93 protein-coding genes and 1 riboswitch are annotated in these 97,318 nt (G+C 73.8%); of the genes, 43 read left to right on the top strand and 50 right to left on the bottom strand.

Annotated elements, in window-relative coordinates; translation table 11 throughout:
- Window positions 1-188: 188 nt before the first annotated feature.
- The 3 genes from AB0R04_RS07815 to AB0R04_RS07805 all read right to left on the bottom strand — a co-directional run bounded on the left by AB0R04_RS07815 (window position 189) and on the right by AB0R04_RS07805 (window position 2,356).
- Window positions 189-716: a histidine phosphatase family protein gene (locus AB0R04_RS07815; protein WP_063349631.1), complete on the bottom strand. Its 528-nt coding sequence runs from the start codon at window positions 714-716 to the stop codon at window positions 189-191.
- A 163-nt stretch (window positions 717-879) separates the two neighbouring features.
- Window positions 880-1,002, bottom strand: a complete 123-nt coding sequence (locus AB0R04_RS07810; protein ID WP_279634939.1) for an SGM_5486 family transporter-associated protein — start codon at window positions 1,000-1,002, stop codon at window positions 880-882.
- Between the two features lie 67 nt (window positions 1,003-1,069).
- Complete coding sequence (locus AB0R04_RS07805) at window positions 1,070-2,356, bottom strand: MFS transporter (RefSeq protein WP_363369112.1); 1,287 nt, start codon at window positions 2,354-2,356, stop codon at window positions 1,070-1,072.
- A gap of 135 nt (window positions 2,357-2,491) precedes the next feature.
- Between AB0R04_RS07805 and AB0R04_RS07800 the strand changes: the two genes are divergently transcribed.
- Window positions 2,492-3,166, top strand: coding sequence for a FadR/GntR family transcriptional regulator (locus AB0R04_RS07800; protein ID WP_350887659.1), 675 nt, complete (start codon window positions 2,492-2,494; stop codon window positions 3,164-3,166).
- A gap of 87 nt (window positions 3,167-3,253) precedes the next feature.
- Here AB0R04_RS07800 and fabI read toward each other — a convergent pair whose 3' ends face one another.
- Together fabI and fabG are read right to left on the bottom strand one after the other, a co-directional pair.
- Window positions 3,254-4,021, bottom strand: a complete 768-nt coding sequence (fabI, locus tag AB0R04_RS07795) for an enoyl-ACP reductase FabI (protein ID WP_363369110.1) — start codon at window positions 4,019-4,021, stop codon at window positions 3,254-3,256.
- A gap of 2 nt (window positions 4,022-4,023) precedes the next feature.
- On the bottom strand, window positions 4,024-4,743 hold the full coding sequence (fabG, locus tag AB0R04_RS07790) for a 3-oxoacyl-[acyl-carrier-protein] reductase (protein ID WP_063349627.1): 720 nt from the start codon (window positions 4,741-4,743) through the stop codon (window positions 4,024-4,026).
- Between the two features lie 314 nt (window positions 4,744-5,057).
- On the opposite strand from fabG, the gene AB0R04_RS07785 reads away from it, so the two are divergent.
- From AB0R04_RS07785 to AB0R04_RS07760, 6 genes are all read left to right on the top strand, one after another.
- Window positions 5,058-6,203: an MBL fold metallo-hydrolase gene (locus AB0R04_RS07785; protein WP_063349626.1), complete on the top strand. Its 1,146-nt coding sequence runs from the start codon at window positions 5,058-5,060 to the stop codon at window positions 6,201-6,203.
- 127 nt (window positions 6,204-6,330) lie between these two features.
- Window positions 6,331-7,932, top strand: coding sequence for a TldD/PmbA family protein (locus AB0R04_RS07780; protein WP_363369108.1), 1,602 nt, complete (start codon window positions 6,331-6,333; stop codon window positions 7,930-7,932).
- On the top strand, window positions 7,932-9,329 hold the full coding sequence (locus tag AB0R04_RS07775) for a metallopeptidase TldD-related protein (RefSeq protein ID WP_363369106.1): 1,398 nt from the start codon (window positions 7,932-7,934) through the stop codon (window positions 9,327-9,329). The genes AB0R04_RS07780 and AB0R04_RS07775 overlap by 1 nt, the downstream gene beginning before the upstream one ends.
- A gap of 32 nt (window positions 9,330-9,361) precedes the next feature.
- The gene (locus AB0R04_RS07770) at window positions 9,362-9,910 is read left to right on the top strand and encodes an RNA 2'-phosphotransferase (protein ID WP_363369128.1); all 549 of its coding nucleotides are present in this window, start codon (window positions 9,362-9,364) and stop codon (window positions 9,908-9,910) included.
- 183 nt (window positions 9,911-10,093) lie between these two features.
- Complete coding sequence (locus tag AB0R04_RS07765; RefSeq protein WP_363369104.1) at window positions 10,094-10,489, top strand: DUF3099 domain-containing protein; 396 nt, start codon at window positions 10,094-10,096, stop codon at window positions 10,487-10,489.
- A gap of 277 nt (window positions 10,490-10,766) precedes the next feature.
- On the top strand, window positions 10,767-10,994 hold the full coding sequence (locus AB0R04_RS07760) for a hypothetical protein (RefSeq protein WP_363369102.1): 228 nt from the start codon (window positions 10,767-10,769) through the stop codon (window positions 10,992-10,994).
- A 40-nt stretch (window positions 10,995-11,034) separates the two neighbouring features.
- Here the strand turns inward: AB0R04_RS07760 and moaA are convergent, their stop codons facing one another.
- From moaA to AB0R04_RS07740, 4 genes are all read right to left on the bottom strand, one after another.
- Window positions 11,035-12,024 (bottom strand): GTP 3',8-cyclase MoaA, encoded by a 990-nt coding sequence (gene moaA / locus AB0R04_RS07755; RefSeq protein WP_363369100.1) that lies wholly within the window; start codon window positions 12,022-12,024, stop codon window positions 11,035-11,037.
- A 92-nt stretch (window positions 12,025-12,116) separates the two neighbouring features.
- The gene (locus tag AB0R04_RS07750) at window positions 12,117-13,727 is read right to left on the bottom strand and encodes a cation acetate symporter (protein ID WP_063349621.1); all 1,611 of its coding nucleotides are present in this window, start codon (window positions 13,725-13,727) and stop codon (window positions 12,117-12,119) included.
- Entirely contained in the window at window positions 13,724-14,080 is a 357-nt protein-coding gene (locus AB0R04_RS07745; protein WP_063349620.1) for a DUF485 domain-containing protein, read from the bottom strand. The genes AB0R04_RS07750 and AB0R04_RS07745 overlap by 4 nt, the downstream gene beginning before the upstream one ends.
- Before the next feature lie 261 nt (window positions 14,081-14,341).
- Window positions 14,342-15,385, bottom strand: a complete 1,044-nt coding sequence (locus AB0R04_RS07740; RefSeq protein ID WP_063349619.1) for a zinc-dependent alcohol dehydrogenase family protein — start codon at window positions 15,383-15,385, stop codon at window positions 14,342-14,344.
- A gap of 158 nt (window positions 15,386-15,543) precedes the next feature.
- Here AB0R04_RS07740 and AB0R04_RS07735 point away from each other — a divergent pair, with 158 nt between their 5' ends.
- Window positions 15,544-16,539 (top strand): DEDDh family exonuclease, encoded by a 996-nt coding sequence (locus tag AB0R04_RS07735; RefSeq protein WP_363369095.1) that lies wholly within the window; start codon window positions 15,544-15,546, stop codon window positions 16,537-16,539.
- Window positions 16,540-16,570: 31 nt separating this feature from the next.
- Complete coding sequence (locus AB0R04_RS07730) at window positions 16,571-17,377, top strand: SURF1 family cytochrome oxidase biogenesis protein (protein ID WP_363369093.1); 807 nt, start codon at window positions 16,571-16,573, stop codon at window positions 17,375-17,377.
- Window positions 17,378-17,411: 34 nt separating this feature from the next.
- Here the strand turns inward: AB0R04_RS07730 and trxA are convergent, their stop codons facing one another.
- Complete coding sequence (trxA, locus tag AB0R04_RS07725) at window positions 17,412-17,744, bottom strand: thioredoxin (RefSeq protein WP_063349617.1); 333 nt, start codon at window positions 17,742-17,744, stop codon at window positions 17,412-17,414.
- Between the two features lie 3 nt (window positions 17,745-17,747).
- The gene (locus AB0R04_RS07720; RefSeq protein WP_363369091.1) at window positions 17,748-18,173 is read right to left on the bottom strand and encodes a MerR family transcriptional regulator; all 426 of its coding nucleotides are present in this window, start codon (window positions 18,171-18,173) and stop codon (window positions 17,748-17,750) included.
- A gap of 166 nt (window positions 18,174-18,339) precedes the next feature.
- Here AB0R04_RS07720 and AB0R04_RS07715 point away from each other — a divergent pair, with 166 nt between their 5' ends.
- On the top strand, window positions 18,340-19,110 hold the full coding sequence (locus tag AB0R04_RS07715) for an SDR family oxidoreductase (protein WP_063349615.1): 771 nt from the start codon (window positions 18,340-18,342) through the stop codon (window positions 19,108-19,110).
- 42 nt (window positions 19,111-19,152) lie between these two features.
- On the opposite strand, the gene AB0R04_RS07710 is transcribed toward AB0R04_RS07715, so the two are convergent.
- From AB0R04_RS07710 to AB0R04_RS07670, 9 genes are all read right to left on the bottom strand, one after another.
- Window positions 19,153-19,794 carry an alkaline shock response membrane anchor protein AmaP gene (locus tag AB0R04_RS07710; RefSeq protein WP_363369088.1) on the bottom strand — a complete coding sequence of 214 codons (642 nt, stop codon included), beginning with the start codon at window positions 19,792-19,794 and terminating at the stop codon, window positions 19,153-19,155.
- On the bottom strand, window positions 19,791-20,399 hold the full coding sequence (locus AB0R04_RS07705; protein WP_363369087.1) for a DUF6286 domain-containing protein: 609 nt from the start codon (window positions 20,397-20,399) through the stop codon (window positions 19,791-19,793). Before AB0R04_RS07705 ends, AB0R04_RS07710 begins: the two co-directional genes overlap by 4 nt.
- Window positions 20,396-20,743 carry an Asp23/Gls24 family envelope stress response protein gene (locus AB0R04_RS07700; protein ID WP_363369085.1) on the bottom strand — a complete coding sequence of 116 codons (348 nt, stop codon included), beginning with the start codon at window positions 20,741-20,743 and terminating at the stop codon, window positions 20,396-20,398. Before AB0R04_RS07700 ends, AB0R04_RS07705 begins: the two co-directional genes overlap by 4 nt.
- Entirely contained in the window at window positions 20,743-20,934 is a 192-nt protein-coding gene (locus tag AB0R04_RS07695; protein WP_063349611.1) for a hypothetical protein, read from the bottom strand. Before AB0R04_RS07695 ends, AB0R04_RS07700 begins: the two co-directional genes overlap by 1 nt.
- A 52-nt stretch (window positions 20,935-20,986) precedes the next feature.
- Window positions 20,987-21,529 carry an Asp23/Gls24 family envelope stress response protein gene (locus AB0R04_RS07690; RefSeq protein ID WP_363369083.1) on the bottom strand — a complete coding sequence of 181 codons (543 nt, stop codon included), beginning with the start codon at window positions 21,527-21,529 and terminating at the stop codon, window positions 20,987-20,989.
- Between the two features lie 195 nt (window positions 21,530-21,724).
- Complete coding sequence (locus tag AB0R04_RS07685; RefSeq protein ID WP_063349610.1) at window positions 21,725-22,531, bottom strand: enoyl-CoA hydratase/isomerase family protein; 807 nt, start codon at window positions 22,529-22,531, stop codon at window positions 21,725-21,727.
- A 232-nt stretch (window positions 22,532-22,763) separates the two neighbouring features.
- Window positions 22,764-22,997: a helix-turn-helix domain-containing protein gene (locus tag AB0R04_RS07680; RefSeq protein WP_030059940.1), complete on the bottom strand. Its 234-nt coding sequence runs from the start codon at window positions 22,995-22,997 to the stop codon at window positions 22,764-22,766.
- A gap of 327 nt (window positions 22,998-23,324) precedes the next feature.
- Window positions 23,325-24,923 (bottom strand): ribosomal protection-like ABC-F family protein, encoded by a 1,599-nt coding sequence (gene abc-f, locus AB0R04_RS07675; RefSeq protein ID WP_063349609.1) that lies wholly within the window; start codon window positions 24,921-24,923, stop codon window positions 23,325-23,327.
- 206 nt (window positions 24,924-25,129) lie between these two features.
- Window positions 25,130-26,155, bottom strand: coding sequence for a hypothetical protein (locus AB0R04_RS07670; protein ID WP_363369080.1), 1,026 nt, complete (start codon window positions 26,153-26,155; stop codon window positions 25,130-25,132).
- A 360-nt stretch (window positions 26,156-26,515) separates the two neighbouring features.
- Between AB0R04_RS07670 and AB0R04_RS07665 the strand changes: the two genes are divergently transcribed.
- The gene (locus AB0R04_RS07665; RefSeq protein WP_363369078.1) at window positions 26,516-27,796 is read left to right on the top strand and encodes a glycosyl hydrolase; all 1,281 of its coding nucleotides are present in this window, start codon (window positions 26,516-26,518) and stop codon (window positions 27,794-27,796) included.
- 36 nt (window positions 27,797-27,832) lie between these two features.
- On the opposite strand, the gene AB0R04_RS07660 is transcribed toward AB0R04_RS07665, so the two are convergent.
- From AB0R04_RS07660 to AB0R04_RS07620, 9 genes are all read right to left on the bottom strand, one after another.
- Window positions 27,833-28,993: a GNAT family N-acetyltransferase gene (locus AB0R04_RS07660; protein ID WP_063349607.1), complete on the bottom strand. Its 1,161-nt coding sequence runs from the start codon at window positions 28,991-28,993 to the stop codon at window positions 27,833-27,835.
- Window positions 28,990-29,850 (bottom strand): Wzz/FepE/Etk N-terminal domain-containing protein, encoded by an 861-nt coding sequence (locus AB0R04_RS07655; protein WP_363369076.1) that lies wholly within the window; start codon window positions 29,848-29,850, stop codon window positions 28,990-28,992. Before AB0R04_RS07655 ends, AB0R04_RS07660 begins: the two co-directional genes overlap by 4 nt.
- A gap of 49 nt (window positions 29,851-29,899) precedes the next feature.
- Window positions 29,900-31,015, bottom strand: coding sequence for a glycosyltransferase (locus AB0R04_RS07650; RefSeq protein WP_363369074.1), 1,116 nt, complete (start codon window positions 31,013-31,015; stop codon window positions 29,900-29,902).
- Window positions 31,012-31,926: a polysaccharide deacetylase family protein gene (locus tag AB0R04_RS07645; protein WP_363369073.1), complete on the bottom strand. Its 915-nt coding sequence runs from the start codon at window positions 31,924-31,926 to the stop codon at window positions 31,012-31,014. The genes AB0R04_RS07650 and AB0R04_RS07645 overlap by 4 nt, the downstream gene beginning before the upstream one ends.
- Window positions 31,916-33,655 carry a lipid II flippase MurJ gene (locus AB0R04_RS07640; RefSeq protein WP_363369071.1) on the bottom strand — a complete coding sequence of 580 codons (1,740 nt, stop codon included), beginning with the start codon at window positions 33,653-33,655 and terminating at the stop codon, window positions 31,916-31,918. Before AB0R04_RS07640 ends, AB0R04_RS07645 begins: the two co-directional genes overlap by 11 nt.
- Window positions 33,652-34,965 carry an O-antigen ligase family protein gene (locus tag AB0R04_RS07635; RefSeq protein ID WP_363369069.1) on the bottom strand — a complete coding sequence of 438 codons (1,314 nt, stop codon included), beginning with the start codon at window positions 34,963-34,965 and terminating at the stop codon, window positions 33,652-33,654. Before AB0R04_RS07635 ends, AB0R04_RS07640 begins: the two co-directional genes overlap by 4 nt.
- A 5-nt stretch (window positions 34,966-34,970) precedes the next feature.
- Window positions 34,971-36,494: a sugar transferase gene (locus AB0R04_RS07630; protein ID WP_363369067.1), complete on the bottom strand. Its 1,524-nt coding sequence runs from the start codon at window positions 36,492-36,494 to the stop codon at window positions 34,971-34,973.
- Between the two features lie 378 nt (window positions 36,495-36,872).
- The gene (locus AB0R04_RS07625) at window positions 36,873-38,027 is read right to left on the bottom strand and encodes a glycosyltransferase (protein ID WP_063349601.1); all 1,155 of its coding nucleotides are present in this window, start codon (window positions 38,025-38,027) and stop codon (window positions 36,873-36,875) included.
- 203 nt (window positions 38,028-38,230) lie between these two features.
- Window positions 38,231-38,671 carry an SRPBCC family protein gene (locus AB0R04_RS07620; protein ID WP_063349600.1) on the bottom strand — a complete coding sequence of 147 codons (441 nt, stop codon included), beginning with the start codon at window positions 38,669-38,671 and terminating at the stop codon, window positions 38,231-38,233.
- Window positions 38,672-38,794: 123 nt separating this feature from the next.
- Between AB0R04_RS07620 and AB0R04_RS07615 the strand changes: the two genes are divergently transcribed.
- Window positions 38,795-39,688, top strand: coding sequence for a HipA family kinase (locus AB0R04_RS07615; RefSeq protein WP_063351455.1), 894 nt, complete (start codon window positions 38,795-38,797; stop codon window positions 39,686-39,688).
- A 135-nt stretch (window positions 39,689-39,823) separates the two neighbouring features.
- On the opposite strand, the gene AB0R04_RS07610 is transcribed toward AB0R04_RS07615, so the two are convergent.
- The 3 genes from AB0R04_RS07610 to AB0R04_RS07600 form a co-directional block, all read right to left on the bottom strand.
- Entirely contained in the window at window positions 39,824-41,311 is a 1,488-nt protein-coding gene (locus AB0R04_RS07610; RefSeq protein ID WP_363369064.1) for a S8 family serine peptidase, read from the bottom strand.
- 208 nt (window positions 41,312-41,519) lie between these two features.
- On the bottom strand, window positions 41,520-42,656 hold the full coding sequence (locus AB0R04_RS07605; RefSeq protein ID WP_363369063.1) for an amidohydrolase family protein: 1,137 nt from the start codon (window positions 42,654-42,656) through the stop codon (window positions 41,520-41,522).
- Window positions 42,657-42,659: 3 nt separating this feature from the next.
- Complete coding sequence (locus tag AB0R04_RS07600; protein ID WP_363369061.1) at window positions 42,660-44,114, bottom strand: glutamine synthetase family protein; 1,455 nt, start codon at window positions 44,112-44,114, stop codon at window positions 42,660-42,662.
- 530 nt (window positions 44,115-44,644) lie between these two features.
- Between AB0R04_RS07600 and AB0R04_RS07595 the strand changes: the two genes are divergently transcribed.
- From AB0R04_RS07595 to AB0R04_RS07555, 9 genes are all read left to right on the top strand, one after another.
- Window positions 44,645-46,420: a 3-hydroxybutyryl-CoA dehydrogenase gene (locus AB0R04_RS07595; RefSeq protein ID WP_363369059.1), complete on the top strand. Its 1,776-nt coding sequence runs from the start codon at window positions 44,645-44,647 to the stop codon at window positions 46,418-46,420.
- A gap of 209 nt (window positions 46,421-46,629) precedes the next feature.
- The gene (locus AB0R04_RS07590; protein WP_363369057.1) at window positions 46,630-47,550 is read left to right on the top strand and encodes a TetR family transcriptional regulator; all 921 of its coding nucleotides are present in this window, start codon (window positions 46,630-46,632) and stop codon (window positions 47,548-47,550) included.
- Window positions 47,551-47,916: 366 nt separating this feature from the next.
- Window positions 47,917-49,254, top strand: a complete 1,338-nt coding sequence (ccrA, locus tag AB0R04_RS07585) for a crotonyl-CoA carboxylase/reductase (protein WP_363369055.1) — start codon at window positions 47,917-47,919, stop codon at window positions 49,252-49,254.
- 10 nt (window positions 49,255-49,264) lie between these two features.
- Entirely contained in the window at window positions 49,265-51,292 is a 2,028-nt protein-coding gene (locus AB0R04_RS07580; RefSeq protein ID WP_063349594.1) for a protein meaA, read from the top strand.
- A gap of 27 nt (window positions 51,293-51,319) precedes the next feature.
- Complete coding sequence (locus AB0R04_RS07575) at window positions 51,320-52,282, top strand: CoA ester lyase (RefSeq protein WP_363369053.1); 963 nt, start codon at window positions 51,320-51,322, stop codon at window positions 52,280-52,282.
- Window positions 52,283-52,293: 11 nt separating this feature from the next.
- Entirely contained in the window at window positions 52,294-52,797 is a 504-nt protein-coding gene (locus tag AB0R04_RS07570; protein WP_363369051.1) for a MaoC family dehydratase, read from the top strand.
- 161 nt (window positions 52,798-52,958) lie between these two features.
- Entirely contained in the window at window positions 52,959-54,161 is a 1,203-nt protein-coding gene (locus AB0R04_RS07565) for an acyl-CoA dehydrogenase family protein (RefSeq protein ID WP_363369049.1), read from the top strand.
- 535 nt (window positions 54,162-54,696) lie between these two features.
- A complete protein-coding gene (locus AB0R04_RS07560; protein ID WP_363369047.1) occupies window positions 54,697-55,389 on the top strand; it encodes a phosphatidylserine decarboxylase in 693 nt (230 codons plus the stop codon).
- A 40-nt stretch (window positions 55,390-55,429) separates the two neighbouring features.
- A complete protein-coding gene (locus AB0R04_RS07555) occupies window positions 55,430-56,254 on the top strand; it encodes a CDP-alcohol phosphatidyltransferase family protein (RefSeq protein WP_051710986.1) in 825 nt (274 codons plus the stop codon).
- Window positions 56,255-56,334: 80 nt separating this feature from the next.
- Here the strand turns inward: AB0R04_RS07555 and AB0R04_RS07550 are convergent, their stop codons facing one another.
- Window positions 56,335-57,768, bottom strand: coding sequence for a hypothetical protein (locus AB0R04_RS07550; RefSeq protein WP_244293475.1), 1,434 nt, complete (start codon window positions 57,766-57,768; stop codon window positions 56,335-56,337).
- A 345-nt stretch (window positions 57,769-58,113) separates the two neighbouring features.
- Window positions 58,114-59,226, bottom strand: coding sequence for an alpha/beta hydrolase (locus AB0R04_RS07545; protein ID WP_063349588.1), 1,113 nt, complete (start codon window positions 59,224-59,226; stop codon window positions 58,114-58,116).
- A 307-nt stretch (window positions 59,227-59,533) separates the two neighbouring features.
- A riboswitch (cobalamin riboswitch) is annotated at window positions 59,534-59,666 on the top strand.
- A gap of 107 nt (window positions 59,667-59,773) precedes the next feature.
- On the opposite strand from AB0R04_RS07545, the gene AB0R04_RS07540 reads away from it, so the two are divergent.
- From AB0R04_RS07540 to AB0R04_RS07520, 5 genes are read left to right on the top strand one after another with little or no spacing between them, the layout of a single operon-like run.
- Complete coding sequence (locus tag AB0R04_RS07540; protein ID WP_363369045.1) at window positions 59,774-60,742, top strand: cobalamin biosynthesis protein; 969 nt, start codon at window positions 59,774-59,776, stop codon at window positions 60,740-60,742.
- Window positions 60,739-62,277, top strand: a complete 1,539-nt coding sequence (locus AB0R04_RS07535; RefSeq protein WP_363369043.1) for a cobyric acid synthase — start codon at window positions 60,739-60,741, stop codon at window positions 62,275-62,277. The genes AB0R04_RS07540 and AB0R04_RS07535 overlap by 4 nt, the downstream gene beginning before the upstream one ends.
- Complete coding sequence (locus tag AB0R04_RS07530; protein ID WP_363369041.1) at window positions 62,274-64,448, top strand: putative cobaltochelatase; 2,175 nt, start codon at window positions 62,274-62,276, stop codon at window positions 64,446-64,448. Before AB0R04_RS07535 ends, AB0R04_RS07530 begins: the two co-directional genes overlap by 4 nt.
- A gap of 6 nt (window positions 64,449-64,454) precedes the next feature.
- Window positions 64,455-65,060, top strand: coding sequence for a cob(I)yrinic acid a,c-diamide adenosyltransferase (cobO, locus tag AB0R04_RS07525; RefSeq protein WP_063349585.1), 606 nt, complete (start codon window positions 64,455-64,457; stop codon window positions 65,058-65,060).
- A 4-nt stretch (window positions 65,061-65,064) separates the two neighbouring features.
- Entirely contained in the window at window positions 65,065-66,474 is a 1,410-nt protein-coding gene (locus tag AB0R04_RS07520; RefSeq protein ID WP_363369038.1) for a cobyrinate a,c-diamide synthase, read from the top strand.
- A gap of 61 nt (window positions 66,475-66,535) precedes the next feature.
- On the opposite strand, the gene AB0R04_RS07515 is transcribed toward AB0R04_RS07520, so the two are convergent.
- From AB0R04_RS07515 to AB0R04_RS07500, 4 genes are all read right to left on the bottom strand, one after another.
- A complete protein-coding gene (locus AB0R04_RS07515) occupies window positions 66,536-66,892 on the bottom strand; it encodes a hypothetical protein (RefSeq protein WP_363369036.1) in 357 nt (118 codons plus the stop codon).
- Window positions 66,889-67,350 (bottom strand): hypothetical protein, encoded by a 462-nt coding sequence (locus AB0R04_RS07510; protein WP_063349582.1) that lies wholly within the window; start codon window positions 67,348-67,350, stop codon window positions 66,889-66,891. Before AB0R04_RS07510 ends, AB0R04_RS07515 begins: the two co-directional genes overlap by 4 nt.
- A gap of 69 nt (window positions 67,351-67,419) precedes the next feature.
- On the bottom strand, window positions 67,420-67,884 hold the full coding sequence (locus AB0R04_RS07505; RefSeq protein ID WP_363369034.1) for a hypothetical protein: 465 nt from the start codon (window positions 67,882-67,884) through the stop codon (window positions 67,420-67,422).
- A gap of 206 nt (window positions 67,885-68,090) precedes the next feature.
- Window positions 68,091-68,603 (bottom strand): MarR family transcriptional regulator, encoded by a 513-nt coding sequence (locus tag AB0R04_RS07500; protein WP_363369032.1) that lies wholly within the window; start codon window positions 68,601-68,603, stop codon window positions 68,091-68,093.
- 147 nt (window positions 68,604-68,750) lie between these two features.
- On the opposite strand from AB0R04_RS07500, the gene AB0R04_RS07495 reads away from it, so the two are divergent.
- Both AB0R04_RS07495 and AB0R04_RS07490 read left to right on the top strand, forming a co-directional pair.
- Window positions 68,751-69,686, top strand: a complete 936-nt coding sequence (locus tag AB0R04_RS07495) for an EamA family transporter (RefSeq protein WP_363369030.1) — start codon at window positions 68,751-68,753, stop codon at window positions 69,684-69,686.
- Window positions 69,687-69,715: 29 nt separating this feature from the next.
- Complete coding sequence (locus AB0R04_RS07490) at window positions 69,716-70,012, top strand: DUF1330 domain-containing protein (RefSeq protein WP_363369028.1); 297 nt, start codon at window positions 69,716-69,718, stop codon at window positions 70,010-70,012.
- A 94-nt stretch (window positions 70,013-70,106) separates the two neighbouring features.
- Here AB0R04_RS07490 and AB0R04_RS07485 read toward each other — a convergent pair whose 3' ends face one another.
- The 4 genes from AB0R04_RS07485 to AB0R04_RS07470 all read right to left on the bottom strand — a co-directional run bounded on the left by AB0R04_RS07485 (window position 70,107) and on the right by AB0R04_RS07470 (window position 74,262).
- Window positions 70,107-70,892, bottom strand: a complete 786-nt coding sequence (locus tag AB0R04_RS07485) for a hypothetical protein (protein ID WP_363369026.1) — start codon at window positions 70,890-70,892, stop codon at window positions 70,107-70,109.
- A gap of 66 nt (window positions 70,893-70,958) precedes the next feature.
- Window positions 70,959-71,993, bottom strand: coding sequence for a TolB-like translocation protein (locus tag AB0R04_RS07480; RefSeq protein WP_363369024.1), 1,035 nt, complete (start codon window positions 71,991-71,993; stop codon window positions 70,959-70,961).
- Window positions 71,990-73,321: an MFS transporter gene (locus tag AB0R04_RS07475; protein ID WP_363369022.1), complete on the bottom strand. Its 1,332-nt coding sequence runs from the start codon at window positions 73,319-73,321 to the stop codon at window positions 71,990-71,992. The genes AB0R04_RS07480 and AB0R04_RS07475 overlap by 4 nt, the downstream gene beginning before the upstream one ends.
- Window positions 73,322-73,326: 5 nt before the next feature.
- Entirely contained in the window at window positions 73,327-74,262 is a 936-nt protein-coding gene (locus AB0R04_RS07470; RefSeq protein WP_063349574.1) for an alkaline phosphatase family protein, read from the bottom strand.
- A gap of 243 nt (window positions 74,263-74,505) precedes the next feature.
- On the opposite strand from AB0R04_RS07470, the gene AB0R04_RS07465 reads away from it, so the two are divergent.
- Both AB0R04_RS07465 and cobC read left to right on the top strand, forming a co-directional pair.
- Window positions 74,506-75,894 carry a cobalamin biosynthesis protein gene (locus AB0R04_RS07465; protein ID WP_363369019.1) on the top strand — a complete coding sequence of 463 codons (1,389 nt, stop codon included), beginning with the start codon at window positions 74,506-74,508 and terminating at the stop codon, window positions 75,892-75,894.
- Window positions 75,891-76,967: an Rv2231c family pyridoxal phosphate-dependent protein CobC gene (cobC, locus tag AB0R04_RS07460; RefSeq protein WP_363369017.1), complete on the top strand. Its 1,077-nt coding sequence runs from the start codon at window positions 75,891-75,893 to the stop codon at window positions 76,965-76,967. Before AB0R04_RS07465 ends, cobC begins: the two co-directional genes overlap by 4 nt.
- On the opposite strand, the gene AB0R04_RS07455 is transcribed toward cobC, so the two are convergent.
- The 7 genes from AB0R04_RS07455 to AB0R04_RS07425 all read right to left on the bottom strand — a co-directional run bounded on the left by AB0R04_RS07455 (window position 76,954) and on the right by AB0R04_RS07425 (window position 84,000).
- A complete protein-coding gene (locus tag AB0R04_RS07455) occupies window positions 76,954-77,745 on the bottom strand; it encodes an MOSC N-terminal beta barrel domain-containing protein (protein WP_363369016.1) in 792 nt (263 codons plus the stop codon). The genes cobC and AB0R04_RS07455 overlap by 14 nt on opposite strands.
- A complete protein-coding gene (locus tag AB0R04_RS07450) occupies window positions 77,742-78,272 on the bottom strand; it encodes a hypothetical protein (protein ID WP_363369014.1) in 531 nt (176 codons plus the stop codon). The genes AB0R04_RS07455 and AB0R04_RS07450 overlap by 4 nt, the downstream gene beginning before the upstream one ends.
- 49 nt (window positions 78,273-78,321) lie before the next feature.
- Window positions 78,322-79,419: an LLM class flavin-dependent oxidoreductase gene (locus tag AB0R04_RS07445; RefSeq protein WP_363369012.1), complete on the bottom strand. Its 1,098-nt coding sequence runs from the start codon at window positions 79,417-79,419 to the stop codon at window positions 78,322-78,324.
- 217 nt (window positions 79,420-79,636) lie between these two features.
- Entirely contained in the window at window positions 79,637-80,659 is a 1,023-nt protein-coding gene (gene glnII / locus AB0R04_RS07440; protein ID WP_063349568.1) for a glutamine synthetase, read from the bottom strand.
- Window positions 80,660-80,827: 168 nt separating this feature from the next.
- Window positions 80,828-81,940 (bottom strand): SCO1860 family LAETG-anchored protein, encoded by a 1,113-nt coding sequence (locus AB0R04_RS07435; RefSeq protein ID WP_363369009.1) that lies wholly within the window; start codon window positions 81,938-81,940, stop codon window positions 80,828-80,830.
- Between the two features lie 184 nt (window positions 81,941-82,124).
- A complete protein-coding gene (locus tag AB0R04_RS07430) occupies window positions 82,125-82,802 on the bottom strand; it encodes a uracil-DNA glycosylase (RefSeq protein WP_363369007.1) in 678 nt (225 codons plus the stop codon).
- Window positions 82,803-82,908: 106 nt separating this feature from the next.
- Window positions 82,909-84,000, bottom strand: a complete 1,092-nt coding sequence (locus tag AB0R04_RS07425) for an amidohydrolase family protein (RefSeq protein WP_363369005.1) — start codon at window positions 83,998-84,000, stop codon at window positions 82,909-82,911.
- Window positions 84,001-84,097: 97 nt separating this feature from the next.
- Between AB0R04_RS07425 and AB0R04_RS07420 the strand changes: the two genes are divergently transcribed.
- Together AB0R04_RS07420 and AB0R04_RS07415 are read left to right on the top strand one after the other, a co-directional pair.
- Window positions 84,098-85,183: an aminotransferase class V-fold PLP-dependent enzyme gene (locus tag AB0R04_RS07420; RefSeq protein WP_363369003.1), complete on the top strand. Its 1,086-nt coding sequence runs from the start codon at window positions 84,098-84,100 to the stop codon at window positions 85,181-85,183.
- Window positions 85,184-85,436: 253 nt separating this feature from the next.
- Window positions 85,437-87,017, top strand: a complete 1,581-nt coding sequence (locus AB0R04_RS07415) for a TauD/TfdA family dioxygenase (RefSeq protein WP_363369001.1) — start codon at window positions 85,437-85,439, stop codon at window positions 87,015-87,017.
- 36 nt (window positions 87,018-87,053) lie between these two features.
- Here the strand turns inward: AB0R04_RS07415 and AB0R04_RS07410 are convergent, their stop codons facing one another.
- Window positions 87,054-87,833 (bottom strand): GntR family transcriptional regulator, encoded by a 780-nt coding sequence (locus AB0R04_RS07410; RefSeq protein WP_363368999.1) that lies wholly within the window; start codon window positions 87,831-87,833, stop codon window positions 87,054-87,056.
- Window positions 87,834-88,202: 369 nt separating this feature from the next.
- Between AB0R04_RS07410 and AB0R04_RS07405 the strand changes: the two genes are divergently transcribed.
- The 11 genes from AB0R04_RS07405 to AB0R04_RS07355 all read left to right on the top strand — a co-directional run bounded on the left by AB0R04_RS07405 (window position 88,203) and on the right by AB0R04_RS07355 (window position 97,221).
- Window positions 88,203-89,369: an ABC transporter substrate-binding protein gene (locus tag AB0R04_RS07405; protein WP_363368997.1), complete on the top strand. Its 1,167-nt coding sequence runs from the start codon at window positions 88,203-88,205 to the stop codon at window positions 89,367-89,369.
- A gap of 7 nt (window positions 89,370-89,376) precedes the next feature.
- Window positions 89,377-90,435: an ABC transporter permease subunit gene (locus AB0R04_RS07400; protein ID WP_363368995.1), complete on the top strand. Its 1,059-nt coding sequence runs from the start codon at window positions 89,377-89,379 to the stop codon at window positions 90,433-90,435.
- A complete protein-coding gene (locus AB0R04_RS07395; RefSeq protein ID WP_107452935.1) occupies window positions 90,423-91,244 on the top strand; it encodes an ABC transporter permease subunit in 822 nt (273 codons plus the stop codon). Before AB0R04_RS07400 ends, AB0R04_RS07395 begins: the two co-directional genes overlap by 13 nt.
- A gap of 78 nt (window positions 91,245-91,322) precedes the next feature.
- Window positions 91,323-92,408 carry an ABC transporter ATP-binding protein gene (locus AB0R04_RS07390; RefSeq protein WP_363368993.1) on the top strand — a complete coding sequence of 362 codons (1,086 nt, stop codon included), beginning with the start codon at window positions 91,323-91,325 and terminating at the stop codon, window positions 92,406-92,408.
- Window positions 92,409-92,463: 55 nt separating this feature from the next.
- The gene (locus tag AB0R04_RS07385; RefSeq protein ID WP_363368991.1) at window positions 92,464-93,219 is read left to right on the top strand and encodes an HAD family phosphatase; all 756 of its coding nucleotides are present in this window, start codon (window positions 92,464-92,466) and stop codon (window positions 93,217-93,219) included.
- Window positions 93,220-93,224: 5 nt separating this feature from the next.
- Window positions 93,225-93,545, top strand: a complete 321-nt coding sequence (locus tag AB0R04_RS07380) for a multidrug efflux SMR transporter (RefSeq protein ID WP_350880380.1) — start codon at window positions 93,225-93,227, stop codon at window positions 93,543-93,545.
- A gap of 101 nt (window positions 93,546-93,646) precedes the next feature.
- On the top strand, window positions 93,647-94,135 hold the full coding sequence (locus tag AB0R04_RS07375; protein ID WP_363368989.1) for a hypothetical protein: 489 nt from the start codon (window positions 93,647-93,649) through the stop codon (window positions 94,133-94,135).
- Window positions 94,136-94,282: 147 nt separating this feature from the next.
- A complete protein-coding gene (locus tag AB0R04_RS07370; RefSeq protein WP_363368987.1) occupies window positions 94,283-94,579 on the top strand; it encodes a hypothetical protein in 297 nt (98 codons plus the stop codon).
- Window positions 94,576-95,895 carry a putative T7SS-secreted protein gene (locus tag AB0R04_RS07365; protein WP_363368985.1) on the top strand — a complete coding sequence of 440 codons (1,320 nt, stop codon included), beginning with the start codon at window positions 94,576-94,578 and terminating at the stop codon, window positions 95,893-95,895. Before AB0R04_RS07370 ends, AB0R04_RS07365 begins: the two co-directional genes overlap by 4 nt.
- Window positions 95,885-96,565, top strand: a complete 681-nt coding sequence (locus AB0R04_RS07360; protein ID WP_363368983.1) for a hypothetical protein — start codon at window positions 95,885-95,887, stop codon at window positions 96,563-96,565. The genes AB0R04_RS07365 and AB0R04_RS07360 overlap by 11 nt, the downstream gene beginning before the upstream one ends.
- Entirely contained in the window at window positions 96,562-97,221 is a 660-nt protein-coding gene (locus AB0R04_RS07355) for a hypothetical protein (protein ID WP_363368981.1), read from the top strand. Before AB0R04_RS07360 ends, AB0R04_RS07355 begins: the two co-directional genes overlap by 4 nt.
- Window positions 97,222-97,318: the final 97 nt, after the last annotated feature.

The raw sequence follows: 97,318 nt of genomic DNA, 5'->3' as shown, positions 1-97,318 counted from the left end.
AGCATGCTCACCGGATCGGCGCTCGGGGTGGCGAAGGCGGCGAAGACCGTGATGGCCATGACCATGCCGCGCCACCAGCCGAGGGACCTGGTCCGCGCGCCCCTCGTCGTCATCGAAGCCCGGAGCCCGGAGCAACGGAGCCCGTACGGAACCCGGAGCTCGCACGGAACCCGGAGCTCCGTACCGGGTCAGTCCTGCGGCGTGTAGTACGAGACCAGCGCGGCCGCGCCCGGCTCGACGCCCTTCCACGAGCCGCTGAAGCTGAGCACCGCGATCGCCGCCGTCGGGAAGCCGCCGAGCCGCAGCCGCTCCAGCGCGTCCCGGTCGCCCGCGTCCCCGGCCAGCACCTGGGTCAGGCCCAGCACGCCGGGGTTGTGCCCGACCAGCACCACGTCCGCGTACTCCTCCGGGGTCTCCTGGAGGACGGCGATGATCTCGCCGGGGCTGGCCTCGTAGATCCGGTCCTCGTACACGGTCTTGCGGGCCCGCTTCGGCAGCTCGTGCGCCGCCAGCTTCCACGTCTCGCGGGTGCGCAGCGCGGTGGAGCAGAGCACGTACTCGGGGTTGATGCCGGAGTCGACCAGCCAGCGGCCGGCGTCCGGGGCCTGGTGACGGCCCCGGTCGGCCAGCGGCCGCTCGTGGTCGTCCACGCCGTTGGGCCAGTCGGCCTTGGCATGGCGGAGAACGATGATCCTGCGGGACGTGTCGGCGCTCATACCCAGCAAGCTTGGCAGAAAAGCCGCTCCGGGGCGCGGTGCTCCCGGATGCCGCCACTCGCAGGGGTGGCGGGTGTCATCATCCGCCGTTCGTCCGGCCTTCCGATAAACGGGGGCGGCCGGTGAGCGGCGGTCGTGCGCGCGGGGGGGGGGATGGACCGGATCAGCCTATGGCGGCGGCGACGGAGGCGATGATCGCCACCAGCACCACGATGCCGGCGATCGCCAGGGCGATCTGGCCGAGCTGCTTGCGGCCGTCGGTCGGGTTGGGATCGAGAACGGGCATGTCCGGGATTCTTCCACCCCGAACACGCCCGTCGGTCACCGACCCCTCGGGGTTGGCCGGCCCTTGGTCAGGCCTTGACCTGCGCCACGGGGTGGACCGCCTCGTCCTCGATGTGCCGGGCCATCGCGGCCCGCAGGCCGAACAGCATCTGCGGCACCAGCAGCAGCGCCAGGAAGCCCAGCGGGCCGTACCACTCGCCGGTCATCTGGTAGATCCGGCCGATCAGGATCGGGCCGGGGATGGAGATCAGGTAGCCGACGCCCTGGGCGAAGGCGGAGAGCTGGGCGACCCCGCCGGCGGTGCGGGCGCGCAGCCCGATCATCGTCAGCACCAGCGGGAAGGCGCAGTTGGACAGGCCCACCAGGACCGCCCAGAGCCACGACGCGCCGGCCGGGGCCAGCGCCAGCCCGGCGTACCCGGCGATGCCGCAGGCGGCCAGCACGACGACGAACAGCCGCTGGTCGCCGCGGCGGGCGGCCAGGTTGGGCAGCACGAAGGAGACCGGCACGCCGATCACCATGGTCACCGCGAGCAGCACCCCGGAGGTGCCCTTGTCGACGCCGGCGTCCTGGAAGATCTTCGGCATCCAGCCCATCACCACGTAGGCGCCGGTGGCCTGGAGGCCGAAGAAGCAGGCCATCGCCCAGGCCGTCCGGCTGCGGGTGATCGGCAGCCTGGCGGCGGCCGCCCCGCCCGCGCGCTCGCCGCGCTCGCGCTTGGTCAGCAGCACCGGGAGCCAGAGCAGCAGGGCCAGCGCGGCGAGACCGGCCCAGACGCCCAGGCCGTAGCGCCAGTCGCCGCCGAGCGCGCTGGTCATCGGCACGGTGACGGCGGCGGCCAGCGCGGTGCCGGCCGACAGCGCCATCGAGTACAGGCCGATCATCGGACCGACCTTGTCCGGGAAGTAGCGCTTGATCACCACCGGGATCAGCACGTTGGAGACCGCCACGCCGGCCAGCGCGAGCGCCGTCAGCAGCAGGAACACCGCGGTGCCGCCGGCGAAGGAGCGGGACAGCACGCCCAGGGTGATCGCGCCCATGCCGGCGGTGATCACGGCGATCGGGCCGATCCGCCGGGCCATCGAGGGCGCGGCGAAGCCGAACAGGCCGAAGCAGAGCGACGGGACGGCGGTGAGCAGCCCGGCGAGCGTCGGGTTCATCCCGAGGCCGGCGCGGACCTGGTCGAGCAGCGGTCCGAGGCTGGTGACCACGGGGCGCAGGTTGAAGGCGGCGGCGGCGATCGCGATGGCGAACAGCCAGCCCAGGTGCTTGCCGGAGGAGGGCGTGGAGGGCCGCTCGGTCTGCGGCCGGGCCTCGGTTCGTGGGGAGGCGGTGGTGTCTGCTGCGGGAGGCATGGGCGCCATCATAGAATGATGGGATGAATTGGCGCACCTTCGAATTGGCATGATGTGCCGACCCGCACCCCCACCGGACGCCGGCCCTCCCACCCGCCGGCCCCGTCCATCGAACCGTAGCCGCAAGGAGTACCCGTGGCGCTGTCCTCGCCGAGGCGCACCCCGCTGTCCGACCAGGTGATCGCGCAGCTGCGCGCCCAGATCACCTCCGGAGAGTGGCCCGTCGGCTCACGCATCCCCACCGAGGCCGCACTCGTCGAACAGCTCGGCGTCGCCCGCAACACCGTCCGCGAGGCCGTCCGCGCCCTCGCCCACAACGGGCTGCTCGACATCCGCCAGGGCTCCGGCACCTACGTGCTCGCCACCAGCGAGCTGGCCGGGGTCATGCACCGCCGCTTCGCCGACGCCGACCAGGCGCAGGTCGCCGAGCTGCGGGCCGCCCTGGAGACCTCCGCGGCCGGCCTCGCCGCGGCCCGCCGCACCGACCGCGACCTCGGCCTGCTGGACGCCGCGCTGGGCCGCCGCGAGAGCGCCTGGCACTCCGGCGACGCCGAGGACTTCATCCAGGCCGACGCCGCGTTCCACCAGGCCGTCGTCGCCGCCGCCCACAACGACGTGCTGGCCGCCGTCTACGCCGACCTCGGCGAGGTCACCCGCGCCCACCTGCGGCACGACGTCGGCCCCGAGCTGATCGCCGAGCGCTACATCGGCCACGCCACCATCCTCGACGCCATCCGGGCCGGCGACGCCCAGCGCGCCTCCGTCGAGGCCGGCCGCGCCATCGGCGCGTGCACCCCCGCCGACGCCTGAGGCGCCCCGGAACGACCTGGAACGTCCCGGAACGCCGCTGCCCGGCACCCCCACGAGGGTGCCGGGCAGCGGTGTGCGGCGAAGCGGTCAGGCGCCGATGGCGTGCAGACCGCCGTCGACGTGGATGATCTCGCCGGTGGTCTTCGGGAACCAGTCCGAGAGCAGCGCGACGATGCCGCGGCCGGCCGGCTCCGGGTCGGTCAGGTCCCACTTCAGCGGGGAGCGGTGGTTCCAGGTGTCCGCCAGGTCGCCGAAGCCCGGGATGGACTTGGCGGCCATCGAGCCGAGCGGGCCGGCCGAGATCAGGTTGCAGCGGATGTCCTGCTCGCCCAGGTAGCGCGCCAGGTAGCGGTTGGTCGACTCCAGGGCGGCCTTGGCCGGGCCCATCCAGTCGTACTGCGGCCAGGCGAACTGCGCGTCGAAGGTGAGACCGACGACCGAGCCGCCGTTCTGCATCAGCGGCAGCAGCGCCATGGTCAGCGACTTCAGCGAGAACGCCGAGACGTTCATCGCGGTGGCCACGGACTCCCACGGGGTGTCCAGGAAGTTGCCGCCCAGGGCGTCCTGCGGGGCGAAGCCGATCGAGTGGACGATGCCGTCCAGGGTCGGCAGGTGCTCGCGGACCGTGTCGGCGATGCCCGCCAGCTCCTCCGCGCTGGAGACGTCCAGCGGCAGCACGGTGACCGGCTTCGGCAGCTTCTTGGCGATCCGCTCGGTCAGGCTCGGGCGCGGGAACGCGGTGAGGATGATCTCCGCACCCTGCTCCTGGGCGAGCTTGGCGGCGTGGAAGGCGATGGAGGACTCCATCAGCACACCCGTGATCAGGATGCGCTTGCCCTCAAGGATTCCAGTCATGCTCAGTGACCCATGCCCAATCCGCCGTCCACGGGAATGACGGCTCCGGTGATGTACGCGGCCTCGTCCGAACCGAGGAACCGCACGGTGGACGCGACCTCGGCGGGCGACGCGTAGCGGCCCAGCGGCACGCCCGAGACGATGTCCGCGCGGCGCTCGTCGCTGAGCACGGCGGTCATGTCGGTGTCGACGAAGCCGGGGGCGACCACGTTGACGGTGATGTTGCGCGGGCCCAGCTCGCGCGCCAGCGACCGGGCGAAGCCGACCAGGCCCGCCTTGGACGCGGCGTAGTTCGACTGGCCCGGCGAGCCGGACAGGCCCACCACGGACGAGATCAGCACGACGCGGCCCTTGCGGGCGCGCATCATCAGCTTCGAGGCGCGCTTGACCACCCGGAAGGCCCCGGTCAGGTTGGTGTCCAGGACGGAGGTGAAGTCCTCCTCGGACATGCGCAGCAGCAGGGTGTCGTTGGTGATGCCCGCGTTGGCGACCAGCACCTGGACCGCGCCGTGCTTCTCCTCGATCTCGGTGAAGGCGGCGTCGACCTGCGCGGCGTCCGTGATGTCGCAGCGCACCGCGAGGACGTCGTACTTCTGCAGGGCCTCCGGCACCTCGCCCGAGCGGCTGGTGATGGCGACCTTGTCACCCGCCTCGGCGAAGGCCTGGGCGATCGCGAGGCCGATGCCCCGGTTTCCTCCGGTGACGAGAACCGAGCGGCTCAACGATCCACCTCTCTCCGTGTGTGCGGACGTACGTCGGAACGCGTACGCAGTGTGACGCTATCGGGCGGTCGGCGGTGTCGGCGCATCGGGCTCCCACAGCGCCGCACCGGAGGAACTGTCGCAATCCGACAATCCGTACCCGCAGCGCCCCGCACCTGCTCAGCCGCCCTGACCGAACCACGGCCGCAGCCCAGCCGGCGCCGCCGTACGGGAACAACACGGCCCCGCGCACCCGTTGCCCCCGTGGTGCGGGCCGACCCGGGACCGGCCGTACCGATCCCCGAAGGGTCCCGCGAGGAACGAAGGCAGGGCGCATGACCAAGGCACGGCCCAGGAGCACCCACCGGAACGGACGGCTGCTGGCCCTGACCGCCCTCGCGGCCGGCCTGGGAGCGGCCGCCTGGTCGCTGCGCGACCTGCCGGCGGCGTTCGGCCGGCGGCCGGACGGCGAGCACGAGGAGCGGGTGCGCGACTCGCCGCAGTACCGCGACGGCGTCTTCCACAACGCCCCCTCCACCCTGGCCCGGGCCACCACCGCCCCGGACATCGACCGCGGCACCATCCGCCGGATGCTGTTCGAGCGCGAGGGCCGCGTCCCCGCCCACCCCGTGCCGACCGTCCGCCCCGCCGGCGGCCCCGGCCCGGCCGCCGAGGGCGTGGCGATCACCTGGTACGGGCACGCCTCCGCGCTGGTGGAGATCGAGGGCTCCCGGGTGCTGCTCGACCCGATCTGGAGCGAGCGCTGCTCCCCCGCCGCGCACGTCGGCCCCAAGCGGCTGCACCCGGTGCCGGTGGAACTGGAGGAGCTGCCGCAGGTCGACGCCGTACTGATCTCGCACGACCACTACGACCACCTGGACATGGCGACGGTCAAGCGCCTGGTGCGCAGCCAGTCCGCGCCGTTCGCGGTGCCGCTGGGCATCGGCGGCCACCTGCGCCGCTGGGGCGTCCCGGAGCACCGCATCATCGAGCTGGACTGGGACGAGACCTGCACCCTCGGCGACCTGGTGCTCACCCTCACCTCGGCACACCACTTCTCCGGCCGCGGCCTGACCCGCAACACCACCCTGTGGGGCTCCTGGGTGATCGCCGGCCCCGACCGCAAGGTCTTCTACACCGGTGACTCCGGCTACTTCGAGGGCTACGCCCGGATCGGCGACCGGCACGGCCCCTTCGACGCCGCGCTGGTGCAGATCGGCGCCTACGACGCCGCCTGGGCCGACATCCACATGACCCCCGAGGACGCCGTGCGCGCCCACCGCGACCTCCAGGCGGGCCTGCTGGTGCCGGTGCACTGGTGCACCTTCAACCTGGGCCTGCACCCGTGGGCCGAGCCGATCGAGCGGCTGCTGGCCGAGGCCAAGGCGCAGGCCGTCCCGCTGGCCGTGCCGCGCCCCGGCGAGCGGGTCGACGTGGACAACCCGCCGGAGCTGGACGGCTGGTGGGAGATCGTCGGCTGACCGACCGGCCACCACGGCGGCGCACCGGCCGAAATGCGCTGGCCGAAACCCCCTGGACCGGCCATGATGCGGTGCGGGCGCCCCTGTGTGGCGCCGCACCGCCACCCTCCGCGACCAGGGAGCACGATTGCCTCCGATCCCTCCGGCCGACAGCGTCGGCGCCCCGCACGGGCGCGCCGTCGACCCGCTGTTCCTCGCCTTCCCGCTGCGCACCCTCGCCGACGCCGCCCTCACCCGGGCCCGCGAACTCGGCGCCGCCCACGCCGACTTCCGCCTGGAGCGGGTCCGCAGCGCCTCCTGGCGGCTGCGCGACGCCCGCCCGGCCGGCACCTCCGACAGCGTGCAGCTCGGCTTCGCCGTCCGGGTGCTGTTGGACGGCGCCTGGGGCTTCGCCGCCGGGGTGGACCTCACCGCCGACGCGGCGGCGCGGGTCGCCGAGCAGGCCGTCGCGGTGGCCCGCCTGTCCGGCGGGATCAGCCGGGCCGCCGGCTCCGCCGAACGGGTCGAGCTGGCCGACGAGCCGGTGTACCGGGACGCCACCTGGGTCTCCTCCTACGAGGTGAACCCCTTCGAGGTGCCGGACGCGGAGAAGACCGCACTGCTCGCCGAGTGGAGTTCGCGGCTGCTGGCCGCCGAGGGCGTCTCGCACGTCCAGGCGAGCCTGCTGACCGTCCAGGAGAACAAGTTCTACGCGGACACCGCGGGCACCGTCACCACCCAGCAGCGGATCCGGCTGCACCCCACGCTGGAGGCCACCTCGGTGGACGAGCGCACCGGGGCCTTCGACTCGATGCGCACGCTGGCCCCGCCGGTCGGGCGCGGCTTCGAGTACCTCACGGGGGCCCGGGGGTCGTCCCCCGACGGCCGGGGCCTGCCCGCGACGGGCTGGGACTGGGACGCCGAACTCGCCGAACTGCCCACCCTGCTGGCCGAGAAGATGAAGGCGCCGAGCGTCCGGGCCGGCCGCTACGACCTGGTCATCGACCCGTCCAACCTCTGGCTGACCATCCACGAGTCGATCGGCCACGCCACCGAGCTGGACCGCGCCCTCGGCTACGAGGCCGCCTACGCCGGCACCTCCTTCGCCACCTTCGACCGGCTCGGCTCGCTCAGGTACGGCTCCGAGCTGATGCACGTCACCGGCGACCGCACCGCCGAGCACGGCCTGTCCACGATCGGCTACGACGACGAGGGCGTCGCCACCCAGTCCTGGGACCTGGTCAAGGACGGCACCCTGGTCGGGTACCAACTCGACCGCGGCATGGCCAAGCTGAAGGGTTTCGAGCGCTCCAACGGCTGCGCCTTCGCGGACTCCCCGGCCCACGTGCCGGTGCAGCGGATGGCCAACGTCTCGCTCCAGCCCGCCGCCGACGGCCCGGACACCGAGGGCCTGTTCGCCGGGGTGGAGAACGGCCTGTACATCGTCGGCGACCGCTCCTGGTCGATCGACATGCAGCGCTACAACTTCCAGTTCACCGGCCAGCGCGCCTACGCCATCAAGAACGGCGAACTCGCCGGCCAGGTCAAGGACTTCGCCTACCAGGCGACCACCACCGACTTCTGGGGCTCGATGACGGCGGTCGGCGGCCCGCAGACCTACGTCCTCGGCGGCGCCTTCAACTGCGGCAAGGCGCAGCCCGGCCAGATCGCGGCGGTCAGCCACGGCTGCCCGTCGGCGCTGTTCCGCAACGTCAACGTGCTCAACACCCAGCAGGAGGCGGGTCACTGATGACCGCGATGCAGCCCCACGAACTGGTCGAGCTGGCACTCGGCCTCGCCCGCGCCGACGGCTGCGTGGTGATCGCCGACGAGGAGTCCACCGCCAACCTGCGCTGGGCCGGCAACTCGCTGACCACCAACGGCGTCACCCGCGGCCGCCGCCTCACCGTGATCGCCACCGTGGCCGGGGCCGAGGGCACCGCCTCCGGCGTGGTCTCCCGCGAGGCCGTCACCCCGGACGAGGTGGAGGGCCTGGTCCGCGCCGCCGAGGAGGCCGCCCGCGCGGCCGGCCCGGCCGAGGACGCCCAGCCGCTGGTGGCCGACCGGCCGTCCTCCCCGGACTTCACCCGGCCGCCCGCCGAGACCTCGATCGCGGTGTTCGACGCCTTCGGCCCGGCCCTCGGCGAGGCCTTCGCCCGGGCCGCCGCACAGGGCGAACTGCTGTACGGCTTCGCCCGGCACGAGGTGGTCAGCAGCTACCTGGGCACCTCCACCGGCCTGCGGCTGCGCCACGACCAGCCGACCGGCATGGTCGAGATCAACGCCAAGACCGCCGACCTGTCCGGCTCCGCCTGGGCCGGCGCCGCCACCCGGGACTTCTCCGACGTGGACGTCACCGCCCTGCACACCGAGCTGACCAAGCGCCTCGGCTGGGGCGCCCGCAAGGTGGACCTGCCGGCCGGCCGGTACGAGACGCTGCTGCCGCCCTCGGCCGTCGCCGACCTGATGCTCTGCCTCGCCTGGTCCGCCGTCGGCCGCGACGCCCACGAGGGCCGCACCGTCTTCTCCAAGCCCGGCGGCGGCACCCGGATCGGCGACAAGCTCGCCGGGCTGCCGCTGACGCTGCGCACGGACCCGGCCGAACCCGGCCTGGAGTCGGAGCCGTTCGTCCTCGCGCACTCGACCGGCGGGGACATCTCGGTCTTCGACAACGGCCTGCCGATCGACGCCACCGAGTGGATCCGCGAGGGCGTGCTGACCGACCTGGTCACCAGCCGCCACTCCGCCGGCCTCACCGGCCTGCCGCTGCGCCCGTTCGGCGACAACCTGGTGCTGGAGACGGCCGACCAGGACAGCGCGCCGACCCTGGACGAGATGATCGCCCGCACCGAGCGCGGCCTGCTGCTCACCTGCCTCTGGTACATCCGCGAGGTGGACCCGGCGACACTGCTGCTCACCGGCCTGACCCGGGACGGCGTCTACCTGGTCGAGAACGGCGAAGTCGTCGGCGCGGTCAACAACTTCCGGTTCAACGAGTCCCCGGTGGACCTGCTGGACCGGATCACCGAGGCGGGCCGCACCGAGCGCTGCCTGCCCCGCGAGTGGAGCGACTACTTCACCCGCACCGCGATGCCACCCGTGCGTGTCGCGGACTTCAACATGAGTTCGGTCAGCCAGGCCTCATAGCCACTGACCAACGGGGGGATACGAGAGACATGATGGACGAGAAGCGGCTGGTCAAGACGAGCAAGATGCTGTCGCGCATCCTGCGGCACGAACCGGAGCGGGTGGGCGTCACGCTGGACGAGTCCGGCTGGATCCGGATCGACGTGCTCCTCACCGCCCTCGCGGCGAAGGGCAACCGGCTGACCAGGGCCGATCTGGACCACGTGGTGGCGACCAACAACAAGCGCCGCTTCGGCTACTCCGCGGACGGTCTCTCGATCCGCGCCAACCAGGGCCACACGGTGGCGGTCGACCTCGGCCTGGCCGCCACCGTGCCGCCCCCGGTGCTCTACCACGGCACCGCCGACCGCCACCTGGCGTCGATCTTCCGGGAGGGCCTGCGCCCGATGGCCCGGCAGGACGTCCACCTGTCCGCGGACACCGAGACCGCGGTCCGGGTCGGCGCCCGGCACGGCCGCCCGGTGGTGCTGACCGTGAACGCGGCCGCGATGGCGGCGGCCGGCCACGAGTTCCGGATCAGCGACAACGGCGTCTGGCTCGCCGACGCCGTCCCGCCGCAGTTCCTCTCCCGGCGGTCGTGAGGCCCCTCGCCCCGCCGTTCCGCTTGCCCGTCCCGATCGGCCGTCCCGATCGGCCGGACAGTCCCTTCGCACACCCGACCGGGTGGGTCCGCCCCACCCGGTCTCGTCGTCCCCGCTGCCCAGGCGTACCGTGAGGAGGCCGCGCGGCGAGTCGCGCGGGAGCGTGGACGAGGGCGGTAGGACATGGGCAAGAGCGCCGACGGTGAACAGCAGGTCCACCGGATCACGGGAGCGCGGAGCAGCCTCACCGAGGACGTCCGCGGGCGGCAGCGCCGCTACGTGGTCTCGATGCTGCTCCGGACGGTCTGCGTGCTGCTCGCCGTGGTGCTGTGGGACGTCCAGCGGTGGCTGGCGTTCGCGGCGCTGGCCGGCGCCGTGCTGCTGCCGTACTTCGCCGTCCTGATCGCCAACGCGGGCCGGGAGCGGGCGCCGGGACTGCCGAGCACCTTCGACATCCCGCTGGACACCCCGCTGATGCTCGGCCCCGGTGGGACGGGTGGGAGGGGTGGGGCAGCTGGGGCCCCCGGTACAGATGGGGCAAAGTCCGCTGCCACCGATCCTTCACAGGGCCCGAACTGACCGTCCGTTTCGCGACGTTTCGAGAGAATCCGGCTCGAAGAAAGCTCAGAAGAAGCTCAGATTAATCATGCAAGACCTCCCCATCCGAGGCCCCTGGCGTGACATACTGCGTACGCGCTCCGCATCCCCCGTCGGAGCGACGGACCGACGCCGGGCGGCTCCCCCCGTGGCTGCCCGGCGTCGCCATGCCCGGATCCGGGCGGGCTCCCTCCGGGCCGCGCGGAGCGCGTGAAACACTGGCGGTGCAGACCACCCGCCTAGCGCTGAGGACGACCCGATGGACACCCCGCAGACGCCGATCTGCTCCGCCAAGGGCTGCCGGGCGCACGCCCGTTGGGTGCTGGTGTGGAACAACCCCAAGCTGCACACCCCGGACCGCCGCAAGACCTGGCTCGCCTGCGACGAGCACCGTGAGCACCTGTCCCAGTTCCTCGGCGTGCGCGGCTTCCTCAAGGAGGTCGTCGCCTTCACCGACTGGACCCCGGAGACGTCCGAGTCGTCCTGACCGCCCGGGCGCCCTGACCTCCCACGCCGTCCGAGCCCCGCTAGCCGCCGATCGCCGACATCGGCCGCTCGGGCTGGTGGAACTCCGGGTCGTCGATCCCGGCCCCGGCCTTCTTGCCCCACATCGCCGCCCGCCACAGCGCGCCCAGCTCGGCGTCGTCCGCGCCCGAGCGCAGGGCGGTGCGCAGGTCCGTCTCCCCGGTCGCGAACAGGCAGTTGCGCACCTGCCCGTCGGCGGTCAGCCTGGTCCGGTCGCAGGCCCGGCAGAACGGGCGGGTGACGGAGGCGATCACGCCGACCTGGGCCGGGCCGCCGTCCACCAGCCAGCGTTCGGCGGGCGCCGCGCCCCGGCGGGCGGACGGCTCCGGGGTGAGCGTGAACCGCGCACCGAGCAGGTCGAGGATCTCCTCGGCGGTGACCATCGCGGAGCGGTCCCAGCCGTGCTGGGCGTCCAGCGGCATCTGCTCGATGAAGCGCAGCTCGTAGCCGTGCTCCAGGCACCAGGCCAGCAGGTCGGGCGCCTCGTGGTCGTTGACCCCGCGCATCAGCACCGCGTTCAGCTTGACCGGCGTCAGCCCGGCGGCCTCGGCGGCGGCCAGCCCGGCCAGCACGTCCTGGTGGCGGTGGCGGCGGGTGAGGGTGTGGAACACCTCGGGGTCGAGGGTGTCCAGCGAGACGTTGACCCGGTCGAGCCCGGCCTCGCGCAGCGCCGTCGCGGTACGGGCCAGCCCGATGCCGTTGGTGGTGAGGGACAGCTCGGGGCGCGGATCCAGCTCCGAGCAGGCGGCGACGATGGCGACCAGGCCGGGGCGCAGCAGCGGCTCGCCGCCGGTGAAGCGGACCTCCCGGACGCCCAGGTCGCGCACCGCGAGGGTGACCAGCCGGACGATCTCCTCGTCGGTCAGCAGCTCGGGCTTGGCCAGCCAGCGCAGGCCCTCTTCCGGCATGCAGTAGGTGCAGCGGAGGTTGCACCGGTCGGTGAGGGATACCCGCAGGTCGACGGCCTGGCGTCCGAAGGTGTCGAGCAGCACGTGCGTCCCTTCCCGAGAATGCGGCCGGCCCGGCCACCGTCACGGCGGGCCGGGCCAGCATAGTCATCGCCGGTCGGTCGGTGGGCGCCCGGTCAGTGGGCGCCCAGCCCGGTCAGCGCCCGAACCTCCAGTTCAGCGTACTTCGCCGGGTCGGGTCGGTCCTTGGACAGCAGGGTGGCGATCCACCCGGCCAGGAAGCCGATCGGGATGGAGACCAGGCCCGGGTTCTCCAGCGGGAACCAGTGGAAGTCGGTGTCCGGGAACAGCGAGGTCTTCGCGCCGGAGACCACCGGGGAGAAGACCACCAGCACCACCGAGCTGATCAGGCCGGCGTAGACCGAGCTGACCGCGCCGGAGGTGGTGAAGCGCTTCCAGAACAGCGAGTAGAGCAGGGTCGGCAGGTTCGCCGAGGCGGCCACCGCGAAGGCCAGGGCGACCAGGGCGGCGGTGTTGAGCTTGCCCGCGAAGAGGCTGAGCACGATGGCCACCGCGCCGATCGCGACGGCGGCCCACTTCGCCGAGAGCACCTCCTGCTTCTCGGTGGCCTTGCCGCGCCGGATCACGTTGGCGTACAGGTCGTGCGCGAAGGAGGCGGAGGACGCCAGGGTGAGTCCGGCGACCACGGCCAGGATGGTGGCGAAGGCGACGGCGGAGATCACCGCGAGCAGGATCGCGCCGCCGGTGGTGCCGGAGCCTCCGCCGAGCACCTCGGCCAGCTGCGGGGCCGCCGTGTTGCCGGAGGCGTTGGCCGCCTTGATCGCCTTGGGGCCGACCAGCGCCGCCGCGCCGAAGCCGAGCGCCAGGGTCATCAGGTAGAAGACGCCGATGATGCCGATCGCCCAGAGCACCGACTTCCGGGCCGCCTTGGCGGTGGGCACGGTGTAGAAGCGGACCAGGATGTGCGGCAGGCCTGCGGTGCCGAGCACCAGCGCGATCCCGAGGCTGATGAAGTCGAGTTTGCTGGTGTCGCTGGCCCCGTACTTCAGCCCCGGTTCGAGGAAGGCCGCGCCCTTGCCGCTCGCGCTGGCGGCGGCGCCGAGCAGTTCCGAGGGGTTGAAGTGGTACTTGGCGAGCACCAGGACGGTCATCAGCGCGGTGCCGGCGATCAGCAGCACGGCCTTGACGATCTGCACCCAGGTGGTGCCCTTCATGCCCCCTATCACCACGTAGACGACCATCAGCGCGCCGACCGCGACGATGGTCCAGCGCTTGGCGGCGTCCCCGTTGACCCCGAGCAGCAGGGCGACCAGCGTCCCGGCGCCGACCATCTGGGCGAGCAGGTAGAAGATCGACACCACGATGGTGGAGACGCCCGCCGCGGTGCGCACCGGGCGCTGGCGCATCCGGAACGCGAGGACGTCCGCCATGGTGAAGCGGCCGGAGTTGCGCAGCGGTTCGGCGATCAGCAGCAGCGCGACCAGCCAGGCGACCAGGAAGCCGATCGAGTAGAGGAAGCCGTCGTAGCCGGAGAGCGCGATGGCGCCGGCGATGCCGAGGAAGGACGCGGCGGACATGTAGTCGCCGGAGATGGCCAGGCCGTTCTGGAATCCGGTGAAGCCGCGGCCGCCGGCGTAGAAGTCGGCCGCGTCCTTGGTCTGCCGCCCGGCCCAGACGGTGATCGCGAGGGTGGCCAGCACGAACAACCCGAAGAGGGTCATCGTGATGCCGCGGTGCTCCGTGGCGGAGCTGGCGAGCAGGGTCATTCGGCGGACTCCCGGGGAGCGTGGACGACGGCGCCGTGGGCCTCGCGGATCGCGGCGGCGGTCGGGTCGATCCGCCGGTCGGCGTAGCGGGCGTACCAGGCGGCGATGGCGAAGGTGGTGACGAACTGCAGCAGCCCCAGCACCAGGGCCACGTTGATGTGCCCGACGACCTTGGCGCCCATCAGGCCGGGCGCGTAGCAGGAGAGCAGCACGTAGAGCAGGTACCAGAGCACGAAGCCGATGGTGACCGGGAAGGCGAAGCTCCGGAACGAGCGCCTCAGGGTACGGAACTCCTCGCTCTCATCGATGAGTTGGACTTCCGTAGGGGTAGTGGTGATCGGCGGCGAATCCACTCTGTCTCTCCTCACTCCTTCGGCGTAGCGGTCGCACACGGGGAACGATCGGACGTGAGGGGCGTCACAATCCGTGTGCGCGCCGCGCAATGCTAGGAGCGTCGCGCCCGCCCCGAAAGGGGTTGACCGCGATCAGCCAGTCGTTCACCCTCTCGCACTATCCAATTGGCCGAAAACCACCACTCGCGCCACTTCACAACACCGCCGCCACATGCCGAAGGGGCGGCACCGTCCAGCAGTGCCGCCCCTTCTGACGCATCGTCAGAAAGTGATCCGGACCTTCAGCGCCGAGCGGTCGTCCATCGCCCGGTACCCGTCCGGGACACCGTCCAGGCCCACCGTGCGGTCGAACACCAGACCCGGCTCAATGGCCCCGGAGAGGACGTCCGGCAGCAGGTCGGGGATGTAGGCGCGGGCCGGGGCGACGCCGCCGTTGAGCGAAACGTTTCGGCCGAACATCTGACCGATGTCGACGCCCGCACTGCCGCCGTGCGGAACGCCGACGTAGCCCACCGCGCCGCCGTCCCGGGCGATCGAGACGGCCGTACGCATCGACTCCTCGGTCCCGACCGCCTCCAGGACGGCGTGCGCGCCCTGGCCGCCGGTCAGCTCCTTCACCGCCTCGATCGCGGCCTCGCCGCGCTCGGCCACCACGTCGGTCGCGCCGAAGCGCCGGGCCAGGTCGGTGCGGGCGGTGTGCCGGCCCAGCGCGATGATCCGGTCCGCGCCCAGCCGGTGCGCCGCCAGCACGCCGCACAGGCCCACCGCGCCGTCGCCGACCACGGCGACCGTCACGCCCGGGCGCACCCGGGCCGACACGGCGGCATGGTGCCCGGTGGCCATCACGTCGGACAGCGCCAGCAGCCCCGGCAGCAGCTTCTCGTCGCCCGCGGCCTCCTTCGGCAGCTTCACCAGCGTGCCGTCCGCGAACGGCACCCGCACCGCCTCGCCCTGGCCGCCGTCGGAGCCGACCTCGCCCCAGAACCCGCCGTGCGGGCAGGAGGTCTGCAGGCCCTCCCGGCAGAAGTCGCAGCTGCCGTCCGACCAGACGAACGGCGCCACCACCAGGTCGCCGGGCGCGAAGCCGCGCACCTCGGCGCCCGCCTCCTCGACCACGCCCAGGAACTCGTGCCCGATCCGCTGCCCGGCCACCCGCTGGGCCACCCCGCGGTACGCCCACAGGTCGCTGCCGCAGATGCAGGCGTTCACCACCCGCACCACGACGTCCGTCGGGTGCTGGATCACCGGGTCCGGGACCTCTTCGATCCGGATGTCATTGGGGCCGTGGATCACGGTGGCGCGCATGGGAGTTCGTCCTTACGGAGTCGGCCGTCGGGGGGTGTCGGCAGCCGGTTGACGGCGTCGACCGGCTAGGCGACGCCTATGCGGAATACTCTATTCCGGTCGCTCGGCCGGAACATTTCGACCGGACGCGGGCCCGACGGCGCTTATCCTGTTGGACCATGCACCCGATCCAGCCCGAGACGTACGGCGCGCCGCGGACCGTCCAGGTCCCCGCCCAGCGCACCGCCGCCCCCGCCGAGGGCTTCGCGGTGGTCGACGTCGAGACCACCGGCCTCGGCCGCTCGGACCGCGTCATCTCGGCGGGCGTCTACCAGCTGGACCCGGACGGCGAGGTCACCGACCACTGGTACACCCTGGTCAACCCCCAGCGGGACCCGGGCCCGGTCTGGATCCACGGCCTCACGTCGGAGCTGCTCTCCGGCGCCCCGACCTTCCCGCAGATCGCCGACGAGTTCGCCGACCGGCTGAACGGCCGGGTGCTGGTCGCCCACAACGCGCTCTTCGACTGGAACATGATCTCGCGCGAGTTCTCCCGGGCCGGCCTGCGCGCCCCGGTCGAGCAGCGGATCTGCACCATGGTGCTCTCCCGCGACCTGCGGCTGCCGCTGCCCAACGGCAAGCTGTCCTCGCTCGCCGCCCACTTCGGCGTCCGCCAGCAGCACGCGCACAACGCCCTGGACGACGCCCGGGTGCTCGCCGAGGCGTTCCGCCCCAGCCTGCACCTGGCCCGCCAGGGCGGCGTCCCGCTGCCGGTGCAGGCCTGCGTCGCCGTCACCGACCTCGGCGAGGACGAGCCCGCCACCCCCGGCCGCGCCTCCTGGACCGGCGCCGCCTACCGCCAGGCCAAGAAGCGCCCGCCCTGCCCGTACCCCAACCCGGGACGCTGGGAGGACGGCAAGCCGCTGGTGCAGGGCATGCGGGTGGCCTTCACCGGCGACACCGCCACCGACCGGGAACTGCTGGAGGACCGCGCCGCCGAGGCCGGCCTGCACATCGCCACCTCGGTGAGCCGGCTCACCAGCCTGCTGGTCACCAACGAGCCGACCAGCTGGAGCGGCAAGGCCCGCCGGGCCCGCGAGGTCGGCACGCCGGTGGTCGGCGAGGACGCCTTCCTCCAACTGCTCCGCGAAGTCGCCCCGCACCCCGGTGCGTGAGCCGGATGTGAAGTCGGCGTACCGTGCCCATGTGTACCGTTTTCTGCTGACCCGCCAGTGGCTGATCACCATGCTGATCGCGCTGCTGCTGATCCCCGCGACGATCGAGCTGGGCTTCTGGCAGCTGCACCGCCACGAGGCGCGGGTGGCCCGGAACGACCTGATCGGCAAGGCCCTCACCGTCGCCCCCGTGCCGTTCGACACGGTGTCGTCGGCCCCCGGCTTCGCGGTGCCCAAGGACCTCATCTGGCACCCGGTGACGGCCACCGGGCAGTACGACACGGCGCACGAGTTCGTCGTCCGCAAGCGGACCGACTCCAGCGGGGACACGATCGGCTACTTCGTCATCACCCCGCTCAAGCTCTCCGACGGCAGGGGCAGCATCCTGGTCAACCGCGGCTGGGTGGCCGGCGACGGCGGCGCCACCGCCTACCCGACGGTCCCGGCCGCCCCGACCGGCGAGGTCTCCCTCACCGGTCGGATGCGCGCCGACGAGACCACGGGCAGCAGCGGCATCAAGGACCGCACCGGCCTGCCCGACCGGCAGTTCAACCTGATCAACACCGAGCAGCAGGCCAAGGAGACCGGCGTCACCACCGTGCTCGGCGGCTACCTGGAGCTCACCGCCACCACCCCGGCCCCCGCCGACCAGCCCGAGCTGATCCCCGAGCCCAACCACTCCGACATCGGCCCGCACATGGCGTACGCGATCCAGTGGTGGCTGTTCACCGCGATGATCCCGGTCGGGGTCGGGGTGCTGGCCCGCCGCGAGGCCAAGGACCGGGCCAAGCAGGCCGCCGAGGCCGAGGTGCCGGTCGAGGCCGTACCGGCGGCCTGAGGCCCCGGCCCGGGAGAGCGCCCCGGAGAACCGCCTACAGCACGTCCTCCAGCTCGCGCAGCAGCCGCGCCTTGGCCCGGGCGCCGACCACCGAACGCACCGGCTCGCCGCCGCGGAACACCATCAGCGTCGGCATCGACAGCACCCCGTACGCCGCCTGGGTGCGCGGATTGCGGTCCACGTCCACGCTGACCACCCGCAGCCGGTGCGCCTCCTCACGGGCGACGTCCGCCAGCACCGGCGCCATCATCCGGCACGGCGGGCACCAGTCCGCCGTAAAGTCCACCAGCACCGGCCCTTCGGCCGCCAGCACCTCCGCGGCGAACGTGTCGTCCGTCACCGCGGGCACCCCTGGGATCTGCACCATCGTCTACTCCTTCGCCCATTCGTTCGCCAGTTCACAGCGCGGCGGCTGTCCGGAGGGCTCGGCCGCCAGCCCGTCCCGGGCCCGTACCGCCCGGTCGAACTGCCCGGCCACCTGGGCCCGGACGTCCTGCAGCCGGGTGATGCACTCGTCCAGTTCGGCGAGCTTGCGCCGGTACACCTCCAGCGAGGCCGGGCAGGAGTCGCCTTCGGGGTGGCCCGCCTGGAGGCACTCCACGAACGGGCGGGTCTCCTCCAGGCCGAACCCGAAGTCCTGCAGCGTCCGGATCTGCCGCAGCAGCCGCAGGTCCTCCTCGTCGTACGCCCGGTAGCCGTTGCCCGCCCGGCGGGCCGGCAGCAGGCCGAGCTGCTCGTAGTACCGCAGCGCCCGGGTGGTCGTCCCCGCCCGCTCCGCCAGCTCCCCGATCCGCATCCCCGCACCCGCTCTCCCGGCCCGCCTCCGCACGCCGCCGGGACCGACGGTAGACCTTGACCCGGACGTCAACGCCAGCCCGGCTCCGACCGCCCCCGGCGTCACGTCACCCCGCCCCAGCCCCCGGCACTCCCCCTCGCGCCCGCCACCCGGCAGGATGGGCCCCATGGATCTTGGACTGAAGGACAAGGTGTACGTGGCCACCGGCGCCACCCGGGGCCTCGGCTTCGCCGCCGCCCGGGAGCTGGCCGCCGACGGAGCACGGGTGCTGGTCAGCGGGCGCGGCAAGGAGTCCGTGGCCGCCGCCGTCGCCGAGCTGGACGCCATCGGCGGCGCCGGGACGGCCCACGGCCTGGCCGCCGACAACGCCGACCCGGCGACCGCCGAACGGCTGATCGCCGAGGCGACCGGGCACTTCGGCCGGCTCGACGGCGTGCTGATCAGCGTCGGCGGCCCCCAGGCCGGCCCGGTGGCCACCGCCCCCGAGGAGGCCTGGCGCGACGCGTTCGAGTCGGTCTTCCTCGGCGCGCTGCGGCTCGCCCGCGCCGCCGCCGCAGCCCTCGGCGAGGGCGGCGTGATCGGCTTCGTGCTCTCCGGCTCGGTGCGCCAGCCGATCCCCGGCCTGGGCATCTCCAACGGCCTGCGCCCGGGGCTGGCGATGGCCGCCAAGTCCCTCGCCGACGAGCTCGGCCCGCGCGGCATCCGGGTGGTGGGCCTGCTCCCGGCCCGGATCGACACCGACCGGGTGCGCGAGCTGGACTCCCTGGGCGGCGACCCGGACGCCGCCCGCGCCCAGGCCGCCGCGACCATCCCGCTCGGCCGCTACGGCACCCCGGAGGAGTTCGGCAAGGTCGCGGCCTTCCTGCTCTCCCCCGCCGCCTCCTACCTGACCGGTGTGATGATCCCCGTCGACGGCGGCGCCCTGCGCCCCCTCTAGGGCGTGTACGGGGGCGGGCGCCCGGCTCCGCCCGCCCCCGGTTCACTCCACCCGCGGGGGTCTGCGCCGCCCGCGGCGCCGTCGCGACTCGGGCCGGGCGGCCTGGAGGATCCGGATCCGCAGGTCTGCGGGGAGTTCCGGGAGGCCCAGGCTGGTCCGGGCGTCGGTTCGCGGGCCGGTGTCGAAGTGCTCCACCAGGGCCGCCGGATCGCCGCCGGGGGTGAGCCGGACGGCGCCCCGCAGCCGCGGGTGCCCGGGTGCGCGCACCAGGCGTACGCCCGCGCGCTCGACTTCGGGGAGCGTGGCCGTCCCGGTCTCCAGCGCCTCTTCCAGCGCCCGGGTGCGGACCCGCAGCCGGAGTCCGGTGGCGCCGGGCGTCGGCACGACGAGGCCGGCCGGGCCGCTGCGCCGCAGCTGCGCCACCAGCCACCAGGCGGTGCCCGCGACCACCACGGCCAGCCCGCCGATGACGGTGGGCCACCACCAGGCCGAATCCGCCCAGCGGGTGCGCGAGCGGGCACTGAGCACCGGCTGGTCCGGGGAGGTGAGCGGCCACCAGCCCGGCGGGTCGGCGCCGAGGCGCCGGTACAGGTCGAGCCCGCCGGCCAGCACCAGCACGCCGGCGGCCAGCAGCACCGCCCCGACCACCCCCAGCAGCACCCGGTTGACGGCCGTCCGCCTCATCCCGCCGCCCCCACCCCGGGCCCCGCCCCGGGCGCCGCCCGCACGTCGAGGCGCAGCGGCCGGGCCAGCGTCACCCGTGCCAGCTCGTCGCGCAGTTGGCGCTGGACCGACACCGGGTCCGCCGCCCCGATGAGGGTGACCCGGACGCGCCGGCGGCTGATCCGGATCCGCAGCTGGTCGATGCCCTGGAGTCCGGCGGCGCGGTCGGCGAGCAGGTGCCCGATGCCGGCCCGGTCGATGACGGCGCCGGTGTCGCCGTGCCGGCGCAGCGGGAGCCAGCGGCCGAGACCGGGGGCGAGGGCCAGCCAGAGCAGCGCCCCGCCGAGGAGGACGGCGGCGCCGGCACCCACCAGCGCCCACAGGTAGTCGAGGTGACGGGTGGCCAGTTCGTCGGCGATCCGGGCGCGCCACCGGCGGGTCGGGTACCCGGCGCGGACGGCGATCACGTCGTACAGCAGCGCGCCCGCGAGCACCAGCAGCACGGTGGCGACGAGCGCCGCGACGACGGCCCGCGGCGCCCGCGGCCGCCGCACCTTCTCCGGCGGGGGCCCGTCCCCGGCCGCCGTCGCCTCCTCGCCGGGCACCGGTTCGCCCCCCGCACTCATGACACTCCCCCGGTCACCAGCCGCTCCACGACGACGACCACCTCGGACACCCTGGTCCCGGTGAACCCGGCGACCTGCGCGGCGACGCGTTCGCGGACGGCCCGGGCGAGCGCCGCGAGGTCGGCGGGGAAGGGCAGTGCGACGGCGACCCGGACGGTCACGGTGCTGCCGGGCGTGGCCACCGAGACGGCGGGCGGTGCGCCCTTCGCGGTGCGGCCGGTCCAGGCGTCGGCGAGGGCCTCGCGGGCGGCCCGGGCCGCGATGCGGGCGTAGACGCGGTCGGCGATCCGGAGTCGGCCCCGGGCGGCGGGTTCGCGGCGGGCACTGGTGGTGGGAGCCGCCATCAACGGCGCCGGTCGCGGCCGCGGAGCAGGTCGCCGAGGTCGCCCAGCTCGATGTCGCCCTCCAGCAGACGGCCGGCCACGAAGCCGACCAGCCCGAGCGCGGCGACCAGCAGGAACGCCGCGAAGCCGCCGAAGTACCCGGCGAAGCCGAGGGCCATGCCCACCACCAGGCCGACGATGGCCAGGTTCATCCGCTACTCCTCGTCCTCGCTGCCGCCCGCCGCCGGGCGCTTCGTGGGCTCGCTACTTGAGCTTGGGCCGCTGCCCCGCGACGACCGTCTCCTCTTCCTCCTCCTCGACGTCCGGCTCGTCGGGGAGGTGGACGTCGTTGACCGCGATGTTGACCTCGACGACTTCCAGGCCGGTCATCCGCTCGACCGCGTCGATGATGTTCTCCCGCACCTGCCGGGCGAGTTCGGGGATGACCACGCCGTACTCGACGACCAGGGCGATGTCGATGGCGGTCTGCTTCTCGCCGACCTCGGCCTTGATGCCGCGCCCGACGCCGGACTTGCCGCCCGGCACCCGGTCGCGCATCGCGCCGAAGGTGCGGGAGAGGCCGGAGCCGAGGGCGTGGATGCCGTTGACCTCGCGGGCGGCCATCCCGGCGATCTTCTCGACCACGCCGACGGCCAGCGCCGTGCGGCCGCGCTCGCCGGTCGGCTTGCCGGCGTCGGTCGCGGCGGAGGCGGCGGACGGCGAGGACGGCGCGTGGACGGCGGAGCCGGCGGCCGCGACGTGGCCGGGGTTCTTGTGCATGGTGGCGGGGGTCGGAGTGTCAGGCATGGGGGCGCATCTCCCGTCGTACGGCTCCAGCTATATCGCAAATCCCCATAACTCTGGCATTGCGCCACGTTCCGCGCCCGCCGGGGAGGGCCGCCGGGACGCCACCGGGGCGCTTCCGGGGCGCTTCCGGGAACGTCGAGGGCCCGGTCCGGGGAGCACTCCCCGGACCGGGCCCGTTCACACGACGCAACCCGGCTAGTCGCCGATCCCGGCGAGGTCCCGCAGGCGGCGGGCCTGCGCCGCCCGTTCGGCCGAGCGCTGCTCGTCGAAGGAGCGGCCGGCGGCGCCCTGGAGCAGGGCCTTGGTCTCGATGACGGCGTTGCGCGGCGCGGCCAGCAGGGCGGCGGCGAGGTCGCGGGCGGCGGCGTCCAGTTCCGCACCGGGGACGGCCAGGTTGGCCAGCCCGATGGCGGCGGCCTCCTCGGCGCCGACCCAGCGGCCGGTGGCGCAGATCTCCAGCGCCCGGGCGTAGCCGACGAGTTCGGTGAGCGGCTTGGTGCCGGCCAGGTCGGGGACGAGGCCGAGCGAGGTCTCCTTCATGGCGAACTGGACGTCGTCGGCGACGACGCGCAGGTCGCAGCCGAGGGCGAGCTGGAAGCCGGCGCCGACGGCATGGCCCTGGACGGCGGCGATGGAGACCAGGTCGGGGCGGCGCCACCAGGTGAAGGCCTGCTGGTAGGAGGCGATGGTGTCGTCGAGCTCCTGGTCGGGGGCGCCGGCGAGCTGGAGGAAGGTGGGCTCGCCGGGGATGCCCTCGGGGGTGAACATGGCCCGGTCCAGGCCCGCCGAGAAGGAGACGCCCTCCGCGCGCAGCAGGACCACCCGGACGCCGCCGGGCAGGTCGCGGCCGGCGGCGGCGAGGGCGCGCCACAGGGCGGGCGACTGGGCGTTGCGCCGCTTGGGCTGACACAGGGTGACGACGGCGAGCTCGCCGTCGATCTCCAGGCGGACGCCGTCCTGCTCCCAGCTCGGGGCCTGCGGGTCGGTGGCGGGGGCGGTCATGCGGGGACCTCCGGTGGCGAGGGGCTTGGCTACCGGAGAGTAACAAACCTGGGCGCGCGGCGGCAGGGCGCCGGCCCGGAAAGATCGACGGAAGGGGAGCGCCCGGGGGCGGACGACACCCCGGACATGACGATCGGCGGCCGGTCCACTCGACCCGAGGGCGGACGATCGGTTCTCGTCTCCCCGGTCGGCGCCCTGCCGCCGCGCCATTCAGCCATAAGCTGACGGACCGTCAGGAACCGGCCCCGGCGGTCGCCTTGTTCTTGCCACGCGTGGCACCACCGCGGCCCCGGAGAATGACTCCGGACTCGCTCAGCATCCGGTGCACAAAGCCGTACGAACGACCGGTCTCCTCCGCGAGAGCGCGAATGCTCGCCCCGGAGTCGTACTTCTTCTTGAGATCGGCCGCGAGCTTCTCACGCGCGGCACCGGTTACCCGGCTGCCCTTTTTCAGAGTCTCGGCCACCCGTGCCTCCTCGTAGCGTTGCTCGGTCAGATTCCCATGATCACCCATCCACCGCGTCCTGGCCACCCATTCGGCAAGGTCGATGTCGGGAATGCGTGGTCCTGCGGTGGTGATCCGAGCGCATCAGGGCGCTCACGTAGAGTGCGCGCCCCCAGGCGGATTCCGCCGTCCGCCGAGAAAGGGCTGATCAGCAGTGTCGGCCCGACCACGATCGAGTGGCGGGCCGACAGGAAGTCCTTAAACGGAATCCAGGCTTTCTTCATTCCCGGACACGCCGTAAGTACTAGTTTTTCTGGTCCTAAAAGCGGAGATCGCGTCTACACCCGGTCAGGCCAGCGAGACCAGATCGGCGTACGCCGGGCTCCAGAGGTCCTCGACCCCGTCCGGCAGCAGGATGATCCGCTCCGGCTGGAGCGCCTCGACGGCGCCCTCGTCGTGGGTGACCAGCACGACCGCGCCGCTGAACTCGCGCAGCGCGCCGAGGATCTCCTCACGGCTGGCCGGGTCGAGGTTGTTGGTGGGCTCGTCGAGCAGCAGCACGTTGGCGCTGGAGACCACCAGCGAGGCCAGCGCGAGCCGGGTCTTCTCACCGCCGGAGAGCACCCCGGCCGGCTTGTCGACGTCGTCGCCGGAGAACAGGAAGGAACCGAGGATCTTGCGGATCTGCACCAGGTCGGTGTCCGGCGCGGAGGAACGCATGTTCTCCAGCACCGTGCGGTCCGGGTCCAGGGTCTCGTGCTCCTGGGCGTAGTAGCCGATCTTCAGGCCGTGACCCGGGATCACCTCGCCGGTGTCCGGCTGCTCCACCCCGGCGAGCATCCGCAGCAGGGTGGTCTTGCCCGCGCCGTTGAAGCCGAGGATGACGACCCGCGAACCGCGGTCGATGGCCAGGCCGACGTCGGTGAAGATCTCCAGCGAACCGTAGGACTTGGAGAGCCCGCTGGCCGTCAGCGGGGTCTTGCCGCAGGGCGCCGGGTCCGGGAAGCGCAGCTTGGCGACCTTGTCGTTCTGGCGCACCTGCTCCAGGCCGGAGAGCAGCTTCTCGGCACGGCGGGCCATGTTCTGCGCGGCCACCGTCTTGGTCGCCTTGGCCCGCATCTTGTCGGCCTGGGAGTTGAGGGTCGCGGCCTTCTTCTCGGCGTTGGCCCGCTCGCGCTTGCGGCGCTTCTCGTCGTCCTCGCGCTGCTGCTGGTACTGCTTCCAGCCCATGTTGTAGACGTCGATGGCGGAGCGGTTGGCGTCCAGGTAGAAGACCTTGTTGACGACCGTCTCGACCAGGTCGACGTCGTGCGAGATGACGATGAAGCCACCCTTGTAGGTCTTCAGGAAGTCCCGCAGCCAGACGATCGAGTCGGCGTCGAGGTGGTTGGTGGGCTCGTCGAGCAGCAGCACGTCGGAGTCCGAGAACAGGATCCGGGCCAGCTCGACGCGGCGGCGCTGACCACCGGAGAGGGTGTGCAGCTCCTGGTTCAGGATGCGGTCCGGCAGGCCCAGGGCGGCCGCGATGGTGGCGGCCTCGGCCTCGGCGGCGTACCCGCCCTTGGTGAGGAACTCGGTCTCCAGGCGCGCGTACTTCTTCATCGCGTTGTCCCGGGTGGCGCCCTGGCCGTTGGCCATCCGGTCCTCGTTCTCGCGCATCTTCCTGAGCACGGTGTCGAGGCCGCGGGCGGAGAGGATGCGGTCCTTGGCGAGGACGTCCAGGTCGCCGGTGCGCGGGTCCTGCGGGAGGTAGCCGACCTCGCCGGAGCGGGTCACCGTGCCCGAGGCCGGCATGCCCTCGCCGGCCAGCACCTTGGTCAGTGTGGTCTTGCCGGCGCCGTTGCGCCCGACCAGGCCGATCCGGTCGCCGGCGGCGACCTTGAAGTTCGCGGACTCGATCAGGATCCGGGCACCGGCACGCAGCTCAAGGGCATTGGCGGAAATCATGGCGGAAACTACTCCTGGGACGTGGGCGGGCGGCCGGACGGGGCCCGGGGCCGGGCAGCGGGAAGGGGCGTCGTCGGTGGTCGGCACAGCGCACGGGGCGGTGCCGCGCGCCCGCTATTGCCCGGAGAAGTCAGCCATGACGGCAAGTCTACCGGGCCGCGCGGGAACCCCCGGGGCTACCGCCCGGGGGTACCGGCGGTCCGGCGTTACTGCTGGAGCTGCTGGGACTGCTGAGGCTGCTGCGCCTCGGGCTGCGCGGGCGGCTGGTCGCCCGCCGGGGCGTCCTGACCCACCGGGGCGTCCTGGGCCGGGCTCGCCGCCGGGTCGGTGCAGCCGCCCTGCGGACGGACCGCCGCGAACGGCGCGGACGGGCTGCCGCAGGCCGCCTCGGGGGCGGCCGCCTTGGTGTCGAACACCCGGGCCGGAACGATCGGGCCGTCGGTGATCAGCACCCGGCTGCCGTCCAGCGCCTTGATCGAGGCGCTCGGGCCGGTGTTCAGCTGCCAGCCGGTGCTGTCCAGCCGGTACCCGTTGATGCCGCCGGAGACGGCCTGCCCGGCACTGTTGGTGCAGCTGCGCGGGACGAGCACGGCGTACTCGGTGCCGACCGTGCGCAGCGGGTCGTAGACGCAGCCGCCGGGCGGCTTGGAGTTGTAGCGCAGGTCGCCGTCGGCGTCGCGCAGGCCCATGGTCAGGTTCGGGGTCACCACGGCCACCCAGGCGGAGGCTCCCTGCGGGACGGTGTGCAGGGCCGCCGCGGCCCGCTCCTGGGCCAGCTCCTTGCGCTGCGCGTCGGTGCGCTTGTCGGCGCCGGGCTCGCCGTCGCCGCGCAGCCAGTCCGCCAGGCCGGGCACCGCCCGGTGCCAGCGCACCTCGTGGTCGCCCGGGCGCACCGAGGTGACCAGGCCGTCGTCCCAGACCACGATGGCGTTGTCCCCCGCCATCGACAGGTACAGCGCGGTGGCGCCCTCGCGGCGGTAGGACCAGGCCTGCTCGCCGCTCTGCCGGTGGAAGGCCTCCAGCCCGGGGCCGACCTTCAGGTCCAGGTCGGCCGTGCTCAGCGACTGTGTGCTGACCGGCGTGGCCTCCGCCTCGCCCGGCCCCGCCACCCGGTCGCCGAACGGCACCGGCTTGTTGGCGTGCGCCGCCGCACCGGCCGCAAGGACCAGCATCACCGCCAGGGCAGGCAGGATCGAGCGGGGGGTCAGTACACGCAGCGGCTTCCAGGACACGGCCGGAGCGTACCTTTCACCGGGCACGCGAGTCAGCCTGGAATTGCCCCCGCCCCACCCCTCGGACCGCGCGTCCGGCCGCGCGCGCCCTCCCCGCGCACCCGCCCGCCCACCTGCACCGTCGGTGCCGAGGCCGGGCCGCCGCCCGCTCCGGGCCCCGGCGCCGGGGCCCGGCCGGACCGTTACAGAGCTGATACACGCGGCGGGGCCCGGCCGGGCGTTGCGGCAGACGGCGTTCGAATACCGCCCACTTTAGGGTGACATTCGGCTTTTCCGACGCCCGCCGGGCCTACTGTCGGCGAGCGGAGCGCCACGGTCCGTCCAGCGCGCCCCCGCCCCGCGACGCCCGGAGGAGAGACCATGCGAATCGGCCGCCTGACGCTGGCCGCCGCCGCCCTGCTGCTGATGGCCACGGCCAGCGTCCCGGCCGGGTCGCCGCTCAGCCAGACCGAACGGCACTCCCTCTCCTCGGACGCCTTCGAGCCGCGCGGCGCCGCCCCCCGCCCGCCCGTCCAGCGGCCCAAGCACGAGCCGCCGTTCGGCGCCTTCGTCGGCTCCTGGGACGACTACATCCCGCAGATCGGCCGGTACGCGCGGTGGCTGGGCGACGCCAACCTGCAAGTCGGCCACACCTACCTGGCGGGCAACGGCTGGGCCGACGTCGAGGGCGAGCTGATGGTGCTCGGCATGTGGTCGCAGTGGCGGCTGGCCGACCCGTCCCGAACGCTCGTCCTCGGCGTGCCGATGCTGGTGCCCAACGAGGCGAACGTGCCGGACGGCGAGGTCGCCAAGCTGCTCGCCCAGGGCGCGCGCGGGGACTTCGACCGGCACTTCCTGCGGCTCGCCCACCGGCTGGTCGCCCTCGGCGGCGCGGACACCGTGCTCACCCTCGGCTGGGAGATGAACGGCGTCACCTACACGCACCGCTGCAAGCCCGACCCGTCCGCGTGGAAGGCGTACTGGCGACGGATCGTCGGTGTGATGCGCTCGGTGCCGGGGCAGCGGTTCCGCTTCGACTTCACCCCGAACCGGGGCCTGGACGCCATCCCGTGGACCAAGTGCTACCCCGGCGACGACGTGGTCGACATCATCGGCATGGACAACTACGACCAGCCCGCCGGGGGCACCTTCGACGACTACGTGCGCGAGCCGTACGGGCTGCAGGACCAGGTGGAGTTCGCCGCCAAGCGCGGCAAGCCGGTCTCCTACCCGGAGTGGGGGCTGTTCCGCAACGGCGACAACCCGGAGTTCGTGCAGCGGATGGTCGAGTGGATGCGCACCCACGACACCGCCTACCAGACCGTCACCGACTACTGCCCGCACGGCTTCTTCGAGTGCGACCGCAACCCGCGCTCCGCCGCCCGGTTCAAGCAGCTGATGTCCGGGTCGAAGGGGGCGCCGGCGGTGGTGCCGCCGGCGCCCCAGGCCCCCGTCCAGCCGATCGTCCCGCCGGTGGCGCCGCGCCCGCCCGCGCCGCCGACCGGGCCCGGGGCCGGGCCCGGAGCCCCGAACGTGGTGCCCGCCCCGTCCGCGAGCCCGTCGCCGGGCCACTCGGCCACCGCGTCGGCGAGCCCCTCCCCGAGCCCCTTCGCGAGCCCGTCCCCGAGCCCGTCGGCGGCCCGGACACCCGCCCGGCGCTGAGCCCGGGCGGGGGCGGGCGGGCGGGGGCGGGCGCGGTCAGCCGCGGCGGCGGGCCAGCAGGGCCTCCTTGAGCCGCGGGAAGCGGGTCCGCAGCACGTGCGCCGCCTGCTGGCGGACGCGCACCGCGCCGGACCGGGCGATGGCCGCCGGCGCGGGCCCGGGCGGACCGAACAGCAGGCGCTGGTTGGACAGCTGGTCCGGCCGCCAGCGCTGCTTGTACGGCTCCTGGCCGCGCAGCAGGCCGAGCAGCGGGACGCCCGCGCCGACCGTCTCGTCCAGGGCGGCGCTGAACAGCAGCCCCGCGATGTCCAGCCGCTCGCGCAGCACCGGGTGCGCGCCGTACATGTACAGGCCGCCGAAGGAGGGGCAGAGCAGCAGCAGGTTCACCGCGACCAGTTCGCCGTTCAGCCGGAACTGGTGGACGGTCGCCCTGCCGGTGGCGACCAGGCCGACGGTGGACTCGGTCAGGTGGCGGGCGAAGCGCTCGGTACGGTGCTCCGGGGTGACGCCGCGCTGCTGCCACTGCAGGAAGTGCAGCCGCAGCAGGCCCTCCAGCGCCGCCGGCACCTCGGCCGCCGGCGTCGAGCTGACCTGCACCCCGGCCTCGGCGATCTTGCGCAGCTTCACCCGGCTGCGTTGCGCGGTCTTGCCGGGCACCCGCTTGAGCAGCCGGTCCATCGGGACGGCCGGCAGGTACTGGCAGAGCGAGTCCTGGTAGCGGCGGCGCCGGCCGTGCCAGTGCTCGTACACCCGCTGCACCGCCGCCTCGGGGTGCACCTCGCGCAGCTCCAGGGAGTGCCACGGGCGGGTGAGCGGGAGGGCGGCGGCGAACTCGGCGGCGGCCCGGTCGGCGCAGTCGTCGTCGAGCAGCACGTCCGAGTAGTCGACCAGCCCGGCGCCCAGGGCGGTCAGCCCGCCGAGCGGGCCGCCGCGGCGTCTGAAGGCACCCGCGCCGACCAGCAGGCCGTCCCGGCGGACGAGCACCACCAGCAGGTCGCCCGGACTGCCGTAGTGGCGCCACCAGGAGCGCTGCCAGTCGGCGGCCTGGAAGAAGGTGGCGGTCCGGCAGCGGGCGGCCAGGTCGTCCCACTCCTCGGCGAGGGTGTCCAGGGCGTCGTCCTCGCGGCGCAGCTCGGTGGTCCAGCCCGGCGCCGCCGGCTGGGCCGGGAGGCCGGTGTGCCGGGTCTCAGTGCTCATCGCCCGCTCCCGGCCGCGGCCTTCTCCTTGGCCGGGGGCTCCTCGGCGCTGTTCTTCGCGGCGGCGGCCTTCCCGGGCTGCCCTTCCGCCTCCTCGACCTTCTCCGCCTCCTCGGCCTTCTCCATCTTCTCCGTCTCCTCCGTCTCCTCCGCCTGGCCGGTCTTGCCGGCCTCGTCGGCCTGCCCGGCCCGGTCGGCGGCGGGCGGCTGCTCGCCGCGCGGGCGGGGGGTGGCCGGCGTCGTCGGCTCCACCGGGGCCTCGGCGGCCTCGACGGGCTCGGCGGCCTCCGGTGGGGCGGCCTCGCCCCGGCGGCGGGTCATCATCACCAGGGCCCCCACCAGCAGCCCGGCCGCGCCGCCGACCGCGACGTCCAGCGCGGCGGACGGGGTGGTCGGCTTGTCCGGCTCGGCGGCCGGCGCCAGCGTCACCAGCCGGACACTGGTGTCCTTGCTGCTCGTGTTGGCGAAGGAGACCAGCGAGCGGGCCACCGCGTCGGCGGTCTGGGCCGCCTCCTGGGGGCGCGTCCCGGTGCCGGTGATCTCGATCATCGGGGCGTCCGGGGAGGTGGTCCCGTGCACCAGGGACTCCAGCTGGGCACGGGTGTGGCCGGTCTCGACGGCCGCCACCCCGAGCACCTGCGGCTGACCCGCCAACCGCCCGTACGCCTGCGCGAAGTTGGTCGCGGTGGCGGCCTCCCCCGGATTCTGCGGCACCACGAGGACGTAGGCGCTGGCGGCGTACGAGGGGTGCGAGACGACGGCGTACCCGGCGCCGGCCGCGGCGCCCAGCGGCACCGCGAGCGCCACCGGCCACCAGCGGCGGACCAGGTGGCGGGCCCTTCGGCGCGGTGTGGTCATGGGTGTGACTCCTTGGGTATGTGGCAGCGGTTCCGGCGGCGGCGGGCGGTCAAGCGCGGGCCAGCCGGTCGTAGAGGGCGCCCAGGTCTGCGGCGACCCGGGCGATGTCGTAGTGGCCGACCGCAGGGGGGTGCGGCAGCGGGTCGGCGTTGTGGTCGTTCAGGTGCCGCAGGTCGCGCAGCGCGGCGGCGTACGCGGCGCCCTCGGAGGGGATCCGGCGGGCCTGCGGGGCGGCGCCGGGCGGCAGTTCGTCGAGCGCCGGGCAGGCGCTGTGCCGCACCGGCAGGCCGGCCGCGAGGCCCTCCAGGATGCCGAGGCCGAAGGTCTCCGCGGTGGAGGGGGCGGCCAGCACGTCCAGGGCGGTCAGCAGGTCGGGCACGTCGTCGCGCTCGCCGGTGAGCACCAGCCGTTCCCGGACGCCGAGTTCGGCGGCCCGGTGCTCCAGCGCGGCGCGCTCCGGGCCCGCGCCGACCAGCACCAGCCGGGCGGCCGGGTCGAGTGCGGCGAGGGCCTCCAGCAGCACCTCGAAGCGCTTGCCGGGGACCAGCCGGCCGACTCCGCCGACCACCCAGCTCCCCTCCGGCAGGCCGAGTTCGGCCCGCAGCCGACGACGGGTCGCGGCCCGGTCGGCGGCCGGGCGGCGGTAGCGGGCGGTGTCGATGCCGTTGGGGATCAGCTCGACCCGGGCCGGTGGGACGCCCCAGGAGTGCAGCGTCTGGGCGACCTGCCGGGAGACCGCGACGGTGGTGCTGCCGAGCCGTTCGGCCGCCAGGTAGAGGCCCTTGACGCCGCGGGTGACCGGGCGGCCCTCGATCACCCCGGCGTGCAGCGAGTGCTCGGTGGAGACCACCACGCGGACCCCGGCGAGCCGGGCCGCCAGCCGGCCGTACAGCTGCGCCCGGTACAGGTGGGTGTGCACCAGGTCGTAGCGGCCGGAGCGGACCAGCCGGACCAGCCGGGGCAGCGCGCCCAGGTCGCGGTTGCCGCGCATGCCGAGGTGGTGGACGGTCACCCCGTCGCCGCGCAGCGCGGCGGCGACCGCGCCGGGGTTGGTCAGTGCGACCACCTCGCACTGCTGGTGTGCGGGCAAGTTCCGCAGCAGCAGCTGGAGTTGGCGCTCGGCGCCGCCCGAGGCGAGGCCGGTGACGATGTGCAGAACCCTCACGGCCGGGCCCCCCGCCGGGCGACCAGGGGGCTTCGGCGCAGCTCGGTGACGGTGTCGCGCAGCCGCTGCCGGCCGCGTTTGGCGCGCAGCCGCCAGGCGCCGTCACGGTCGCCGACGTAGCAGCGGGGCAGCGCGAAGCGGCCGGTGAGCGGGGAGTGCGCGATGGCGCAGGCGTAGTCGTAGCCGGCGTCGCGCACGGCCTCGGTGGCGGGCAGGTCGACGGCGCCGTACGGGTAGCAGAAGCCGGTGACCGGGCCGCCGACCACCTCCTCCAGGAGGCGCCGGCTCTCCCGGGTCTGCACCGCCAGGACGTCGGCCGGCAGGCCGGGCAGCGCCTGGTGGCCGAGGCCGTGCGAGCCGATCTCCCAACCGGCGGCGGCGAGTTCGGTGACCTCCTGGACGGTGAGCAGCTGCTTGCGCGGCCCCTCGGTGTCCCAGCCGTTGTCCCGGCCGAGCAGGTCGGCGACCACGTACGCGGTGGCGGTGAAGCCGTACGCCTGGAGGATCGGCACGGCGTGGCGCGCGAAGTCCGCGTAGCCGTCGTCGAAGCTCAGCCCGACCAGTCTGTCGTCCCGGCCGACGGCCCGGGCCCGCATCAGCTCGCGCACGGAGACGCCGCGCCGACCGCGCCGGTGCAGCCAGGCGACCTGCTCGGCGAACCGCTCGGGGCTGACGGTCAGCTGGTACGGGTCCTCCTTCTCGACCGCCACCGAGTGGTACATCAGGATCCACGGCGAGGAGGAACCGGGGCCGGACGGTTCGCCGAGCGGGCGGCGGCTCCTGGACAGCCGCGCCTTCGGCCCGGCGGAGTCGGTGTACGGGAGGTCGCCGCGTGGTGCGGCTGCGGCCGGTACGGCCTGGCGGCGGACGCCCGCCTGGGTCGAACGGACGGTTCCCCGTTCATTGTCCATGGGGAAGCTTCCCTTCATCGGCGACGGTTGGCGGGTTCAGGGCCCGGGCCACGGCGAGGACCGGACCGCGCACCTCACGCGCGCCGAGGCCGGTGCCGAGGACGGCGAAGGCCAACGCCACGGTGAGGCCCCCGAGGAGGGTCGAGAGCAGGGGGCCGGTGGCCAGCCCGGCGACGGCGGCGCCGAGGGCGGTGGCGCCACCGGCGGCGGCCAGCAGCCGGGCGTGGCCGCCGAGCACCCGGCGCAGCCGCAGCGGGATGCCGCGCAGCACCAGGCCGTGCAGCAGCAGCGCGGCGGCGGCGGTGATGCCGGCCGCGTTCCCGGCGGCGAGCCCGAGGGCGCCGAAGCGGGGGGTGGCGAGCAGGCTGACCACGACGGTGACGCCGAGGCCGAGCAGCATCGCGGCGACCGGGAACCAGTCCAGCAGCCGGCGGCCGCCGTCCTCGGTGCCCGGATCGTCGGCCCGGCGGACCACCGGGCGCAGCGAGAAGTACGGGCGGATCATCACGCCGATCAGCGCCTGGGCGGGCAGGCCGAAGCTGTAGACCCGGATGACGGCGGCGGTGGCGGCGGTGTCCCGCGGGCCGAAGGCGCCGCGCTGGAAGAGCAGCGAGACCACCGAGGGGGCGCAGGCCATCAGGAAGGCGGTGCCGACCAGGACGACCGCCGCAGCCTGGCCGAGGTCCTTCTCGACCCGGTCCCGGGCGGCGGTGAGGTCCCCGGCCGCCAGCGCCCGGGCGACCAGCGGGAAGGTGACGGTGCAGATCAGGATGCCGGCCGTCATGGCCAGTTGGGAGACCTTGGCGGCGTAGTTGAGGTGCGAGATGGTGCCGGGCGGCAGCGCCGAGCCGAGGTAGCGCTCGACGAAGACCTGCGACTGCCGGGTCAGGGTGAACGCGGCCACCGGCAGCAGGGCGAACGGCATCAGCACCAGCGCCTTGCGGGAGCGGCGGGCGCGGCCCGCGCCGGGGTGCGATCCCGGGCCCGCACCCTGGCGCAGCCGGCGCAGGAACGGGGCGACCAGCAGGCCAGCCATCAGCAGGCTGCCGAGCGCGACGCCGAGGGCGGCGGAGCGCACGCCCAGGAAGGACTGGCAGCCGAGCAGCACGGCGAGGATGCCGACGTTGTAGGCGACGTAGATGCCGGCCGGCGCGGTGAAGCAGTGGTGGGCGCGCAGCCCGGCGGCGAGGTAGCCGGCCACGCCGAACGGCAGCACGGTGATCGCGGTGATCCGGGTGCAGGTGACGGCGAGGCCGGGGTTGGCCAGGCCGGGGGCGAGCAGCTCGACCAGCTGCGGGGCGCCGAGGGCGGCGGCCAGCGCGAGCCCGCTGAGCGCGAGCAGCAGCCAGGGCAGGGTGGCGCGGACCAGTTGGCGGACCGGGTCGGGGGCGTCCGGGTCCTCCTCGCGCAGCACCAGGGCGAGCGCGAAGGCGGGCACCATGAGGAAGGACATGGCGTCCTCGATCAGCAGCGGCGCGGCCGTCTCCGGGACGGTCCAGGCGACCAGGAAGGCGTCGGTGCCCTGGTTGGCGCCGAAGTAGCGGGCCAGCAGGAGGTCGCGCAGCAGGCCGAGGCCGGAGCCGGCGGCGCTGAGGACGGCGGTGATGCCGAAGGCCTTGGCGAGGAAGCCGCGCCGGGGGGCCGGATCGGGCCCGGGCGGCCGGCCGCCGGCGCGGACGCCGCGCGGGGCGGGCACGGCGGAGGCGAGGGCCGGCTGGTCGGTGGTCATCGCGGGTCGGCCTCCGCGACGCAGGCCCGGGCCGCGAGGCCGAGGACGACGGAGGTCAGCACGGTGGTGGTGCCACCGATGTCCGCGTACAGGTAGTCGACCAGCACCCAGGTGAGCAGGGCCAGGGCGGCGAGGGCCGGGCCGCGGGAGTGGCGCAGGCAGCCGAGCAGCAGGCCGAGGAAGAGCGCGGCGTAGGCGACGATGCCGATCAGCCCCTGCTCGCTGAGCACCAGGAAGTACATGTTGTGCGGGGAGAGCAGCGGTTCGCGCTGGAAGCCGATGGTGGAGTCGGCGGCGTCGCTGCCGGAGGAGAGCCGCAGCGGGGCGTGGCTGTCGCGCAGTTGCTGGAAGGCCTTGGGGCCGGCGCCGTGGACGGGGTGGTCCTGCCAGATCCGCCCGGCGGTGGACCACAGGTCGTAGCGGTCGGAGACGGACTGGTCGGGGGCCGCGGAGACGGAGCCGATCGAGCCGAGCCGGGCGGTGACGCCGGAGGCGCCGAGGCCGAGGCCGCCGACCAGGACGACCGCGCCGGCCAGGCCGAGGACGGCGCCGCGGACGGCGAGCCGGGCGTCGGCGCGCAGCAGCAGCACGGTGGCCGCGGCGGCGGTGGCGATCCAGCTGCCGCGGCTGAACGAGACGGCGAGCGGGAAGGCCAGGAAGGCGGCGGCCGCGAACATGGCGCGGCGCAGCCGGACGTCGCCGCCGGGGCGGCGCTCGGCGAGCGCCAGGGCCAGGGCGGCGAGCAGCCCGTAGCTGACGACCGTGGACATCGCCATGATGTCGAGGGCGCCGAAGGTGCCGACGGCCCGGATCGGCTGGCCGGTGTAGGAGGCGCCGGTCCGGGTGAGGTACTGGTGCGCGCCGACCACGCCCTGGATCAGCGCGGCGAGCACGAAGGAGCCGAGGACCAGCCGCTGGTCGACGCGGTCGCGCAGCGAGCAGAGCACCCCGGCCGGCACCAGGACGAACACCTGGGTGAGCCGGACGAAGCCGGTGAGGCTGGTGGCCGGGTCGATCGAGCCGACGGTGGCGACGGCGGCGGCGACCACGATGCCGCCGAACAGCACGCAGGTGGCGCGGCTGACAGCGGGCAGCCGCCCGCGCAGCAGGTTGAGCGCGGTGAGCGCGACCAGGGCCAGCGAGGCCACGTCGGCGGCGGTGACGTGGACGGCGGCGGCGACGTCCTTCTCGCCGGTGGGCACGCAGACCAGCAGGACGGTCGCCGCGGCGAGCAGGCTGGGCCGGTCCGCGAGCGCGGGCAGCGCCTTGCGTAACGCGAGCCGGGGGACGGCGGGAAGGGTCAGGGCCACGCGGGTCAGCTCCCGTCCGGGTGGAGCATCAGGACCGCGGTGCGGCACAGGATCTTGACGTCCTGCCAGAGGCTCCAGCTCTCGATGTAGCGGTTGTCGAACCGGGCCCGGTCCTCGATCGAGGTGTCCCCGCGCAGGCCGTTGACCTGGGCGAGGCCGGTCAGGCCGACCGGGACGCGGTGGCGGTCGGCGTACTCGGGGTAGGCCTGGCCGAACCGCATGACGAAGTAGGGGCGTTCCGGGCGCGGGCCGACCAGGCTCATGTCGCCGCACAGCACGTTCCACAGCTGCGGCAGCTCGTCCAGCGAGCTGCGGCGCAGCAGCCGGCCGACGGCGCCCATCCGGTGGTCCTGGGAGATGTTCCAGCGGGTCGCCGACTCGTGTTCGTTGCTCGGGCGCAGGGTGCGGAACTTGAGGACGGTGAAGACCTTGCCGTCGAGCCCGGTGCGCTGCTGACGGAAGAGCACGCCGGGGCCGGTGTCGAAGCGGACGGCCAGCGCGCAGAGCACCAGGACGGGGGCGAGCAGCAGCAGGCCGAGCCCGGCGGCGGTGACGTCCAGGGCGCGCTTGGCGGCCCAGCCGGGGCGGCGCATCGCCGGGCTGCCGACCCGCAGGCAGGGGAAGCCCCACAGGTGGTCGGCTCCGGACAGCGGGCCGGCGGGCAGCGAGCCGTGCTCGCGCAGCGCGGGCACCAGCCAGACCTGGCAGCCGAGCCGGGCGGCGTCGCGCAGGGCGGCGGCGGTCTCGGCCTCGTCGGCGGCGCCGGCGGTGGCGACCACGTGGTGGATCCGGTGCCGGCGGACCTCGCGCTCCAGCACCTCGCGGCCGCCGAGGACGGGCAGGTCGGTGTCGCCGGCGAGCAGCGGCGGGTCGGCGTCGAGGAAGCCGACCGGGCGCATCCCGTACTCGCCGCGCTCGCTGAGGGCGGCGGCGACCCGGCGGCCGAGCCGGCCGGCGCCGAGCACCAGGACGGGGTTGGGGCGGCTGCGGCGGATCCGCCGGACCAGGTGGTAGAGCACGGCGCGGCCGACGGCGGCGATCAGCAGCTGGACGCCGAGCAGGACGGTGAGCCGGGCCGGGGTGGCCGGGCCGCAGTCGGGCCAGCGGCCGTCCAGGCAGCCGGCCAGGGTGACGGCGAAGGCGGTGGCGACGACGGCCCGGACGGCCAGCGCGGGCAGTTCGTCCAGGACGGAGAGGGTGAGCCGGGTGCGGTAGAGGCCGCCGACCAGGTTGAGCACGAGCAGCAGGGGCAGGACGGCGGCGGCACCGAGCAGCGGCGCGAGCGGGACGGCGGGGTCGACGGCCCGGTTGGCGAGGCCGGTGGCGGTGCACAGCGCGATCGCGTCGACCTGGACCAGCGCGAGCGGCAGGGCGAGCCGGGAACGGACCGCCCCGCGGGGCCGGCGGGGCGGCGGCACCGTCCGGGTCCGGGCGGATCCGGCCGGACGGTCGAGCAGCCCGGTGCCGGGCCGCCGCGGGCCGGACAGGGACCGACCCGCTCGCGGCACGCTGTCGTGGTCAATGGTCATCAGCGCACGAACTCCCCTGCTGTGTGCCCGGGGTGACGGCGCCCCGGCACCGGATGGCGCGGGGCGGCCGTCCCGGCCCGGTGGGCGCGGTCCTGACAGCACCTGCTACCGCTGGCGGCTTTCGGTCCTCTCGCACCGGGCCCGGCCGCGCGGGGCGCGGCCATGAAGGGCTCAGTCGCGAATTCCCGGCGTGAAATCGAAACGAAGCAGGCGAAATCCGACAATACATAACCGGGCTGCGCAGGCTGGAAGTTGACTTGCCGTTTCATTCCAGCCGCCCATTAATAGGTATTTCGGATTTGACGCCTCGTCCCTATCCGGTTGAGGGTGCGAATACGACGGCGCCGGATCGGCGGGCATTCACGGCATGTGAAACGATCAGATCCGCTCTGGGACACGGGCCCGGCGCCGCCCGGCCGCCGGACCGGCACCCAGCAGATGGCGGTACAGCGCGTCCACCTGTTCGACCACCGTGCGGACGTCATGCCGGGCGACCACGTGATCACGCAGCCGCGCCCCGCGCCGCTCACACTCGATCGAATCGGACAGCGCTTCCGCCATTCGGGTGGCGAGCGCGGTCACGTCCTCGGGCGGCACCACCGCCCGCTCCCGCTCGGCCTGGGGCAGACACTCCCGGGCACCCGGCACGTCGGTCAGCAGCACCGGACGGGCCACCGCCATCGCCTCCAGCGGGGCCAGCGCCATGCCCTCCCAGCGCGAGGGCAGCACCACCAGGTCGGCCGCCGCCAGCCACGGCCTCGGATCCGGCACGTCCCCGACCAGCCGGACCCGGGACGGCTCGGCCGACTCCCGGACCAGATCCGCCAGCCGGTTCTCCTCCGGGCCGCCGCCGACCAGCGCCAGCCGAGCCTGCGGCACCGCCCGCAGCACCTCCGGCCAGGCCGCCAGCAGCACGTCCTGCCCCTTCTGCCGGCACAGCCGGCCGACGCAGACCGCGAGCGGGGCGTCCAGGTCCAGGCCCAGCGCGATCCGGGCCGCCCGGCGGTCGGCGGGTGCGTAGTGGCGGACGTCCACGCCGTTGGGCACCACCGCCCAGTCCGCGCTCACCCCGGCGGCGACGCCGTCGGCCCGCTCCTGGACGCTGACGCAGAGCAGGCGGTGCGCCCAGCGGCTGGCGAAACGCTCCCAGTGCAGGGTGGCGGTGGCCAGCGGGCCCTCGACGGCCGCGAAGGACCAGGCGTGCGGCTGGAAGACGGTCGGCACCGCGCCGCGTACCGCCAGCCGGCCGGCCAGCCCGGCCTTGGCACTGTGCAGGTGGACCACGTCGGGCGCGGCCGCCCGGACGATCCGGCGCAGCCGCCACGCCTCGGCGGCGGTGCCCGGGCCCGGCGAGCGCCCGGCGGGCCAGTCATGGACCAGCGCGCCCACGGCGGCGGCCTCCTCGGCCAGCCGTCCGCCGCCCGGGCAGGCGACCAGCACCCGGTGACCGGCCTCGCGCTGCCCCCGGACCAGATCGGCGACGACGCGGGCGACTCCGCCGTCCACGGGCTGTGAAATGTGAAGGATCGTCATATGCACGGCGGCGAGCCTAGGGTGGCTCCCCCGCGCCGGGCGGCCCTCGTCACCCGCAGGTGGCGGGCCGTCCACCCGTACGGCTTTCCGCTCGTACGGGTGGGCGGGCCGCTCGAATTCCCGGGCGAATTACCGCGGGAAAGGCGAACTCAGTGAGCTCGGTGAGCTCAGTGCGCTCAGTGAGCTCGGTGCGCTCGGTGAACTCAGCGGACCTCGGCGGCCAGGTTGGCCAGCACCTGGTCGTGGATCCGGTTCAGGCCCTTCGGGGCGAAGGTCCGCTCGAAGAAGCCGCCGATGCCGCTCGCGCCCTGCCAGGTGGCCGAGACGGTGACCTTCGACCGGCCCTCACCGGCCGCCGAGACGGTCCAGGTGATCACCATGCTGGAGTTGGCGTCCTTCTCCACCAGCTGGTCGGGCGAGGGCGCCGAGACGGTGAACAGGCAGTCCCGCACGCGCTTCTCGGTGGCCTGCAGCTTCCAGTGCACCTGGGTGCCGGCGCCGGTGCCGCCGACCCGGACCTCGTACTCGCTGTACTGCGGGGGCAGCAGCTTCGGGCGGGTCACCTGGTAGTCGGCCAGCGCCTCGTACACCCGCTCGGGGGCGGCGTCGTAGTCCCGCTCGGTGGTGGCCTGCACCTGTCCCATGGCCTTGCTCTCCTCGTCCGTTTGGTCTTCCGATTCTCACCGGCAAGCCAATCACAGCGCCGGGGGCGCAGGTCGACCGGACGGCCCGCAGAGGTGGCGGGGCGGCGGGATAGGGTGGCCGGTGTGCTCGATCTGGTGACAGCAGTGCGCTACGTCGACCCGCTGCGGTCCGGCGGCTCCGTCCCCGGCGTGGTGGAGACCGACGACCTGGGAACCTACGTGGTCAAGTTCACCGGCGCCGCGCAGGGCCGCAAGGCGCTGGTCGCGGAGGTGATCGTCGGCGAGCTGGCCCGGCGGCTCGGCCTGCGCGTCCCCGAGCTGCGGCTGGTGGACTTCGATCCGGCCGTCGCCGCGGACGAGCCCGACACCGAGATCCAGGACATGCTCAAGGCCAGCGGCGGCCTCAACCTCGGGATGGACCTGCTGCCCGGCGCGCGGGACTACCGGCCGGGCATGATCCCGGTGGACTCCGCCGAGGCCGGGCGGGTGGTCTGGCTGGACGCCCTCACCGGCAACGTCGACCGCACCGTCCACAACCCCAACCTGGTGGTCTGGCACGGACGGCTCTGGCTGATCGACAACGGCGCCGCGCTGATCTTCCACCACCGCTGGGCCACCGCCGAGGCGGCGGTCGGCAAGCGCTACGACCTCAGCGCGCACGCGCTGGGCGGCGCGGCCCCGGACGTCCGGCTGGCCGACGAGGAGCTCGGCCCGCTGGTCACCGTCGGCCTGCTGGAGGAGGTGCTGGCACTCGTCCCGGACGAGTGGCTGGCCGACGAGCCCGGCTTCGACTCGGTGGCCGCCGTCCGGCACGCCTACGTGACCCACCTGGCCGCCCGGGTGGTGCTCTCCGCGCAGTGGCTCCCGGAGGGCTTCGCCACCCCCGAGCAGCTGCGCGAGGCCGAACGCCGCCGGGAGGCCCGGACCCGGGCCGGCCGGCCCGCCTGGCTCCAGGAAGTCCCGGACCTGCACGGCAAGCCGTCGGTGGAGACCGGCTGGGACCAGCACGTCGAGTGAGTGGGCCGGGGCCCGCCCGTGGAAGTCGGCCGGGCGCGGGCGGGCCCGGGCACAGTGGCCCGGAAACGACCGGGGAGCGGACCCGGATGGGCCCGCTCCCCGACTCAGTGTTCAGGTGTCGCCGTGGTCAGCGCGTCAGCGCCACCACTGGACCGCCTTCTCGGCGTTGATGATGCCCGCGCCGTAGAAGCCGTTGTCGTCCGCGCCACCCTCACAGGTGGCCTTGTACGCGCCGGTGCCGCCCGGGTTGTACTCGCCGGTCGGGCAGGGGTGCGACTCCGCCTGGTTGGTGAGCAGCTCGGTCAGCTCGTCCGGGTTGGCCCACGGGAAGGTGCTGGCGAGCAGCGCGACCACGCCGACGACGTGCGGGGTGGCCATCGAGGTGCCCTGCATGTAGCCGTACTTGTTGCCCGGGATCGTGGAGAGGATCCGGCCGTCCTTGTCCGGGGTGTCCGGGAGCTGGTAGCGGCGGTCGCCACCCGGCGCGGCGACGGTCACGACGCCCTTGCCGTAGCTGGAGTAGTACGCCTTGTCGCCCTTGACGCCCACCGAGGAGACGGCGATGACGCCGGGCAGCTCGGTCGGCAGCGACAGGCAGTCGTTGGTGACCGGGCGGGTCACCTTGGTGGTGTCGTCCGGGCTGGAGACGTCAACGGTCTTGTGCGCCAGGTCGATGTTCTCGTTGCCCGCCGCGGCGACGTTGAGGACGCCCTTGCGCTGCGAGAACGAGACCGCCTTGCGGACGGCGGCGCTGATCGCGGCCTGGTCCTTGTCGTTCGGGCAGTTGAACATCCACGGGTCGACGTAGTAGCTGTTGTTGGTCACCTTGAACTGGTGCTCACCGGCCCACACGAAGCCGCAGATCGCGTACTCGGGGTAGATGAACCCGCCGTCGTCGACGACCTTGACCGCGGCCAGCTTCACGTTCGGGGCGATGCCGACGACGCCCTTGCCGTTCTTGGCGGCGCCGATCGTGCCGGCCACGTGGGTGCCGTGGTCGCTGGTGGTGGGCTGCCAGGACTTCCAGTCGGTGTTCGGCTTGCCGCCGTCGATGCAGGAGACCGACTGCGAGGCGTCCACGTTGGCGGCCAGGTCCTCGTGCGTCGCGTCGATGCCGGAGTCCAGCACGCCGACGGTGACGTTGCGGCTGCCGAGCGAGAGCTTGTGCGCCTTGTCGACACCGATCTGGCGCATGTCCCACTGGTTGGCCTCGTACGGCTCCTGACCGGCGGCGGGCGCGGCGGAGGGCTCGGCGGCGACGTCGGCCTTGGCCTGGTCGGCGGCGGTGATGCCCTTGGTGCGGCTGGCACCGACGGAGTCGACGCCCTTGGCCTGACGCAGCTTCTGCGCGAACGCGGTGTCGTCCGAGCGGGCGATGACGACGCCGATCTGCTCGTACGAGTACACCACCGAGCCGCCGAGGGCGGTGATCGCCTTCTCGACCTTCTGCACCTGGCCGTGGTTGGCCTTGGTGTTGACGACGTAGCTGAGCAGCGGACCGGTCGTCGAGCCCACCGAGGGGGCTGCGACGGCGGTGCCGGCCGGGAGCGCGAGGGCGCCGGCGGTGGCGAGCACGAGGCCCACCGCCGCGAACCGGGTCCGGCTGATCCGAGGAACTCTCATAGGGGTTGGCCCTCCCGAGTCGTCATGCGGCAGCTGCGGTGTGGCAGGTGCGCCTGGAATGATCGGGACGCTAATGAATATTCGCTGATAAGCGCAAGAGGTAGTCATCTAATCGTCACATGTTGGCCAACATCGGAACCGAGGAGTCCGGAGGCCCAACATGTCAACAGAATTGAAGAGTGTTAAAAAGTGACGGCCCGCCGACGTGCTACGGTGCGCCGGGCAGTGAGTACAGCGTCCGGGCGTTGTCGGCGGCGACCAACCGGGCCAGCCGCTGCGCGTCCGCCGCCGAACAGGCGCCACCCGCCTGCCAGTCGGCCAGCACCGCCCCCAGTCCGTACCGGAACTGGGCGGCGCCCACCAGGTACAACTCGGGCAGCCCGTACGCGTCGGTGGAGAACAACAGCTTGCCGAACGGCGCCAGTTCCAGCATCTCGCCCAGCACCGCCGCCACCCGCGGGCCGGTGTAGGAGGCGGTCAGCCCGAGGTCCGTGTACACCGTCGGGAAGGCCTGGGCCAGCCACCCGGCCTGGCGGTGGTACGGGTAGCAGTGCAGCAGCACCAGCGGGACGCCGCTCGGCTCGGCGGCGCGCACGAAACCGGTCAGCAGCGACGGATCGGCCCGGTGCAGGGTGAGGTCGGGATCGCCGAAGCCGGTGTGGAGTTGGAGCGGCAGGCCCAGCCCGGCACAGACGTCCACGGCCGTCCAGAGCAGGTGGTGCAGCAGCACCGGATCGGCCAGCCGGCCCCGCCCGCCGCGCAGCCAGGCGCCGGCCGCGGCCACCACGGCCGCCCGCACGGGCCGTTCGGCGGGGACGGCCAGGCCGTGCCGGTAGGCGAGCACCGACTTGACCGCGACCGCACCCGCGGCGGCCGCCGCCAGCGCCTCCCCGACGGCCTGCGGCCAGGACTCGGCCGGGCCCGCCACCGCCTCGGCCACCGACTCCAGCCGGACCACCTCGTGCACCACCGCCCCGGCGGCCGCGGCGAGTTCGCCGAGCGGCAGCAGCGGAAGGCCCGCGGCGGCGGTCAGTCCGGTGTCCACCAGGCAGGTGTCCAGCCCGGCCGCGGCCAGCAGCCGGCGGGTGGCCTCGGCGCCGCCCAGCTCCCGCCGCCGGGCCAGGTAGTCGGCGGCCGGGGCGTGCGCGGGCAGGCCGAGGACGGGCGGGCACCAGCGCCGGACGGCCAGGCCGAGCGCGCTGTCGAAGGGCGAACAGCCGGGCGCGGGCGGCCGGTCGGACTCGGTGAGCAGCCCGGCCAGGGCATCGTCGGCGAGGTCGGCCGCCACCACGCTGTGGCAGTGGTGGTCGACCAGCGCGGGCACCGCCGTGGCCCCGGCGCGCACCGGTCAGTACCGCCAGCGGGTGGCGGCGACCAACTGCTCGGGGGTGGCGGCGGCGTACTGCTCGCCCTCCGCCCGGCGCACCGCCAGCACCGCCTCGTACAGCGGCCCGCCGAGCGCCTCGCGCAGCACCGCCGAGCGCTCGTACGCGGCCAGCGCCTGCGCCGGGCCGGTCGGCAGCCGGGGCACCGCGCCGGGCTCGGCGGCGGCCGGGTCGCCGGTGAACTCCGGTGGCAGCTCCCGGTGTTGGTCGAAACCGGCGAGACCGGCGGCGAGCACCGCGCCGACCGCCAGGTACGGATTGGCGCTGGCGTCGAAGCACTTGACCTCGGCGTTGGCGGCGTCGGCCCGCTCCCCCGTGGAGCCCGTCACCAGGCGCAGCGCGGCCTCGCGGTTCTCCAGGCCCCAGCACTGGTAGGCGCCGGCCCAGTGCGAGGGCACCAGCCGCAGGTAGCCGGCCGGGCTGGAGCAGCCCAGCACCAGGAGTTCGGGCAGCGCGCCGAGCACCCCGGAGAGGAAGCCCTCGGCCTCGGCGGTCAGGCCGTGCGGGCCGGGGCCGCCGTGGCCGAGGTTGCGGCCGTCCCGCCAGAGGCTCAGGTGCAGGTGCCCGCCGTTGCCGACCGCGCCGGGCTCGACCACGGGGGCGAAGGAGACCCGCAGGCCGTGCCGGGCGGAGACGGCCCGCACGGTGTGCCGGACCAGGACGGAGGTGTCGGCGGCGCCGACCGGGCCCTCGGGGGCCACCGAGACCTCGAACTGGCCCGGGGCGTACTCGGGGTGGATCTGCAGGACGGTCAGCCCCTGCTCGCCGAGGGCGCGCAGGACGTCCCGCAGGTAGTCGGTGAGGTCGGTGAGCCGGTGCATCCCGTACGCGGGGCCGTGCGTCGGGTACTGCGGCTCGTCCTGCGGGCCGCCGGCGAGGGCGACCACCCACTCGACCTCGATGCCAGCCCGCAGGGTCAGCCCGCGCTCGGCGGCCGCGGCCTCCATCCGGCGGGCGAACAGCCGCTGGCAGCCGGGGTGCGGGGTGCCGTCCTGGGTGTGCCGGTCCCCCGGGGCCCAGGCCCAGCCGGGCTGGGCGGCCAGCGGGACGACCCGGTCGAGGTCGGGGTAGAGCCGCAGGTCCCCGGTGGGGCCGCCGGCGCTCGGGCTGGTGGTGATGCCGTCGTCGGCGAGGAAGACGTCGAAGCAGGGTGCGGTACCGACGCCCCACTGCGCGGCGTGCACCAGGGCGCCCAGCGGGACGGCCTTGACCCGGGTGATGCCCGCGTTGTCCACCCAGGTGACGGCCACCGCGTCGACGGCGGCGGTGCGCAGCCGGTCGACGGCGGCCTCGGCCTGTTCGACGCGCGCGGCGCGCGGGGGCAGCGTGACGGCGGCGAGGTGCCCGCCGAGGCCTCCGGCCGGGCCGGTGGAGCCGGAGGCGGACGCGGCGGGGCCGGCGGCGGTTCCGAGGGTCATGCCCCCATGCTGCCCCGCCCGCCGCGGCCGGGTAACTCCCCTATCGGGTGGTCCCGGTGGACGCCCGTCCGCCCGTTCACCCGTTCGGGCCGCCGCCGGACCCCGCCCCGCCGTCCGGATGCCTTTTGTGACGCCCGCACCCCTTCCTACTCGCGGGTAGCTTCGCTACAGTGGCCGGACGCACCACCGCCGGGCTACGGGAGCCGCACCGGCGGGGGCCTGCGGTCGCCGTGTCCACGGCGGGCGCGCGGTGCGTCATTCACCGGCCGGCGCCGCGAACCGCGGCGGGCCGGGTCTCCTTCCTCGCATCAGAGCCGCTTCCTTTCACCCTTGAGCGCCTGAGCACCACGGCACACCCCTCAGTTCGGCCGGAGCGGACCGGCCGCCGGGGCCGTGTGCCGGAACCCGTCATCTCCCCAGCCCCGCGCGCGGACCCTCCCCCGGCGGCGGCCGCCCCCGCCGCACGCGCGGGCGCGGCGGCCCGCCCGCCGGGGCGTGCGCGGGCCCTTCAGGACTAGGAGTCAGGACAGATGGAGCGTCCCTTTTCCACGGTCGCCGTCGTCGGCCTCGGCACGATGGGTGCCGGTGTCGCGGTGGCCGTCGCCAGGAGCGGCCGCCGGGTGATCGGCATCGAGGCCACCGAGGACTCTGCCGCCCGGGCACTGGCCCGGATCGAGGAGGCGACCGCGCACGCGGTCGACCGGGAGCGGATCACCGCCGGGGAGCGCACCGCGCTGCTGGCGCTGATCTCGGTCGGCCACGAGCTGTCGGCCGCCGCCGGGGCCGAGCTGGTGATCGAGGAGGTGCCCGAGCAGCTGGAGCTGAAGCGGGAGCTCTTCGCCGAGCTGGACCGGATCTGCCCGGCGGGGACGGTGCTGGCCACCGGCACCACCGCGCTCTCGGTGACCCGGATCGCCGCCGCGACCGCCCGCCCGGAGCGGGTGCTGGGCCTGCACTTCTTCAACCCGGTGCACAGCATGAAGCTGGTCGAGGTGGTCCGCACGGTGCTGACCTCCCCGCAGGTCGCCGAGGACGCCGCCGCGTTCGCCCGGGACCTCGGCAAGGAGCCGGTGGCCGCCGGCGACCGGGCCGGCTTCGTCGTCAACGGCCTGCTGTTCGCGTACCTGAACCAGGCCGCCGCGATGTACGAGTCCAAGTACGCCTCCCGGGAGGACATCGACGCCGCGATGCGGCTCGGCTGCGGCCTGCCGATGGGCCCGCTGGCGCTGCTCGACCTGATCGGCGTGGACACCGCGCGGACCGTCCTGGAGGCGATGTACGAGCAGTCCCGGGACCGCCTGCACGCGCCCGCCCCGATCCTCGGCCAGCTGGTCGCGGCCGGGCTGCTGGGCCGCAAGTCCGGCCGCGGCTTCTACACCTACGAGGCGCCCGGCTCGTCCAGGGCCGTGGACGCGGCGACCGGCCCGGCGCGGGCCGCGGTGGCGGGCCGGGAGGTCCGCACGGTCGGCGTCTGCGGCTCGGGCACCATGGCGACCGGCATCGCCGAGGTCTTCGCCAAGGCCGGCCGCCCGGTGCTGCTGGCCGCCCGCAGCCAGGAGAAGGCCGACCGGGCCAAGGCGCAGCTGGCGAAGTCGCTGGCGCGTGCGGTCGACCGGGGCCGGCTGAGCACGCAGGCGCGGGACGCCGCGCTGGCGCTGGTCACCCCGGTCGGCCAGTACGCCGAACTGGCCGACGTGGACCTGGTGATCGAGGCGGTGGCCGAGGACCTGACGGTCAAGCGCGAGCTGTTCGCCGCCCTGGACAAGATCGTCAGGCCGGGCGCGGTGCTCGCCACCACCACCTCCTCACTGCCGGTGATCAGCTGCGCGACCGCCACCTCGCGGCCGCAGGACGTGATCGGCATGCACTTCTTCAACCCGGCGCCGGCCATGAAGCTGGTCGAGGTGGTCTCCACCGTGCTGACCGCGCCGGACGTCACCGCGACCGTGCTGGAGCTGACCCCCGAGGTCCGCAAGCACCCGGTGGAGTGCGGCGACCGGGCCGGCTTCATCGTCAACGCCCTGCTCTTCCCCTACCTGAACGACGCGGTGCGGATGCTCCAGGAGCACTACGCGACGGTGGACGACATCGACACCGCGATGAAGCTGGGCTGCGGCTACCCGATGGGCCCGTTCGAGCTGTTGGACGTGGTCGGTCTGGACGTCTCGCTGACCATCGAGCAGGTGCTGCACCAGGAGTTCCGCGAGCCGGGCCTGGCCGCCGCGCCGCTGCTGGAGCACCTGGTCGCCGCCGGCTGCCTGGGCCGCAAGACCGGCCGCGGCTTCCGCGACCACGCGCGCCGGTGACCACGCCAGCTGCCGGGGGCGCCGCCGCGCGCGAGGCGGCGCCGCCCGGGGCCGGGCCGTCCGCGGCCGGGTCGGGCCCGGTCAGACCGGGCTGGAGCCCGGGGACGGTGTCCGCGCGCTGGCCCAGACCGGCCGTCACCGGCCCGGTCGCACCGGTCCGTCGGGGAAGGGCCGCGGCCGAACCGCCGGGGCCGTGTAGCGTTCCGGACATGGATCGGGTTCAGTCAGCCACCCCGCAGCACTCCGCCGGACCGCGCGGCGCCGACCGGACGGCCCCCTCGACCGGGGGCACCGGGCCGGAAGGGGGGCCGGGCAGCCGCCGGGCGGCGGCGCAGCGCCAGCAGATGCGTCAGGACCTGGCCACGGCCGCGATGGAGCTGTTCTCCTCGCAGGGCTACGAGGAGACCACGGTCGACCAGATCGCGGCCGCCGCCGGGGTGGCCCGGCGGACCTTCTTCCGGTACTTCCGGTCGAAGGAGGAGGCGATCTTCCCGGACCACGACGACACCCTCGTCCGGGTGGCCGACCTGCTGGCCAGCGCCGAGCCGGAGGAGCACCCGCTGGACGTGGTCTGCCGCGGCATCAAGGAGGTGCTGCGGATGTACGCCTCGACGCCCGGGGTGTCGGTCGCGCGGTACCAGCTGATCCGTCAGGTCCCGGCGCTGCGCGAGCGGGAGATCGCCGTGGTGGCCCGGTACGAGCGGCTGTTCACCCGGTACCTGCTGGGCCGCTTCGACACCCGCGAGTCCATCCCGTCGGGCTGGCAGCGCGGCGGCGAGGACGACTCGATGCTGGCCGAGGTGTCGGCGGCGGCGGTCGTCGCGGCGCACAACCACGTGCTGCGGCGCTGGCTGCGGGCCGGCGGGCGCGGGGACGTGGAGGCGCAGCTGGACCACTCCTTCGAGGTGATCCGGCGGACCTTCTGGGCCTCCAGCACGCCGGGTGCCAGACGCCGCGGCTCCCTGGTGGCACCGGGTGCCAATGGGGCTCCCGGTGACGTGCTGGCCGAGAGCGCACTGAGTGCCAGTCCTGGAGGTGAGGTGCTCATCACAGTCGCCCGGACGGACGCTCCGCTGGACGTGGTGGTGGACAGCATCCGGGCCGCGCTGAGTGGCGCCAGGGAGTCCTGAGGTCACCATCTAGCCAGGTCAGAGCGATATCGAGGGCCCGCGTCGAGCAGTCGGCGCGGGCCCTTTCGGCGTCCGCCGCAGCGCGTTCGAGGGCCGTTCCAGCGCGCCGGAATTCGTGACACCCGGTGTCTTTACGAGTGGCACAGGGTGCCACTACCTTGTTACTCACCAGTCGCGGCGCCGCGGCTCCCCACCTCGGCGCGCCGTCGTCCGGCGTTCCCACACCCCGGGAGCAGTGCGCGTTCGGCCCGGTCCACCCCGGGCGCCCAGCCCGACCACCACCACCCACCTCAGCGAAGCCGGTGTCCGCTCCCGGCTACCCCAGACGCCCTGTGCCCTCACACAGGTACGCCTTCGGAGGCAGCCATGCAGGAAATCCTCGACGCGATCCTCAGCAACGACGCCACGTCGGAGGACTTCGCCGCCGTCAAGCTTCCCGAGTCCTACCGGGCGGTGACGCTCCACAAGGACGAGGAGCAGCTGTTCGCGGGCCTCGACAGCCGCGACAAGGACCCCCGCAAATCCCTTCACCTCGACGAGGTCGCCCTGCCCGAGCTGGGCCCCGGCGAGGCCCTGGTCGCCGTCATGGCCAGCGCGGTGAACTACAACACCGTCTGGAGCTCGATCTTCGAGCCGGTCTCCACCTTCTCCTTCCTGGAGCGCTACGGCCGGCTGTCGCCGCTCACCAAGCGCCACGACCTGCCGTACCACGTCCTCGGCTCCGACCTCGCGGGCGTGGTGCTGCGCACCGGCGCCGGCGTCAACGCCTGGAAGCCCGGCGACGAGGTCGTCGCGCACTGCCTCTCCGTCGAGCTGGAGTCCCCGGACGGCCACAACGACACGATGATGGACCCGGAGCAGCGCATCTGGGGCTTCGAGACCAACTTCGGCGGGCTGGCCCAGATCGCCCTGGTGAAGACCAACCAGCTGCTGCCCAAGCCCAAGCACCTCACCTGGGAGGAGGCCGCCTCCCCCGGCCTGGTCAACTCCACCGCGTACCGCCAGCTGGTCTCGCGCAACGGCGCCGGCATGAAGCAGGGCGACAACGTGCTGATCTGGGGCGCCAGCGGCGGCCTCGGCTCGTACGCCACCCAGTACGCGCTGGCCGGCGGCGCCACCCCGATCTGCGTGGTCTCCAACGACCAGAAGGCCGGGATCTGCCGCGCCATGGGCGCCGAGGCGATCATCGACCGCTCCGCCGAGGGCTACCGATTCTGGAAGGACGAGCACACCCAGGACCCGCGCGAGTGGAAGCGCCTGGGCGCGAAGATCCGCGAGTTCACCGGCGGCGAGGACGTCGACATCGTCTTCGAGCACCCGGGCCGGGAGACCTTCGGCGCCTCGGTGTACGTCACCCGCAAGGGCGGCACCATCGTCACCTGCGCCTCCACCTCCGGCTTCATGCACCAGTACGACAACCGCTACCTGTGGATGTCGCTCAAGCGCATCGTCGGCTCGCACTTCGCCAACTACCGCGAGGCCTTCGAGGCCAACCGCCTGATCGCCAAGGGCCGGATCCACCCGACCCTGTCCAAGGTCTACTCCCTGGAGGAGACCGGCCAGGCCGCCCTCGACGTGCACCACAACAAGCACCAGGGCAAGGTCGGCGTGCTCTGCCTGGCGCCGGAGGAGGGCCTGGGCGTGCGCGACCACGCGCTGCGCGCGCAGCACCTGCCGGCGATCAACCGCTTCCGGAACGTCTGAGGCCCATCCGATGACCGATCAGCACGAGCGCGACCGCCCCTGGCTGATGCGCACCTACGCCGGGCACTCCACCGCGAGCGACTCCAACGCGCTCTACCGGCGGAACCTGGCGAAGGGCCAGACGGGCCTCTCCGTCGCCTTCGACCTGCCGACCCAGACCGGCTACGACTCCGACCACCTCCTCGCCCGCGGCGAGGTGGGCCGGGTCGGCGTCCCGGTCGGCCACGTCGGCGACATGCGCACCCTGTTCGACGGCATCCCGCTCGAACAGACCAACACCTCCATGACGATCAACGCCACCGCGATGTGGCTGCTGGCGCTCTACCAGGTGGTCGCCGAGGAGCAGGGCGCCGACATCGCCAAGCTCACCGGCACCACCCAGAACGACATCGTCAAGGAGTACCTGTCGCGCGGGACGCACGTCTTCCCGCCCGGCCCCTCGGTGCGCCTGATCACCGACATGATCGCCTACACCGTCGGCCGCATCCCCAAGTGGAACCCGATCAACATCTGCAGCTACCACCTGCAGGAGGCCGGGGCCACGCCCGTCCAGGAGATCGCCTACGCGATGTGCACCGCCATCTCGGTGCTCGACGCCGTCCGCGACTCCGGCCAGGTACCGGCCGAGCGGATGGGCGAGGTGGTCGCCCGGATCTCCTTCTTCGTCAACGCCGGCGTGCGCTTCGTCGAGGAGATGTGCAAGATGCGCGCCTTCGCCCAGCTGTGGGAGAAGGTCACGCTGGAGCGCTACGGCGTCCAGGACCCGAAGCAGCGCCGCTTCCGCTACGGCGTCCAGGTCAACTCGCTCGGCCTGACCGAGGCCCAGCCGGAGAACAACGTCCAGCGGATCGTCCTGGAGATGCTGGCCGTCACCCTCTCCAAGGACGCCCGCGCCCGCGCCGTCCAACTGCCCGCCTGGAACGAGGCGCTGGGCCTGCCCCGGCCCTGGGACCAGCAGTGGTCGCTGCGGATCCAGCAGGTGCTGGCCTACGAGTCGGACCTGCTGGAGTACGGCGACCTCTTCAACGGCTCCGAGGTGATCGAGGCCAAGACCGCCGACCTGCTGGCCGGCGCCGAGGCGGAGATCGCCAAGGTACTGGCGATGGGCGGGGTCATTCCCGCCGTGGAGTCCGGCTACCTGAAGTCCAACCTGGTCTCCTCGCACGCCGCCCGGCGGGCCCGGATCGAGTCCGGCGAGGACAAGATCGTCGGCGTCAACTGCTTCGACACCACCGAGGAGAGCCCGCTCACAGCCGACCTCGACACCGCCATCATGGTCGTCGACCCGGCCTCCGAGCAGTCCGTGCTCGCCGCCCTGGAGGCTTGGCGCGGGCAGCGCGACGAGGCCGCCGTCCAGACCGCGCTGGCCGAGCTCAAGGCCACCGCGGCCACCGACGCCAACCTGGTGCCGGCCACGCTCGCCTGCGCCCGGGCCGGCGTCACCACCGGCGAGTGGGCCTTCGCCCTGCGCGAGGTGTTCGGCGAGTACCGCGCGCCCACCGGCGTCGGCGGCGCCCCGGTCGCGGTGGCCGCCGAACCCGGCGGGGAACTGGCCGCGGTGCGCGCCGCCGTCGCCGCCACCGCCGAGGAACTGGGCTCCGGCAAACTGCGCCTGCTGGTCGGCAAGCCCGGCCTGGACGGGCACTCCAACGGCGCCGAGCAGATCGCCGTCCGGGCCCGCGACGCCGGGTTCGAGGTGGTCTACCAGGGCATCCGGCTGACCCCCGAGCAGATCGTCTCCGCCGCCGTCGCGGAGGACGTGCACTGCGTGGGCCTGTCGATCCTCTCCGGCGCCCACTGCGAGCTGGTGCCCGACGTCCTGCGCCGGCTGCGCCGGGCCGGGGTGCAGGATGTCCCGGTGATCGTGGGTGGCATCATCCCGGCAGCGGACGGCGAGGCCCTCAAGGCCGCCGGCGTCGCCGCCGTGTTCACCCCGAAGGACTTCGGCATCACCACCATCATCGGCCGGATCGTGGACGAGATCCGGCTCGCCAACAAGCTCCAGCCCTGGACGCCCGCACCCGCGCCCACCAGCTGACCACTGGGAAGGAACCGACCCACCCTCATGGCTACCGTCAACCGTCTGCGCCCGCGCCGCTCCTGCCTCGCCGTGCCCGGCAGCAACCCGCGCTTCCTGGAGAAGGCCCAGGGCCTCCCCGCCGACCAGGTCTTCCTCGACCTGGAGGACGCCTGCGCCCCCCTCGTCAAGGAGAGCGCCCGCCACCACATCGTCGACGCGCTCAACAACGGCGACTGGGGCGGCAAGACCCGCGTCGTCCGGGTCAACGACTGGACCACCCACTGGACCTACCGCGACGTGATCACCGTCGTCGAGGGCGCCGGCCCCAACCTCGACTGCATCATGCTGCCCAAGGTCCAGGACGCCGAGCAGGTCAAGGCGCTCGACCTGCTGCTCACCCAGATCGAGAAGACCATGGGCTTCGAGGTCGGCCGGATCGGCATCGAGGCGCAGATCGAGAACGCCAAGGGCCTGGTCAACGTCGACGCCATCGCCGAGGCCTCGCCCCGGCTGGAGACCATCATCTTCGGCCCCGCCGACTTCATGGCCTCCATCAACATGAAGTCCCTGGTGGTCGGCGAGCAGCCGGCCGGCTACCCGGCCGACGCCTACCACTACATCCTGATGCGCATCCTGATGGCCGCCCGCGCCAACGACCTCCAGGCCATCGACGGCCCGTACCTGCAGATCCGCAACCAGGAGGGCTACCGCGAGGTCGCCCGGCGCGCCGCCGCCCTCGGCTTCGACGGCAAGTGGGTGCTCCACCCCGACCAGGTCGGCGCCGCGAACGAGATCTTCTCGCCCTCCCAGGAGGACTACGACCACGCCGAGCTGATCCTCGACGCCTACGACTGGTGCACCTCCGAGGCGGGCGGCGCCAAGGGCTCCGCGATGCTCGGCGACGAGATGATCGACGAGGCCAGCCGCAAGATGGCCCTGGTCATCGCCGGCAAGGGCCGGGCCGCCGGCCTGGAGCGCACCACCAAGTTCGAGATCCCGGAAAGCTGAGGCCCGCCGCGATGCAGTTCGGACGCACCTACGAGGAGTTCGAGGTCGGCGCGGTCTACAAGCACTGGCCCGGCAAGACCGTCACCGAGTACGACGACCACCTCTTCTGCCTGCTCACCATGAACCATCACCCGCTCCACCTGGACACCAACTACGCCGAGCGGACGACGGACTTCGGCAGGAACGTGGTGGTGGGCAACTACATCTACTCGCTGCTGCTGGGCATGTCCGTCCCGGACGTCTCCGGCAAGGCCATCGCCAACCTGGAGATCGAGTCGCTGCGGCACGTCGCGCCGACCTTCCACGGCGACACCCTCTACGGCGAGACCACCGTCCTCGACAAGTGGCCGTCCAAGTCCAAGGACGACCGCGGCATCGTGTACGTCGAGACCAAGGGGTACAAGCAGGACGGCACGGTCGTCTGCATCTTCCGCCGCAAGGTGATGGTGCCGACCGAGACGTACAACAAGGAGCGCGGCGGCGAGCAGCCCGGCCGCCCGACTCCCCTTTCCTAGGACCCCTTTCCTGGGACCCCGGATCTCCCCAGACCCCGGAGGGGCCGGCCGCCGTCATCGGCCGACCCCCACCCGGAACGGGGGCCCTGCTGCCGCAGCCACGCCGGCAGGGCCCCCGGCAATCCCCCCCCCCGCCCCCTTAAACCTTTCGGAGCCGCACGATGGGACGCCTGGCACAGACCGACGGCCTCACCGAGATCCAGCGGGACATCCTCGCCACCGTGCGGGATTTCGTCGACAAGGAGATCATTCCGGTCGCGACCGAGCTGGAACACAAGGACGAGTACCCGACCGCCATCGTCGAGGGGATGAAGCAGCTCGGCCTCTTCGGCCTCACCATCCCCGAGGAGTACGGCGGCCTCGGCGAGTCGCTGCTCACCTACGCCCTGGTGGTCGAGGAGATCGCCCGCGGCTGGATGAGCGTGTCCGGCATCGTCAACACCCACTTCATCGTGGCGCACATGATCAACGCCCACGGCACCCAGGAACAGAAGGACCACTTCCTGCCGAAGATGGCCGCCGGGGAAATCCGCGGCGCGTTCTCGATGTCCGAGCCCGGCCTCGGCTCCGACGTTTCGGCCATCTCCACCAAGGGCGTCAAGGACGGGGAGTTCTACGTCCTCAACGGCCAGAAGATGTGGCTCACCAACGGCGGCACCTCCACCCTCGTCGCGGTCCTGTGCAAGACCGACGAGGGCGGCAGCACCCCGTACAAGAACATGACCACCTTCCTGATCGAGAAGACCCCCGGATTCGGCCCGAACCCGACCGTCCCCGGCCTCACCGTGCCCGGGAAGATCGAGAAGATGGGCTACAAGGGCGTCGACACCACCGAACTGGTCCTCCAGGACGTCCGGATCCCGGCCGACCGCATCCTCGGCGGCGTCCCCGGGCGCGGCTTCTACCAGATGATGGACGGCGTCGAGGTCGGCCGCGTCAACGTCGCCGCCCGCGGCTGCGGCGTCGCCCGCCGCGCCTTCGAACTCGGCATCTCCTACGCCCAGCAGCGCTCCACCTTCGGCAAGAAGATCGCCGAGCACCAGGCCATCCAGTTCAAGCTCGCCGAGATGGCCACCAAGGTCGAGGCCGCCCACCAGATGATGGTCATGGCCGCCCGCAAGAAGGACAGCGGCGAGCGCAACGACCTCGAAGCCGGCATGGCCAAGTACCTCGCCTCCGAGTACTGCAAGGAGGTCGTCGAGGACGCCTTCCGCATCCACGGCGGCTACGGCTTCTCCAAGGAGTACGAGATCGAACGGCTCTACCGCGAGGCCCCGATGCTGCTCATCGGTGAAGGAACTGCGGAGATCCAGAAGATGATCGTCGGACGCCGGCTCCTGGAGGAGTACCGGATCGCGGAGTGAGCACCGGGTCACCCCGGCTCGACGAGCGGCCCCCGGGGCGCTCCGGGCCGGCTGGACGACCCCTTCCGAACCGCCGGTCGACGGGCGTGCGGGCCCGTCCCGGCCACCCGCCGTGCCCATCACGACCCCGGCCTGGTCCGCCTGGGTCCGGCACGGCCCTCCGGGAGCGGCCGCAGGGCGTACAGCTGCAACGACACGCCCCGCGGCCGCTTCCACACACCCTCGACGGGCCGTGTCCCGCGCCCCCGGCGGACCGCGAACGGCCCGTTCCGCCCACCGGGTTCCGCCGACGGGCCTGTTGAGACAAGTGTCACCAGCCCCGTCCGGTCCCTTGGGAACCGGACCGGGGCGAGCTACGGTCGTAGAGGTGGGACGCGCACACGCGCTTCCACCGGACACGTGAACGAGCAGGCGGGTTGCCCACCCACCGTGTGCTCCCGATAGCATCCACCGGGACAGCAAGCCGTCCCTCTATTACCCGATCCCGCGGTGGCCCCCGTCCAGCGGCCATGATCCCCCGCGACAAAGGTCTTCGATGCCCATCAGCCCGTCCCCTCACCCCTCCGTCACGGACCGCGATGCCCTCGCAGCCACGGCGGCCGGTCGGCGACCCCGCGTGACCATCGCGCGCGGAGCCACCCCCTGGTTCGTCCCCACCCTCGCCACGGCCGCCGTGACCACCGCCCTCACCCGGCGCAGCGGCAAGTGGGCCCTGGCAGCGGTACCCGCCTGTGCGCTCAGCGCGGGCATGCTGTGGTTCTTCCGCGACCCCGAGCGTGAGATCGGCGCGGGCAGAGTGATCTCCCCCGCCGACGGCGTGGTGCAGAGCATCGACGCCTGGCCGGACGGCCGCACCCGGGTCGCGATCTTCATGAGCCCGCTCAACGTCCACGTCAACCGCGCGCCCCTGCCCGGCACGGTGACGTCGGTCGAGCACGTCGCGGGCGGCTTCGTCCCCGCGTTCAACAAGGACAGCGACCAGAACGAGCGGGTCGTCTGGCACTTCGACACCGAGCTCGGCGACATCGAGATGGTGCAGATCGCGGGGGCCGTGGCCCGTCGCATCGTGCCGTACGTCGCCGCCGGTACCAAGGTCGAGCAGGGCGACCGGATCGGTCTGATCCGGTTCGGCTCCCGGGTCGACACCTACCTGCCGGCCGGCGTCGAGGTCGGCGTCGAGGTCGGCCAGAAGACCACAGCCGGGGTGACGCGCCTTGACCGTGACTGATCCTGAGACAATCGTCGGCCTGGACGACGAGGAGACGGCCCTGCGCCGTCGCCGCTGGGCGCGCGACCGCGAGCTGCGCGCCCCGCGCTCTCCCCAGCACCTGTCCACCGCCGACTTCCTGACCCTGGGGAACGCCGTCTGCGGCTTCCTGGCGATCTACTCGATCACCACCGGGGTCCTCGTCCCGCACATCACCAACCCGGACGCCGCACCCGACCGGCACAGCGCCGCCACCGCGGTCACGCTGCTGCTCATCGGCTCCATGTGCGACCTCTTCGACGGGCTGGTGGCGCGCAAGCTCCGCTCCTCCGCCCTCGGAGCGGAACTGGACAACCTGGCCGACCTGATCAGCTTCGGCATCGCGCCGGCCTACTTCGTCGCCGTCTGGGGCATGGTCTCCCAGGGCTCCAACAGCAAGCTCTCGGCGCTCATCGCGATCACCGTCCTGCTCGCGGTCGTCCTGCGGCTCGCCCGCTTCTCCGCCGTCAAGATGCGACCCGGGGTGTTCCAGGGCATGCCCTGCCCGATGGGCGCGATGACGGTCATCGCCATCGTGCTGCTCGACCCGCCGTTCCTGCCCGGTCTGCTCGCCATCTTCGGCGCCGCGTACCTCATGGTCAGCCGGATCGAGTACCCCAAGCCCCAGGGGCTGCTGGCCACCGCCACGCTGTGCTGGATCGTCGTCTCCATCGGCTGCCTCGCGGCCTGGGCGACCGGCCTGCCCGGCGGCGACGCCCTGATGCACGTCGGCGCCTTCGCCCAGATCACGCTCGCCGCGATGGCCCCACTGCTGGTCATCCGGCGCAAGGTCGGACAGAAGGTCGGCGACGTCCGCGCCAGGCGGGCGGAGTCCCGCCTCGGCTAGTCGTTCCCGTACGCGAGAGGGGCCCGGATCCAGTCGGATCCGGGCCCCTCTTCGTCGTGCTCGCTCTTCGGCGGGCGCTGCTAGGCGCCGCCGGTGTGCACGCTGAACGCCGAGCGGCGGGCCGCCCGCGCCACGCCCGGATCCGGGTGCACGCTCGAGACCGCCGACAGCACCGAGGCCGCCCGCGGGTGCCCCGACTGCCGGGCCCGGGCGAACAGCCGCACCGGATCGCCCGCCGCGGCGCCCTCGACGTGGCCCACCAGCAGCTCCGTCTCGCCGTGGTCCAGCACCGCCGCCGCCGTGTCGACCCACAGCCAGGCCGCGTCCTCCGCCCCCAGCACGTCCGCCGGCGAAACCCCCTCGTCCGAGCGCTCCGCCAGCCACAGCAGCGCGTACGGGCGCAGCACCGGCTCGTCCACCGACCCCCGCACCGCCTGCTCCGCCGGGCCGCCGGCCACCCGCAGCGCCTCGAAGGCCAGCCCGCGCACCAGCGCGTCGTCCCCCTGCGCCGCGTCCAGCAGCTCCGCCACCGCCCGATCGGCCGGACGGGCCGCCACCCAGGCGCGGAACTCGGCCCGCGCCGGGCCCGGCGAATAGTCCGCGCAGGCGTTCAGCAGCTCGAAGGCGCTCTGCTCGATGTGCCCGGCCGCGGTCTGCGCGACCGTGCAGATCTCCTCCAGCTTCGCCCGCACCGCCCAGTGGCCCAGCGGCGACAGCTCGGCGGCCTCGTCCCTGCGGACCACGGCCCCGACGGCCGCCAGGCCGTCCAGCATCCAGTCCAGGACCGCGGCCACGTCCGCCGGCGACGGCGGGGTGTCGATCTGCGGCTCCCGGCACGTGCCGCGGACCGCCGACACCGCCGAGGCGGCGTGCGGCACGGGCGACAGGCCCGAACCGTCCGTGCCACCCACCCGGCGCTCGTCCAGACCCCGGCGCAGCAGCTCCAGCAGTTCGCCGTCCGACACCGGACCGGCCACCAGGTGCAGGAACGACAGCAGCTGAGGTGCCTGGTCCACCGCCTGGCCGGCCAGCACCGCGAACACGCCCCGCAGGGCGGCCGGCGGCACCGGAGCCAGCAGCGTCCAGGCGTCGAACAGCGCCGACCAGCCGCGGACCACCGCCTCGTCGTCGTGCTCCCAGGCGTGCAGGCGCCAGCCCGGGACCGCACCGCCGTCCCTGGCCTCCACCAGGCCGACCAGCAGTGCCTGCCCCCACGCCTTGGCGGCGGCGCCGACCGTCATGGCCAGCGCCCGACCCGCCGCACGGGCGTCGTCGGGCAGCAGCTCGCCCCGCTTGTCGACCTCTTCCAGGTCTCCCGCCCAGCGGGCGATCCGGACGGCGTCCACCAGCATCCGGCGGGCCAGCGGCGCCAGCTCGGCCGGCGCGGGGAAGCCCTCCGGTACGGGAACCCTCCCCCGACCGGGCGCCGCAGCGGGCCCTCGTCGGCGGGGTACCCCGGCCCCGCCCGGCTTGCCGGCGGCGGGCCGGTGGGCCGTACCGGGGAGACGGGTCACCGTCGCACCAGTACCGATCGTCGGAGGGAGCGGGGCATCACGGTCGCGCGGATTCCGAGACGTCACGTCGAGCAGTCTTCCCCTTGTACCGGCCTTCTGTCACATCCGGTTGGCTGTACGGACGGGCGGCCGTCGACGGCGCCTCCCCAAGATCGGGCAACAATCGGGCAACAGAGGCAAACCGCCTGGCCGGAAACAGGTGGCGGGGGCATGCCATCCCGGCTCAACCCTTGCGGCGGCGGTCGCGCTACCCGCCCGACCGGTCACACTCCGTGGCTGACGGGTGAGGTCCGGGTTTCGTACAGAGGCCCTGTCGGTGTGACTTCTCGTGCGGGGGGGCTGGGTTCAGAGAAGGGGGGTGAGCCAGCGGCGGAGGAGTTCGGTGTAGTGGGTGGGGGCGGAGTTCCAGAGGGTGGTGTGGTCGGCGCCCGGGAAAGGCCGGAGGCTGACCACGCCGGGGCGGGCGGCGGCGAGGCGCTCGGCGGCGCGGAACGGGGCGACCTGATCGTCGGGGCTGTGCAGGAGGAGGGTGGGGACGCGCAGGTCGGCACCCTCGGCGATGCGGCTGAAGTCGGCGAGGTCGACGCCGGTGCGGCCCTCGGCCGCGAGGGCGCCGAGCTCGGCGGCGGCGCCGGTGTAGCCGGCCCGGGCGGCGCCGCGGCGGGCGGTGGCGGGCAGGTCGAGGACCGGCGAGTCCAGGACGAGACCGCTGATGGCATGGGCCCAGGCGGAGCGGGAGGCCGTCTGGAGGGCCATGGTGGCGCCGAGGGACCAGCCGTACAGGATGACCCGGCCGGCGCCGCTGTCGAGGGCGAGCCGGACCGCCGACTCGACGTCGCGCCACTCGGTCTCGCCGAAGTGGCCGAGCCCGTCCGGCGAGGCGGGGGCGCCCTGGTCGCCCCGGTAGGTGACGGCGAGGGCGGGCAGGGCGAGGCGGTCGAGCACGGGGAGGACCGGGAGGGTCTGCTGCCGGTCGGCGCCGGGGCCGTGGACGAGGATCACCCAGGTGCCGCGTTTGCCGTCGAGGCGCCAGGCGGGGAGGGCGCCGAGTTCGCCGTCGGCGGCGGTGTCGGTGAAGGGGAGGCCGAGCGCCTCCGTGGGGTCGCCGAGGTGGACGCGGGGGGTGAAGCGGACCTCGGTGCCGGGAGTGAGGGTGCCCCGGTCGGCGCGGACGAGGCGGCGGGTGACACCGTTCTCGTCGCTGTGCAGGACGTCCTCGACGACGGCGTGGCCGTGGTCGTCCCACTCCACGGCCCAGCGGCCGGGGCGCAGGCTCTCGGGGCGGCGGTTGAAGGTGATCCGGCCCGCGGCGAGGCTCCGCACCAGGACGGGGCCCGACTCCCGGACGGCGCTCGCCGGGTGGACCAGCCGTTCGGAGGCCCGACGGCCGATCACCAGGACGGCGGCCCCGGCGCCGACGACGGCGGCCGCCACGACGGCCGCGGTTCCCCAACGCATATCGCTCCCCGCTCTGCTGGTCTTGGCTGGTCTTGGACCGGACGGTGTCCGGGCGGTGTCCGGGCGCTGCTCGGACGGTGTTCGGGCACCAGTTCACCGGGGGGCCGCGCGGGCGGCCACCGGGCTGGGCCGTCCGGGTCACGGCGGGGCGTCGGGCGGGGCGGGCCTCGGGCGGGCGGGGCGTCGGGCGGGGCGGGCGAGAACGGCACCGGCGACGGGGCTCCGAGGTGTGACCAACCCCTCCGTGACCTCGGTTGACTCCCGGTTCGGCCGCGTGATGGGATCCTGGGGCCAAACGGAGGCATGCAGAGGAAGCCGGTGCGAGTCCGGCGCGGTCCCGCCACTGTCACCGGGGAGCACGCTCGGAACATTGCCACGGCGGACCGTCAGAAGCCGCTGGAAGGCCCGGGGGTGCGTCCGACCCGGAAGCCAGGAGACTCTCGCCCCCGGTACGTCGATCCAGGGCGCGGACCCTGAGTGAGGACACGCACGCGATGCAGGCTGCCCCGACCCGCCGGACCCCACGCGGCCTTCCGCCGAACCCGCCGTGCGCCCGCTGACCCGCGCCGCCGCGTTCGCGCTCGGCGCCGCCGCGGGCTTCGCCGCGGACGCCCGCTTCGCCGACCCCCGGCGCGGCCACCCGGTGGCCGTGTTCGGCGGCGCGGCGACCCGGCTGGAGCGGCGGGTGTGGCAGGACGACCGGGTGGCCGGCGCCGGGTACACGGCGCTGTGCGTGGGCGCGGTCGCGGCCGGCGCGGTGGCCCTGGACCGTACGGTGGGCCGGCGTCCGCTGGGCCGGGCCGCGCTGGCGGCCGCCGCTACCTGGACGGTGCTGGGCGGCACCTCGCTGACCCGGGAGGCGCGCACCATCGGCCGGTCGCTGGCCACGGGCGACCTGACGGCCGCGCGGGAACGGCTGCCGCACCTGTGCGGGCGGGATCCGAGCACGCTGGACGGGCCGCAGATCGCCCGCGCGGTGGTCGAGTCGGTCGCCGAGAACACGGCGGACGCCGTGGTGAACGCGCTGGTCTGGGGCACGCTGGCGGGCACGCCGGGGCTGCTGGCGTTCCGCGCGGTGAACACGCTGGACGCGATGGTCGGCCACCGCTCGCCGCGGTACGCCCGGTTCGGCTGGGCCTCGGCCCGGCTGGACGACGTGGCGGGCTGGCCGGGCGCCCGGCTGACGGCGCTGCTCACGGTGGCCGCCGCGCCGCAGCCGAAAACGGCCTGGCGGGTCTGGCGGCGGGACGGTTCGGCGCACCCGAGCCCGAACGCGGGCCAGGCGGAGGCGGCCTTCGCGGGCGCGGTGGGCGTCCGGCTGGGCGGGACCCTCCAGTACGGGGAGCGGGTGGAGCACCGGCCGGTGCTGGGCGCGGAGTTGCGCCCGGTGACGGTGGACGACATCGAGCGGGCCTGCGTGCTCTCCCGGCGGGTGGGCGCGCTGGCCCTGGGTACGACGGTCGCGGGGCACGTCGCGCTGCGCTTGCTGATGACACGGTGGAGGGGAAGGGCATGAGCAACGCACTGCTGGTCGCCGGGACGACCTCGGACGCGGGCAAGAGCGTGGTGACCGCGGGCATCTGCCGCTGGCTGGCCCGGCAGGGGGTGCGGGTCGCGCCGTTCAAGGCGCAGAACATGTCGCTGAACTCCTTCGTCACCGCCGACGGCGCCGAGATCGGCCGGGCGCAGGCGATGCAGGCGCAGGCGGCCCGGGTGGAGCCGGAGGCGGCGATGAACCCGGTGCTGCTGAAGCCGGGCGCGGACGGCCGCAGCCAGGTGGTGCTGCTGGGCCGGCCGGTCGCCGAGGTGGGCGCGCTGGACTACCGCGAGCGCAAGCCCGTCCTGCTGGAACGGTCGCTGGAGTGCCTGGCGGATCTGCGCCGCCGCTACGAGGTGGTGGTCTGCGAGGGCGCCGGTTCGCCCGCCGAGATCAACCTGCGGGACCGGGACATCGCCAACATGGGCCTGGCGACGGCCGCCGGGCTGCCGGTGGTGGTGGTCGGGGACATCGACCGCGGCGGCGTCTTCGCGGCGATGTACGGGACGCTGGCGCTGCTGTCGGCGCAGGACCAGCGGCACGTGGCGGGCTGGTTCGTCAACAAGTTCCGCGGCGACGCGCGGCTGCTGGCGCCCGGCCTGGAGATGCTGCACGGGCTGACCGGCCGTCCGGTGCTCGGCACCCTGCCGATGCTGCCGGGCCTGTGGCTGGACGCCGAGGACTCGCTGGACCTGTCCACGGTGGTGGACCGGGTCGACGGCCGCGGCCCGCTCGGGGCGGACGTGCTGCGGGTGGCCGTGGTGCGCTTCCCCCGGCTGTCGAACTTCACCGACCTGGACGCGCTGGCGCAGGAGCCCGGCGTGCTGGTGCGCTGGGTGACCCGGCCGGAGGAACTGGCCGACGCCGACCTGGTGGTGCTGCCCGGCACCCGGGCCACCGTGGCCGACCTGGCCTGGCTGCGCGAACGCGGCCTGGAGCCGGCGCTGAAGGCGCGGACGGCGGCCGGGCTGCCGGTCCTCGGGGTGTGCGGCGGCTACCAGATGCTGGCGCGCGGGATCGAGGACGAGGTGGAGTCCGGGGCCGGCTCGGTCGAGGGCCTGGGCCTGCTGCCGACGCACGTGCGGTTCGGCGCCGAGAAGGTGCTGGCGCGGCCGGTCGGCACGGCGTACGGGCAGCGGGTCGAGGGGTACGAGATCCACCACGGGGTGGTGGCCGTGGAGGGGGGCGAGCCGTTCTTCTCCGATGACGACGGGCGCGGCCTGGACGGCTGCCGGGTCGGCCCGGTGTGGGGCACGACCTGGCACGGCGCGCTGGAGAACGACGGCTTCCGTCGTGAACTCCTGCGCGAGGTCGCCGCGTTGGCGGGCCGGGCGTTCGTGCCGGCGCCGGACACCTCGTTCGCCGAGGCGCGCGAGGCCCGGCTGGACCGGCTGGGCGACCTGATCGAGGAGCACGCGGACACCGACGCGCTGTGGAAGCTGATCGAGGGCGGGGTGCCGGCGGCCGGATCGCTGCCGTTCCTGGCGCCCGGGGCACCTGGGGAGTATGCATGAGTGACGTCCGCTATCCGTTCACCGCGATCGTCGGCATGCCCGACCTGCGGCTCGGCCTGCTGCTCAACGCGGTCTCGCCGGCCGTGGGCGGCGTGCTGGTGCGCGGCGAGAAGGGCACCGCGAAGTCGACCATGGTGCGCGCGCTGGCCGGCCTGCTGCCGACCCTCGCGGCCGTCGACGGCTGCCGGTTCGCCTGCGACCCGGCCGCGCCGGACCCGCAGTGCCCGGACGGTCCGCACGACCTCCCCTCGGCGTCCGAACGCCCCGCCCAGCTGGTCGAGTTGCCGGTCGGCGTGGCCGAGGACCGGATCGTCGGCTCGCTCGACCTGGAACGGGCGCTCGCCGAGGGCGTCAAGGCGTACGAGCCGGGGCTGCTCGCCAAGGCGCACCGCGGCGTGCTCTACATCGACGAGGTGAACCTGCTCCAGGACCACGTCGTGGACCTGCTGCTGGACGCCGCCGCGATGGGCCGCTCGTACGTCGAGCGCGAGGGCGTGTCGGTGCGGCACGCCGCCCGCTTCCTGCTGGTCGGCACGATGAACCCCGAGGAGGGCGAGCTGCGGCCGCAGCTGCTCGACCGGTTCGGCCTGACCGTCGAGATCGCCGCCACCCGGGACCCGGCCGAGCGCGCCGAGGTGGTCCGCCGCCGGCTCGGCTACGACGCCGACCCGGCCGGCTTCGCCGCGCGGTTCGCCGCGGACGAGCAGGCGCTCGCCGAACGCATCACCGCCGCCCGGGAGTTGCTGCCCAAGGTGGAGCTGACCGATGTGGCGCTGCGTCAGATCACCGCCGTGTGCGCCGCGTTCGAGGTGGACGGGCTGCGCGCCGACATCGTGATGGCCCGCACCGCCGTCGCGCTCGCCGCCTGGGACGGGCGGACCGAGGTGCTGGAGGAGGACGTCCGCAAGGCCGCCCAGCTGGCGCTGCCGCACCGGCGCCGCCGCAACCCCTTCGACGCGCCGGGGCTGGACGAGGAGCAGCTCGACCGGACGCTGGAGGAGCACGCACAGCCGGAGGAGCCCGCGCAGCCATCGGAGCCCTCGGAGCCCTCGGAGCCCGAGGGGTCCGGGGAGCTCGGGGGCTCAGGAGAGGCCGAGGGCGACGGGGACGGCGAGGGCGACGGCCCCGAGGACGACGGTCCGGGCCCGGACGGCGGCCCCGGCGGCGGCCCGGACGGCGGCGGGGCCCCCGAGCCCACCTCCGGCCCGGAGGCATCGGCCGCCGAGCCGGACGAGCCGCTCCAGCAGCCCGTACCGGCCCAACACCCCGCCCCCGCCCGGGAGTCGGCGCCGGTCGCGGCCGGCGACCCGTACCGGACCAAGCTGTTCACCGTGCAGGGCACCGGCCACGGCGCCCAGGGCCGCCGCTCCCCCGCCGAGACCACCGGCGGGCACACCGTGCGCGCCCGGCGCCCCCAGGGCACGCTCAGCCGCCTGCACCTGACCGCCACCTTGCAGGCCGCCGCGCCGCACCAGGCGGCACGCGGGCGGGCCGGCCGGGCGCTGGTGCTGCGCAAGGACGACTTCCGCGAACAGGTCCGCCAGGGGCGGGAGTCCAACCTGGTGCTGTTCGTCGTCGACGCCTCCGGCTCGATGGCCGCCCGGCAGCGGATGACCGCCGTCAAGGGCGCCGTGCTGTCCCTGCTGATGGACGCCTACCAGCGGCGCGACAAGATCGGCATGATCACCTTCCGGGGCGCGGACGCCGAACTGGCGCTGCCGCCGACCTCGTCCGTGGAGGTCGGCGCGGCCCGGCTGGAGTCGCTGCCCACCGGCGGCCGCACCCCGCTGGCCGCCGGCCTGCTGCGCGCGCACGAGGTGCTGCGGGTGGAGCGGCTGCGCGACCCGAGCCGCCGCCCGCTGCTGGTCGTGGTGACCGACGGCCGGGCCACCGGCGGGCGGGACGCGCTCGCCCGGTCGCAGCGCGCGGCCGGACTGTTCGCCGCGCAGGGCACCGCCAGCGTGGTGCTGGACTGCGAGTCCGGCCCCGTCCGGCTCGGCCTCGCCCGCACCCTGGCCGGGCTGCTCGGCGGCACCGCCGTCAGTCTGGACGAGCTGCGCCCCGAGGGCGTCGCCTCGCTCGTCCGCGAGAACCGCCACGACGGCCGGCGTGACAGCCGGCAGGAGAACCGTCGCGAGAACCGTGCCACCACCATGCGAAAGGCGGCCTGAGCCGACATGCCCAAGGGTGTCCCCGAGAGCGTCCCCGACGACGGCCTGACGACCCGTCAGCGTCGCACGCAGCCGATCACCGCCGTGCACACCGGCCCCGGCAAGGGCAAGTCCACGGCCGCGTTCGGCATGGCGCTGCGGGCCTGGAACCAGGGCTGGCCCGTCGGGGTGTTCCAGTTCGTGAAGTCCGCCAAGTGGAAGGTCGGCGAGGAGAACGCGCTGCGCGTGCTCGGCGCCTCCGGCGAGGGCGGCACGGTCGACTGGCACAAGATGGGCTCCGGCTGGTCGTGGATCCAGCGCTCCAGCGAGATGGAGATGGACAGCGAGGCGGCCGCCAAGGAGGGCTGGGAGCAGGTCAAGCGCGACCTGGCGGCCGAGACCTACCGCTTCTACGTGCTGGACGAGTTCACTTACCCCATGCACTGGGGCTGGGTCGACCCGGAGGAGGTCGTGTCGGTGCTCAAGGACCGCCCGGGCAGCCAGCACGTCGTCATCACCGGCCGGTACGCGCCCGAACCGCTGACCGAATTCGCCGACCTGGTCACCGAGATGACCAAGGTCAAGCACCCCATGGACGCCGGCCGCAAGGGCCAGCGCGGTATCGAGTGGTAGACCGTTGAGCACTGCCGGCAGGCCGTTGGCCGCCATCCCCCGCCTCGTCATCGCCGCGCCTTCCTCGGGCGCCGGCAAGACCACCGTCGCCACCGGCCTGATCGCGGCGCTCGCCGCGCGCGGACTGGCGGTGTCCCCGCACAAGGTCGGCCCCGACTACATCGACCCGGGCTACCACGCGCTCGCCGCCGGGCGCCCGGGCCGCAACCTGGACGCCTTCATGTGCGGCCCGGAGCGGATCGCCCCGCTCTTCCTGCACGGCGCGGCGGGGGCGGACGTCGCGGTGGTCGAGGGGGTCATGGGCCTGTTCGACGGGGCCTCCGGGCGGGGGGAGCTGGCCTCCACCGCGCACGTCGCCAAGCTGCTGCGGGCGCCCGTGGTCCTGGTGGTGGACGGCTCCTCGCAGTCCCGGTCGGTGGCCGCGCTGGTGCACGGCTTCGCCTCCTGGGACCCGGAGGTGCGCCTCGCCGGGGTGATCCTCAACCGGGTCGCCTCCGACCGGCACGAACAACTCCTGCGCGAGGCCCTGGAGGAGGGCTCGGGCGTGCCCGTGCTGGGCGCGCTGCGCCGCTCCACGACGGTCGCCACGCCGTCGCGCCACCTCGGGCTGATCCCGGCCGTGGAGCGCTCGGCGGAGGCCCTGCGCGCCGTCGCCGACATGGGTGAACTCGTCGCCGCCTCGGTCGACTTGGACGCCCTGCTCGAACTCGCCCGGACGGCACCGGAGTTGACCGCCGAACCGTGGAACCCGTCGGCCGAGGTCGACCCGGTGGCCGGCACGCCGCGGATCGCGGTCGCGGGCGGCGCCGCGTTCTCCTTCTCGTACGCCGAGAACGCCGAACTCCTCACCGCCGCAGGCGCCGAGGTCGTCCCCTTCGACCCGCTGCACGCCTCGGCACTGCCCGACGGCACGGCCGGCCTGGTGGTCGGCGGCGGCTTCCCCGAGCTGTACGTCCAGGAGCTGAGCGGCAACACGGCACTGCGCGGGGCCATCGCGGCGTTCGCCGCCGGCGGCGGCCCGATCGCCGCCGAATGCGCCGGACTGCTCTACCTGGGGCGCGAGTTGGACGGCCTGCCGATGTGCGGCGTACTGGACACCGGCGCCCGGATGACCGACCGGCTCACCCTCGGCTACCGGGAGGCCGTCGCCCTGCACGACTCCCCGCTCGCCCGGACCGGCACCCGGGTACACGGCCACGAGTTCCACCGGACGGTCTGCGAACCGGGCGCGGGCGAACACCCCGCCTGGGGCTGGCGCCTGCCCACCGGCCCCCGCACCGAGGGCTTCGCGGGCAGCCACGTCCACGCCTCCTACCTGCACCTGCACTGGGCCGGAGCCCCGTCCCTGGCCACCTCCTTCGCCTCCGCCGCAGCCGCCCACCAGGCAACCCCCGGCAAGCCCGCGTCACCGTGACCCCCCTCGGCGGGCCACCCGGCCCTGCGTCGGCAGGGCCTGAGGGCCGGACGCCTGTCCGCTACGCCTCGGTGTCCTTCGGGTGCCTGGGCGAGGCATAGACGAGGTGGACGACGCGGGCCGCCTCGTCCACCACGTACCGCACCCGGCCGCCGGCGGTCACCTCGTACTCCCACTGCGGCAGCTCGACGCCCCCGAACACGCGGGCGGCCAGCCGGCCCCGCAGCCGGTGCTGTCGATCCGGATCCCCCGTGGACAGGGGGTTCGCCCGGAGCGCCTCGAAACAGCGGCGGGCGTTCCCGGACGCCTCCGCACACAGCTCCCCCCACCCCTTGGCAGCCTCCGTCGTACCGAATCGCAGCCGCCACTCCGTCCCGACGGGCGGGGGCGGCACATCATCACCGCGCTTCGGGCTCACGGCTCGATCACCTCGCCGTGATCGTCGCCGGGCAGGGGCCTGGCGAGCTCTGCCGCCAGCTCCGGGTCGGCCAGCACTCTCGCGGTGGCGCGCCACTCGACTATCACCCGGTGCAGATTGGCGTGCACGTCCAGGTCCACGGCATCGCGCGTCGCGTCCACGAGGTCGACGACGAACTCGCGCACCTCCGCGGCCGACAGGTGCCGGACCCAGGGGAAGACGGCGGGGAGAGCCAGGAGCACCGCCTGCGTGCCCTCATCGCTGCTGATCAACGCGGCGAACAGGCGAGCGGCGACATCCGCGGTCTGCTCGCGCTGACGGTCGTGACGCTCGGTGGTGAGGTACAGGTCCTCCCCGTCGCGGCGCGTGACGTGCACGCGCTGGACTCGCTCCACACTGTCCGCGACGCGCTTGGAGTTCTTCGACAGATCGGAGAACGACACGGTGAGAGTCGACATGGCTCGACGCTAGTTCGGAATACGTTCCGAAGTCAATCGCACGGGCCGCCCGGCCGCGCCCTGCCCCTCTCAGGACGGGCCGTTGCCGAAGGTGCCGGTCAGGGGGTCGGGGCGGTCGGCGCGGTGGCAGGCGGCGCAGCGGAGGCGGGTGTAGATCGCCACCGGGCCCATGAAGACGTCCTCGCGGCCGTCCGCCGGGGAGGCGGAGGCGGCCGGCCCGCCACAGTCCAGGCAGGCGCGGCGGGGGCGGGCGGCGATGGAGCAAGCGCGGCAGAGCAGGTGGGTCGGGTGCTCGGCGTGGACGACCACGGGCTGGGGGCCGCCGTCGAGCAGATGGACGCACCACGTGCAGGACTCGTCCACCTGCGCCGCCAGCATCCGGGCCCTGGTCTCCTGCTGCCACCTGGCGGCCTTCTGCACCGGGACCGTCACCGGCGGCCCCCACCCGGCGGCACTGAGCCACTGGGCCCCCTCCGCCCCTGCCGCCCGCAGCTGGTCGTCGACGGCGATGTCCCTGGGGGTCTTGTCCTTCATGGGCTCCTCCTCCGGTGCGGTTCCCGCCGGGTTAACGCCACCGGGGAGGCCATGGACACGCGAACGGCCCGACCACTACGGCCACCTACCGCTGCCGCCGCCCGCGCACGCCCGGACCGACCGTCACCGCGGGGCCGCCCCGGCCCCCCAACGTACGCCGAAGCGCCGGGCCGCGCGGCGGTTCAGGCACAGACGCCGGGGCGCGCTCAGCCCAGCAGGGGCTCGGTGTCGCCGTGCGCGATGAGGAGCTTGCGCAGCAGGGTGTCGAGTTGGGCGCGCTCCTCGGCGTCGAGGCCCGCGAGGATGCGCTCCTCGTTGCGGACGTGGCCGGCCAGCGCGGTGTCGATGAGGTCCTTGCCGGCCGGGGTGAGGCGGACCAACACGGCGCGGCGGTCGTCGGGGCAGGGGTTGCGTTCGACCAGGCCCTTGGCGGAGAGACGGTCGACCCGGTTGGTGATGGCGCCGGAGGTGACCATGGCGGCCTTGAGGAGGGCGCGGGCGTTGAGCTCGTAGGGTTCGCCGGAGCGGCGCAGGGTGGCCAGGACGTCGAACTCGGAGGAGTCCAGGCCGCAGGAGCCGAAGTACTCGCGCAGGGCGCCGTCGACGCGGACGTTGAGGCGTCGCAGCCGGCCGATCAGGCCGATGGCCTCGGTGTTCAGGTCGGGGCGGGTCCTGGTCCACTGCTCGACGATCTCGTCGACGGTGTCGCGCTGCTGCATGGCCTGACGCCTCCTTGGTTGCCGCTCGCCGCGGCTCACGGCTGGACTGGCAGGCAACTATCTTAACATTCACATACTTGACGTTCACTCACCCAGGGGCGTATTAATTATCTCAACGTTCAGATAATCAACGTTGAGGGGGATGTCATGGGTGGAACACGCGCAGGAGTGGCCGTCACGGCGGCACTCGCCCCGGCGGCCTGGGGCACGACCTACCTGGTCACCACAGAACTCCTGCCCGAAGGCCGTCCACTGCTGCTCGCCGCCCTGCGGGCCCTCCCCGCCGGACTGCTCCTCCTGCTCATCGGCCGCAAACTGCCCAAGGGGCGCTGGTGGGGGCGCGCGGCCGTGCTCGGGATGCTCAACATCGGGCTGTTCTTCCCGCTCACCTTCGTCGGCGCCTACCGCCTGCCCGGCGGCGTCGCCGCCACCATCGGCGCGATCCAGCCGCTGCTCGTGACCGGCCTCTCGATCGGCATCCTCGGCGTACGGCCCGGACGGCGGGCACTGCTCGCAGGGCTCGCCGGCGTCGGCGGCGTCGCCCTGCTGGTACTGAAGAGCGGCGCCCGACTGGACGCCACCGGGATCGCCGCCATGGTCGGTGCGATCGCACTGATGGCCACGGGCACCGTCCTCACCCGCCGCTGGGGCCGCCCGGAAGGGGCCACCCTGCTCGACCTGACGGCCTGGCAGCTGCTCGCCGGATCACTGCTCCTCGTCCCGCTCGCGGCCGTCGTCGAAGGCGCGCCGCCCGCACTCAGCGGCGCCAACCTCGCCGGGTTCGCCTACCTCGGGCTGTTCAGCACCGCGCTCGGCTACGTCCTCTGGTTCCGCGGCATCGACCGCCTCGGCGCCGGACCGGCCTCCTTCCTCGGCCTGATCAACCCGGTCGTCGCGACCGTGGGCGGCCTCGTCATCCTCGGCCAGACCCTCACCCGCTGGCAACTCCTCGGCCTGCTGCTCGCCCTCGGCGCCATGCTCGCCGGCCAGGCCCCCACCCGAAAGCCCACTCCCGCTCCCGACCCCGACCCCGACACCGCCACCGTCCCCGACGCCCCCACGCTCGCCCCGGCCACCCGCTGACCACCGACCGCCCGGACAAGGAACACACCATGCACTACGTCCTCATCACCCGCACCGACCACACCCCGGACGCCGCCCTCGGCCACTACCTCGCCAACGTCGGCGCCACCATGGAGCCCTACCAGGGCCGCCTGCTCGCCTTCGACACCCCGGCCCGTCTGGAAGGCGAGACCGCCTACACCAAGACCGCCATCCTCGAATTCCCCACCGCGGCCGACGCCGACGGCTGGTACCACTCCCCCGCCTACCAGGCCCTCGCCACCTGGCGCATCACCACCATGGGCCACCCCGTCACCATCACCACCGTCCCCGGCCTACCCACCTGACCCACCCCTGCCCCCACCCACCAACACACCGCAGCCCCGCCGGTCCCCACCGGCGGGGCTCCGGCTCGTCAGCGGCACCCGGCGGGCTGCGCCCTCAGCCGGTGGCGCGGATGTAGATGTCGGCGGCGCCGGGGGCGGCGCCGGGGATGGTGGCGACGTAGATGCGGCGGGTGGTCTGGGGGTGGGTGGGGGGCGGGGTGGGGGTGAGGGAAGGGGTGGGGGTGGGCGTCGGGGTGGGGGTTGGGGCCGGGGGGAGGGTGACGGAGGGGGTGGGCTCGGGGGTGTCGTCGTCGAGGTCCGGGGTGGGGTCGGCGTCGGGGTCGGGGTCGGCGTCGGCGGCCTGGAGGCCGGGGGGTGCCGCGGGTACCGGGGGCGCCGGGTCGGCGGTGGTGGTGGCGTCGGGGGTGGGTGACGGGGTGGGCTCAGGGTCCGGGGGGAGTTCGGGGGCCTCGGCCGGGCCGTCGCCGCCGAGGGCGGCGGTGAGGTCGGCGGGGAGGGGGGCGGTGGGGCCGGGGGCCGGGAGGTCGTAGGCGCGCAGGAAGTCGCCGAGGCCGACGTCCTTGCCCGCGACGCGGTAGTGCAGGTACGCGATGGGGGCGCCGCCGGGGGTGTGGGTGTAGATGGCGCCGACGGGGACATAGGAACGGCCGACGCCGGGGTGCTGGGAGGGGTGGAGGCCGGCGAGGAGTTCGGCGCGGTCGCGGTCGGTCTCGCGGCCGACGCGGCCGGCGGTGAGCGAGTTGACGCCGCGCACCACGAGGGCGGCCGCGACGGACACGCAGAGGACCAGTCCGACGGCGACGGTGCGTCGCAGGACGGGTCGGCCGTGCAGGGCCGGCCAGGAGTCGGTGACCGCGCGCTCGGGCGGGATGCCGTCCACGTTTGTCGTTCCCCCGTTCGATCAGGACGTCATTGTGCTCGACGAGGGACCGTAGCCGAGAGTTCCTCAGCCCAGGTAGGCGGGGGCGACCGCGGCCTGGGTGACCCGCCGGGGGGCGCCGCCGCCGTCGGCGGGGACGGTCCACAGGTCGGCGCCGTAGTCGCCGGGCAGAGCGTAGAGGAGGGTGCCGGTGTCCGACCAGACGGCCTGGTCGTCGATGTTGCGCTGTTCGGCGGTGGCGGTCTCGGTCATGGTGGCGAGGTCGAGGACGTACAGGCGCCAGGGGGCGTCGGGGGACAGGCCGGGGACGCGCTTCTTGTACGCGATGCGGGTGCCGTCCGGGGAGAGCGAGGGGCACTCGACGTTCTCGTGCAGGGTGGTGAGGGTGTGGGCGGCGAGGTCGCCGCGGACGAGGTGGGTGTGGCCGCCGGTGGCGAGGGTCGCGTAGAAGGTGTTGTCGTCGGCGAAGGTCACGCCCCAGATGTTGATGTCGTGGGCCTGGTACGGGTGGCCGTCCTTGATCACGTCGAAGGTCTCCAGGTTGTCCCGGAGGTTCCCGTCGCGGACGTCGACGATGGAGGTGCGGGTGGAGAAGTCGGTGCCCGCGTAGGAGTCGCCGCTGACGAAGACCGTCCAGGCGGCGAGGTGCCCGGACGGGGAGACCCGGGAGCGGGTGGGGATGCCGGCCGCCGGGTAGGAGCGCCGTTCGCGCAGGTGGTCGTCGAGGACGACGGCGCGGTAGGTGTCCTCCAGGGCGCCGTGCTGGGCCTGGAGGCAGATGCCGGTGCCGGCGGCGGCGTAGAAGCGCAGGCACTGGACGCCGGAGGCGGTGCGCGGGCCGTCCGGGCGGTCGGCGGGGACGGCGGTGAGTTCGTCGCGGTGCGGGCCCCAGGCCATGTTGCGGAAGACCAGCTTCCGCCCCTCGGAGGGCTTCTGCAGGGTGACGGCGCCCTCGGTGACGGCGGGACCGCCGGGCTGGGCCTGGTCGCGCCGGGCGGTGCGGTCGGCGGCGTGGAGGACGGCCCCGGTGCCGACGGCGCCGAGCAGCAGGACGGCGACCAGGAGGATGATCACCCTGGTCCGGTTCTGGAGTCGGTTCACGGGCTCTCCTCGACGGTGGTGGTGACGGCGGGTTCACGCAGGACGGCGGCCGCGCCGAGCACGCAGAGCGCGAGCGCCCCCGCCGACCAGCCCAGCGCGCCGGTGCCGCCGACCGCGCTCCACAGCGCGCCGAACAGCAGCGAGCAGGCGAACCGGGCGAGCGCCTGCCCGGTGCCGACCAGGGCGAGCCCGGCGCCCCGCTGCCCGGCCGGGACGGCGTCGGCCGCGGCGGCGGCGAGCACGCCGTCGGTGGCCGCGTAGAAGGCACCGTGCAGCACGAGGACGCAGACGGCCACCGCCGGGCCGCCGGCCGGTGAGAGCAGCAGCCCGTACGCGAGCAGCAGCAGCACGTGCCCGCCGAGGAAGAGCCGGCGGCGGCCGATCCGGTCGGCGAGGGCGCCGAGCGGGACGGCGAGCAGCAGGAAGGCGGCGGCGGTGCCGAGCGGCAGCAGCGGGAACAGGTCGACGGAGAGGCCGAGCCGGCGCTGGACGAGGAGGTAGAGGAAGGAGTCGCTGACGGTGGTGAGTCCGAGCAGGACGGCGCAGAGCGTGAGCCGTCGCAGCCCGGGCAGCCGCAGCAGGGTGAGGCTGTCGCGCAGCGAGGGAACCGCAGTTGACGGATCGTCAGTCGACGGCCGGTTCGGCACGAACAGCAGCAGGACCAGCACGCCGAGGGCGGCGACGCACGCGCTGACCGTGAACACCGCGTTGTAGCCGTGCCGTTCGCCGCCGTCGGCGAGCATCGGCCCGCCCGCCAGGCGCAGCACGAGGAAGGCGGTGAGCGGGCCGAGCAGGGCGCCGGCGGTGTCCATCGCCCGGTGCACGCCGAACGCCCGTCCACGGTGGGCGGGTTCGGTGGAGAGCGAGATCATCGCGTCCCGGGGCGCGGTGCGCAGGCCCTTGCCGGTACGGTCGACGGCGATCACGGCGCCGATCAGCGGCACGGTGTGGACGAGCAGCAGCAGCGGTTTGCAGAGCGCGGACAGGCCGTAGCCGACGGCCGCGACGGTCTTGTGGCGGGCGGCGCCGTCGCGGCCGCGGCGGTCGGCGAGGTGGCCCCCGGCGAGGCGGACGAGCGCGCTGAACCCGTTCTGGATGCCGTCCAGCAGCCCGAAGCCGAGCGGGGAGAGGCCGAGGCCGGTGAGCAGGTAGAGCGGCAGGACGGCGGTGACCATCTCGGAGGAGATGTCGGTGACCAGGCTGACGGCGCCGAGGGCGAGCACCGTCCCGGGTACGGCGCGCAGGGCGGCGCCGCGCCGCCCCGGCGGCTCCGTTGCGGAGGCCGGGGCGGCGGGGGCCTTGGAGCTGCGGGAGTCCGCGACGTACACGGGCGTCAGTTCCAGATGCCGGTGATGTCGGTGGCGTTGGCGGCGTTGCCCGCGTGGGTGGTCAGCCCGGCGAGGTCCTCCAGGGTGCGCAGCACGTTGTAGTGGTTGTAGGTGGTGCCGGTGCTGCTGCCGGGGGTGACGTGGGCGCCGTAGACGACGGTCGGGATGCGGTTGCCGGCGAGGCGGTTGTCCTCGTCGAAGGTGACCACGAGCAGGCTGTTGTGGCTCTTGGCCCAGGTGGCGTAGGCGGCGAGGTTGGTCTGCAGCCAGGTGTCACCGGTGCCGACGGAACAGTCGTGCATGTCGTTGCACAGGTCCGGGATGACGAAGGAGACCTTGGGCAGGGTGGTGTAGTCGGTCGGGAAGGCGTCCATGCCGTAGGCGCTGGAGGCGGGCACGTTGCCGAAGCCGAACCACGGGTTGTGCTTCTGCGCGTAGTTGTCGACGCGGCAGTCGGTGGCGCCCTGGGCGGGCAGGCCCTCGTTGTAGCTGGCCCAGGTCTGGCCGGCGGCGAGCAGTTCGGAGCCCAGGTTGGGCTGCTGGAGGGCGCCGACGTCGACGCAGCTGTCGTCGGTGACGCCCTGCGCGCTGCCGGAGAACAGCATGTAGTAGTTGGGCTGGCTGGGGTGGGTGAGCGCGAAGGACTGGGTGAGCGTGGCGCCGCCGGCGACCAGCGTGTTGTTGATGTACGGCGCGCTGGAGCTGCTGCCGATGACCTGCGAGTAGGCGTGGTTCTCCATCACCACGACGATCACGTGGTCGGGCGAGGGCAGCCCGCCGGCGGTGTCGGCGGCCGCGCTGCCGCCGGCGGCCCACAGGCCGAGCGAGCCGCCGACGAGGCCGAGCCCGGCGGCGAGGGCGGTGAGGGGCCGGCGGAGCGGGCGGCGGAAGGGGCGGCGGGGGGACGTGGTTCCGGGGGTGCGGAGTCGTGCGAAGGCCATCGGGTCCTCCGTGCGTCGGGGCTGCCTGGTTGGAGCGCCGAGAACAGTAGGATCGCGCCGTGTCGTGTACCGCACAAGACAAGTGAAGAACAGACGAACAGCTGCCGCCCGTCGGCGGTCCACGTCACAGCCGCCCCGATTGACCCGTTCCGACCGGGCGTGGTGGGATCACGGGGGCCCTTGTGGCGGGATCACGGATGCCCGTGTGCGGGGATCACGGGGCTTTGGGTGAAGGAGCGGGACGTGATCGGACTGGTCGCCCTCAACGGGACGGGCCGCCTGCTGGCCGACGAGATCCACGCCGCCTGGCCGGAGACCACCCGCATCCACACCGCGGTGGCCAGTGCCTGCTTCGGTCCGACCGAGGCCCTGGACTACGCCCTCGGCCGCAACGACCTGGTGGTCTGCCTCGCGCCGGTCGCGGCCACCGCGCAACTGCTGATCGACGGCTCGCACCTGCGCCCGGGCGGGCCCGGCCTGGTCAGCCTGGACCTGAACCTGCGCTACGCCGTCCCGCTGACCGGCCGCGACAGCGGCGCCGACGAACTGGCCGAGGAACTCGCCGCCCTGCTCGGCGTCCGGGCCGTCCTGACCGGCAGCCCTCCCCCGGCCGCCGCCCGGCCCTTCGCGCACTTGGTCGGTCACGCGTCGACGTACACCCGCGGGCCGCGAGGCTCGGCGGCCTCGCGGGCGCTCGCCGAGGGCCGGCCGGTCCGGCTGGAGAGCGACCTGGCGTACCCGCTGCCCGCCCTGCCGCCCTCCGCCCGTACCGACGCGCCCGCCGACGCCCCCGTCCTGCGGGTCACCGACCGCACCCACCCCGACGAGGACGTGCTCCTCGTGCACCCGCGCACCCTGGTCGTCGGGGTCGGCGCGGGCGGCGGCGCCACGGACTCCGAGCTGATGCGGCTGATCACGGACACCCTGGCCGAACACGGCCTGGCCCGCGCCTCGATCGCCCGGCTGGCGACGGTGGCCGGCAAGGCGGACCACCCGGAGGTGCGCTGGGCCGCGTTCTGCCTCGGCGGGGTGCCGGTGGACGAGCACCCGGCGGCGGCCCTGGCCGCGGTGGCCGTGCCGAACCCGTCGGACCTGGTCGGCGCCGCTGTCGGCACCGCGAGCGTCGCCGAGGCGGCCGCCCTGGCGAGCGCCCCGGGCGGCGAGCTCGTCGCCACCAAACGGAAGTCCGCCGCGGCGACGGTTGCGATCGCCCGGGCGGCGGTCCGCGGACGCCTCGCCGTCGTCGGACTCGGACCGGGCGCGCACGACCTGCTGGTCCCGCGCGCGCTGGCGGAACTGCGGCGCGCGTCGGCGGTCGTGGGCGCGCCGGGCGCGGTCGAGGCGGTCGCCGAGCTGCTGCGGCCCGGGACCAGGCGGATCGCGACGGACGACGGCGACGGAGCGGCCACCGGCGCGGCCGTCGACCTGGCCGTCGACATGGCTGTTGACATGGCTGTCGACCTGGCTGTCGACCTGGCCGCGCACGGGCACGCCGTCGCGCTGGTCGCCCTCGGCGACGGCGCGGCGCTGCGCGTGCCGCCGGGCCCATACGACGTCCACCGCGTCCCGGGGCTGCCCCTCCAGCCGCTCGCCCCCGATGCACCCGCCCACCCGCAAGGAGACCCCGCGTGACCGCCCCCGAACCCGACCTGCGCCACCACGGCGACGCCGAGGTGCGCGCCGACGGGTCCGGCCTGGTCGACCTCGCCGTCAACGTCCGCACCGGCACACCCCCGGCCTGGCTGCGCGACCGGCTCGCGGCCACCCTCGGCGACCTCGCCGCCTACCCCGACCAGGGCGCCGCCCGCGCGGCGGTGGCCGCCCGGCACCGGCGGCCCGCCGACGAGGTGCTGCTCACCTCGGGGGCGGCGGAGGCCTTCGTCCTGCTGGCACGTGTCCTGACGGCACGTCATATCGTCGTGGTTCACCCGCAGTTCACCGAACCCGAGGCGGCGCTGCGGGACGCCGGGCACCAGGTGCACCGGGTACTGCTGTCCCCCGAGGACGGGTTCCGGCTGGGGGCCGTCCCGGAGGAGGCCGACCTGGTCGTCCTCGGCAACCCCACCAACCCGACCTCCGTCCTGCACCCCGCCGACGCCGTCGCCGCACTCGCCCGCCCCGGACGCACCCTGGTGGTCGACGAGGCGTTCATGGACACCGTTCCCGGCGAACGCGAGTCCCTCGCCCCGGCCCGGGACCTGCCCGGCCAGGTCGTCGTCCTGCGCAGCCTCACCAAGACCTGGGGCCTGGCCGGACTGCGGATCGGCTACGTCCTCGGGCCCGCACCGCTGATCGCCGCGCTCGGCGCCGCCCAACCGCTCTGGCCGGTCTCCACCCCCGCGCTGGCCGCCGCCGAGGCGTGCAGCGGCCCGGCCGCGCTGGCCGAGGCGGAGGAGGCCGCCGCCGAACTGGCCCTGTGGCGGACGTACTTGCTGAAGGGCTTGGCCGCCTTCCCGACTCTTCGGGTGTACGGCGAGCCGGCCGCGTCCTTCGTCCTGGTACGGCTGCCGGACGCGGCGGCCGTCCGGGAGCGGCTTCGCGGGCGCGGCTTCGCCGTCCGGCGCGGGGACACCTTCCCGGGGCTGGGCGAGGAGTGGCTGCGGATCGCCGTCCGGGACGAGGCCACCACCGACCGCTTCCTGGACGCCCTCGCCGCCGTCCTCACCCCACCGCCTCCTCCCCTGCCCCGCCTCAGTCCAGCCTGATCGCATCCCCCACCGCGACCCGGCCGGGCACCAGCACCTGCGCGTACACCCCCGCACAGGGCAGCGCGGGCATGCCCTCCAGCGGGACCAGGCGGTTCCGCTCGGCCGGGACGCGCAGGGCGGACGTGCTCCGGGGCAGCGGGCCGTGCCGCAGGGTCGGGACGGCACAGCGCGGCGTGGGCACCACGATGCGCAGCCGCAGCACCGGCCCGATCGCCAACTCCCGCCCCACCCACGCGTTCTCGACGTACCCCTCACCCTCGGTGCGGATCACCAGGTTCGGGCGGTAGCGCTCCGCCTCGGCGCCGGTCGCGGCCAGCGTCGAGGTGGTGACCAGATGCAGCGGGGCGAAGTCGAAGAAGCCGCCGTCCGGCGCGGCCCGGCCCAACTCGTTGACGGTGACGTCGACTTCGGCCTCGATGCCGTGCGCCAGCACCTCCTCCGGCACGGCCCGCTCGATCGTCGCCCCGGGCGGGCGCTCGGCGATCAGGGCGACCTTGCGGCCGAGCGCCGCCGACAGCTCCTCCTCGTCCACGCACCGCCCGTCCGGGCCGGTGATCACCACGCCGCCCGCCGTGGTCGCCGCCGTGTAACCGAGCAGGCCCGCCCACAGCCGCGGGTTCTTGGCGCTGGCGACCTTCCCGGTGTCGAGGTCGAGCAGGGCGCGGCCGCGGTCCCGCTCCAGGCCGCGCCCGTCCACCCCGACCGCCGCCAGTTCCTCCCCCAGCAGCGACTTCACCGGGTAGCGCCGCAGCCGTTCGACCGTCCCGATCCTCATGCCGCGACCGCCCATTCGCGCAGGGCCACGAAGTCGGCGGCCAGCAGGCCGATTCGGGGGTTGACGTGGAACGTGAGTGCCGGGGCGGGGTGGTGGGCGGCTATCCAGGCGGTGTCCTGCGGGCCGAGTTCGTCGTCCACCCAGACGAACGGGCGGCCGTCCGCCCAGGCGACCACGTCCCGGGTCTTCCAGTGCAGGCCGTCCGGGTCCTCCCCGAACAGGTCCGTCCACTGGATGTAGGGGAGTTCGGGCAGGCCGAGGTTCGGGCCGATGTGGGTGTTCGCCTCGCCCATCCAGCCGGTGGCCCACACCAGTTCGTAGGGCAGGCCGAGCAGTTCCGGCCCGTACGCCGGGTTCAGCCACACCCGCAGCGGCTTCGCCCGCGCGCCGGAGTAGCGCGCCTGCCGGTCCGCCCACCAGGTCGGGAGCAGGCGGTGGGTGTCGTACCCCTCCGGCCGCCGGGTCTTCGGCGCGGCGTAGGGGTTGAGCGGTCCGTCCACGTCGAGGAGGAGCAGGGGCAGCGTCATGCCGTGAATTCTCCGGCGGCCCCGGCGGATTGACCAGCGGTTTGCGGGTTCACGGCCGGTGCCACAGGTTGCGGGCGGCCAGCAGCGGCAGCACGCCCTCGCCGAACCAGTACGCCTCCTCCAGGTGCGGCATGCCCGACAGCACGAACTCGTCGATCCCCAGCTCGTGGTACTCGGTGATCAGGTCCGCGACCTCCCGGTGGCTGCCCACCAGGGCCGTCCCGGCGCCGCCGCGCAGCAGGCCGATCCCGGCCCACAGCCCCGGGTACACCTCCAGCCGCTCGGCCGAGCCGCCGTGCAGCGCGAGCATCCGCCGCTGGCCCTCCGACTCGCTCTCGGCGAGCGCCCGCTGGGTCCGGCGCACGCGCCCCGGGTCCATTCCGGCGAGCAGCCGCTCGGTCTCCGCCCAGGCCTGCGCGGCGGTGTCCCGGGTGATCACGTGCAGCCGGATCCCGAACCGCACCACCCGCCCGCGGGCGGCGGCGAGTTCGCGGATCCAGCGGACCTTCTCCCGTACCTGGGCGGGCGGTTCGCCCCAGGTCAGGTAGACGTCCGCGGACTGCGCCGCGACCTCGCCGGCCGCCGGGGACGAGCCGCCGAAGTACACCGTCGGCGCCGGCTCCGGCAGCCGGTTCAGCCGGGCCCGCTCGACCCGCAGATGGGGCCCGTGGTGGTCGACCGTCTCGCCCGCCCACAGCCGCCGGACGATGTCCAGGAACTCCCCGGTCCGCGCGTACCGGGCGTCCTTGTCCAGGAAGTCCCCGTAGGCGCGCTGCTCGGCGGACTCCCCGCCGGTCACCACGTTCAGCAGCAGCCGCCCGCCGGACTGCCGTTGGTACGTCGCGGCCATCTGCGCGGCCAGCGTCGGGCTGATCTGTCCGGGCCGGAACGCCACCAGGTACTTCAGCCGCTCCGTCACCTGCGTCAGCATCGCCGTCGTCAGCCAGGCGTCCTCGCACCACGCGCCGGTCGGCGTCAGCACCCCCTCGAACCCCAACTGCTCGGCGCTGCGGGCGACCTGCCCCAGGTACCCCAGGCTCGGCGGCCGGTCCGCCCCCGCCACCCCCGGCGTGGACCCGTGCCCACCCCCGACGATCTGCCGGCTGTCACCGTTGGTGGGAAGGAACCAGTGGAACACGAGCGACATGAACGGACACACTCCTACGCCGGGTTGCCTGCGGGATGAGGACGGAGACACTCACCGGCGACACGCGGCCGCGCACACCCGCACCAGGTCCACGTGCAGACGTCGCACGAGGACACGGCGGGCGGAAGCGGTCATGCGAGCGATTATGCCCGACGACGACGGCCGCTGGCCCTCCCTTGTACGGGAGGACCGGCGGCCGGTGCGCAGCGGGGGCGGATCAGACCTGGCCGGCCTTCTCCAGGGCCTCGCAGCAGGTGTTGATCATGAGGCGGGTGACGACGTAGGGGTCGATGTTGGCGTTCGGGCGACGGTCCTCGATGTAGCCCTTCTGCTCCACCTCGACCTGCCACGGGATGCGGACCGAGGCGCCGCGGTTGGAGACGCCGTAGCTGTAGACGTTCCACGGGGCGGTCTCGTGCTTGCCGGTCAGGCGGGACTGGATGTCGTCGCCGTACTGGCTGACGTGCTCCAGCACCTTGTCCTGGGAGGCGCCGAGGGACTCGCAGGCGGTGATGATGGCGTCGTAGCCCTCGCGCATCGCCTTGGTGGAGAAGTTGGTGTGCGCGCCCGCGCCGTTCCAGTCGCCCCTGACCGGCTTGGCGTCCAGGGTGGCGTCGATGCCGAACTCCTCGGCGGTGCGGTACAGCAGGTAGCGGGCGATCCACAGGTCGTCCGAGACGGTCAGCGAGGAGACCGGGCCGATCTGGAACTCCCACTGGCCGGGCATGACCTCGGCGTTGATGCCGCAGATCGCCAGGCCGGCGTCGATGCAGCGGTCCAGGTGCAGCTCGACGATCTCGCGACCGAAGACCTCCTCGGCGCCGATGCCGCAGTAGTAGCCGCCCTGCGGGGCCGGGAAGCCACCCTCCGGGAAGCCGAGCGGGCGGGAGCCCTTGAAGAAGGTGTACTCCTGCTCAATGCCGAAGATCGACTCCTGGGCCGCGTACTTCTCGTCGACCTCGCGCAGCAGGGCGCGGGTGTTGGACGCGTGCGGGGTGCCGTCGGTCTCCAGCACCTCGCACAGGACCAGGATGTTGTCACCGCCGCGGATCGGGTCCGGCACGACCTTCACCGGGTCCAGCACGCGGTCCGAGGCGTGGCCCTCCGCCTGGTTGGTCGAGGAGCCGTCGAAACCCCAGGTCGGGATCTTGTCCGCGTTGGGCAGGACCCGAGTCTTGGAACGGAGCTTCGCGGTCGGCTTGGTGCCGTCGATCCAGATGTACTCGGCCTTGATTGCCACGGCGGTGTACCTCGCATTGCTGGGTGGTGGGTGCCCGCGTAGCGTCGCAAGCCGCCGTTTCCCGGTTGTTCCTCTTGTGTAACGCGGATGTGAACCAACCCTCCGTATTGGCACGGTCACGGTGCGGGAGTGCCAGGGCGGCGCTCCCGCACCGCGAGGGGCCGGGGCTCAGCTCCGGCGGGCGTGCGCGGCCCGGCGGCGCCGGGTGGCCCACAGGGCGCAGGCCCCGCCGGCGACGAGGGCGGCGGCCCCGGCGGCCAGCGGGCCGGTGGCGCTGCTGCCGCCGGTCGCGGCGAGGCCGGCGGCCGGCTTCTCCGACGGCCCGGGCTTCCCGGTGGCGGCCTGCGGGACGACGGCGCGGGCGGTGGTGCTGGTGTCCGCGACCGGCTGGGCGGCGGTGCCGGTCGGCGCGGGCGGCGCCGGGGCCTGGGTCGCCTGGGTCGGGGTCGCGCCGGCAGCCGGCGCGGAGGGCTTCTCGCAGCTCACCGAGGCCACGGTGATCTTGCCGGTGACCTTGGCGACGTTCAGGTTCAGCGGGTTCACCTCCACCTGGACCTCCAGGGCCGAGGCGGCGGCGGTGGTCGAGGTGGTGCTCTTCTTGGAGAGCTCCACCGACACGCTGCCGATCAGCGGCACGTCCACCTTGGTCGGCCCGTACAGGCCGATGGTGACGGGCTTGCCGAGCACCGTCAGCTTGGCGGGCGCGACGACGTCGGCGGTCGGCTGCCCGTCGACGGGACAGGTCGCCTCGGCGCTCATCGCCTCCAGGCCGATCAGCGTGGTGGCGGGCAGGCCGGGGGCGTGCACGTCGGCGTTGACCAGCTTGACGGAGGCGGCGGTGCCCTTGGCGTCGATGCGGGTCACGGCCGTGCCGATGTCGGCCTTGACCAGGATGACCGGGCCCTGCTGGTCGACGCCGTCGACCTTGGCGGTGAGGAGTGAGCCCTCGCGCTGGGCCGGCGTCTCCACCTTGTTGAGCGCGAGGTCCACCGGGACGTCGACCGCCTTGTTCAACAGGCTGACGTCCAGGGCGAGTTCGGCGGTGACGGCGCGCGCCTTGCCGGGCGAGGCGGCGGACGACGGAGAGGACGACGCAGCGCCCGCCGGGGTGGCCGCCGACGCGGCCGGGGCCGCGTACGCGGGCGGGACGGTGAGCAGCGTGCAGGCCGCGACCACGGCGGCGGCGGAAGCGGCTCGGCGGACGGAACGAGCCGAACGGGTGGAGCTGGTGGGACGGGTGGAGCTGGTGGAACGGGTGGAGCTGGTGGAACGAGAAGACATGGCGGTACCCCCACAGGTGCTGTTGATCCGGAGCGCGCCCAGACGTCACCCGCGACAGGCGGGGAGGGGCCGGCGTTCCGAACGGTGAGCCGCCAGTCTTCTCGAACAGTCCGTCACAGGAGCCACACAGAACGTCATTTCACTCGTTGGAGTGAGATTGACGTCTGCCGCTGACTCCGGTCTGCTACGGCAGTCGCCAGTCCACCGGCTGCGCCCCCTGCCGCGCCAGCAGCTCGTTCGCCCGGCTGAACGGCCGCGAGCCGAAGAAGCCGCCGCTCGCCGAGTACGGGCTCGGGTGCGCCGACTCGATCGCCGGGACCTCCCCGAGCAGCGGCCGCAGGTTGCGGGCGTCGCGCCCCCACAGGATCGCCACCAGCGGGCCGCCCCGCGCCACCAGCGCCCGGATCGCCTGCTCGGTGACCTCCTCCCAGCCCTTGCCCCGGTGCGCGGCGGGCTTGCGCGGCGCGGTGGTCAGCGCGCGGTTGAGCAGCAGGACGCCCTGCTGCGTCCACGGGGTGAGGTCGCCGTTGGACGGCTGGGGCAGGCCGAGGTCGCTGCCGTACTCCTGGAAGATGTTGATCAGGCTGGCCGGGATCGGCCGGGTCTCCGGCGCCACCGAGAAGCTGAGCCCGACGGCGTGGCCCGGGGTCGGGTACGGGTCCTGTCCGACGATCAGCACCCGCACGTCGGCGAAGGGCTGCTGGAAGGCCCGCAGCACGTTCGGCCCGGACGGCAGGTAGGTGCGGCCGGCGGCCAGTTCGGCGCGCAGGAAGTCGCCCATGGCGGCGACCTGCCCGCCGACGGGCTCCAGGGCGGTGGCCCAACCGGGCTCGACGATCTCGTTCAGTGGACGCGGTGCCATGGTGGCCACCCTATCGGCCTACACCGACAGCGCGTTCAGCGGATGATCATGCATGCGAACCCGGGACCGCCCGGCCCACCAGCCACGCACCCCGCCAACCACCCGCTCACCCCACCGGCCGGCCGCGCAGCACCACCAGCCGCGGGTCGGCGAGCACCCGGACGTCCGCCCGCGGGTCCTCCCCGTACACCACGAAGTCGGCCGACTCCCCCTCCTCCAGCCCCGGCCGCCCCAGCCACTCCCGCGCACCCCAGCTGGCCGCCGACAGCGCCTGCGCCGGGCTCAGCCCCGCCTTCACCAGCTCCGCCACCTCCTCCGCGACCAGCCCGTGCGCCAGCGAGCCGCCCGCGTCCGTGCCGACGAACACCGGGATGCCGGCGTCGTGCGCGGCGCCGACGGTGGCGTAGCGGCGCTCGTGCAGCCGCCGCATGTGGGCCGCCCAGGCCGGGAACCTGCCCTCGCCGCCGGCCGCCAGGCCTGGGAAGGTGGCGATGTTGACCAGCGTCGGGACGATCGCCACGCCGCGCTCGGCGAAGGCCGGGATCAGCTCCTCGGTCAGCCCGGTGGCGTGCTCGACGCAGTCGATGCCGGCCGCCAGCAGGTCCGGCAGCGACTCGGCGGCGAAGCAGTGCGCGGTGACCCGCGCGCCTTCCTCGTGCGCCGCCGCGATCGCCTCGGCCAGCGCGTCGCCGGGCCAGCAGGCGGCGAGGTCGCCGCGCTCGCGGTCGATCCAGTCGCCGACCAGCTTCACCCAGCCGTCGCCGCGCCGGGCCTCCGCACGGACGTACGCGGCGAGGTCGCCGGGCTCGATCTCGTGCGCGTAGTTGCGGATGTAGCGGCGGGTGCGGGCGATGTGCCGCCCGGCGCGGATGATCCGGGGCAGGTCCTCGCGCTCGTCGATCCACCGGGTGTCGGCGGCCGAGCCGGCGTCGCGGATCAGCAGGGTGCCGGCGTCACGGTCGGTGAGCGCCTGCTTCTCGCTGGTCTCCGCGTCGACGGCGCCGTGCGCGTCCAGGCCGACGTGGCAGTGCGCGTCCACCAGACCGGGCAGCACCCAGCCGGTCACCGTCCGGACGTCCTCGGCGCCGGGCGGGCGGGTGAAGCTCACCCGGCCGTCCACGACCCAGAGTTCGTCCCGGACGTCCTCCGGACCGACCAGCACCCGACCCCGGACGTGCAGCACCGCGCCATCGCTCATGGCCCGCACTCTACCGACGGGCGTGTTCCCTGTAAGCAGCAAGAATGCGGCAGACTCGTGCCGACACCCACCACCTCATGCCCGAAAGGCCGCTACCGTGAGCCCCTTCCTCGACCTCCCCCCGCTCAGCGCCGCCGAGTTCGCGGCGATCGAGGACCAGGTGGCCGCACTGCTGCACACCACCGCGGACGTCATCGTCACCCAGGGTGAGGCGCTGCTGCCGCTGGAGGCCGCGATCCGCGGCGCCGCGCACCCCGGCTCCACCGCGCTCAACATCGTCACCGGCCCGTACGGGCAGACCTTCGGCAACTGGCTGCGCTCCTGCGGGGTCGAGGTCGTGGACCTGGCCGTCCCCTTCGACAGCGCGGTCAGCGCGCAGCAGGTCGCCGACGCCCTCGCCGCCCACCCGGCCGTCGACTTCGTCTCCCTCGTCCACGCCGAGGCCGCCACCGGCAACACCAACCCCGTCGCCGGGATCGCCGCCGCCGTCCGCGAGCACGGCGCCCTGCTGATGCTCGACGCGGTCGCCTCCGTCGCCGCCGAGCCGCTGCTCACCGACGAGTGGGGCGTCGACCTGTGCGTCATCGGCGGCCAGAAGGCCATGGGCGGCCCCGCCGGGGTCTCCGCCGTCTCCGTCTCCCAGCGCGCCTGGGAGCGGATCGCCGCCAACCCGGCCGCCCCGCGCCGCTCCTACCTGTCCCTGCTCGACTGGAAGGAGCGCTGGACGGACGCCGGGCGCACCGTGCTCCCGCACGCCCCCGCCCAGTTGGAGATGCTGGCCCTCGGCGCCTGCCTCGACCGGATCGCCGCCGACGGCCTGCCCGCCGTCATCGCCCGCCACCGCGCCGCCTCCGCCGCCACCCGCGCGGGCGCCCGCGCGCTCGGCACCCTCGCCCCGTTCGTCGCCGAGGACGCCCACGCGGCCCCCGTCGCCACCACCCTGCGCACCCCGGCCGGCGTGCACGCGGCCGAGCTCGCCGCCCGCCTCGACCCCGCCCTCCCCGTCCAGCCCGGCGGCGGCCCCCTCGCCGCCTCGATGCTCCGCGTCAACCACTACGGCCCCGCCGCCGCCCTGCCCACCGTCCGCGCCTGCCTCACCGCCCTCGCCACCGCGACGGACGCGGACCCGGCCCCGGCCCTGGCCGCCGCGGAGGCGGCCTGGACGGCAGCCGTCCAGGGCTGACACCACGGCGCCGTCGAGGCCCGATCACGCGGAGCGGCCCCTGGGACACCCGGTCCCGGGGGCCGCTTCGTCCCTCCCCCCGGCAGGGCCGAGCCGCACGCGGCGCGGCGGGTTTCGGCCATCGGCTCCCGGCACAGTTCCCGCAGCGTTCATCTGCGCGGCACGCCGATCTCACCGGGGGCAGGCAGGCTCCGGCCAGGGGTGAAGTTGGCTATACAACTTCACCCGGGACGCCGCCGAGGAGGAGACCACCGTGACCGAGCTGCCGCCGTACTGGCTGCGCGACAACTGCCCCTGCGCCGAGTGCCGGGACCCCAGGAACGGACAGAAGCTGTTCCAGATCGACGACCTGCCGCAGGACCTGGCGGTCGCCGCGAGCACGGAGACCGACGGGGGCCTGGAGGTGCTCTGGTCGGACGGGCACCGCTCGCGGTACCCGCTGGACTGGCTCGGCGCCGAGCGGGACGGCGACGGGCGGACGGAGGAGGGCAAGCGGCTCTGGGTGGCGGCGGACTTCGCGCACGGGATCCCCGAGGCGCGGTGGGAGGCGTACCTGGCCGACCCCGCCGAGCAGGCCGCCGTCCTCACCGCCGTACGCAGCAGCGGCTTCGCGGTGCTGCGCGGGGTGCCGGCGGTGGAGCGGCAGGTCCTCGCGGTGGCCGAGAGCTTCGGCTACGTCCGGGTCACCAACTACGGGGAGCTGTTCGACGTCCGGGTCGAGCCGGATCCGAACAACCTGGCGTTCACCAGCGTCGCGATCGCGCCGCACACCGACAACCCGTACCGGGACCCAGTGCCGACGCTCCAGCTCCTGCACTGCCTGGAGAACTCCGCGACCGGCGGCGACTCCGGCCTGGTGGACGGGTTCCGGGCGGCGGCGCTCCTCCGGGAGGAGGCGCCGGCGGACTTCGAGACGCTCACCCGCACGCCCGTCCCGTTCGTCTTCCGCGACCGCCGCACCGAACTGCGCGCCGACCGCCCGCTGATCGAGGTGGACGCCCTGGGCCGGATCCGCGAGGTGCGGTTCAACAACCGCTCGATCGGCACCCTGCGCGGAAGCTCCGCCGAACTGACGGCCTTCTACGCCGCGTACCGCCGCTTCGCCGCGATCACCCTGCGCCCCGAGCTCCAGCTCGCCTTCCGCCTCGACCGCGGCGACTGCCTGGTCTTCGACAACACCCGGCTGCTGCACGCCCGGACGGCCTTCCAGCAGGACGGCCACCGCCACCTCCAGGGCTGCTACGCCGACCTGGACACCCTGGGCAGCACCCTCGCCGTCCTGCACCGGCGCGCCGCCGCGCTGGACGCGATCGCCGGGCTGTTCGCGGGCGAGGGCGCCGGGGAGTACCTGGGCGAGGAGGTCACCATGGCCGAGCACATGCTCCAGGCCGCCGCTGCCGCCGAGGCGGCCGGGGCGCCGGACCACCTCGTCGCCGCCGCACTGCTGCACGACGTCGGCCACTTCCAGGGGGCTTTGCACGGACGCGACTTGATGGAAGGTCAGGACAACCGGCACAGCGACACCGGCGCCGACTGGCTGGCGCGGCGGTTCGGCCCGGAGGTGACCGAGCCGGTCCGGCTGCACGTCGCCGCCAAGCGCTACCTGTGCGCGGTGGAACCGGACTACCGGCAGCGGCTGTCCGAGGCCTCGGAGTACACCCTCACCGTCCAGGGCGGCCCGATGGACGAGCGGCAGGCCGCCGCGTTCGCCGAACTCCCGGGCGCCGCCGACGCGGTGGCCGTCCGCCGCTGGGACGAGCAGGCGAAGGCGGCCGGGGCGCCGACACCGGGATTCGCGCACTACCGCCCGCTGCTCGCCGCGCTCATGCGCTGATGGCGCCGGCCGGCACGCCCGGGAAGAGGGCCAGGCTCAGTCACCCTCCCGGGCGTGCCGCGAAAGCGCCGACGCGGCCAGCGAGTTGTGGATGCTGAACGCCACCGTCCCGGGCAGGTAACGGTCCTGGGACCACTCCACCGGAGTGCCGGTCGGGTCCGTCGTGCGCCGCCGTTCGCGCAGCAGCGGGCCGCCGCGGCGGCAGCCGAGGAGCCGGGCGTCCTCGGCGTTGGCGGCCACGATGTCGATGGTGTGGTCGGCGTCGGTGAACAGGATGCCGTGCTCGCGCAGGACTTCGGTGTGCGAGACGACGTCCGCCGGCAGCTCGGCGACGATCTCGCCGACCCGCGGCGGGTAGATGGTCCGCTCGACCATCACGGGCGCGCCGGAGAGGGTGCGCAGCCGGACGGTCACGTACACCTCGGCGCCCGGCTCCAGGCGCAGTTGCTCGCGTTCGGCGGTGTCGGCGGGGCGGCGGACCAGCGAGTCCAGGATGCCGCCGGGCTCCTCGCCCATCGAGTACGCCCAGTGCGTGAAGCTGAGCAGTTCGGAGAAGCTCTGCACCCGGGCGCCCCCGAGCACGACGCGCCGGGTGCCGCGGCGGGAGGTGACCAGCCCGTCGGAGCGCAGGACGGCGAGCGCCTGGCGGACGGTGCCGCGGGAGACGCCGTACTGCTCGGCGAGCGCGCCCTCGGCGGGCAGCCTCCCGGCCTCGCCGTACGCGCCGGTGGTGATGGCCTCGCGCAGGTCGGCGGCGACCTTCCGGTACAGGGCGCCGGGAGCGCGCTCGGCGGGGCGCCCGGGCTCAAGTGCCACGTCAGTCAATGTCCCTCCTGGGGCGGTGTCCTGCGCAGCCGTACCGGCACGGACAGCCCGACCTTATCCCGCTGCGCCTTTGAAGCATCGCACCGAACGGATCACGCTCCGATGGCCGGATTCGACCGTTCCCGCAGCCGACCCCGGTTCTGGGCCGTCCGTTCACCTTCCCGTCATCGGACTCCGGCGTACTTACGTCCGTCAGCGAAGTTGGCTAGTCAACTCGGACGGCCTCGAACGGCTCCGGGCGGCTCCGAACGGCACCGGGCACCTCAGAACGGCTCCGAACGGCCACTCGCACGATCCCCCGATCAGACAACCCCACCGCAGCTCACCCCCTTGCAGTACACCCGATCAGGAGACTGACCCGTGTCCGTGCACCGCGCCCGTTCCGCCGCCTTCGCAGCGGTCCTGACCGCCGCCGCGCTGTCCCTCACCGCCTGCGGCTCCGCCGGCTCCTCCACCGCGAAGTCCGGCGACGCCGCGGGCGGCAAGAGCGCCAAGACCGCCACCTCGGTCGCCGACTTCGGCGGGATGGACGGCCTGATCGCCGCCGCCAAGAAGGAGGGGAAGCTGCACGCCATCACGCTGCCGCGCGACTGGGCGAACTACGGCAAGCTGATGGACGACTTCAAGGCGAAGTACGGCATCGAGATCGAGGACGAGAACCCCGACGGCGCCAGCCAGGACGAGATCAACGCGATCACCTCCCGCAAGGGCCAGGACCGCGCCCCCGACGTCGTCGACCTCGGCTCGGCCTTCGCGCTCAGCGCCGCCAAGCAGGGCCTGCTGGCCCCGTACAAGGTCACCGACTTCGACAAGATCCCGGCCACCATGAAGAACGCCGACGGCCTGCACTACAACGACTACGGCGGCTACATGTCGATCGCGTGCGACGCCAAGAAGGTGTCCGCCTGCCCGAAGACCTTCGCCGACCTGCTGAAGCCCGAGTACAAGGGCATGGTCGCCCTGAACGGCAACCCGACCAAGGCCGGTGCCGCGTTCGGCGCCGTCTACGCGGCCTCGCTCGCCAACGGCGGCTCGCTGGACAACATCCAGCCCGGCATCGACTTCTTCGCCAAGGTCAAGCAGGCCGGCAACTTCAACCCGGTCGAGGTCACCCCGGCGACCATCGAGAAGGGCGAGACCCCGATCAGCATCGACTGGTCGTACCTGAACGCCGGCTACGCCGACAAGTTCAGGAGCAAGGGCATCGACTGGCAGGTGACCATCCCCTCGGACGGCTCCTACGCGCAGTACTACAACCAGGCGATCAACAAGGACGCGCCGCACCCGGCCGCCGCCCGCCTGTGGGAGGAGTACCTGTACAGCGCCGAGGGCCAGAACGGCTTCCTGGGCGGCTACGCCACCCCGGCCCTGTTCGACGCCATGAAGACGGCCGGCACCCTGGACGCCGCGGGCGCCGCCAAGCTCCCGCCGGTCGAGAAGCCCTTCACCACCTTCCCGACCCAGGAGCAGACGGACACGGCCAAGAAGACCGTGACCGAGAACTGGGCCAAGGCGATCGCGGGCTGACCTGACGATGACCACGGCTCCCACCCCGGTGCCGGCCCCCGCCTCCGCCGCCCAGAGCGGCGGGGGCGCCCCCGGCCCCGCAGCAACCACCCCCGCCACCGCCGACGCCACAACGGCCAAGGCCACCGACACCACCGACACCGCGGACACCACGGCCACCACGGCCAAGAGCACCGAGACCGCCAAGACCGCCAGGGCCCCCCGCCCCGGCAAGCCCCGGGCCGGCCGCGGCCGCGCCTGGCTGGCCGCCCTCCCCCTGCTCCTGTTCTTCCTCGTCGGCTTCGGCCTGCCCGCCGTCGCGATCGCCATCGGCGCGTTCACCACCTCGCCCGACGCCCCCGACGGCGGCGGCACCTTCACCACCGACAACCTCACCGGCTCGCTGCAGGGCGCCTACTGGACCGCCCTGTGGGGCAGCGTCAAGCTCTCCCTGCTGACCGCGCTGATCGCCACCGTGGTCGGCCTGCCGCTGGCCCAGGCCGTGGCCACCTCCCGGTTCCGGGTGTTCCGCGAGGCGGTGCTCTCCGCCTCCGGCGTGCTCGCCAACTTCGGCGGCGTGCCGCTCGCCTTCATGTTCGTCGCCACCCTCGGCAACGCCGGCGAGGTCACCAAGAAGTTCGGCCTCACCAGCCACGGCTGGAACCTCTACACCTTCACCGGCCTCTCCGTGGTCTACCTGTACTTCCTGGTGCCGCTGATGGTCATCACCATCACCCCGGCCCTGGAGGGCCTGCGCACCCAGTGGCGCGAGGCCGCGTACAACAACGGCGCCACCGTCGTGCAGTACTGGCGGCACGTGGCCCTGCCGGTCCTGGTGCCCTCGCTGCTCGGCGGCTTCGTGCTGCTGTTCGGCGCCTCCTTCGCCGCGTACGCCACCGCCGAGGCCATGGTGGGCAGTTCGGTGCCGCTGATCTCGATGCAGATCGGCGACGCGCTGTCCGGCAACGTCCTGGTCGGCCAGGGCAACCTCGCCCTCGCCCTCGGCCTCGACATGATCGTGGTCGCCTGCCTGGTGATGGCCGTGTACCTGCCCCTTCAGCGCCGGAGTGCCAAGTGGCTCGCCTGATCAATCGCATCCGTTTCGGCCGCGGCCTCGTCCTGTTGCTCTGCGGCGTCTACTTCGCCGTACCGCTGGCCTCCTCGGTGATCTTCAGCGTCGACGACAACAAGGGCGGCACCACCTTCCGCGCCTACACCGAGCTGCTGAACGCGCCCGGCTTCCTGGACAGCCTGGTGCTGAGCCTGGAGCTGGCCGGCGTCACGGTGGCGGTGCTGCTGCTCCTGCTCGTCCCGGCGATGCTCGCCGCCCGGCTCGGTGCGCCGAAGCTGCGCCCGGTGATCGAGGTGATGTGCTCGATGCCGCTGGTCGTCCCCGTGGTCGCGCTCACCACCGGCATCATCGGCGTGCTGCGCTGGGGACCGGACTACCTCCAGGACACCCCGCTGTTCCAGACCATCGTGGCCATCCAGGACCCGAAGTTCCCGATCGTCCTGGTCATCGCCTACGTGCTGATGGCACTGCCGTTCGCCTACCGGGCGCTGGACGCCGGGCTGCGCGGCGTGGACGTCGCCACCCTGGTCGAGGCCGCCCGCAACTGCGGGGCCGGCTGGCTGCGCGCGGTGTTCACCGTCGTCCTGCCGAACCTGCGCAGCGCGCTGCTGAACGCGGCCGTCCTCACCGTCGCCCTGGTGCTCGGCGAGTTCACCACCGCCTCCATCCTCGGCTTCGCCCCCTTCTCGGTGTGGATCAACTCCAACGGCAAGAGCGACGGCCAGATGTCCGTCGCCGTCTCGATGCTCAGCCTGCTGATCGTCTGGCTCGTCCTGCTGCTGATGTCCGCCGTCGGCCGCGGCCGCAAGGGCGCGCGGGCCTGAGACACCCCGCCGCGCGGCCGTCCCGCGCCCTGGCCGCACGGTCCTGAACCACCCCACGCTTTCCAGGAGTCACCAGCCATGACCACGGTTTCCGCCCCCGTCGCCGGTGCCGCGCTCGCCCCCGGCGGCGCCACCGTCGAGTTCCGCTCACTGCGCCGCTCGTTCGGCGCCACCACCGCCCTCGACGGCCTGGACCTGACCGTCCACCCGGGCGAACTGCTCGCCCTGCTCGGCCCGTCCGGCTGCGGCAAGACCACCGCGCTGCGCATCCTGGCCGGCTTCGAGCAGCACGACTCCGGCGAGGTCCTGGTCGACGGGCAGGACATCACCGCGATCCCCGCCCACAAGCGCGACGCGGGCATGGTGTTCCAGTCGTACAGCCTCTTCCCGCACCTGAGCGCGCTGGACAACGTCGCCTTCGGGCTGCGGATGCGCGGCGCCGGCAAGGCCGAGCGCCGCAAGCGCGCCCAGGAGCTGCTGGAGCTGGTCGGCCTGCCGCACCGCGCCGAGCACTACCCGCACCAGATGTCCGGCGGCCAGCAGCAGCGCATCGCGCTCGCCCGGGCGCTCGCCCTGCAGCCGCGCGTGCTGCTGCTCGACGAGCCGCTGTCCGCGCTGGACGCCAAGGTCCGCCTCCAGCTGCGCGAGGAGATCCGCCGGCTCCAGCAGGAACTGGGGATCACGACCCTGTTCGTCACCCACGACCAGGAGGAGGCGCTGTCGATGGCCGACCGGGTCGCGGTGCTGCGCGCGGGCCGGCTGGAGCAGTGCGCCACCCCGTCCGAGCTGTACGGCCGCCCGGCCACCGCGTTCGTCGCCGAGTTCGTCGGCACCATGAGCCGCATCCCGTGCACCCGCACGTCCGACGGCGTCGAGGTGCTCGGCCGCCGGCACGCGGTGGACGGCGACCTGCCCGCCGACGGCGAGCTCCAGGTGCTGGTCCGCCCGGAGAACGTCACCCTGACCCCGTCCGAGGCCGGCCCGGCCCTGGTGATCACCGCGTCCTTCCTGGGCGCCGTCACCCGGCTCACCGTCCGCCTCGACGACGGCACCGAGGTCAAGGCCGACCTGCCGACCGAGGCCGCCGCCGCGCTGCCGGCCGGCTCGCGCGCCGAACTCCTGCTGCCGGAGCGTCCGGTGCTGGTGGACCGCCGCACCGTCTGAGAGCCTCGAACCCCATCTGCGTAGCACCATCTGATGAACCACCGAAGGTACCGCCATGCCTGAAGCCCTGACGCCCGACTCCGCCCTGACGCCCGACCCCTCCGTGACGTCCAACCCCCTGGCCCCCGGCGCCCCGGCGCCCGAGGCCCCCCACCCCGCCGCCGTCCTGTTCGACATGGACGGCACCCTGGTCGACACCGAGCAGCTCTGGTGGCAGGCCGCCGCCGAACTCGCCGACGAACTCCACCACGCGCTCACCGACCAGGACGCCCCCGAAGTACTCGGCCAGGCCGTCGAGCACACCGCCGCCCATCTGCACAAGGTCAGCGGCACCACCCTCACCGAGGCCGAACTCGCCGCCCGGCTCGGCGAGTCCTTCGCCGCCAAGGTCGCCGCCGAGACCGTCCCGCGCCCCGGCGCGCTCGCCCTGCTGGCCTCCCTGCGGGACGCGCAGGTGCCCACCGCCCTGGTCTCCGCCTCCCCGCGCCAGGTGGTCGACCTGGTCCTCGCCGCCATCGGCCGGGACTGGTTCGCCGTCACCCTGGCCGCCGAGGACACCCCGCGCACCAAGCCCGCACCGGACCCGTACCTCGCCGCCGCCGAACGGCTCGGCCTGGACCCGGCCACCTGCGTCGCCGTCGAGGACACCCCGACCGGAGTCGCCTCCGCCGCCGCGGCCGGCTGCGCCGTGCTCGCCGTGCCGTCCACCGCGACGCCGATGCCCGACGGCGGCCGGATCACCCTGCTCGCCAGCCTGGAACAGGCCGACCTCGCCCTGCTGGGGAAGCTCGGCGCCGCCCGGGCCGTTTGACCGGCATGCCCTATCTCCTGCTCTCCCTCGCCATCCTGAGCGAGGTCTGCGCGACCAGCTGCCTCAAGCTCACCGAGGGCTTCACCCGCCTCTGGCCGAGCGTGGGGGTGGCGGTCGGCTACGTGCTGTCCTTCGTGCTGCTCGGGCGCGCGCTCAAGCACATCCCGGTCTCGGTCGCCTACGCCGTCTGGTCGGGGGCCGGGACGGCGGCGGTCGCCGGAATAGGCGTGGTCGCCTTCGGCGAATCACTGGGACGCCTCCAGTGGCTGGGGATCGCCCTGGTGATCGTCGGAGTGGTCGTGCTCAACCTCAGGAACAGTCACTGACGGGCCGCCCCCCGGCCCACGGTGCTGGTCAACTTCCCTTTCGGAGCGGGAAGTCGGATGTGCCGACCGCCCGCTCCGAGCGGTTCGCTACCGTGGGCCCCATGAGCGACCCACGGCCCCACCACTACCGTTTCGTCCACCGCGAGCTCGCCCGCCAGGTCCTCGAATTCGGCCCGCGGCTGACCGTCCCGGACGCCGGCGGCAGCCTCCTGCCCGTCCTCACCGGCATCTGGGACGACCTCGGCCAGACCCTCCCGCCCGAGGACCGGCTGCCCAGCCACGGCCTGGACTGCCGGCACCTGCGGGCCGACGGCCACCCCCTGCTGCTCGTCACCCTCCCCACCCCGACCGGCGCCACCGAGGCCCACTTCGTCGCCGCCGTCCACCCCCAGGGCGCCAAGACCGTCCGCTACGTGGCCCTGGAGCACGCGCTCAACCCCTTCGACGGCAGCCCCGGCACCGTCCTCGGTGAGTGGTCCTCCGAAGGCCACCTCAACCACGGCGAAGGCCCCTCCCCCGTCGCCGAACTGTTCGTCGCCGCGGTGGCGAAGCTCGTCGCCCCGAAGAAGCGCGGCTTCTGGCGCCGCTGACCCCGACGGCGTGCACTGTCGGCGCCGCGCGCCGACACATCGTCAAGATCCCGTCACCGCACCGTGAAGCACCCCTCACAACAGATCGCCCGCGTACCGACTGCGGCTATGCTCGGCCGGTCACGCCATCGACACATCGGGGGAGCAGTGGCCGACTTCACGGTCAGCACCGAGTTCCTCGCCAAGCTGGCCAAGGACCTCAAAGGCTGCGGCGACGAACTCGACCAAGGACTCAAGGCGCTCAAGGAAGCGAGTCGCAGCGGACTGGGCTACGACTTCCTCGACGAGGCCTGCGGACACTTCCAGGGCACGTGGGAGTACGGGCTGAAGAAGGTCCGCGAGTGCGTCAAGATCCTTGACGACGGCCTGGCGCAGGTGCAGCAGGGCTACGACAGCACCGAACAGGACACCACCAAGGCCCTCACCCCCCAGGGGCGGTCGTGACCGCCCCCGCGCCGGACTGGTCCGGCCTCGGCTTCAACCCGACCCCCGGCGACACCGCCGCGGTCACCGGCCTCAGCGGGAGCCTGCGCCGGGTGGGACAGCACCTGACCGACGTCCACACCACGCTCTCGCAGCTCTCCGCCAACCAGGGCCAGTGGACCGGCGAGGCCGCCAAGGCCTTCGCCGGCCAGTTCGGCAAGCTCCCCACGTACCTCCAGGACGCCGCCGACTCGATCACCGCCGCCTACCAGGCCCTCGACGTCTGGTACACGGCACTGACCGAACACCAGCCCAAGGCCGTCGAGTTGGCCCGCGCCGCGGTCGCCGCCAAGCAGCAGAAGGAGCAGGCCGAACAGGCGCACACCGCCGCGGCCGCCGCCCCCGACCTCAAGCTCGCCGGCCAGACCTTCCCCGACGACGCCGGCCTCGCCGCCGCCGAACAGCGCTACGCCAAGGCGAAGGACCACCTGGACGCGGCCGCCGCACTCGTCGGCAGCGCCGCCAGCGACCTCACCGAGCTCCAGAAGCAGGCCCACGAACTCGCCGGGGGCCACAAGTCCGACGCCCACAAGACCGCGGCCGCCATCCGCAAGGCCGCCGACAGCAAGGCGCCGCCGGAGCCCGGCTGGCTCAGCAAGGTCGGCAACTGGCTCAAGAACCACGGCGCCGACATGCTCACCGTCGCCGCCGGCCTCTGCGGCGTCGCGGCGATCTTCTTCCCCGCCTTCGCGCTGCCGGCCCTCCTGCTGAGCGCCGCCGCCGCAGGCACGCACGCGACCAAGTACGCCCTTGAGGGCAAGCTGTGGCCGCCGCAGAAGAACATCGGCAACTGGCTGACGCTGGGCGGCGACGTGATCGGCGCGATTCCCGGGGTGGGCGTCGCGGCCAAGGGCCTGAACGCCACCCGGGGGGCGCGCGCCGCCGGTGGGAGCGTGCGCGGCGCCATGAGCGCCGGTACGACCGAGGTCCGGGCCGCCGCCCGCGCCGTCGACCCGGCCAACCCAATCTTCACCACCGCGATCGAGAAGCCCGCCATCAAGCTCGGGGTCTCCAAGGCCACCGCGATGAACGCCTCCGACGGCGTCCAGGCCGCCACCACCTTCGGGCTCAACGCCCCGACGGCGTACGCCCTCAGCCAGGACAATCCGAGCAACGGCCTCACCGACGCCGTCAACTACACCACCGGCGGCAACAACGTCATCGGGTCCGTCGGCGTCGGCACCGCCGGCGGCAAGGGCTCCGCCGTCATCGGCACCGTGTCCGCCGTCGGCAACCTGCTCGGCATGGGCGGATGGGCGGCCGGCTATGGCCGTTGAGACCACCGGGATTCCGCCGCTCTGGCTCACCCTGCCCGCGGGCTTCACCCCCCTCGACCTCGACGAGGACCTCGGCGACCGGATGGCCCGCACGGCAGAAGGCCTGGACGCGGCCTTCCCCGACGCCCGGCCCGAGCAAAAGCTCGGCACCGTGATCGCCGCCGAGACCGCGCTGCAGACCCAACTGCGCGAGGGCGCGGTCCACGTCTCCAGCTGCCTCGTCCGGGCTGAGGACGGCGAGCCCATCCACGGCATGCTCACCGTCTTCGTCCGCCCACAGGACCTCGGCGCGCCCGGCAGCTACCCCACCCGAATCGCCGAACAACTGGCCGAGGCCTGGCCGGACGCCGACGTCGGCGTGGTGGACCTGCCGACCGGCCGCGCGGCGCTCGCCGCCCGCGACCTGGCCGTCCCGGTGCCCGGTGCGGTGTTCGGCGTGCCCGAGTCCACCGTCAACACGGTGCGCCAGCTCGAACTGCTGATCCCGCACCCGTGGAGCCCGCACGTGGTCGCCGCCGTCTTCACCACCGAGGACCTCGACCACTGGGACGAGTGGCTGCCGCTCCTGGCCACCGCGTTCCGCGGCATCTCCTTCCACCCGCCCCGGGACGAGAGCGCCGACGCGCTGCCACCCGACCAGTGGGACAACATCCGGAAGGCCTTCGGATGACGACCCTCCCACACGGCCAGGACCCGCGCGACGGGCTCCGCCGCCTCCGCGGCGCACTAACCCTCATCGCCCTCTCCACCGCCATCCTCATCGGCGTCACGGCACTGAACGTGTACGTCAACTCGTTCGTCGCCACCATCGTGGGCTTCGCCTACCCCGTGGTCATGCTGCTCGCCCTCGCCCTACGGCGCGACGCCGACAGCAACCCCGCGTTCCAGCGCAAGGCGTTCGCCTGGGGCGCAGGCATCGCCGCCGTCGCCTTCGTCGCCTACCTGTCGGGTTCCGTCGCCTGGACCAACCTGATCCTGGACTCGGGCCGGACGGTGAAGGCCGTGGTCCTCAACGAGAAGACGACCGACTCGCTCCACGGCTCCGGCCGGGCCTACGCCCTCGCCTCGACCGACCCGGCCGGCGAGATCCCCGGCGGCGACCTCGAAGAGAACTCCGCCCGGTTCAAGCCCGGCGACGTGATCACCGTCCGCATCGACCCGGCCGGCCAGGTCGCCCCCAAACTCCCCGGCGAAGTCGACTCCACCGCCTACCTGTTGACATTCCTCACCTGCAACGCCCTGATCGGCGGCACCCTGCTCTGGTCCGCACGCAGACCCACACCGCCACACGCCCCCTCCGACTCCGTGGTGCACACAGTGTCCTGAAGAACGTCGCCGCCGTCAGCGGACGGATCACTCGACCACTGAAAGCGGCTACGGGCTCGATGCCACTGAATCCCCACTCCGCGCGAAAGTGATCTCA

Origin of the sequence: Kitasatospora sp. NPDC056731, from assembly GCF_040687675.1 — a bacterium.
Taxonomy (GTDB): domain Bacteria; phylum Actinomycetota; class Actinomycetes; order Streptomycetales; family Streptomycetaceae; genus Kitasatospora.
Note: the sequence above shows the minus strand (reverse complement) of the source record. Positions and strands in the feature narration are given on the sequence as shown.

Coding starts and splice junctions, on each gene's coding strand:
- AB0R04_RS07815 (WP_063349631.1), bottom strand. CDS start 716: ATGAGCGCCGACACGTCCCGCAGGATCATCGTTCTCCGCCATGCCAAG.
- AB0R04_RS07810 (WP_279634939.1), bottom strand. CDS start 1,002: ATGCCCGTTCTCGATCCCAACCCGACCGACGGCCGCAAGCAGCTCGGC.
- AB0R04_RS07805 (WP_363369112.1), bottom strand. CDS start 2,356: ATGCCTCCCGCAGCAGACACCACCGCCTCCCCACGAACCGAGGCCCGG.
- fabI (WP_363369110.1), bottom strand. CDS start 4,021: ATGACTGGAATCCTTGAGGGCAAGCGCATCCTGATCACGGGTGTGCTG.
- AB0R04_RS07785 (WP_063349626.1), top strand. CDS start 5,058: ATGACCAAGGCACGGCCCAGGAGCACCCACCGGAACGGACGGCTGCTG.
- AB0R04_RS07775 (WP_363369106.1), top strand. CDS start 7,932: ATGACCGCGATGCAGCCCCACGAACTGGTCGAGCTGGCACTCGGCCTC.
- AB0R04_RS07770 (WP_363369128.1), top strand. CDS start 9,362: ATGGACGAGAAGCGGCTGGTCAAGACGAGCAAGATGCTGTCGCGCATC.
- AB0R04_RS07765 (WP_363369104.1), top strand. CDS start 10,094: ATGGGCAAGAGCGCCGACGGTGAACAGCAGGTCCACCGGATCACGGGA.
- AB0R04_RS07760 (WP_363369102.1), top strand. CDS start 10,767: ATGGACACCCCGCAGACGCCGATCTGCTCCGCCAAGGGCTGCCGGGCG.
- AB0R04_RS07750 (WP_063349621.1), bottom strand. CDS start 13,727: ATGACCCTGCTCGCCAGCTCCGCCACGGAGCACCGCGGCATCACGATG.
- AB0R04_RS07740 (WP_063349619.1), bottom strand. CDS start 15,385: ATGCGCGCCACCGTGATCCACGGCCCCAATGACATCCGGATCGAAGAG.
- AB0R04_RS07735 (WP_363369095.1), top strand. CDS start 15,544: ATGCACCCGATCCAGCCCGAGACGTACGGCGCGCCGCGGACCGTCCAG.
- trxA (WP_063349617.1), bottom strand. CDS start 17,744: ATGGTGCAGATCCCAGGGGTGCCCGCGGTGACGGACGACACGTTCGCC.
- AB0R04_RS07720 (WP_363369091.1), bottom strand. CDS start 18,173: ATGCGGATCGGGGAGCTGGCGGAGCGGGCGGGGACGACCACCCGGGCG.
- AB0R04_RS07715 (WP_063349615.1), top strand. CDS start 18,340: ATGGATCTTGGACTGAAGGACAAGGTGTACGTGGCCACCGGCGCCACC.
- AB0R04_RS07710 (WP_363369088.1), bottom strand. CDS start 19,794: ATGAGGCGGACGGCCGTCAACCGGGTGCTGCTGGGGGTGGTCGGGGCG.
- AB0R04_RS07705 (WP_363369087.1), bottom strand. CDS start 20,399: ATGAGTGCGGGGGGCGAACCGGTGCCCGGCGAGGAGGCGACGGCGGCC.
- AB0R04_RS07700 (WP_363369085.1), bottom strand. CDS start 20,743: ATGGCGGCTCCCACCACCAGTGCCCGCCGCGAACCCGCCGCCCGGGGC.
- AB0R04_RS07695 (WP_063349611.1), bottom strand. CDS start 20,934: ATGAACCTGGCCATCGTCGGCCTGGTGGTGGGCATGGCCCTCGGCTTC.
- AB0R04_RS07690 (WP_363369083.1), bottom strand. CDS start 21,529: ATGCCTGACACTCCGACCCCCGCCACCATGCACAAGAACCCCGGCCAC.
- AB0R04_RS07685 (WP_063349610.1), bottom strand. CDS start 22,531: ATGACCGCCCCCGCCACCGACCCGCAGGCCCCGAGCTGGGAGCAGGAC.
- abc-f (WP_063349609.1), bottom strand. CDS start 24,923: ATGATTTCCGCCAATGCCCTTGAGCTGCGTGCCGGTGCCCGGATCCTG.
- AB0R04_RS07665 (WP_363369078.1), top strand. CDS start 26,516: ATGCGAATCGGCCGCCTGACGCTGGCCGCCGCCGCCCTGCTGCTGATG.
- AB0R04_RS07660 (WP_063349607.1), bottom strand. CDS start 28,993: ATGAGCACTGAGACCCGGCACACCGGCCTCCCGGCCCAGCCGGCGGCG.
- AB0R04_RS07655 (WP_363369076.1), bottom strand. CDS start 29,850: ATGACCACACCGCGCCGAAGGGCCCGCCACCTGGTCCGCCGCTGGTGG.
- AB0R04_RS07645 (WP_363369073.1), bottom strand. CDS start 31,926: ATGGACAATGAACGGGGAACCGTCCGTTCGACCCAGGCGGGCGTCCGC.
- AB0R04_RS07640 (WP_363369071.1), bottom strand. CDS start 33,655: ATGACCACCGACCAGCCGGCCCTCGCCTCCGCCGTGCCCGCCCCGCGC.
- AB0R04_RS07630 (WP_363369067.1), bottom strand. CDS start 36,494: ATGACCATTGACCACGACAGCGTGCCGCGAGCGGGTCGGTCCCTGTCC.
- AB0R04_RS07625 (WP_063349601.1), bottom strand. CDS start 38,027: ATGACGATCCTTCACATTTCACAGCCCGTGGACGGCGGAGTCGCCCGC.
- AB0R04_RS07620 (WP_063349600.1), bottom strand. CDS start 38,671: ATGGGACAGGTGCAGGCCACCACCGAGCGGGACTACGACGCCGCCCCC.
- AB0R04_RS07610 (WP_363369064.1), bottom strand. CDS start 41,311: ATGAGAGTTCCTCGGATCAGCCGGACCCGGTTCGCGGCGGTGGGCCTC.
- AB0R04_RS07600 (WP_363369061.1), bottom strand. CDS start 44,114: ATGACCCTCGGAACCGCCGCCGGCCCCGCCGCGTCCGCCTCCGGCTCC.
- AB0R04_RS07595 (WP_363369059.1), top strand. CDS start 44,645: ATGGAGCGTCCCTTTTCCACGGTCGCCGTCGTCGGCCTCGGCACGATG.
- AB0R04_RS07590 (WP_363369057.1), top strand. CDS start 46,630: ATGGATCGGGTTCAGTCAGCCACCCCGCAGCACTCCGCCGGACCGCGC.
- ccrA (WP_363369055.1), top strand. CDS start 47,917: ATGCAGGAAATCCTCGACGCGATCCTCAGCAACGACGCCACGTCGGAG.
- AB0R04_RS07580 (WP_063349594.1), top strand. CDS start 49,265: ATGACCGATCAGCACGAGCGCGACCGCCCCTGGCTGATGCGCACCTAC.
- AB0R04_RS07575 (WP_363369053.1), top strand. CDS start 51,320: ATGGCTACCGTCAACCGTCTGCGCCCGCGCCGCTCCTGCCTCGCCGTG.
- AB0R04_RS07570 (WP_363369051.1), top strand. CDS start 52,294: ATGCAGTTCGGACGCACCTACGAGGAGTTCGAGGTCGGCGCGGTCTAC.
- AB0R04_RS07565 (WP_363369049.1), top strand. CDS start 52,959: ATGGGACGCCTGGCACAGACCGACGGCCTCACCGAGATCCAGCGGGAC.
- AB0R04_RS07560 (WP_363369047.1), top strand. CDS start 54,697: ATGCCCATCAGCCCGTCCCCTCACCCCTCCGTCACGGACCGCGATGCC.
- AB0R04_RS07545 (WP_063349588.1), bottom strand. CDS start 59,226: ATGCGTTGGGGAACCGCGGCCGTCGTGGCGGCCGCCGTCGTCGGCGCC.
- AB0R04_RS07535 (WP_363369043.1), top strand. CDS start 60,739: ATGAGCAACGCACTGCTGGTCGCCGGGACGACCTCGGACGCGGGCAAG.
- AB0R04_RS07530 (WP_363369041.1), top strand. CDS start 62,274: ATGAGTGACGTCCGCTATCCGTTCACCGCGATCGTCGGCATGCCCGAC.
- cobO (WP_063349585.1), top strand. CDS start 64,455: ATGCCCAAGGGTGTCCCCGAGAGCGTCCCCGACGACGGCCTGACGACC.
- AB0R04_RS07510 (WP_063349582.1), bottom strand. CDS start 67,350: ATGTCGACTCTCACCGTGTCGTTCTCCGATCTGTCGAAGAACTCCAAG.
- AB0R04_RS07505 (WP_363369034.1), bottom strand. CDS start 67,884: ATGAAGGACAAGACCCCCAGGGACATCGCCGTCGACGACCAGCTGCGG.
- AB0R04_RS07500 (WP_363369032.1), bottom strand. CDS start 68,603: ATGCAGCAGCGCGACACCGTCGACGAGATCGTCGAGCAGTGGACCAGG.
- AB0R04_RS07495 (WP_363369030.1), top strand. CDS start 68,751: ATGGGTGGAACACGCGCAGGAGTGGCCGTCACGGCGGCACTCGCCCCG.
- AB0R04_RS07490 (WP_363369028.1), top strand. CDS start 69,716: ATGCACTACGTCCTCATCACCCGCACCGACCACACCCCGGACGCCGCC.
- AB0R04_RS07470 (WP_063349574.1), bottom strand. CDS start 74,262: ATGGCCTTCGCACGACTCCGCACCCCCGGAACCACGTCCCCCCGCCGC.
- AB0R04_RS07455 (WP_363369016.1), bottom strand. CDS start 77,745: ATGAGGATCGGGACGGTCGAACGGCTGCGGCGCTACCCGGTGAAGTCG.
- AB0R04_RS07450 (WP_363369014.1), bottom strand. CDS start 78,272: ATGACGCTGCCCCTGCTCCTCCTCGACGTGGACGGACCGCTCAACCCC.
- AB0R04_RS07445 (WP_363369012.1), bottom strand. CDS start 79,419: ATGTCGCTCGTGTTCCACTGGTTCCTTCCCACCAACGGTGACAGCCGG.
- AB0R04_RS07435 (WP_363369009.1), bottom strand. CDS start 81,940: ATGTCTTCTCGTTCCACCAGCTCCACCCGTTCCACCAGCTCCACCCGT.
- AB0R04_RS07430 (WP_363369007.1), bottom strand. CDS start 82,802: ATGGCACCGCGTCCACTGAACGAGATCGTCGAGCCCGGTTGGGCCACC.
- AB0R04_RS07425 (WP_363369005.1), bottom strand. CDS start 84,000: ATGAGCGATGGCGCGGTGCTGCACGTCCGGGGTCGGGTGCTGGTCGGT.
- AB0R04_RS07400 (WP_363368995.1), top strand. CDS start 89,377: ATGACCACGGCTCCCACCCCGGTGCCGGCCCCCGCCTCCGCCGCCCAG.
- AB0R04_RS07390 (WP_363368993.1), top strand. CDS start 91,323: ATGACCACGGTTTCCGCCCCCGTCGCCGGTGCCGCGCTCGCCCCCGGC.
- AB0R04_RS07385 (WP_363368991.1), top strand. CDS start 92,464: ATGCCTGAAGCCCTGACGCCCGACTCCGCCCTGACGCCCGACCCCTCC.
- AB0R04_RS07380 (WP_350880380.1), top strand. CDS start 93,225: ATGCCCTATCTCCTGCTCTCCCTCGCCATCCTGAGCGAGGTCTGCGCG.
- AB0R04_RS07375 (WP_363368989.1), top strand. CDS start 93,647: ATGAGCGACCCACGGCCCCACCACTACCGTTTCGTCCACCGCGAGCTC.
- AB0R04_RS07360 (WP_363368983.1), top strand. CDS start 95,885: ATGGCCGTTGAGACCACCGGGATTCCGCCGCTCTGGCTCACCCTGCCC.
- AB0R04_RS07355 (WP_363368981.1), top strand. CDS start 96,562: ATGACGACCCTCCCACACGGCCAGGACCCGCGCGACGGGCTCCGCCGC.